Here is a 115,343-nt window from a genome sequence, read left to right as displayed (position 1 = left end):
CATCCATGCCGGCGTCGGCCTCGGCAAGACGCACCTGCTGCAGGCAGTGACCTGGGCCGGCAATTCCGGCGGCGAGCGCAAGGTGCTGTATCTCACCGCCGAGAAGTTCATGTACGGCTTCGTTGCGGCGCTGAAGACGCAGACGGCGCTGGCGTTCAAGGAGGCGCTGCGCGGCATCGACGTGCTTGTCATCGACGATCTGCAGTTCCTGCAGGGCAAGTCGACGCAGGCCGAGTTCTGCCACACGCTGAACGCGCTGATCGACGCCGGCCGTCAGGTCGTGATCGCGGCCGACCGTCCGCCGTCCGACCTCGAAAGCCTCGACGACCGCGTGCGCTCGCGGCTCGCCGGCGGCTTGGTGGTCGAGATGGGCTCGCTCGGCGAGGAACTGCGACTTGGCATCCTGAAGTCGCGCGTCGCCGCGGCCCGCGCCCACCATGCGACCTTCGATGTGCCGGAGGAAGTGCTGGACTATCTGGCGCGCACCATCACCCACAACGGCCGCGACCTCGAAGGCGCGATCAACCGCCTCTTGGCCCACTCCAAGCTCAACAACCAGCCGGTGACGCTGGAGATGGCCGAGCGCGAGGTCCGCGACCTGATCCGCCCGCAGGAGCCGAAGCGGATCAAGATCGAGGACATCCAGCGCGTGGTCGCCCGGCAGTACAATGTCAGCCGTTCCGACCTCCTGTCGTCTCGCCGCACCGCCAACGTGGTGCGTCCGCGCCAGGTTGCGATGTATCTGGCCAAGACGCTGACCCTGCGCTCGCTGCCGGAGATCGGCCGACGGTTTGGCGGCCGCGACCACACCACGGTGTTGCACGCGGTGCGCAAGATTGAGGCACTGGTCGCCAAGGACACGACGCTGTCAGAGGAAGTCGAATCGCTGAAGCGTCAGCTGCAGGAATAGGACTGCGGGAATCAGGCCGCCTCATTTGGCTGGCTCGTTCCATAGCCCTCCCCTTGATCAAGAGGGGAGGGCTAAACTTTTTTCCGGCCCAAAACGTGGGGAACGGGGCCCGTTTCGCGCCCGTATCCCTTGCACCGGCCGCCCATCCGCGCCACCTTGCGGTCCCCCCGTGGGTTTGATCAAATCCGGTATTGATCTGGCTTATCGGGTTTCCAATGCCGCGGTGCTGCCCTGAACGGCCGCCCGGCTTTTCCATCTGAGGGATCTGGCGGGTATTGCAATGAAGGTCACCGTCGAGCGCGCGCAACTCCTGAAATCGCTGGGTCACGTTCACCGCGTGGTCGAGCGCCGCAACACCATCCCGATCCTCGGCAACGTGCTGATCCGCGCCGAGGGCGCCAAATTGTCGCTGAAGGCGACCGACCTCGATCTCGAGGTGACGGAGACGCTCCCGGCCGAGACCGGAACCGCCGGCTCGACCACGGTGCCTGCGCACATGTTCTACGACATCGTCCGCAAGCTGCCTGACGGCTCGCAGATCGTGCTGGAGGCCGACGGCGACCGCTCGGTGCTCGCGGTGCGTGCCGGCCGCTCGCGCTTCACGCTGCAGACCCTGCCCGAGAGCGATTTCCCGGGCCTTGCCGCCGGCGACATGACGCACTCGTTCTCGCTACCGGCGTCCGACATCAAGCGCCTGATCGACCGCACCCAGTTTGCGATCTCGACCGAAGAGACCCGCTATTACCTCAACGGCATCTATCTGCACGCCGCCGGCAGCGCCAAGGCTGCGACCCTGCGCGGGGTTGCGACCGACGGCCATCGCCTGGCGCAGATCGACCTCGCGCTGCCCAAGGGCGCGACCGGCATGCCCGGCGTGATCGTCCCGCGCAAGACCGTCGGCGAGGTGCAGCGGCTGATCGAGGGCGACGACGCCGAGATCTCGATCGAGCTGTCCGACGGCAAGATCCGTTTCACGCTCGGCAATGTGGTGCTGACCTCGAAGCTGATCGACGGCACCTTCCCGGACTATGGCCGCGTCATTCCGCAGAACAACGACAAGGAACTGGTGGTCGACAAGAAGGATTTCGAGGCTGCCGTCGACCGCGTCTCGACTATCTCCAGCGAACGCGGCCGCGCGGTGAAGCTGGCCTTGTCCGCGGGCAAGCTGGTGCTCTCGGTCACCAACCCGGATTCCGGCAGCGCCACCGAAGAGATCGAGGTCGAGTACGCCTCCGATGCACTCGATATCGGCTTCAACTCGCGCTATCTGCTCGACATCGCCGCCCAGATCGAGGGCGAAGTCGCGGTGCTGAAGCTCGCCGATCCCGGCTCGCCGACCCTGGTGCAGGACCGCGACAGCAAGGGCGCGCTCTACGTGCTGATGCCGATGCGGGTGTGATTTCTCCTCTCGTCATGGCCGGGCTTGACCCGGCCATCCATCGAACAAGAGATGACCTATTGGGTGTACATCCTCGCGAGCAAGCCCGGTGGAACTCTCTACGTTGGCGTGACCAACAATCTGGTCCGGCGAGTTTACGAGCATCGCGAGGGTCTCGCCGAAGGCTTTACCAAGAAGTACGGCATCAAGACGCTCGTCTATTTTGAGGCCCATGAGACAATCGCCGCGGCGCTTCAGCGCGAGAAAAACATCAAGCACTGGTCGCGTGAGTGGAAGATTGATCTGATCGTTGCCGGCAATCCCGACTGGCGAGACTTATATGATGAAATTGTCCGCTAGCGCGGACGATGGATTGCCGGGTCAAGCCCGGCAATGACAAGGTAACATGACCCCGTCCCGCATTCATCGCTTGTCGCTGACGCATTTCCGCAATTACCGGACGGCGACGCTGCAGGTCGCGGGCGACATGGTGGTGCTGGTCGGGCCGAACGGCGCCGGCAAGACCAATTGCATGGAGGCGGTCTCGTTCCTGTCGCCGGGCCGCGGCCTGCGCCGCGCGACCTTGGAGGACATCGCCGATAATCAGGGCGACGGCTCCTGGGCGGTCTCGGCCGAAGTCGAGGGCGCGCTCGGCCTCGCCACGCTCGGCACCGGCATCGATCCGCCGACCGGCGAGGCGAGCAACAGCCGGCGCTGTCGCATCGATCGCGAACCGGTGGGTTCGGCGACCGCGTTCGGCGACCATCTGCGCATCGTGTGGCTGACGCCGGCGATGGACGGCCTGTTCATGGGCGCAGCGTCCGAGCGGCGGCGCTTCTTCGACCGCCTGGTGCTGGCGATCGATTCCGAGCATTCCAGCCGCGTCTCGGCGCTGGAGCGCTCGCTGCGCTCGCGCAACCGGCTGCTCGAAGTGCGCAACTACGACGACCATTGGTGTGACGCGATCGAGCGTGAGACCGCGGAGCTTGCCGTCGCGGTCGCCGCATCGCGCGGCCAGACCGCCGCCAAGCTTGCCGCGATGCTGCGCGAGCGCGGCGCGGCCTCGGCCTTCCCCTCCGCCGAGATCATGCTCGACGGCTGGATGGAGAATGCGCTGCTGCAGGAGCCGGCAACCGCAGTGGAGGACCGCTACCGCGAGATCCTGCGCGCCAGCCGTCCGCGCGACGCCGCTGCCGGGCGCACGCTCGACGGCCCGCATCTGACCGACCTGCAGGTGGTCTACGCGCCGAAGAGCATGCCGGCGCGCGACGCCTCGACCGGCGAGCAGAAGGCGCTGTTGATCGGGCTGATGCTGGCGCATGCCACGATGGTCGCGGAGATGACCGGCATCGTGCCGCTGCTGCTGCTCGACGAGGTCGTCGCCCATCTCGATCCCAATAGGCGCAAGGCGCTGTTCGAGGAGCTCGCCAAGCTCGGTGCACAGGTCTGGATGACCGGCGCCGATCCTGCCGCCTTCGTCGATATCGGCCCGCGAGGAGAGATTTTCGACGTCGAATCCGGCCGCGCCACACGGCGCGGCTGAGCGCGCGAAATCAGCTCCGAAAGGGGCTCGAATCTGGCTTCGAATCGGGCTTTTCAGAGCCTCCGGAATCGGCCTTTGAGAGCCTTGAAACAGGCCGAAAAAATCCTATTTATTCAATAGTTTGTAGACAGAGACTTTGCGCTAGGCGCAACTCGTCTTTCATGGCACAAATAGCGGAATCAGCGCCTCATTTTGTGCAGCTGATTCGGGACATCCTCGAAGGCCTCACATGACTGAACCTGCCCGGCAGACCCCTGCCGAATCTGAGCATCCCATTCCGGCTGAATATGGTGCGGAATCGATCCGGGTGCTGAAGGGCCTCGACGCCGTCCGCAAGCGGCCCGGCATGTATATCGGCGACACCGACGACGGCTCCGGCCTGCACCACATGGTCTACGAGGTCGTCGACAACGCGATCGACGAGGCGCTGGCAGGCCATGCCAGCCGCGTCCTGGTCACCCTCAACGCCGACAATTCCGTCACCGTCTACGACGACGGCCGCGGCATTCCGGTCGACATCCACAAGGGCGAAGGCGTCTCGGCGGCCGAGGTCATCATGACCCAGCTGCACGCCGGCGGAAAGTTCGACCAGAACTCCTACAAGGTCTCCGGCGGTCTGCACGGCGTCGGCGTCTCCGTGGTCAACGCGCTGTCGAGCAAGCTGGGCTTGCGGATCTGGCGCGACGACAAGGAGCACTACATCGAATTCGCGCACGGCGATGCCGTGGCGCCGCTCAAGGTGGTCGGCGATGCCCCGGGCAAACGCGGCACCGAGGTCACCTTCCTCGCCTCGCCCGAGACCTTCAAGAACATCGAATATGATTTCGCGACGCTCGAGCACCGGCTGCGCGAGCTCGCCTTCCTCAATTCCGGCGTCCACATCGTGCTGTCCGACATGCGCCACGCGGTCGAGAAGCGCGAGGAGATGCACTATTCCGGCGGCGTCGAGGAATTCGTCAAATATCTCGACCGCAACAAGAAGGCGATCGTGCCGGCGCCGATCATGGTGCGTTCGGAAGCCAATGGCATCGGCGTCGAAGCCGCGCTGTGGTGGAACGACAGCTACCACGAGAACGTGCTGTGCTTCACCAACAACATCCCGCAGCGCGACGGCGGTACCCATCTGGCGGGCTTTCGCGGCGCGCTGACGCGCCAGGTCAACGGCTATGCCGAGGCCAATGCGAAGAAGGAAAAGATCGCGCTGACCGGCGACGATTGCCGCGAAGGCCTCACCGCGGTGCTGTCGGTGAAGGTGCCCGATCCGAAATTCTCGTCGCAGACCAAGGACAAGCTGGTGTCCTCGGAGGTTCGACCGGTGGTCGAGAACGTCCTCAACGAGGCGCTGGCCGCCTGGTTCGAAGAGAATCCGAAGGAAGCCAAGGAAATCGTCGGCAAGGTGATCCAGGCCGCCGCGGCCCGTGAAGCTGCGCGCAAGGCGCGCGAGCTGACCCGCAAGAACCCGCTCAGCGTCTCCTCGCTGCCCGGCAAGCTCGCCGACTGCCAGGAGAAGGATCCGGCGAAGTCCGAACTGTTCATCGTCGAGGGCGACTCGGCAGGCGGCAGCGCCAAGCAGGGCCGCAACCGCGAATTCCAGGCCGTGCTGCCGCTGCGCGGCAAGATCCTCAATGTCGAGCGCGTGCGCCCCGACAAGATGCTGTCGTCGGAGCAGATCGGCACCCTGATCACCGCGCTCGGCACCGGCATCAGCGACGATTTCTCGGTCGAAAAGCTGCGCTATCACAAGATCATCGTGATGACCGACGCCGACGTCGACGGCGCCCATATCCGCACGCTGCTGCTGACCTTCTTCTATCGCCAGATGCGCTCGATCATCGATGGCGGCTTTCTCTATATCGCCCAGCCGCCGCTCTATAAGGTCTCGCGCGGCAAGTCCGAGCAATATCTGAAGGACGAGCGCGCGCTCGAGGATTACCTGATCTCGACCGGGCTCGACGAATGCGTCTTCAAGCCGGCCTCCGGCGAAGACCGCTCGGGCCGTGACTTGCTGTCGCTGGTCGAAGACGCCCGGACGATCCGCTCCGTGCTGCGCAACCTGCACAGCCGCTACAATCGCGCGGTGATCGAGCAGGCCGCGATCGCCGGCGTGCTGACACCGAAAATCACCAGCGATATCGCGACCGCCAACTCCGCGGCCGATTACATCGCCAAGCGGCTCGACGCGGTTGCCGACGAAGTGGAGCGCGGCTGGGTCGGCACGTTCACGGAAGGCCAGGGCTTCCAGTTCGAGCGCACCGTGCGCGGCGTCAAGGAAGTGGCCGTCATCGACGACGCGTTTCTCGGCTCGGCCGATGCACGCAAGCTCGACGAGTATGCGACCAGGCTGCAGGAGATCTACGTGCGGGCGGGCAAGCTCCGGCGCAAGGATGCCGAGCAGACCATTCATGGCCCGATCGACCTGTTCGAGGCTGTGACCGATGCCGCCCGCAAGGGCGTCTCGCTGCAGCGCTACAAAGGTCTCGGCGAGATGAATCCGGAACAGCTGTGGGAGACCACGCTGGACACCGAGGCGCGCTCGCTGCTCCAGGTGAAGATCAAGGAGGTCGACGAGGCCGACGATATCTTCACCAAGCTGATGGGCGATGTCGTCGAACCGCGCCGCGACTTCATCCAGGAAAACTCGCTCAGCGCTACCATCGACATCTAGGGACCTGCTCCCGGCGGCTGAGATGACGTGTCCGTGACAGCGCGATCGGCGCCGTCGGGCCGCTACCTTTCGTGTGGAAGCTGCGCCGGGAATTGTGTTACGGTGCCGCACAGCCATTGATTCCGTTACGGAATTTCGCATGGCCAAGTTCGAATCCAAGTCTGCATCCAAATCTGGATGATGCGTTAGGGGACATTCCGCGTGCCGCCGATCCAATACATCGTCGAAGGCGGCCGCCGCCTTTCGGGCACCATCGAGCCGTCGGGCAACAAGAACTCCGCGCTGCCGATCATCGCAGCTGCCCTGCTCACCGAGCATCCGGTCACGCTGACCAACGTGCCGCGTATTCGCGACACCGAAACGCTGGTCGAGCTGTGCCGTTCGGTCGGCGCCAGCGCCGAATGGACCGAGCGCAACACGCTGCAGATCCATGCCAAGGAGATCCGCGCCGCCGATCTCGATCCGGCGCTGTGCGCGCGCATCCGCGCCTCGATCCTGCTGGCGGGTCCGCTGCTCGCCCGTTGCGGCGAGGTGGCGCTGCCGCCGCCGGGCGGCGACGTGATCGGCCGCCGCCGGCTCGACACACACTTTTTGGCCTTCGAGCAGCTCGGCGCCACGGTGACCGCGACGCACCGGCTGGAATTCCGCGCTTCGCGCCTGAAGGGCGCCGACGTGTTCCTCGACGAGCCCAGCGTCACTGCGACGGAGAACGCGCTGGTCGCCGCCGTCGCCGCCCGCGGCACGACCTATCTGCGCAACGCGGCCTCCGAGCCGCATGTGCAGGACCTCGCCAACTTCCTGGTCGCGCTCGGCGCCAGGATCGAAGGCATCGGCACCAACACCATCATCGTGCACGGCCAGGCGACGCTCGGCGGCACGACCTACGCGATCCAGCCCGACCATATCGAGGTCGGATCGCTGATCGGCCTTGCCGCGGTGACCCGCTCGCCGCTGCGTATCGCGCGCGCCGGCGTCGAACACCTGCGCTCGATCCGGATGGGCTTTGAGCGGCTCGGCATCGTCTGCGGCATCGAGGGCGACGACCTCGTCGTGCCGTCGAACCAGACCATGAAGATCCAGGATGATTTCGGCGGCCACGTGCCGAAGCTCGAGGATCAGCCCTGGCCGGCCTTCCCGGCCGACCTGATGTCGATCGCGATCGTCACCGCGACGCAGTGCGACGGCGTCATCCTGATGCACGAGAAGATGTTCGAGTCGCGGATGTTCTTCGTCGACAACCTGATCGCGATGGGTGGCCGCATCGTGCTGTGCGACCCGCACCGCGCGATCGTGGCCGGTCCCAGCCGGCTACGCGGCGCGCCGATGAACTCGCCCGACATCCGCGCCGGCATGGCGATGTTGCTGGCCGCGGTGTGCGCCAACGGCACCTCCACCATCAACAATGCCGACCAGATCGAGCGCGGCTATGAGCGGATCGACGAGCGGCTCAACGCGCTCGGCGCCAAGATCAAGCGGATACCAGCGCGATCGTGATCCGCGTCTAACCCACGCTGGGATCATGCTCAAACGACAACTCATGATCCGATGATCTCTGCGTGAGATCGTCGCGTTTGGGCAGTTTGGCCATCCTTCCGGCTGGTTTGCCGTGCTAAGCGTGCCGTCATGACCTGCATCGACAAGATCGATCCGGCCGCGTCGCGCGCGGCCGTCGTCCCACCTCGCAAGCTGCTCACGGCCGAGCTCACGGAAACGCTGAAGCTCGCGGTGCCGCTTGCGCTGACGCAGCTCGGGCAGATCGCGATGATGACGACCGATCTCGCCTTCATCGGCCGGCTCGGCAGCGAGAACGTCGCCGCGGCGGCGCTGGCGCACACCGTGTATTTCGTCAGCTTCACCATCGGCATGGGCATGATGTCGGCGGTCTCGCCATTGGCCGCGCAGGCGTTCGGCGCCCGCAACCCGCGCGTGATGCGACGCGCGCTCCGCGTCGGCCTGTGGGCAGGATTCTTCATGGTGCTGCCGCTGATGGCGCTGCCGTTCCATGGCGAGCGCATCCTGCTCGCGCTCGGCCAAACCCAGGCCACCGCGCATCTGGCGCAGCAATATCTGTTCGGCCTCGCCTGGGGCATCCTGCCGGCGCTGTGGTTCATTGCAATCCGCGGCTTCATGAGCGCGGTGAACCGGCCGGAGCCGGTGCTGTGGATCACGCTCGCGGCGATCCCGGCCAATGCGCTGATGGTCTATCTTCTGCTCTACGGCAAATGGGGCATGCCCGAACTCGGCATGTTCGGCGCCGGACTTGCGACCACGATCGTCAATCTCGCCACCTTCCTCGCCGGCGTGTGGTTCGCGGCACGGCGCCGCCCGTTCCGCAAGTACCATGTGTTCAGCCGCGTCTGGCGCATCGACTGGCCGCTGATGGGCAAGCTTGTCGCCGTCGGCGCACCGATCTCGATCGCCTTCCTCTTGGAATACGGCCTGTTCGGCGCGGCCGGCTTGCTGATGGGGCTGATCAGCACCACGGCGCTGGCGGCGCACCAGATCGCGCTGCAGATCGCGGCGATCCTGTTCATGGTGCCGTTCGGCGTCAGCATGGCCGCCACCGTGCGGGTCGGCCAGGCGGTCGGCCGCCGCGACACCGAGGCGGTGCAGCGCGCCGGCTTCGTCGCGGTCGCGCTCGCTGGCGTCTTCATGAGCGTGATGACGCTCGCGGTGATCCTGGCGCGCTTCGAGATCGCGGCGCTGTTCCTCGGTGAAGCCTCCGACGCCACCGCGCAACTCACCGCGATGCTGCTGCTGATCGGCGCGACCTTCTTCATCGCCGATGGCGTGCAGACCACGACCGCCGGCGCGCTGCGCGGCATGAACGACACCCAGGTGCCGCTGTTGTTCGCCGTCATCAGCTACTGGCTGATCGGCTTCGTGTCGGCCTCTGCGCTGGCCTTCTGGGCCGGGCTCAACGCCCCCGGTGTCTGGATCGGATTGTCGCTCGGGACTGCGGTCTATGCGACCCTCCTGATCTTGCGTTTCCGCTTGCTGGCACGCAGACTGGCTGGATGAAGGTTGCGCCATGAGGGTCGACGAGGTCACGCCGAAAGTGGATTCCGCCGCGCTGCTCGACGGCGCGCAGTTCATCGACGCGTTCCGGATTGCGACCACCAACCCCGGCCTCGACGCGCGCCACGCGGTCGAGGCGATGGTAGCGCGACAGCCGCGCTGGATCGAATGGCTGCTCGCCCTGCGCAACCTCCTCGTCGCGCCGCTTGGCCTGAAGACCTCGGGCGCGACGGAGGGCGTGGTGCGCGACCTGATCGGAATATTCCCGGTGGTCAGCGAAACGCCGGAGCGGCTGGTCGCGGGCTTCAACGACAAGCATCTCGATTTCCGCCTCGTCGTCGACGTCGCGCCAGTCGACGTCGCGCCAGAAGGGCCCGCGCGCAGCATCACCGCGACCACGCTGGTGCTCACCCACAATTGGCTCGGACGCGCCTATCTCGCGGTGATCCTGCCGTTCCACCGTCTGATCGTGCCGGCGATGCTGCGCAAGGCCGGAGGCTAGTCCATGACCTTGTCGGTCGACCTGTTCTTCTCGTTCCGCAGTCCGTACAGCTATCTGGCGCTGCCGAAGACGCTGGAGATGGTCGCCGACTACGATGTCGCGGTGAATTTGCGGCCGGTCTATCCGCTCGCGGTGCGCGTGCCCGGCTTCTTCAAGAAGACCAATCCGCAATTCGCCCGCTACGTCGTGCTCGATTCCAGCCGCGTCGCCAAGCACGAGAACATCCCGTTCCGCTTCCCGCGTCCGGACCCGATCGTGCAGGACATGACGACGCTCGACGTCGCCGCGCATCAGCCCTACATCCACCGCCTGACCCGGCTGGGCGCCGCGGCGCAGCTCGAGGGACGATCGCTCGCCTTCACCTCCGCGATCAGCCCAGTGCTGTGGGACGGCTCGGTGAAGGGCTGGAACGAGGGCGATCATCTGGCGAAAGCGGCCAATGCCGCCCGCTTCGATCTCGCCGCGATGGATGCGGCGATCGCCGCCGATCCCGATCGCTATGAGACAGTCATCAAGGGCAACGAGGACGCGCACGCGGCCTCCGGCCATTGGGGCGTGCCGACCTTCGTGTTCGAGAACGAGCCGTTCTTCGGTCAGGACCGCATCGACCTCCTGATCTGGCGGATGGAGAGCAAGGGCCTGACACGCCGCACAGCATAGCCACGGGTTATGCCGCGCTCTTCTCCGATGCTTCGGCAACGATCTTCCCGGCGGCGTCCTCGTTGGTGCACCAATTGCCGTGGCAGCGCTTGAGGTCGTTCAGGTTCTGCCGCATCTGGTCGAGCGAGAATCCAAGCGCGAAGAACCGCTCCATGGCATCGACCGGAAGGCCCCGGGTCAGGCCCTCGCTGCGCACCGCGGCAACCTCCTCGCTGTAGGCATGCAACGCGGCATCAACCGGCGCCATGTCGGCCGGGCCGCTCCCGGCGCGCAGGGCGGTCGCGACCGCCACCATATAAGTCACGATGGCATTGCTGACGTCGGCCAATGGCCGCGCCAGCCTGGCCTGGATATCGGCCGGCAGCGGCACCACGCAGGCGCGCCCGATCATCACGACGTCGTGCCGCAACCGCTGAATGGTCCGCAGCAGCGGACCGGTGTCCGGCCCCGACGACAGATGCATGGTGCGTTCACGTTCGGCCTCGAGGCCGGTCGCGTGCAGATTGGTCACCGCGGTGCCGATGCCATCCTGGATCCGGTGCAGTGCGTCGTTGTCGAGCCCGCGGGTCAGGCCGGCGAGCAATTCGGCGAACGCCGCCGAGAGCAGTTCCAAGAGCTTTGACGCATTGACCCTGATCTGGCTGACCGCGCGCGACGGCAGCACCAGGAACGAGATCACAAGGCCAGTGAGCGCACCGACAGTGACCTCGAGCACGCGGTCGATCGCGGAGTCCAGCGGATTGGAATGATGCATCGTCGGCAGCAGCAGCACGATCACCGCCGTCACCGTCGCCGAATTCAGGCTGGGATTGAGCGCGGCGATGAACGCCAGCGGCACGATCGCCAGGACCAGCAGCGCCAGCAGGCTGCCCTCGCCGGAATGCGGGATCAGCACCGCGATCGCGCCGCCATAGATGGCGCCGCCGATGGTGCCGAGCATGTAGTCGCGGGTTGCCTTCAGCGAGCGGCCGACGCTCATCTGGGTCACGATCAGCGAGGTCAGCACCGCCCACAGCGGCAGCAGCAGGTGGAGCGCCAGCGCGATGGCATAGGCCGCGACGCCGGCGGACGCGATCCGGACCGCCAGCGCCAGCTGCGTCTTGCGGGTCCAGAGCTGCTCGAACATGCGTTTTGCGAAGGTCCTCATGCACCCTGATCCGCAATCAATGGAAAGGCCCGTGTTACATGACGTCGAGTCCAGCGACCTGAAGCATGGCTGCTGCCCGCGGCGGCAAGGTGGCTTGAAAGGCCAAACCTGCCCGCCTACCCTGCGCCGCAAAATTGAGGAAACACGATGGCCCACGAAACCGCAACGCTCGCCGCCTACGTCGCCGACCTGAAATATTCCGATATCCCGCCGGAGGTGCTGGAGCGCGCCAAGGTTTTGACGCTGGATTTCCTCGGCAGCACCATTCGCGCCCGCCGCGATGCGGAATCGACCCCCTCGCTGATGAAGATGCTGGAGGCACTGGCGCTCGACGGCAAGGGCGAGGCCACGGTGTTCGGCGACACCAAGACCTGGACGCCGGCGGTGGCGGCGCTGCTCAACGGCGCGCTCGGCCATTCGCTCGACTTCGACGACACCCACGCCGATTCCTCGCTGCATCCGAGCGCGCCGGTGGTGCCCGCCGCCTTCGCGATCGGCGAGATGGTTGGCGCCTCCGGCCGCGACGTGCTGACCGCGATCGTCGCCGGTTATGAAGTGTGCTGCCGGCTCGGCAACGCGCTCGACCCGACCTCGCATTATGCGAGGGGTTTCCACCCGACCGCGACGGCCGGCACCTACGGTGCCGCGGCCGCGGCGGCAAAACTGTTCGGGCTGTCGAAGGAGCAGATCGTCTCCGCGTTCGGCGTCTCCGGCAGCCAGGCTGCGGGCTCGCTGCAATTCTTGGTCAACGGCGCCTGGAACAAGCGTTACCAGGTCGGCGCCGCCGCGATGAACGGCGTGATCGCCGCGACCCTCGCACGCAACGACTTCATCGGTTCGAGCGAGTCGGTCGAGGGCAAGCACGGCCTGCTGGTCGGCTATACCGATGACGCGCATCCGGACAAGGCGGTGGCCGGTCTTGGCAGCACTTATGAGACCCTGAAGATCGGCGTGAAGCCGTATCCGAGCTGCCGCTACACCCATGCCGCGATCGACGCGCTGATCGCGATGCGGCGCGAGCACAATCTGACGCCGGACCAGATCAGGAAGGTCGAGATCGGCCTGCACCGCAACGGCATCACGCTGACCGGCGATGCCGCCACCAAGCGCCACCCGACCTCGGTGGTCGGCGGCCAGTTCTCGATGTTCTTCACCGGCGCGATTGCGCTCGACCAGGGCCATTTCGGGTGGGACGATTACGACCGGCTCGGCGATGCGGCAATCGACGCGCTCGCCGACAAGTTCGACGTGGTGCAGGACGACCGCCTCGAGGTCGGCCGCACCCATCCGTTCGGCGCTCGCGTCTCGATCACCACCGATGACGGCACCCATGAGCGCCTCTACGCCGATCCCTCCGGCGAGCCGACCTCGTTCCCCGATGCGCAGGCGATGCAGCAGAAGTTCCTGACGCTGGCCCGCCCGGTGCTCGACAAGCGCGCCGACCAGCTCGCGGACGCGATCATGACGCTGGAGCGGTTCGACCGCGTGGAGAAGGCGACGCAGTTGGGGCGGCAGTAGGCGGATCCATCGTTGCTGCGCAGGCTGCGCGCCACACCCACCGCTGTCGTCCCTGCGAAAGCAGGGACCCATAACCACAGAGTTGCGTTGTAAGAGCGATCTGTGGCCGCAGCCTCGCACAACAAATCCCATTTGGGGTAGTGGGTCCTGGCTTTCGCCAGGACGACGATGAAGATCGTCCTCGATTCAACCGGTCAAACAGCTTGTTCGGTGTCATCACCTGCGAAAGCGCGTGATCCAGCATTCCAGAGACGCCTGTACTTGAGCCGAGAGGCCGCGGCGTACTGGATCGCCCGGTCAAGCCGGGCGATGACAGTTGTGGGAGTGTCGCGCGCCGCTTGCTCACCTCACTGTCATTCCGGGGCTCGCGAAGCGAAAGCCCGGAATGACGGAGACCTACTCCGCTCCATCGATGATCACGAAATCCCCGTCCGAATATTTCTGCCGGATCGCCTTGGCGGCCTGGTAGTCGGGGCAGGTGTAGCATTCCATCGCGGTGGCGTGATCCCTGAACTCGATGACGAAATTGCGCTGGCGCGTCGCGCCCTCCATCACCTCATAGGGGCCATTGCGCACGATGAAGTTGGCGCCGTATCTGGCGAATACCGGCATCGCGGCGGCGAGATATTCGGGATAGCGGGCTTCATCGTGCACCGTGACGTGCACGATCCAGTAGGCTTTCGGCATGAGGTCTCCGGCTGATGTGATCTTAGAGAACGCGGCGCATCTCCTGCGAGATGCGCCGCGGCATCAGAAAATTCCGGAGGCCGAGATTCAATTCACGATCGCGCGGGTGGTGTGTGACGCCTCCGTCAATTGCCGCCCGCGAGCCGCGCGCCTGTTGAGGTTGCCGTCACGACGTCACGGACCAGATCGGACACGCCGTCCGCCTCTGGCGGCATGTTCGGCGAGCGGCCGAGCCGCACGATGACGAGGTGCTGCGACGGCGCAATGATGACATATTGCCCGATCGTGCCCTTGGCGAAATACGCATCGCGCGGCCAGCCATGCGCGATGCGATAGTTGGCGCCGAAGCTGTCGCCGAGATTGGTCCAGAAGCCGGCGCCGATGCCGACCCAGGCGTTCGGCGTCGGCGAGGCCGAATATGTCACCCAGCCTTCGGGCAGGATGCGCTTGTCGCCGGCCATTCCGTCATTGAGGTAGAGCTGGCCGAGACGCGCCCAGTCGCGCGCGCTCGCCATCATCGCGCCCGATCCTTCCGGCGTGCCCGCAGCATCGAACTGCATCACGACATTGCGCATGCCGAGCGGATCGAACAACTCCCGGCGTGCAAAGCGCATCACATCAGCGGCGTGGCCGCCGGCCGCCTTGCGGATCAGATGCGAGAGGATGATGAAATTGCCGTCGTGATAATTCCACGCCGCGCCCGGCGCGGTCTCGAGCGGAATGCTCTCGGCGTACGCGGCCATGTCCGGCTCCATGAACTTCATCCGGTTGACCGGTTCGAGCGCCGAGGCCAGCGAAGCCTGCAGCGAGCTGCCCAGCGCAAGGCCGGCGGTGTGGCGCAGCAGCTGGTCGACCGTGATCGCGTGGCGCGGATCCTTCGGATCCCGCCAGGCGGCGATCGGCACCGGCCGGTCGACCGTGAGCTTGCCGTCGCGCACCAGAATTCCGACCAGGGCGGAGATCACCGATTTGGTCGCGGAGAAGCCGAGCAGCGGCGTCTCGATGCCGATGCCGTCGGCGTAGCGCTCGGCGACGATGCGGCCGTCCTTCATCACGACGACAGCCCGGGTGTGGCGGAACGGCGGCTCCGCCGGCTCGGCAAAGGCGCGGTCGAGCGCGGCTCCAAGCTGCGGGCTTTGTGGCGCGACGAGCGCAGGACCTGCGATCTCGGGCCGCGATGCGGCTTGCGGCTTCGAGGGCGGCAGCGGGCCATCGGCCAGCGTCTCGCCGTGGTCGAGCGTGCAGCCGAGCCCCTCGCGATAGATCGCATGGCTGCGGCCAAGCCCGAACAGCGTCACGGTGACGTCGCGGCGATCAAGGTCGACCTCGGTGTCCATCGCCCAGGTGATCAGCCCGGCCCCCGGCATCGCATCCGTGGTTTCGGTCAGGTTTCGCTTCGGATCGAGCCCGCTGACGAAGGTCTCCGAGCAGACGACATTCGCAACAAAGCCGGTCGCGACGTTCGGCACGTCGCGGGCGCGGGCGGCGGACAGCGCCAGCGCGCCGCAAGCGGTGGTGGCTATGAGAATGAAGGCGAGCTTTCGACGGGTCACGGGATCCTCCGGCATGGCACATTGGGCGCGTGGCCGGGATCAGGCCGCAGCGGGCGGGGAAGCGCTCGCCGGATTTGGAAATGAGGCTAGTCGAGGATTGAGGGCGGCTCGCCGATTTTCGAAATGTGCTGTGATTACAAAGGGTCCAGCCGCGGACTCGTGTCACCTCTCTCGCTTGCGGGGAGAGGTCGGATCGCATCGAAAGATGCGATCCGGGTGGGGGCTCTCTCCCCGAAATGACAGCACGTACCTCGCGGAGACACCCCCACCCCGGCCCTCCCCCCGCAAGCGGGAGAGGGAGAAGGGTCACACCGCGCTCGCCTTCAGCCGCCGGTACTCCGTCGGCGTCACACCGGTCGTCGCCTTGAAAGCGCGGTTGAAGGGGCCGAGCGACTGGAAGCCGGCGTCCATGGCGATGGTGATGACGGGAACTTCGGCCTGCGAGGGATCGGCGAGCGCGGCCTTGGCCTCCTCGATCCGGTGGTTGTTGAGGAAGACGTTGAAATTCCGATAGCCGAGCCGCTGGTTGATCAGCCGCCGGAGACGATATTCGGGAATCTTCAACCGGGTCGCCAGCGTGCCGATGGTGATGTTGTCGTGGCGGTAGATGCGCTCGTCCGCCATCAGCCGCATCAGGGCATCGACCAGTCTCTGGTCCGCCGCCTCCTCGGCCGCGGCCGGCTTCGTCAGCACGACGGCCTCCGCCGGCACCGCGAACAGGTCGGCGCCGTCGACGCGCATCATCGCCCAGGTGATTGCGGCCACGATGGCGGTGAGCACGGCCGCGTTCAGCAAATTGGCCCATTCGACGGTCACGCGGCTGCCGGCATAGGTGATCTGGAGCAGCGCGTTCATGCCGCCGTACAGCGCAGATGCGGCGACGATGAAGACGCGGACACGGCGGCGGCGCTCGACCAGATCTGCCGACCACGATCCGATGGTTTGCGCCACCGCGAGCGCAACGAAGACGAGCGTGAGCGAATTGACCATGGTGATGGCGATCCGCGCGTGACCGGCGGGTGCGATCCACATGCAACTGACGAAGCTGTAGGCCACGACCGCGGCCCAGATCAGGCCGTGCCGCCAGCGCAGCTGAAACGCGTCATCGAACAGCGCGCGCGTGAACAGCCAGAACACCACGATATCGCCGGTCGAGAGCGCGATCAGTGGCGCATGCCAGTCCGAGACCGGCGGCCCGGCCCCCATCGACGCGGTCACCGCATGCGCGGCCGAGCCGAGCGCGAAGGCGATCGCGAGCCGCCCGGCCAGCACCTTGCGGAAATCCGCGAACATAGAGGCCGCAAGCACCAGCAGCAGCGTCACGGTGGCGGCGCGCAGGCACAGTTCGGTCGCGGCAAAGGTCATCGGTCGATGCGATCTCCAAGGTCAGCAGAGAATCGTCCGTCAGGCGAGATTTTTCAAGAACCATCGCGCGGCCAGCGGCTGCGCCGCGTGACCCAGATATCCACGACATCGCCCTCGAGCTTGCCCGGGCCCTCGTTCACCGCACCCAGCCGCCGCGCCACGGCCTGCGAGGCGAAATTGGCGGGATCGATGCAATGGATGATGCGGTCGACGGTGAAGTTCGCGAACACAAAGTCGATCGCGGCACGCGCGGCCTCCACCGCATAGCCCTTGCCGCGATACTCCTTGGCAATGCCCCAGCCGACTTCGAAGCCCGGCCAATCAGGCGGACAATACGGCCCGACGCGGCCGATGTAGCGGCCGGAGGATTTCTCCTCGACCGCGAACATGCCGAAGCCGTGCAGCGCCCAATGCCCGGAGATGACGGCGGCGTTGCGCCAGCCCTTCAGCTCCGAGGTGACCGGCTGATGATCCGGCGTGATGAAGCGCGCCGTCTCGGGATCGGACAGCATTTTCGTGTTGTCCGCGATGTCGGACGCGCGCCACGGCCGCAGGATGAGCCGCGCGGTCTCGATCACGGGACCATTGACCTGCAACAGCTTAGCGCCCGGCTTGATCAGAGAAACCATCACATGCTCCAGTTTCCGGAATTATGCCGTTGTCGTGAAACGCACGCCAGAGCCGAACACTCCGCTGTCGTCCCTGCGAAAGCAGGGACCCATAACCACAGGGTTGCGTTGTTGAAGCAAGCCGTGGCCCCAGCGAGCGCAACAATTGACATTTGTGGTTATGGGTCCCGGCTCGCGCTTCGCTTGGCCGGGACGACGGATAGAGTATGATCGCGGCAAAAGAGTATGATCCGGCAAAACTGCAAGGAGTCCGACATGAGCTGGCAGCCCTCGACCGATCCCGAACTCGGCGATCCCAAGACCTGCGACGCGCTGGATCTGATCATCGTGCCGCGCACCCGCGATCTCGGCGACGGTTTTGCCGTGCGCCGCGCGCTGCCGCATGGCAAGCGGCAGATGGTCGGGCCCTTCATCTTCTTCGACCATTTCGGCCCGGTGCAATATCTCGCCGGCAAGGGCATGGATGTGCGGCCGCATCCGCATATCGGGCTCGCCACCGTCACCTATCTGTTCGACGGCAGCATCATGCACCGCGACAGCGAGGGCAACATTCAGGAGATCCAGCCCGGCGCGATGAACCTGATGACCGCGGGCGCCGGCATCGCGCATTCCGAGCGCACGCCCGACGTGCAGCGCCGCGACGGCCAGAAGATGCTCGGCCTGCAAAGCTGGATCGCGCTGCCGGCCGGCAAGGAAGAGATCGCGCCGTCGTTCCAGCATTATGGCGCGGGCGACCTGCCGATGATCTCGGAGCGCGACTTCACCGCGCGGGTCATCGCCGGCTCGGCATTCGGCATCAGCTCGCCGGTCAGCATGGTCTCGCCGTGGTTCTACACCGAGGTGACCGCGCAGGCCGGCACCTCGGTGCCGCTCGACCCTGATCACGAGGAGCGCGCGATCTACCTCGTCGACGGCGAGGTCGAGATCGCGGGCGACCGCCACGAGGGGCCGCGGCTCTTGATCTTCCGGCCCGGCGACCGCATCACCGTGAAGACGCTGCGGCCGACCCGCATGATGTTCCTCGGCGGCGACGCGCTGGAAGGGCCGCGCCATATCTGGTGGAATTTCGTCTCGTCCTCCAAGGAGCGGATCGAGCAGGCCAAACAGGACTGGAAAACCGGGCGTTTCGCGCAGGTTCCGCACGAACACGAGTTCATTCCACTGCCGGAGTGAGCTATTTGCTGTGATAATCTCTGGCGCCCGCACGCCTCGTGCGGGCGCACGTCTTTGAACACCGCGTTGAGACACGAGCCCGGAAAGACCATGCCCATGACCGCGATGCTATCCAGCGATTTGCCCCTGCCCCGGATCGGCCGCGGCAAGGTGCGCGATATCTACGCTGTCGGCGACGACCGCGTGCTGCTGCTCACCACCGACCGCATCTCGGCATTCGACGTGGTGATGGCGGAAACCATTCCGATGAAGGGCGCGGTGCTGACCCAGATCAGCGCTTGGTGGTTCCGGCAGCTCGAAGGCACCGTGCCGCATCACATGATCAGCGCCGATGCCGACGAGATCATCCGCGCGGTGCCTGAGCTCCAGAACCATCGCGCCGACATCCTCGGACGTGCGATGCTGTGCAAGCGCACCACCGTGTTCCCGATCGAATGCGTGATCCGCGGCTACATCTCCGGCTCGGCCTGGAAGGAATACGCCGCCGTAGGCACCCTTGCCGGTGAGAAGCTGGCGGCGGGTCTGGTCGAGAGCCAAAAACTCGAACCCGCGATCTTCAGCCCGGCGACCAAGGCCGAGGCCGGCCATGACGAGAACATCACGGTGGCACGGGTCCGCGAGATCGTCGGCGACGACGTCGCCGCGACGCTGGAGAAGATGGCGCGCGATGTCTATGGCTATGGCGAACAGACCAGCCGCGCCCGCGGCATCATCATCGCCGACACCAAGTTCGAATTCGGCCGCGACAAGGATGGCCGCATCATCCTGATCGACGAGGTGATGACGCCGGACTCGTCCCGCTTCTGGGCGGTCGATGCCTACAAGCCCGGCCAGCCGCAGCCGAGCTTCGACAAGCAGCCGCTGCGCGACTATCTCGACGTCGAGCGGCACGCCGGCCGCTGGAACGGCGACGCCCCAGCCCCGCCGCTGCCGGCGAGCGTGGTGGACGCGACCAGCAAGCGGTATCTGGAAGCGTATCGTCGCGTGACGGGCAGCGAGTTGAAGGTTTAGCGGCATCGTCGGCGCGTTCGCTATCACCGTCACCCTGAGGAGGCCGCAACGCGGCCGTCTCGAAGGGTCGACGGCCCCGCTGGTGGCCGCGCATCCTTCGAGACGCGCTACGCGCTCCTCCAGCGACAACGGCATAGCCGTTGCGCGGGGATGACGGGGAGAGAGGCCAGGTGAATCCCATTCACCCCTGTTGAAGACAAACCTTTTGTCGGCGCATCGGTCGCGCTGCACTCTCGGCGCAAAGCGGAGAGTGCACGATGCGGCAATTGACTTATATCGGCGACAACAAGGTCGAGTGGTGGGACGTTCCCCCGCCGAGGCTACGGGATGACCGCGACGCGCTGGTGCAGCCGCTCGCGGTGACGCGCTGCGATCTCGATCTTGCGATCGTGCACGGCCGATCGGGCCTTGCGGGTCCGTTTGCGCTCGGACATGAGACCGCGGGCCGCATCGTCGACATCGGCGGCGCGGTGAGGCATTTCGCGCCCGGCGATCTCGTCATCGTTCCGTTCCAGATCAGTTGCGGCACCTGCGACCGCTGCCGGCGCGGCCACACCAATGCCTGCACGGCGGTGCCGTTCCGCTCCTCCTATGGGTTGAAGCCGGTCTGCGGCGTGGAATATGGCGGCGGCCTGTCCGACCTCATCCGCGTGCCGTTTGCCGATCACATGCTGGTCCGCCAACCGAACGGCCATGCGCTGTCGCAAACCGCGGGACTGGCGGACGGTGCGACCGACGGGTTCAGCGCGGTGGCGCGCTGGCTCGCGCAACGGCCCGGCGCAGACGTGCTCGTGATCGGTGGTTTCGCGCAGTCGCTCGCGCTATTCGCGGTGCAGGCGGCGGTGGCGCGCGGCGCAGGCCGCGTCGTCTATCTCGACGATCACGCGCCACGCCTCGCCAAGGCGAAGACGCTCGGTGCCGACATTATCGAAGCCCCGAGCGGCCTGTCGATGGAGCCGCCCGGCCTGTTCCCGATCGTGATCGACGCGGCTGCGACCGACGCCAGCACCCTGCTCGCGATACGCACGACCGAGCCCAACGGCATTTGCCAGCGCATGTATGGCGACTTTGCCGAGACGACGCCGGTCCCGCTCCGGCACATGTATGGCGTCGGCGTCACGCTCAAGGTCTCGCGCGTCAATGTCCGGGCCGAGCTGCCCGAATGCGTTGCCCATGTGACGGCAGGCCATTACCACCCAGAAGAGGTGATCACCCGCCGCGTCCGTTTCGAGGACGCGCATGAGGCGATCGGCGACCTGACCATCCGCGTCGCCTTCGTTCGCGATGGCATTGCCTGACGGGGACCGTTAGGTTGGCTCCAACCAACAAACTCAGGGAGCGACCCATATGTCCGATGCCGATACCGTGCTCGTCGAGCGCGACGGTCCCGTCACCATCATCTCCATCAACCGTCCGCACAACCGCAACGCGGTCGATGGCGCCACCGCGCGCAAGCTGTATGACGCGTTCCTGGCCTTCGACGCCGACGCAAGCGCATCGGTCGCGGTGTTCACCGGCACCGGCGGTTATTTCTGTGCCGGCGCCGACCTGAAGGCGGTGGCAGCAGGGGATCCCGAGAAGAAGCGCGAGGTCGGCGGCCACAACACGATCGCGCCGATGGGACCGAGCCGGCTGCGGCTGTCGAAGCCGGTGATTGCCGCGATCGAGGGCTTTGCGGTCGCCGGCGGCATGGAGCTCGCGCTGTGGGCCGACATGCGCGTCGTCGCCGAGGACGCAACCTTCGGCGTGTTCTGCCGCCGCTTCGGCGTGCCGCTGATCGACCTCGGCACCATCCGCCTGCCGCGCCTGATCGGCCATTCGCAGGCGATCGATCTGATCCTCACCGGACGCCCGGTCGCAGGGCCCGAGGCGCATCGTATGGGGCTCGCGAACCGCTTGGTGCCGAAGGGCGAGACGCGCGCGCACGCCGTCGCGCTCGCCAAGGACATCGCGAAATTCCCGCAGAACTGCATGCGCGCCGATCGCCTGTCGGCGCTGCGGCAGTGGGATCTGGAGGAGGAAGATGCGATCAAGAACGAGATGCGCGGCGGGCTCGAGGTGATCGCGTCCGGCGAGACGCTATCCGGCGCGGCTCGCTTTGCCTCCGGCGTCGGCCGCCACGGCGCATTCGGCAATGAAGGCGGCAATGGTTGAGGCCCGCGAGTTACATCATCGCGGTGCTTAAACCCGAGGCTTAAACCCGAGGCTTTGCGTTCCCATCGCGAACGTGCTGAGCTGACCCAGCCATCCGGAAACACATGATGCCCGCAACCGAGCTGAAGACATTCACCACATCCGATTTCCGCCTGGCGAACGGCAGCGTGCTGGGCGAAGTCACCATCGCCTACCGCACCGTCGGCACGCTGGCGCCCAACCGTGACAATGTCGTGCTGGTGACCCACGGCAACACCAGCGGGCCGCAGATGATCGATCCCGGCGGATCGACCGGCGAAGGCAGCTGGAATGAGATCGTCGGCCCCGGCAAGGCGGTCGACACCAACAGCTACTTCGCGATCTGCCCGAACATGCTGGGCTCGTCCTACGGCTCGACCAATGCGGCGAGCATCGACCCGCGGACCGGCCGGCGTTACGGGCCGCGCTTCCCTGATATCACCGTCGGCGACATCGTCGCCACCCAGCGTGCACTGCTCGATGAACTCGGCGTCGAGCAGCTCGTTGCGATCGTCGGTCCGTCCTATGGCGGTTTCCAGGCACTGCAATGGGCGGTGAACTATCCGGATGCCATGCGCGGCATCGCCGCCGTCGTCACCGCGCCGCTGGTGCCGCGCGAGCGCGCCGAGGGCAATGTCGCCCGCCTGATGGCGGCGCTGTCGCAGGATCCGAACTGGAACGGCGGCGACTATTACGATCACGGCGGCGTGCTCGAAAGCATGATCCAGATCCGCACCGCGACGCTGAAGACCTACGGCATCGAAACGCGGCTCCGCGACACGCTGGCCGACCCCGCTGATATCGAGGCCGCGATCCGCGCCGAGGCGGCGGAGTGGGCCAGGGGGTTCGACGCCAATTCGCTGCTGACTTTGGCCAAGGCGCTGCGCGGCTTCGACGTGACGGCGCGGTTCGGACGGATCAAGGCCAAGGTGCTCTATGTCCTGTCACGGACCGACAAGCTGTTCCCGCCGGAGCTTGCGCCGCAGGTGATGCCGGCGCTGAAGGCCGCCGGCGTCGACGCCGATTATTTTCTGCTCGACAGCGACTACGGCCACTCCGCATCGGGCCGCGACGCGCGCAAATGGGCGCCGCGGTTGCGCGCCTTCATGGACAGCCTCGGCTAGGCAATCGGACCAGATCGATACATCCGATTCGGCTCGCCCCACCCTGGCCCTCGCCCGCAACCGGGTGAGGCGAAAAATGCGCGTATTGAGAACCGGTTGTCACAAAAATCCTGTTGTCGTCCTGCGCTGGGCTCGTCTACGACTGACGGCGAAAGTTCAGGACATTTTTCAACGTGATTAGTCGATCGCTTTATTTCGGCTCGCGGGCGCGGCGGGCCATGCATGACGTTCTCGGCGGCAGCGCCGCCAGTGTCCTCGGCATCACCTTCGGCCTGTCCTACGCGCTGCTGATCTTCGCCGGGCCATTGTCGCCCTATCTGTCATACGGCGTCGCGGCGACATTCATCTCCTCGGCCGTGCTTGCGACCTTGATTGCGCTCGGCAGCTCGCTGCCCTTCGCGGTCGCCGGCCCTGACAGCTCGACGGCGGCGGTAACGGGGATCCTGATGGCCTCGCTGGTCGAGCGCATCGGTGCCGCCGACCCGACGGCGCCACTGCTCGCACCGGTGCTGATCACACTTGGGCTCTCGACCATCGTCACCGGCATCCTGCTGTGCTGCCTCGGGCTGACACGGTTCGGCCGCGCCATCCGCTACGTGCCCTACCCCGTGGTCGGCGGGTTCCTCGGGGCAACCGGCCTATTGATCGTGCTCGGCGCGATCAGGGTGATCACCGGCTACCCCGTGCAGCTCGGCACGCTCTTCCACTTCACGAATGTCATCACGATCTCCGAGCTCAGCGCTGCCTGCGCGATGGCTCTTGTGCTGTACCTGACCTGGCATCGCTCGCGCACCCCGTTTGGCCTGCCGATCATCCTGGTCTCCGGCGTGATCGTGGCGCATCTCGCATTCTGGATCATCGGCATTACGCCCGAGGAAGCCCACCTGACCGGCTGGACCTTCGCGCCGCCGCCGGCATCGACCTTCATGCTGCCGTGGCACGCGGCCGAGCTCGCGCAGTATCCATGGTCGGCGGTGCCGGACCTGCTCGGCAACATGATCGCGGTGGTGTTCGTCACGGCGGCGAGCACGTTGTTCAACACCACCGGCATCGAGGTTGCGGTCCATCGCGAGGCCAATCTCGAGCGCGAGCTCAACATCACCGGCTTCGCCAACATCGTGACCGGTGCACTGGCCGGCTACGCCGGCTGCATTTCGGTCAGCCGCTCGATCCTGAATTTCTCCAGCGGCGGGCGCGGCCGGCTGTCGGGGTTGACGGTTGCGGCGATCTCGCTGCTGATGCTGGCGGTAGCGCCGCAGCTGCTCGGCTACATGCCGAAATTCGTGCTCGGCGGGCTCCTGATCTATCTCGGCGCCGACCAGCTGCACAAATGGATGATCGAATCGCGCAAGCGACTGTCGCAAACCGAGTATCTGTCGCTGCTCGCGATCATCGTCATCATCGTGGCCTGGGGCTTCGTGCCCGGCATCCTGATCGGCATCATCATCGGCTGTGCGACCTTTGCGCTCAGCGCGGCGCGGGTCGAGGCGATCAAATACGGCTTTGACGGCTCGGAATATCGCAGCTCGCTGGACCGCTCGCGCGACGATCGGGATGTGCTGCAAGCCCACGGCGGCAAGATCCAGGGGCTGACGCTGCAGAGCTATCTGTTCTTCGGCTCCGCCAACCGGCTCTACCAGCACGTCAAGGCGCTGCTGCGCGAGCACCCGGAGTGCCGCTATTTGCTGTTCGACTTCAGGCTCGTCACCGGCGTCGATTCGTCCGCGGTCTACAGCTTTGCCCAGATCAAGCGCAGCGCGCACGAGGTCGGCGTCGAGCTGGTGCTGGTGCACCTATCTGCCAAGGCCGAGCAGGTGCTGCGCGCCAGCGACTTCATCACCGAGGGCGTCACCGTGATCGACGAGCTCGACCATGCACAGGAATGGTGCGAGAACCAGATCATCGCACAACACCAGGAGCTCGCGCAGGAAGAGGCCGACCTGCGCGGCTGGTTCACGGGACTGCTCGACAGCGAGAGCGACGCCGACGCCCTGATCCGGCGCTGCCAGCGCATCGAGGTCGATGCCGGCGAGGTCATCGTGCACGCCGGCGACGCCGCCGATTCCATGCACTTCATCCTCGACGGCCGCGTCGGCATCATGGTGCCCGCCGAGGACGGCCGCTCCACCCGGGTACGCAGCCTCGGCCGCTACACCACGATCGGCGAGATGGGTCTCGTCGCGCACACCCCGCGCAGCGCGACCATCCAGGCCGAGACGGCGAGCGTGCTCTATGTGCTGAACACCCACCAGTTCACCGCGATCCGCGACGAGGACCCCGAGCTCAGCCACAAGCTGCTGACGTATTTCGTGTCCGTGATGGCGGAGCGGCTGACGTTTGCGAACCGCACCATCGCCGTGCTGCGGCGATGACAGTGCGTAGTGCGTAGCCCGGATGAAGCGAAGCGCAATCCGGGAATATCGCTATGCGGCGACATGGGCCCCGGATTTCGCTTCGCTTCATCCGGGCTACGAAGGTGAGGTTGAGCTACAGCAGCCCCCGACTTTCGCTTGCCGCGAGTTCGGCCATCAGCGCCTTGTCGGCATAGCGCGCGAGCGAGAGGCTGCGGGCGAATCCGGGTGCGGGCGCGCCGACCACGGCGCGGGCGCAGAGATCGCCGGTGGCGCAGGCGCCCATCGTGCCGTAGCCCGACAGCGCGGTGGCGAGGAAGACGCCTGATGTTTTCGCAGCGCCAATCAGCGGCCAGTTCTCTTTCGTCATCGGGTAATAGCCGCCGTAATGCACGCGGTCGCGCGGCAGCGCGCCGAGATACTGCGCGAGCCGTGGCTGCAGCCGGCTCGCCGCGCGCAGCACGACCTCGGGGAAATAAGGGTTGAGCTCCGGCTCGCGCACCGGCGCCGTGGTCTGCTCGGCATTGAAGGCCCAGCCGAGCTTGATCCACTCGCCGTGATCGCCGCCGTCGGGCCGGCAATGGATGCTGCCCGGCATCGGCGCCAGCAGCTGCGCGAATTCCGGTGCCGCCGACAGCGCCTCGCGCTCGTCATCGGACCAGGCCAGCGTCTGGCCGTCGAGATCGATCGCAAACGGCATCTTGCGATCGACCGCGCGGTTGCGATCGGCGAACGCGATCTTCTGCTGCAGCACATTGACGATCGGAAGCTGCTCGCCATGCATCGCCGCGACATGCGCGGCAAACGGCCCGGCGGCATTGACGATGATATCGGCCTTGATGGTCTGCCGCGCGCCATCGGCCAGCACGTCGACGGCGAAGCGACCGCTCTTCGCAATGCCGACCACCCTTGCCTGCTGAAACTGCGCGCCCAGCGGGCGCATGGTCTCCAGCATGTACTGGCCGAGCTGTTGTCCGCTGATGTCGCCCGCCCGGCGGATATGCAGCGCGGTTGCGACTTCCCGATCGAAGGTCGGGTAATGTTGCTGAATCAGATCGCGGCCGCGCAAGACATCGACGCCGTCGGGTGCGCTCTGCCAGTCCGCCGAATGCGGCGGCACATAGCCGCGGCTCGACCCTTCATGCAGGCGGATCAGCTTCGCGGCCTGCGCGCCATAGCCGGCGTAGAGCTGCTGCAGCAATTCCTCGGGCTTCTCCTCGCGCGTGACCAGCAGATATCCGCGTCGCGTTATGTGAATGCGGTTGTCGCTACGGCGTGCGATCTCCTCCATCAGGTCGGTGGAATGATCGGTGAAATCGGCCATCGTCGGATGCGGCCACCAGTTGCGGTAGTTCTCGCCTGATTGCGCCGAGGTCAGCGCCATCGGCTGGCCTTCGTCGACGATCAACAGACGCGACCGCTTGTGCTGGACTGCGAGGTAATAGGCCGTGGCGATGCCGACGATGCCCGCACCGATCACCAGGATTTCGACGTCATTGGTCTTCACACGTAGTCTCCATGGGCCGCGACGGCCCGCGATGGTTCATGGTGTCTTGATGGCAATCAGACCGGGCGTTCGGGGCTCGCATCGCGCTCCGCCTGGCGCTGCGCCGAGCGCAGCGTCTTCTGCGTCTCCTCGATATGATCGCGCAGCAGGCGGACGGCCTTCTTGACCTCGCCGTCGCGGCAGAATTCGAGCAGCCGGTAGTGCTCGCGCTGCGGACGCTCCTTGCCGGTCGCCTGCGACACCAGCGCCCGCGTGAAGCGGCCAACGTGGCCGTAATTCGCTTCGATCATGCTGAGCAGACGCGGTCGGTTGCACGGCGCGTAGAGCGTGGCGTGGAATTTCCAGTTGAAGGCGCCCCATTGTGCCGGATCAGGCTCGGCGTCGTAGGCGCGGAGGATTTTCGTCGCCGCCTCGAGATCGATCTCACCCATGGCGGGGATCGCCAATCGTAACGCGTGGCATTCGAGCGCGATACGGATCTCGAGCAGCTCGATCACCTCGTCGATCGACAGATCCGAAACCACGGCTCCGCGGTTGGGCAGGAACGTGACAAAGCCTTCGGCCTCGAGCTGGCGCAGCGCCTCGCGCACCGGGATGCGGCTGGTGCCGAACCGCGCAGCGAGCTCGTCCTGGCGGAGCTGCAGTCCGGGCGCGAGCTCGCCCGAGCTGATCGCGGCCCGCAGCGCCTCACGCACGGCGTCAGGCGCGGAACCGTGAGGTCCGGCCCCTCGATGGCTGGCGGCGGTTGCGGGTTCCATCCGGCTTCTCTCTCGCTGGGCGACCAGACTACAATATCCGACTGAGTATCGATTGTATAAAATCGATTTGGCGATTATGCAATCCTGTGTATAAAATCTTGGCCTATCGTATCCAATGCTGCCGGTGTCCGAGAGCAATCCGATGAACCAGACCTTCAAGCAATTGACTTACATAGCCTTTCTCTCGATTGCGGTGTGCGCCCCGGCGCAGGCGCAATCGCCCGGCGGCACGCTGGCCAAGATCCGTGATACCGGCGAGATCCGGCTCGGGCACCGCGACGTCTCGGTCCCGTTCTCCTATCTCGACGACAACCAGAAGTCGGTCGGCTTCGCGATGGACCTCTGCGCGCGGATCGTCGACGCGGTGAAGGACGAACTCAAGCTGCCGGCGTTGCAGACCAAACTGCAGCCGATCCAGCTCTCCACCCAGATACCGCTGATCGAGAACGGCACCATCGACATCGTCTGCGGCCCCGCCACCAACACGCTGGAGCGGCAGAAGGTCGTCGCCTTCAGCACCACGATCTTCGTGTCGAGCATCCGTGCGGTGGTGCCGAAGGACGCGCCGATCAAGACCTTCGAGGATCTCGGCGGAAGGCCGGTCTCGCTGACCTCGGGATCAACCTCGATCGGACTGTTGAGCGCGCGCGCCCAGGCGAAGAACTTTCAGACCAAGAACATCCTGACGCCGGACCATGCGGCGTCGTTCCTCGCGCTGACCACGGGGCGCAGCGACGCCTTCGTGATGGACGACATTCTGCTCGCCAGCCTGATCGCGGGCAGCCCCAATCCGTCCGACTGGCGCATCATCGACGACAGCCTGCGCACCGAGCCCTACGGGCTGATCATCCGCAAGGATGATCCGGAGTTCAAGGCGCTGGTCGATCGGACGCTGGCCACCATGATGAAGAGCAATGAATTCCAGGAGCTCTATGCAAAATGGTTCACGCGGCCGATCCCGCCGAAGAACGTGAACCTGAATTTCCCGATGACGGCGCCACTGAAGGACGCCGTCGCCAATCCGAACGACAAGGGCGTGTGACCGGCAATCGCCGGATCGACCGCTTCGCACTCTTCCGGATCATGCCCTAGAAATCGACCGTCATCGACAGCCACAGCGTCCGCGGCATGCCGCTGATCACATAGCCGGTTGGATTGCCGATCCAGTAGTGCTTGTCGAACAGATTGGTCAGTGACGCCCTGAACGTGGTCGGGCGCCCCGCGAGGCTCGTCGCGTAACGCGCACCGATGTCGAAGGTCGCCCAGGCGGGGACGCTCTGGATGTTATCGGCGCTGACATAGGCCCGGCTGGTGTAGATGGCACGCGCCGTCGCGGTGAGGCCGGGCATGAAGGGCGTATCCCATTCGACGCCGAGATTGCCCTGCAGGTCGGGCGCGCCGATCGCGCGATTGCCGTCGTAGAGGTGGCCCTGGGTCTGGGTGAGCCGGGCATCGAGCCAGGTCACGCCGCCGAGCACGCGGACACCGGGCGCGACCTCGCCAAATGTATTGAGCTCAACGCCGCGGTTTCTCTGTTCGCCATCGAGGCTGTAGATCTTGGTGATGGGATCGATCACACCGCTCGGCAGGCTGATCTGGAACGCCGAGAGGTTCGCGCCGAAGCCTCCGAGATCGAGCTTTGTGCCGACTTCGACCTGCCGGGTCTTGAAGGGCGCGAACACCGCATTGGTGTTCACCGCGCCGGAAGGCGGCGTCGGCCCCGGCGTCAGGCCTTCGATGTAGTTGGCATAGAGCGAGAGCTGCTTGACTGGCCTCACCACCAGCGCGATCGAAGGCGACGTTGCGCTTGCGTCGTAGTGCGTGGTCTCCAGGCCGCTGACAGGATCGAAGCTGTTCGCGATCACCTGCTGCTGGCGGGCGCCCACGATCACTTGCAGCATGCCCCCCATTGTCGTGATGGTATCGGCAACGCCGACACTGCGCAGCCCGAGGAAGCCCGACTTGCCCTCCGGGAACGTCGATACCGGGGTGCCGGCGGTCGTCAACAAGGTCGGTCGGTAGATGTTGGTCAGGTAGGTCGCGTAGTTGGTCTGCCCGAGCCAATCGGTCCGGTCGAGCGCGCTGCCGCTGACGACGACGTCATGGCCGACGGGTCCCGTGTCGAAACGCGCACGGACGCCCGCCTCACCGGAGACGCCCTCCGACTTGCCGGTCTGGAATCGGGACGTGCCCCGGGCATCGCCCGCGGTGTTGAGAATGGTCGCGCCCGGATCTTCCTGCTTGTCGTAGCGAAACTGGTTGGCGCCGATCGCGCCAAACACGGTGACGCTGTTGCTGAGATCGTATTCGGCCCTGGTCAAGCCGGTCAGGCTCTGCGACCGCGCACGGTCAAACGGCTGTGCGAGATTGATGCGCGGATCGGGCGCCTTCGGCATGGCGATGCCGGGCACCGGCGTGTAGCCGCGCTGGGCCGCCTTCATCCAATCGTCCTGGGAGATGATGTCCGCGGACCAGCGAAAGCGTTCGCCATGATAGTCGACGCCGAGCGAGCCCACGCCGTTGCGCGTGGACTGCCGGTCGATGGCGGTGTTGCCGCCGTCGATCCCGCCGTTGAAGCGAACGCCCCACTCCTTCTGTTCGCCATAGCGGCGTGCGAGGTCGAGCTCCGTTCCGAAACGTCCATCCGAGATGTAGCCCGCGGTCAGGCGCGTGAGGTCTTCCGCCGCCCGCTTGGTCACGACGTTGACCGTGCCGCCGATGCTGCCTTGCGGGGCCATACCGTTGAGGAAGGCACCCGGTCCCTTGAGCAGCTCAATGCGCTCGATCGGAGCCGGGTTGACGCGATAGGCCGGAACGAGGCCGTAAAGCCCGTTCAACGCGATTTCGCTGTTCTCGACCCGGAAGCCGCGGATGGTCAGCGCGTCGTAACGGTTGCTGCTGCCGATCGCAGCACGCACCGACGGATCGGAATTCGTCAGCACTTCCGCAACGCTGGTTGCCTGCTGATCGCGGATCGTCTTCTCCGTGTAGCTCGTCAGGCTGTACGGCGTATCCATAAAGTCCTTGTTGCCGAGCAGCCCGAGTTGTCCGCCGCGCGCGACCTGGCCGCCGATATAGGGCACGGGCAACGCCGCTTGCTGCGCGCCGGCCGTGGGCGTGGCCGCGGGTGTCTGCACATGCTCACGCCTGCTCGCCTGATGCGATGCCGACGAGCGCGCTGCTCGTGACGATGACGGCCTCCGAACCGGCGTGGCGCGATGCTGTGGCGCGGCCACGACGACCGGCGGAAGCGGCGCGGCACCGCTTGCGGGTGGTTGCTCCGGCGACTGCGCGAGCGAAGGGACCGCGGTCAGGAGGAGAGACGCGCACGCGAGTCGGAATGCGCACGCAACATTTGAGGTGACGAGCATGAGGCCCCCGGATTCTTCTTGGTTTCGGCTCGAACATCGTCAGAGTTCGAGCGCGACCACCGGGGCATAAGCAGCATGCGCTGCGACGCCAACTAGAACGTATCTAGGAAACGGGGATGAAGCTTGCTGCGCGAGGCGATATCGATGCGGCAGATTCCATGATTCGAAATTCTTCCGTTGCGTGGCATCGCGCGTACGCAGCTTGATTCTGAGAGCTCGCTTCGAGATTAGAAAGATTCTTGATGCAATTGCCGCAGCGATCGCAGCGACATCATTCGGCGGACGCGGTGAATTGTCGCACGCCGGCAGACGGAGCAGCCGACAATGACGACTGACGGATTCGCCGGCATGCGTCCCCTCACCCGCAAAGGGCGAAGGGACGCGGCCCGGCGATCAGACGCCGGCCATCATCACGTATTTGATCTCGACATATTCATCCATGCCGTGGCGCGAGCCTTCGCGGCCAAGGCCCGATTCCTTGACGCCGCCGAAGGGTGCGACCTCGGTCGTGATCAGGCCGGAGTTGATGCCGACCATGCCCGACTCCAGCGCTTCGGCGACGCGCCAGACGCGGCCGATGTCACGCGAATAGAAGTAGGAGGCAAGACCGAACGGCGAGGCGTTGCACATCGCGATCACGTCGGCCTCGTCCTTGAAGCGGATCACCGGCGCGAGCGGGCCGAAGGTTTCCTCCTGCGCCACCAGCGCGTCGGGTCTCACGTCCGACAGCACGGTCGGCTCGAAGAAGCTGCGGCCCAGCGAGGACCGCTTGCCGCCGGTCACCACCTTGGCACCGCCCTTCACGGCGTCGGCGATGTGCCGCTCGACCTTTTCGATCGCCTTCATGTTGATCAGCGGTCCCTGGGTCACGCCGGCCTCCGTGCCGTCGCCGATCTTCATCTCGGCGACCTTCTTCGACAGCTTCTCGACGAACTGGTCGTAGATCTTGTCCTGCGCGTAGAGACGATTGGCGCAGACGCAGGTCTGGCCCATGTTGCGATACTTGGAGACGATAGCGCCGTCGACCGCGGCGTCGATGTCGGCATCGTCGAACACCACGAAGGGCGCGTTGCCGCCGAGCTCGAGGCCGAGCTTCTTCACGCCGACCGATGCTTGCCGGTAGAGGATCTTGCCGACATTGGTCGAACCCGTGAAGCCGACGAACCGCACCGCCGGATGCTCGCACAGCACCTTGCCGATCGGCGGCGCATCACCGGTGACGATGTTGAGCACGCCCTTCGGCACGCCGGCCTTTTCGGCCAGTACCGCCAGCGCGAGCGCGGACAGCGGCGTCTCGTTGGCGGGCTTCAGCACCACCGTGCAGCCGGCCGCCAGCGCCGGCGACACTTTTCGCGTGATCATCGAGTTCGGGAAATTCCACGGCGTGATGGCGCCGCAGACGCCGATCGGCTGCCGGATCGCGAGCAGGCGGGCATCCGGACGTTGGGTCGGAATCGTCTCGCCATAGACGCGGCGCGCTTCCTCCGCGAAGAACTCGACATAGGCCGCGCCGATATCGACTTCGCCGAGCGCCTCAGCCAGCGGCTTGCCCTGCTCGGAGGTCAGGATCAGCGCGAGATCCTCGCGATTGGCGATGATCAGGTCGAACCATTTGCGTAAGGTGTTGGAGCGCTGCTTGGCGGTCAGCTTGGCCCAGGCCGGAAACGCGCGCTGGGCGGCCTCGACGGCCCTGGTGGTATCGTCAGCGCCCAGTTGCGGAATCTTGATCAGCTCGACGCCGGTCGCGGGATTGTTGACGGCGAATTCCGGCGTGCCGACCCAGGCGCCGTCGATGTAGCAGCGGTCGCGCAGCAGCGACGGATCCTTCAGGCGGCTTTGCAGGGAGGATGCTGCGGATTGCGTGGCGCGTGCGGCGACGGGCGGGGTCATGGCGTTACTCCTGGAATTTCTTTGGAGGGGTATTCGCCGCCTATATAGGCGGAAAGCCGCTGCGATGCACTGGCGGCCAGCGCGACCCTGCTTGGACGCAAACGCGGCGCCGTTGCGAGCTGCCGTTCCGGGGCGATGAGTCGCATCGAACCTCAGATGCGCGATTGCGCATCATTCTTCCGTCAGATCGCGCCGCCCGACATGTAGGTTTCACGACGGCCGATCATCCGTTCGGCCGCGGCCTTGGCATCCGCCTTGGTCGAGGTCGCGCAGGTCCGGTATTCGAGGTCGGCCTGCGCCCGCGCGTCGCGGCGGCCGAACCAGGACTTGGTGCCGGTCAGCAGCAGCGCCAGCGCCTGGGCGACATTGTCGACGGCCTCGAACGAGTGCAGGGCGCCGGTACCCGCGTAGCGAACTTCGTAGAGACCCGGGCTGATCGGCGCTTCGATATTGTCGCCGCGGCCTGGCCGCGGATAGCGCTTCCATTCACTCCATGTCGAAATCATTGCTGCGTCCCCGCAAGGCTGGAAATGACGACGTTTTTCGTCAAATCCGGCCTAATCCGCCGTACTGTTTGTGCAGCGATCTGAATGCGTTAATGCAAAAAATCAGGTACGAAAATCATTCCTTGATCACGTTACCGTGGCCGTCGTCGGAGGTCACCGGGACTTGTGCGGAGTCCACCGCAAAATCTGCGCGCGTGGTGAACATCCTCTCAGCGAAGCCGTTCCAGTGCGGCCCTGCTGTCACGACATCGCGACATCATCGCAGCGCGCCCGCCTTGCGGGAGCGGAAAAGCGGGAGGATGATCCGCCCACTTCAAAACAATAAACCCACCGGAGGATGCCCCCAATGCAGAGCAAGGCTCAGATCGATCAGGTATTGCGGCAGAAGAGCGAGGCAAAGGAGATTCCCGGCGTGGTCGCCATCGCGGCCACCGGCAAGGACGTGATCTACGAGGGCGCGTTCGGCAAACGCGACCTTTCCAAGAGCGATCCCATGACGGCGGATAGCGTGTTCTGGATCGCCTCGATGACCAAGGCGGTGACCTCCGCGGGCGCGATGCAACTGGTCGAGCAGGGCAAGCTCTCGCTCGATGAGCCGATCGGCAAGCTGCTGCCCGATCTCGCCGCACCACAGGTGCTGGAAGGCTTCGACGCCAAGGGCGAGCCAAAGTTGCGGCCGGCGAAAACGCCGATCACGCTGCGCCAACTCATGACCCACACCGCCGGCTTCTGCTACGACCTGTGGAACGCCGACATGGGCAAATACATGGAAAAGACCGGCACGCCCGGGATCATCTCGTGCCTCAATGCCGCGCTGAAGACGCCGCTCGCCAACGAGCCCGGCACACGCTGGGAATACGGCATCAATATCGACTTCGTCGGCAAGGCCGTGGAAGCCGCATCCGGCAAGAAGCTCGATGCGTATTTGCGTGACAACATGTTCGCGCCGCTCGGCATGAGCGACACCGGCTTCAAGATTTCAGACAACATGCGCAAGCGCCTGGTCGGCATGCACGCGCGCGGTGAGGACGGCACGCTGGCGGCGATCCCATTCGAGCTCGAGCAGAACCCTGAATTCCATATGGGCGGCGGCGGGCTGTATTCGACCGCGGCCGACTACCTCAAGTTCTGCCAGATGATCCTGAACAAGGGCAAAGGCAACGGCAACCAGCTGCTGAAGGCCGAGACCGTCGCGGCCATGGGGCAGAACCAGATGGGCGACATCAATGTCGTCAAGATGACGACGGCGGCGCCGCCCTACACCAACGACGTCGATCTCTATCCCGATCAGGTGAAGAAGTGGGGACTGAGCTTCCTCATCAACACCGCCAAGACGCCGGAAGGCCGCAGCGCCGGCAGCCTCGCCTGGGCGGGCCTTGCCAACACCTATTACTGGATCGATCCGTCGCGCGACGTCTGCGGCGTGATCCTGACCCAGCTGTTGCCGTTCGCCGACAAGCATAGCCTCGAGGCCTTCGCGGGCTTCGAGAAGGGCATCTATGCCGGGCTCGACGCCGGCAGCGGGCAGAGGGCGGCCTGAGGTTCCAGTCCAGCAACAAGAAATCCCTCCCCTTGCGGGGAGGGATTTTTCATACCCGCCATAGGTCGGGCCTGTCCTGCCGGCACCAAACGACTAAGATCGCGCAAAAAAGCGTGACGACACGAACACGACCACGAGGAGGACGATCTTGGTACCCCCAGCACCCAAGGCAGACAGCTATGTCTGCGGCATTTCCGATACGCCGCTGCTCGGCGAAACCATCGGCCGCAGCCTCGATCGCGCACGCGCGCGCTGGGGCGATCGCGAGGCGCTGGTCTCGCCCAGCCACAATGTGCGCTGGACCTGGAACGAATTCGCCGAGCGCGTCGAGGCGCTGGCGGCCGGCTTCCTAGCGCTCGGGCTGCAACGCGGCGAGCGGATCGGCATCTGGTCGCTGAACCGGCCGGAATGGACGCTGACGCAATTCGCCGCCGCGAAGGCCGGCCTGATCCTCGTCACCATCAATCCCGCCTACCGGCTGAGCGAGCTCGAATTCGCGCTTGGCAAGGTCGGCTGCGCCGCGATCGTGACCGCGACCGCGTTCAAGACCTCGGCCTATATGGAGATGCTGAACACGCTCCTGCAGGAGCTTGCGAGCGCCGAGCCCGGCCATCTGCGATCGGCGCGGCTGCCGCAATTGCGCGCCGTGATCCAGATCGGTGGACCGGCGGCGCCGGGCACCATTCCGTTCGAGCAGGTATCGCAGATGGGCGGCGGGCGTCATCGCGAACAGCTTGCGGCGCTCGGCGACAGCCTGCAATTCGACGATCCCGTCAATATCCAGTTCACCAGCGGCACCACCGGCTCGCCGAAGGGCGTGACGCTGACGCATCACAACATCCTCAACAACGGCTATTTCACCGGCCGCGCCATGCGCCTGACCGAGCAGGACCGCATCTGCATTCCGGTGCCGCTCTATCATTGCTTCGGCATGGTGATGGGCAATCTCGCCTCCGTCACGCTCGGCACCACCATGGTCTATCCCGGCGAAGGTTTTGATCCGCTGGCGACGCTTGCGACGGTCGCGCAGGAGAAATGCACCACGCTGTATGGCGTCCCGACCATGTTCATCGCCGAGCTCGATCATCCCGAGTTCAAGCGCTTCGACCTGTCGTCGCTGCGCACCGGCATCATGGCCGGCGCGCCCTGCCCGATCGAGGTGATGAAGCGCGTCAACACCGAGATGAACATGCGCGAGGTGACGATCGCCTACGGCATGACCGAGACCAGCCCGGTGAGCTTCCAGAGCGCGACCGACGATCCGCTGGAGCGCCGCGTCTCCACCGTCGGCCGCATCCATCCGCATGTCGAGGTCAAGGTCGTCGATCTCGACGGCAAAGTGGTGCCGCGCGGCGAACGCGGCGAGCTCTGCACACGTGGCTACAGCGTGATGTCAGGCTATTGGGAGGAGAAGGAAAAGACCGGCGACGTGCTCGACGCCAATGGCTGGATGCACACCGGCGATCTCGCCGTGATCGACGACGAGGGCTATTGCAACATCGTCGGCCGCATTAAGGACCTGGTGATCCGCGGCGGCGAAAATCTCTATCCGCGGGAGATCGAGGAATTCCTCTACCGCCATCCGAAGATCCAGGACGTCCAGATCTTCGGCGTCGCCGATCAGCGCTATGGCGAGGAACTGTGCGCTTGGGTCAGGGTCCGCCAAGGCGAGACGCTGACCGCGGACGAGGTCCGTGCCTTCTGCCAGGGCCAGATCGCTCACAACAAGATCCCGCGCTATGTCGAGTTCGTCGACGAATTCCCGATGACGGTGACCGGCAAGATCCAGAAATTCGTGATGCGCGACGCGGTCGAGCAGCGGCTCGGATTGAAGGCTGCGAAGACGGCGTGAGGGACGCCCCACTCTCTCCACATCGTCATGCCCGGGCTTGTCCCGGGCATCCACGACTTCGAATCCGTGACAAGAAAAAAGACGTGGATGGCCGGGACAAGCCCGGCCATGACGAGAGGAAGTATCCTGCCCTAAACTAGCAACCCCTTCTGCTTCGCCAGCTCCTTCAGCGACACCAGCGGCCGGGCGCCGATGTGCTGGATCACCTCGGCGGCCGCGAGCGCGCCGAGGCGGCCGGCATTCTCATGGCCGACATTGCGCACGAGACCGACGAGGAAGCCCGCCGCGAAGAGGTCGCCGGCGCCGGTGGTGTCGACAAGCCTGTCGATCGGAGAGGCGGGCGCCGATACGACGCCATCACCTGAGATCACCACGCAGCCCTTCTCGCTGCGGGTGACGACGCCGAGCTTGGTGTCCTTGCCGAACTGCTTCAGCGCAGTGTCGAAATCCGAGGTCTGGTACAGCGAGTGCAGCTCGGACTCGTTGGCGAACACCAGATCCACGGTGCCCTTGCGCATCAGATCGAGGAATTCGTCGCGGTAGCGATCGACGCAGAACGAATCCGACAGCGTCAGCGCGACCTGGCGGCCGGCGCCATGCGCGATCTCAGCCGCCTTCACGAAGGCGTCCTTGGCGTTCTTCGGATCCCAGAGATAGCCCTCAAGATAGATGATGCTGGCGGCTGCGATCTGGGCCGGATCGATGTCGTCGGGCGTCAGGTCCTGCGCGGCGCCGAGATAGGTGTTCATGGTGCGCTCGCCATCCGGCGTCACCAGGATGTAGGAGCAGCCAGTGGCCGGCCCGCTCTTGGCCGGCGCGGTGTCGAAGGTCACGCCGGCGGCGCGGATGTCGTGGACGTAGAGTTTGCCGATCTGGTCGTCCTTGACCTTGCCGACATAGGCGGCGCGGGCGCCGAGATTGCCGACGCCGACGATGGTGTTCGCAGCCGAGCCGCCCGACATCTCAGTCGCCACGCCCATGTCGCTGTAGATCGCGGTGGCACGCGCCTCGTCGATCAGCTGCATCGAGCCCTTGGTCATGCCGTGACGGGCAAGGAACCCCTCGTCGGTCTGCACCAGCACGTCGAAGATCGCGTTGCCGATCCCGAGAACGTCATATTTTGCGTCAGCCATAGACCTGCCCTGTGTTAACGCCACCCAACAAGAGCCGCGACCTATCACGTTAGGCCTAGCGCCAGCAAGGGAAGCGACTGCTATACAAGCTCCATGTTCCGCTCCTTCCTCACGGTCTCCTCGGGAACGCTGGCCTCGCGATTGCTCGGTTTCGTGCGCGATTCCGTGATCGCGGCGCTGCTCGGCGCAGGGCCCGTGGCGGATGCCTTCCTGGCGGCATTTCAGCTTGTGAATGTGGTGCGACGGCTGCTGGCTGAGGGTGGATTGAATGCCGCCTTGGTGCCGGCTTGGCTCAAGGCGCGCGACGCGAAAGGCATGGCCGCGGCGACCGCGTTTGCCGGCCGCGTGCTGGGCACCGTCAGCGCCGCTGTCATCGCGGCGGCGCTCGTGATCGGCGTGCTGATGCCGCTGGTGATCGCGGCGATCGCGCCGGGGTTCGTCGGCCGCGACACGCTGCAATTCGCCGTCGACGACGCGAGGCTGATGCTGCCCTATCTCGCCTTCGCCGGCCCCGTCACCGTGATGATGGCGCTGCTCAATGCGCAGGGACGCTTTGCGCTGACGGCGTTCTCGCCGCTGCTGTTCAACATCGCGCTGATATCAGTGATGGCCGTACTGCTGGCGCGGCAGCAGGAGCCGGTGCAGGCCGCGCTGGTCATGGCCGCGACGATCGGCGTCGCCGGCTTCCTGCAATTGTCGATGCTGGCGCTGCGCGGCGCAAAGCTTGCCGCGCCGCTGCGCGTCTCCTTCGATCCCGAGATGCGCGGCTTTCTCGGCCGCGCGGTCCCCGGCATGGTCGCGAGCAGCGCGCCGCAATGGCTCATGGTGGCGGGCGCGGTGATCGCGTCGACCTCGCCATCGGCAGTGTCCTGGCTCTATTTCGCCAACCGTCTGCTCGAGCTGCCGCTCGGCATCGTTGGCGTCGCCATGGGCACCGTGCTGATCCCGGAGATGACCCGCGCGGTGCGCAGCGGCGAGCATGCCGCGATCGCGCATGCGGAATCGCGCGGGCTCGAACTCGCCGTCGGATTGGCGCTGCCGGCAACGCTCGGCCTGATGGTGCTGAGCGAACCGATCGTGCGGATGCTGTTCGAGCATGGCGCGTTCACTGCGGAGGATTCCGCGGCAACCGCCCAAGCCCTGATCTGGCTGACGCTGGCTTTGCCGGCGCATGTGCTGGTGAAGGCGCTGTCGCCGGCGTTCTTTGCGCGCGAGGACACGCTGACGCCGCTGTTTGCGACGCTGAAGGCCATCGTGGTCGCGATCGCGGCGGCCTTCCTGCTCGGCCATATCTTCGGCGCGAGCGGAATCGCCGCTGGCATCGCGCTCGGCGCCTGGAGCAATGCGCTGACGCTGATCCGCAAGGGCGCCGCGACCTTCGGCTTTTCGATCGATGCCGAGGCGCGCCGCCGGCTGCCGCGCATCCTGGCCGCAGCGCTCGCGATGGGTGGCCTGCTGTGGCTCGCCGCAGGCGCGCTGCCGGCGGCCGGCGGCCACGGTTTCGTGCAGGCGGCCTCCCTCCTCGTGCTGATCACGGCCGGGATCGCCGGTTACGGGCTGTTCTTGCAGCTTTTCGGCGTCACAGGCTGGCGTGAGGCGGTTAACGCCGTCAGGCAAAGACGCCCGGCCTGACTTGCGCACGCGGGGCTTAAGTGGCAAACGACGCCGCCAAAGCCGCAATTTCCGGGAATCGAGACCATGGCGTTCGTTGAACGGGTTTTCTCAGGCGTCCAGCCGACGGGCAATCTGCACCTCGGCAACTACCTCGGCGCCATCGTCAACTTCGTGAAGATGCAGCAGACCCACAACTGCATCTATTGCGTCGTCGACATGCATGCGATCACGCAAGGCATCGAGGTCTGGGGCGGCCCGACCGAACTCGCGCGCAATACCCGCGAGGTGACCGCCGCCTTCATCGCCTCGGGCATCGATGCCAAGAAGCACATCGTGTTCAACCAGAGCCAGATCGCCGGCCATGCCGAGCTGACCTGGATCTTCAACTGCGTCGCGCGCATCGGCTGGCTGAACCGCATGACGCAGTTCAAGGAGAAGGCCGGCAAGGACCGCGAGAACGCCTCGGTCGGCCTCTACGACTATCCGGTGCTGATGGCTGCCGACATTCTCTTGTACCGCGCCACCCATGTGCCGGTCGGCGAGGACCAGAAGCAGCATCTGGAGCTGTCCCGCGACATTGCGCAGAAGTTCAACAATGATTTCGGCGATTCGATCCGTGGCCATGGCTTTGCCGACGGCCTGTTCTTCCCGCAGCCCGAGCCGCTGATCACGGGGCCGGCGACGCGGGTGATGAGCCTGCGTGACGGCACCAAGAAGATGTCGAAGTCGGATGCGTCAGACAATTCGCGCATCAATCTCACCGACGACGCCGACACCATCGCGCAAAAGATCCGCAAGGCAAAGACCGATCCGGAGCCGCTGCCGTCGGAGGAAAAGGGCCTCGAGACCCGCCCCGAGGCCGACAATCTGGTCGGCATCTACGCCGCGCTCGCCGGCGTCTCCAAGCAGGAGGTGCTGACGCAGTTCGGCGGCGGGCAGTTCTCCAGCTTCAAGAACGCGCTGGTCGAGGTTTGCGTCGCAAAACTGGCGCCGATCGCCTCCGAGATGAAGAAGCTGGTCGCCGATCCCGGCCATGTCGATTCGATCCTGATCGACGGCGCCAACCGCGCCCGCGGCATCGCCGACGAGACCATGCGCATCACCAAGGACATCGTCGGCTTCATCCGCCAGCGCTGACATCACCGGCAGAACTGCGCGCGCCCTCTCCCCAACAGGGAGGGAGTGTGGCAGCATGGGCCTGGTTCGAGCATGATCTTTTCGGAAAACCGCTGCGCACTTTTCCGGATCATGCTTGTTGGTTCAGCACCGGGACATGCATGACCGCCCAGCGACGAAGCTACGAGACAGGTCACAAGCCGAAATGCCTCGTCATCGTTGACGACACCGCGGAATGGGACCGCGCGGTCTATTACGCTAGCCGGTGGGCGATCCGGGTCGGCGGCGGCGTTCTGATGCTGCGGGTGATCGAGACCGAGGACCAGAACCAGCAATGGCTGGGGGTCGCCGACATCATGCGCGCGGAGGCCGAGGAGGCCGCCAACGAGGCGCTCGACCGCGCCGCCGGCCGAGCCAACGGGATCGCCGCGATCACCCCGGAGCGGGTGATTCGCGAAGGCGACCCGACCGAGCAGATCCTCGACGTGATCGACAAGGACGTCGATATCGCCATGCTGGTGCTGGCCGCCAATCCGGGCGCCGAGGGGCCCGGGCCGATCATCACCACCATGGCCAAGACCATGGGGGCGTTCCCGATCCCGGTGACGATCGTGCCGGGCGGCCTGACCGACGCCGAGATCGACGCCCTGTCCTAGGGAAGATGCACAACCTTCCGTTCATGGCCGGGCTTGTCCCGGCCATCCACGTCTTTCTCGCAAGTGGCACCGAAGACGTGGATGCCCGGCACAAGGCCGGGCATGACGAGTATGAGGCGTAAGGCCCGGCTTCATCGCCGCCCTGTCACTCAGAATCCGCCGTTGCGGGCCTGGAACCGCGGTTTTGCAGCTTGATCGCAGGCTTTTTAATTGCCATCTGGTAGGGGAACCCAACGCGCCGGCCTTGAACCGGCGACGCCGGAGACAGCAAATGTTCATTCAGACCGAAGCCACGCCCAATCCCGCCACCCTGAAATTCATTCCGGGCCGCATGGTGCTCGACAGCGGCACCATGGAATTCTCCTCGCCCGAATCCGCCGCACGCTCGCCGCTCGCCGAACGGCTGTTCGCCGTCGCAGGCGTCACCGGCGTGTTCTACGGCGCCGACTTCGTCACGGTGACGAAAGCGGACGGCGACTGGCAGCACCTCAAGCCCGCGATCCTCGGCGCCATCATGGAGCATTACATGTCCGGCGCGCCGCTGCTCGCCGACGGCGCCGCTGGTAGCGACGACGCCCGCGATGAGGAAGGCGAGTTCTTCGACGAGGCAGACGCCGAGACCGTCGAGCAGATCAAGGACCTGATCGAGACCCGGGTGCGTCCGGCGGTTGCCAATGACGGCGGCGACATCACCTTCCGCGGCTTCAAGGACGGCATCGTCTATCTCAACATGAAGGGCTCCTGCGCCGGCTGCCCGTCATCGACCGCGACCCTGCAACACGGCATCCAGAACCTGCTGCGGCACTTCGTGCCCGACGTGCAGGAAGTCCGGCCGATGTGATGGAGGCCAATGGTGGGTAGCGAATGGCGAATAGGGATCCACCCTGATAGTCCATTCGCTATTCGCTATCAGCCATTCGCCCTCCCATGATGATTCTCGCGATCGATACGGCGCTCGACGCCTGCTCCGCGGCGGTGCTCGACACCAACTCCGGCAACACCATCGCCATCGAATCGCAGGCGATGCAGCGCGGCCATGCCGAGGCGCTGATGCCGCTGATCGCGCGGGTGATGAAAGCGAGCGGCATCGGCTTTGCCGGGCTTGACCGCATCGCCGTCACCACCGGACCCGGCAGTTTCACCGGCCTCCGCGTCGGGCTCTCGGCAGCGCGCGGCCTCGCACTGTCAGCGGAAAAGCCCGTGGTCGGGCTGTCGACGCTTGCCGCCTACGCCGCGCCCGTGGTTGCCGAGAATGGCGCACCGCCGATCCTGTCGGCAATCGATGCGCGGCACGATCACGTCTATTTCCAGCTGGTCGCCGGCGACGGCAGCTTGATGCTCAAGCCGAAGGTTGCGCCGATCGCCGAAGCGCTCGAGGCCGCACAGTTCGGCGCGCTGCATCTGGTCGGCAACGCCGCCAACGTCCTTGCCGAGCGCTGGCCTGCGGATGCCGCTCCGCCGGTCAAGGTCGACAGGCAGCCCGCGCCCGACATCACTTGGGTTGCCTGGGTCGGCGCCGCCGTGGATCCCGACACTGCGCCGCCGCGTCCGTTCTATTTGCGCGCACCCGACGCGAAACCGCCGAAGGATCGCCTGGTCATCAGCGCGCCGCCATCGACATGACCGGCTGGCTGTCGCGATGGTGGGGCGGCGGTCCGCCCGCGGTCGAGCCCGCATCGTTGCGTGATGCAGCGCGGCTCGCGCAACTGCACGGCGCGTCGTTTCATCGCGGCTGGGGCGAAGGTGAATTCGAGGCGATGCTGACCGAGCGCAACACGCTGGTGCACCGGCTGCGGCAGGGCCGCAGGGTGATCGGCTTCGCCGTCTCGCGGATGGCGGCGGATGAGGCGGAAATCCTGTCGATTGCGATCGATTCCAATCAGCGCGGGCGCGGCCTGTCGCGCGACCTGTTGTTGACCCATCTCGGCCATCTTGCCGGCCGCGGCATCCGCACCATCTTCCTCGAGGTGGAAGAGAACAATCAGCCGGCGCGACGGCTCTATGAAAGGGCCGGATTCGGCGTGATCGGCCGCCGCGAACGCTATTACAAGCAGCCCGGCGGGGAACATTTGAACGCGCTTCTGATGCGGCGCGACTTGTCGTAACATCGGCGCGATGGCAGAACAGCGCCCTGCTCTGCCACCCAAGGCTTGAAGAATACGGCTCGAAACCCATGACCACGGTGAAAATCCCGCCGGCGCATAAAAATACCGGCATCGAGGCGCGCTGCGCTGCGACCGGCATGCGCATGACCGAACAGCGCCGCGTGATCGCGCGGGTGCTCGCGGAGGCCATGGATCATCCCGATGTCGAGGAGCTCTATCGCCGCTGCGTGGCAGTCGACGACAAGATCTCGATCTCGACGGTCTATCGCACCGTCAAGCTGTTCGAGGATGCCGGCATCATCGAGCGTCACGATTTCCGCGAGGGCCGCGCGCGCTACGAGCAGATGCCCGAGAGCCATCACGACCATCTGATCAATTTGCGCGACGGCAAGGTGATCGAATTCACCTCCGAGGAAATCGAGAAGCTGCAGGCCGAGATCGCGCGCAAGCTCGGCTACAAGCTGGTCGATCACCGGCTCGAGCTCTATTGCGTCCCGCTCGACGAAGACGGCAAGTCGTAAGCCGGGTGAGTTTCGAACTCGTCATCTTCGACTGCGACGGCGTGCTGGTTGACAGCGAGGTGATCTCCTGTCGCGCACATGCGGACGCGCTGACTCGGCACGGCTTTCCGATCACGCCCGACGGCGTGCTGAAGCGTTTCCTCGGCGTGTCCGACCGGGAGGCCCGGCGCATCGTCGAAAGCGAGATCGGACGCGCGCTGCCCGAGAGCTTCGAGGCCGAGGTCAAGCACGCGACGCTCAGTCTCTATGCCGACGATCTCAGCGCGATCGCGCATGTCGGCGAAGCGATATCAGCGCTTGCCTTGCCGAAATGCGTGGCGTCGAGCGGTACGCCGGAGAAGATCCATCACGGCCTGACCTGTGCCAGGCTCTACGACCGGCTGGCGCCGCATATTTTCTCCGCCACCCAGGTCAAGCGCGGCAAGCCGGCGCCCGATCTCTTCCTGTTCGCAGCCACCCAGATGGGTGCCAGCCCTGCGCGCTGTGTCGTGATCGAGGACAGCGTGGCCGGCGTCACCGGCGCCCGCGCCGCCGGGATGACCGTGCTCGGCTTTTACGGCGGCAGCCACTGCACGGCGGAACACGAGGACCTGCTGCGCCAGGCCGGCGCGGCCATAACCTTTGCCGATATGCGCCAATTGCCCGATTTGATCGGTCGGATTGGGGCTGACATCCAGATCGCCGACTAAGCCCACTCCGGGTCATTCCGGGGCGCGGCCGAAGGGAGCTAACCCGGAATCTCGAGATTCCGGGTTCGATGCTGGCGCATCGCCCCGGAATGACGCCGTAGGACGCTGGATTTTCCCCGGTTTAAGCCTTATTTGAGCAACGGCGCCCTGATGGCGCCGTTTCCATTTTCGCATTCAAGGTTCCATGACGACGCCGCGCAAGCTGCACATCAAGTCCTATGGCTGCCAGATGAACGTCTACGATGCGCAACGCATGGTGGACACGCTGGCCGGCGAGGGCTTTGTCGAGACCGCGAGCGCCGAAGACGCCGACCTCGTGATCCTCAACACCTGTCATATCCGCGAGAAGGCCTCGGAAAAGGTCTATTCCGAACTCGGGCGGCTGCGCGTCACCAAGGACGAGGCCGCGCGCCAGGGCCGCGAGATGAAGATCGCCGTCGCCGGCTGCGTCGCGCAGGCGGAGGGCGCCGAGATCATCCATCGTGCGCCGACCGTCGACATCGTGGTCGGGCCGCAGAGCTATCATCATCTGCCTGCGCTGCTGAAGCGCGCCCAGGAAAACGGCCGTGCGCTGGAGACCGAATTCCCGGTCGAGGACAAGTTCGGCTTCCTGCCGCAGCCGAAGCCGGATGCGATCCGCGCCCGCGGCATCTCCGCGTTCGTCACGGTGCAGGAAGGTTGCGACAAGTTCTGCACCTTCTGCGTGGTGCCTTATACGCGCGGCGCGGAAGTCTCGCGTCCGGTCGCGAGGATCATCGACGACGTGAAGCAGCTCGCCGATAACGGCGTGCGCGAATTCACGCTGATCGGACAGAACGTCAACGCCTACCACGGCGAAGGCCCCGACGGCCGCGTCTGGCCGCTCGGCAAATTGCTGCAGCGGCTCGCGGACATTCCAGGCGTCATGCGGCTGCGCTATTCGACCAGCCATCCGCGCGACGTCGACGACGACCTGATCGCTGCGCATCGCGATTTGCCCGGACTGATGCCGTTCGTGCACCTGCCGGTGCAATCGGGGGCGGACCGGATCCTTGCCGCCATGAACCGGAAACATACCGCCGATGACTACCGGCGCGTCATCGACCGGTTCCGGGCCGCCCGGCAAGACATTGCTTTTTCATCAGATTTTATCGTGGGCTTCCCCGGCGAGACCAGGGAAGAATTTTCCGCCACTCTCGCGCTTGTCACGCAAATCGGGTACGCTGCGGCGTATTCATTCAAGTATTCGCCACGGCCAGGCACGCCGGCGGCGGAGATGCGGGAGACGGTGTCAGCAGCCGAGATGGACGAGCGCTTGGGGCGGCTTCAGGAATTGATCGACAGCCAGCAATCGGCCTTCAACCGTGCTGCGATTGGCACAACGGTCGATGTGCTGTTCGAGCGCGCTGCGCGCAATCCGGGCCAGATCGTCGGCCGGACCGCCTATCTGCAGCCCGCTCATGTGATGGCATCGCCTGACATCATCGGCCAGGTCCTCCCGGTGAGGATCGACAGCCTCGAGCGCTACAGCCTGATCGGCGAGCTCGCGACCCAATCTGCACCCGGCCTCATTTCGCAGACCATTGGAGCCTGAAATCCTTGCCCAAAAGCGCATCGGATTCGTCTTCGCTCGCTCCCAGCCGCAAACCTGACCGCGACATGCAAATGCCACCTGAGACCCGGCCTCCTGAAACTCAGGTCGTCATCGATTTCGACGACAATCGTGCCGCATCCGTGCTGGTCGGCCCCTATGGACAGAATCTGGCGCTGATCGAGCGGCGGCTCGGTGTCGTGGTCGATTCCCGCGGCAATCATCTCACCATCGCGGGCTCCCGCGACGGCTGCGACGCGGCGCGGCGCGTGCTCGAGACACTCTACGCGCAGGCCGTCGAAGGGCACGACCTCGATCAGGGCGAAGTCGAAGGCGCCATCCGCGTCGTGATCGCGCAGGGCTCGCTGTTCGAATTCGACAACAAGACCGCCAAGCCGACGTTTGAAACGATCAATCTGCGCAAGCGTCCGGTGCGCGCCCGCACCGCGGCGCAGGATTCCTACATCCGCGCGCTGAAGCGGCATGAATTGGTGTTCGGCATCGGCCCGGCCGGCACCGGCAAGACCTGGCTCGCGGTCGCCCATGCGGCGCAACTGTTCGAGCGCAAGGAAGTCGATCGCATCATCCTGACGCGACCCGCGGTCGAAGCCGGCGAGCGGCTCGGCTTCCTGCCTGGCGACCTCAAGGAGAAGGTCGATCCGTACCTGCGTCCGATCTACGATGCGCTGTACGATCTGATGGATGCCCGCGTCGTCGAGCGCGCGCTGCAGGGCAACGAGATCGAGATCGCGCCGCTCGCCTTCATGCGCGGCCGCACCCTGACCAATGCCGCCATCATCCTCGACGAGGCGCAGAACACCACGACGATGCAGATGAAGATGTTTTTGACGCGTCTCGGCGAAAACAGCCGGATGATCGTCACCGGCGACCCGTCGCAGGTCGACCTGCCGCACGGCCAGGCTTCGGGGCTCACCGAAGCCGTGAAGCTGCTCGATGGCGTCGAGGGCATCGCACAGGTGCATTTCAAGGCCGAGGACGTCATCCGCCATGAATTGGTGGCGCGCATTGTGGCCGCCTATGAGGGATTGCCGCAAAAGCCGGCAAACGCCAGATCTTGAGACCAATAGCTTCGGCCGCGAGCCCGCGCGATGCGGGTTCCGGCCATAACGCAGATTTTGAAACCAACGTGTCTGCTTTTCCTGCAACCGACGTTCTCGTCACCGCCGAATGCTGGCAGGCCGAGCCCGATGCCGACGCGGTGATTCACCGCGCCATCGAGGCCGCCGCCGCAATCGCCGACGCCGATGTCGCGGACGCCGAGCTTGCAGTGATGCTGACCGACGACGCCGGAATCCGCACCCTGAACGCCAACTGGCGCAGCATCGACAAGCCGACCAACGTGCTGTCGTTTCCGGCGCTGCAGCCGGAAGGCGCCGGCGGACCCGACGATGCCCCGCGCATGCTCGGCGACATCGCGATCGCCTATCAGACGACGCGGCGCGAAGCCGATGAAGAACAGAAGCCGTTCGACCATCATTTGAGCCATCTCGCGGTGCATGGCTTCCTGCATCTGATCGGTTACGACCACGAGAACGATGACGATGCCGAGGACATGGAGGCGCTCGAGCGCGAGATCCTCTCCTCCCTCGGCATTCCCGACCCCTATGCGGATCGGATCGCCTGACATGCCGGATTCCGACCCGACCCATGACAATCCGCGCAATGTGAGCAACCTGCCCGCCGTCGTGCATGAAGGCGAGGTGCAGCGCCCGGCAGCCGAAGGCTGGCTGGTGCGCGCGATCCGCACGCTGTTCGGCTGGAAAGCCGGCTCGGTGCGCGACGATTTGCAGGTGGTACTCGACGCCTCGACGCCCGACGATGTCGGCTTCTCGGCGATCGAGCGCACCATGCTGCGCAACATCCTGTCGCTGAACGAGCGGCGGATCGCCGACGTCATGATCCATCGCGCCGACATCGTCGCGGTCAAGCGCGACATCCCGCTCGGCGAATTGATGAGCCTGTTCGAGAGCGCGGCGCATTCGCGGCTCGTTGTCTACAACGAAACCCTCGACGACCCCGAGGGCATGGTGCACATCCGCGACCTGCTCGCCTTCATGACCGCGAAGGCGCGCGTCACCGACGCGACCAAGACGAAGCGCAAGAAGCCGTTCCCGGCCGGGCTCGATCTGCGCAGCGTCGATCTCGCGCTGCCGCTGGCGGACGCCCATATCATCCGTAAGCTGCTCTACATTCCGCCGTCGATGCGCGCGATCGACCTGTTGGCGCAGATGCAGGCCTCGCGCATCCATCTCGCGCTGGTGGTCGACGAATATGGCGGCACCGACGGACTGGTGTCGATCGAGGATATCGTCGAGCAGATTGTCGGCGAGATCGACGACGAGCACGATTCCGACGAGCCGCCGTCCATCGTCCGCCAGCCGGACAACTCCTTTATCGCCGACGCGCGCGCCAGCCTCGACGATGTCCGTTCGGTGATCGGCGAAGACTTCGTCACCGGCGAGGCCGGCGAGGAGGTCGAGACGCTGGGCGGTTATCTGGTGTCGTTCGTCGGCCGCCTGCCGGTGCGCGGCGAGGTGATTTCCGGTCCGGGCAATTACGAGGTCGAGGTGCTCGACGCCGATCCGCGGCGGGTCAAGCGCGTGCGGATCACGACGCGCAAAGAACGGCCGGCACCGCGCAAGGAACGCGAGCGGCGCCGTGAGCAGGCGCCGGACTCCGGCAACCCGCAGGCGAATGACAACATGCCGCCGCCCGGCGAGGGAGCCGGTCCGCAGTGAGGCTTTCCGACAAGCTCCGATCGATCGGCCTCGCCGTCATCCTGACCTGGGGATGGAAGCGCGCCGTGCTCGCGCTCGCGGCGGGCGCCTTGTCCTCGCTGGCGATGGCGCCGTTCAACGCCTGGCCGGTCCTGTTCCTGACCTTTTCGATCGCGGTCTGGCTGATCGATGGTAGCGCTGCGGGACGCTGGCGCGGCGTACCCGCCGCAGCGCTGTCCGGCTTCTGGTTCGGCCTCGGCTATTTCGTGCCGGGACTGTACTGGATCGGTTACGCCTTCTTCGTCGATGCAGACACCTTCGCCTGGCTGACGCCGTTCGCGGTGCTCGGCCTGCCCGCCTACCTCGCTTTGTTCACCGCCTTCGGCTTCGCACTGGCAAGGCTGATCTGGCCGCGCGACGCCTCGCGCGTGCTAGCGCTGGCGGTTAGCTTGACGATTTCGGAATGGCTGCGCGGCCATCTCCTCAGCGGCTTTCCGTGGAATGCATTCGGCTACGCGCTGACCGAACCCCTGGCGCTGGCCCAGACCGCATCGCTGATCGGGCTGTGGGGCATGACGTTCCTGGCCGTCGCGATCTTCGCAAGCCCCGCCGTGTTGATCGACGGCGCCTCGCGCGGCCGCAAGCCGTGGCGCGCGCCGGTGGCCGCGGTGCTGGTGCTCGCCGCGATGCTGGCGTTCGGCGCAGTCCGCCTCTCGCAACGGCCGACCAGCATGGCCAGCGGCGTCAAGCTGCGCATCATGCAGCCCGATCTGCAGCAGGACGCCAAGTTCAACTACTCCGCCAAGGCGGCGGTGATGCAGAAATATCTCACTCTGTCGGATCGCGCCTCCGGGCCGCACTCGACCGGCGTGAGCGACTCCACCATCCTGATCTGGCCGGAATCCGCCTTCCCGTTCTTCCTGACCAAGGAAGCCGACGCGATGGCGCAGATCGCCGATTTGCTGCCGAAGGGAACCGTGCTGATCACCGGTTCGGTGCGCGCGCCCGATCTGCCGCCCGGCGTCCGCGTCACCCGCGCATATAATTCGATCTACGTCATCGACCATGATGGCAGCGTGCTTGCGGTCTACGACAAGCTGCACCTTGTCCCATTCGGAGAGTATCTGCCGTTCCAGGACTGGATGGAGAAGCTCGGCTTCGTGCAGCTCACCAAGGTGCAGGGCGGCTTCATTCCCGGCACGATCCGTCGCACGCTCGATATTCCGAATGCGCCGCGCGCGCTGCCCCTGATCTGCTACGAGGCGATCTTCCCCGGCAATGTCGTGAGCCGCGACGACCGTCCCGGCTGGATCATCAACGTCACCAATGACGGCTGGTTCGGAATCTCGACCGGCCCCTATCAGCATCTGCAGCAGGCCCGGCTGCGGTCGATCGAGGAAGGCCTGCCGATGGTGCGCGCCGCAAATACGGGCATCTCGGCCATCATCGACCCGCTCGGGCGGATTGTCGCCCAGCTCGGGCTCGGCATCGAAGGCGTGCTCGATGCCGGCCTGCCGACGGCCATCGCGCCGACGATCTATGCGCGTGTCGGCAACATCCCCGCCGCCGTGATTGTGTTAGTTGCCCTCGCAATCGTATTGCGGAGGCGTTTTGTCAGGCGAAAGGCCTGACGGCGCTTATCGCCGGTTGTCACACGAACCCGAAAAAGTGTCGAAATTTACCTCAGCGTGATTCCACCTGTTGACAGATCGACCGTGCACTTCGCATTGTACGGGTCCACGCGAAATCACAAGCCAAGTCAGCCCCTTTGCGCAAATTGTCCGCATTTCGTCCCGATCCTCCTTGCAGGATTTGACGGCACCGGCGCCTGAGGCATACTCCACGTCCAACTTGCCTCACCCCCCGGGCGCGCAATCCCTTAGGAGAGTTGGAGATGTCCACCAAAGCGCCCAATCCTGTTGACAAATATGTCGGCAGCCGCGTCCGTATGCGACGCATCATGCTCGGCATGAGCCAGGAAAAACTGGGCGAGGCGTTAGGCCTGACGTTCCAGCAGGTGCAGAAATACGAGAAGGGCACCAACCGCGTCGGCGCCAGCCGGCTGCAGCAGATCTCCGAAATCCTGCAGGTGCCGGTCTCTTTCCTGTTCGATGGCGGCCCGAGCGGCGTCAAGACCGCTGACGGCTTCAGTGAGGGCTCCTCGCCGGCCTATGTGTCCGATTTTCTGGCAACCGCCGAAGGCCTGGCCCTGACCCGTGCGTTTACGCGGATCGCGGACGCCAAGCTCCGCCGCAGCATCGTCGAACTGGTCGAGCAGATCGCGGCGCGTGAGGCGGCCGAACAGGTCTGATCCGACCATATCCGTTTGAGAGATCGTCAAATCTGGAATATGTCATTCCGGCATGCGTTAAGGCGTGACGAGTTCCGATCGAACCGTCGTCGCGCTTTAGCTCCTTGATAGAGCGTGATCTTTCCGGAAAACCGCGTCACACTTTTCCAGATCATGCCCTAAAGCGTTTTCGAGCGAAGTGGACACCGGTTCGCGTGAAGAAAACGCGTCAAAACAAGAATCTAGAGCCCCGTTCCGATTCATCGGAACGGAAACGGCTCTAGCGTGCGCTGAATGACAAAGCGAATTCACAGGCGACGACAACAGCATGTCCAGCAATCCGTTCGAAACCGCTGCTATCCTCGATGGCATTCGCCGTTGGGTCGAAATCGAATCTCCGACGGAGCGGCCGGATCAGGTCAACAAGCTGGCTGATCTCGTCGCGTCTGAATATCGCGACCTGCCGGCCACCGTCGACCGCGTTGCGGGACGCGACGGCTGTGGCGATCACCTGGTGACGCGCTCGTCCTGGGGGCAGGACGCGCCGGGCATTCTGGTGTTGAGCCATCTCGACACAGTTCATCCGATGGGATTCATCGAACGGTTACCATTCAAGATCGAAGGCGACAGCGCATTCGGCCCGGGCATCTACGACATGAAGGGCGGCGCCTATCTCGCCTATCACGCATTCCGGCAGATCTGCGCCGACGACGTGCGCCCGCCGCTCGGCGTCACCCAGCTCTACGTATCGGACGAGGAGATCGGCAGCCCGACCTCGCGGGCGCTGATCGAGGCCGAAGGCCGCAAGGCCAAATACGTATTGGTGACCGAGCCGGCGCGCGACGGCGGCAAGATCGTCACCGGGCGCAAGGGCGTCGCGCGCTTCGACGTGCACATCAAGGGCGCGCCGGCACATGCCGGCACGCGCCCCGAGGACGGGCGCAGCGCGATCCGGGAACTCGGCCATGTGATCCTGGCGCTCGAGGCGATGAACGATCTCAAGCGCGGCGTCACCGTCAATGTCGGCGTGGTGCGCGGCGGCACCAAGCCGAACGTGATCGCCGAAGAGGCCTATGCCGAAGTCGACATGCGCGTGCCGACCATGGCCGACGCCGACGAGCTGGTGCCGAAGATCCTCGGAATCACCTCGCGCACCGACGGCGTCACCGTGAAGGTGACCGGCGAATTGAACCGTCCGCCCTATGAGAAGAGCAATGCCGGCGCCGCACTCTACGAACACGCCAGGGAGCTTGCAGGCGAACTCGGCTTCGAGCTGATTGATGTGTTCACCGGCGGCGGCTCCGACGGCAATTTCACCGCACCGCATACCGCAACGCTCGATGGCCTCGGCGTCGATGGCAAGGGCGCGCATACCCATTACGAGCAGCTCTACATCTCGTCGATCGAGCCGCGCGCGCGGCTGCTCTACCGTCTCTATCAGACGCTGCGATGACCCCGGCTCCGAACGACAGCGACGATCGCGATTCTTCCGACGATGGCGCGGTGGCCCATTCGCGCGGCTCGTTCTTCGGGCGACGCAAGGGCCACAGACTGCGTGCGCACCAGGCCGACCTGATCGACAATCTGCTGCCGCATCTTTCGCTCGACATCGCGGCGCCCGCGCCCGAGGCGCTGACCGAACTGTTCGATGACGGCATCGCGAATGTCAGGCTCGAGATCGGCTTCGGCGGCGGCGAGCATTTGATCGCGGAAGCGCAGGCATTTCCGGCGACCGGCTTCATCGGCTGCGAGCCCTATGTCAACGGGATGGCCAAGATCCTGACCCAGATCGAGGCGTTGAATATCGGCAACATCCGCCTGTTCGCCGGCGACGCCGCCGAGCTGCTGGCCTGGGCGCCAGCGCGCTCGCTGGCGCGCATCGACCTGATTCATCCCGATCCCTGGCCGAAGCGGCGGCACTGGAAGCGGCGCTTCGTGCAGGATGCAACGGTCGCGGCGATGACCCGGCTGCTGCCGCCGGGCGGCGAATTCCGCTTCGTCAGCGACATCGACGATTACTGCGCCTGGACGCTCGCGCATCTGATGCGCTCGCCCGACTTCGCCTGGCTCGCCGAGCGCGCGATCGATTGGCAGCAGCCGTGGCCGGACTACACCATGACGCGCTACGGCGCCAAGGCCGAGCGCGAAGGGCGCAAGGCGGCGTATTTGCGATTTCGAAGACTCTAACATCTTGTCATGGCCGGGCTTGACCCGGCCATCCACGTCTTTCTTTCTACGCGACGTTAAAGACGTGGATGCCCGGGACGAGCCCGGGCATGACGTGGCTACTGATTGGCCATCCGCGCCTTCCTGACGTCGGTCGCTTCCCAGACCATGCGCTTGCCGCGTTCGCGACCGAGCAGCTCGATCGGATCGTGATTGTCGATGTGGCCGAACTGGCCCTTGTAGACGCTGTAGCCGCACAATTCCTGCAGGCGGCGCGGAAAGCGGACCGCGGTCTCGCGGGGAATGCCGAGCTGCAGATTCTCCTGCTGCCGCATCCAGCCCCAGCAATAGGCGCATGAAAACGCAAAGCGCCTGGCGTCGCTGGTGTTGGCGCCGCCGCCATGCCACAGCGCGCTGTCGAACAGCATCACGCTGCCGGCCGGCATGGTCGCGGTGACGGCGTCGTAATCCTTGCCGTATTCCGGCGACGAATCGAATGTGTGGCTGCGCGGAATGATCCGCGTCGCGCCGTTGTCGTCGCGGAAATCGGACAGCGCCCAGATCGCATTGATCGTGATCGGGATGTGCGGCCGCGGCAGCGGGATCAACTGGGTGTCTTCATGGATCGGCTGCGCCTCCTGGCCGGGGCCGAGCACCAGCGAGCAGAACGACGACAGCAGGCATTCCCTGTCCAGCACGCGCTCGACCACCGGCAGCACGTTCTCATGCAGCGGCACCTCCCAGAACAGATCGTCATAGGTCAGGAGGTTGTTGATGCGCAGCGTCTTGAAACCCTCGAACGATGTCCTGGCAGGTGCGAGATTGTGCTCGCTCTCGATTCTTTGCACCGCATCCTTCAATCCCTCGACCAGGTCCGGCGAGGCGGCGCGCTCGATCACGGTGTATCCGTCGTCGCGGATCCGCTCGGCGTGCGATTGGATATCGGCGTCCGTCAGCATGGCGATCTCCCCGTTTGGCGCTGTGTCGCGCCTTGCATGTGAGCATAGCGGCACGATTCTGGGTTTGGGAAGCATGCATTATGATCCGTCATGCTGAGGAGGCCGCAAAGCGGCCGTCTCGAAGCACGACGGCCCGGCTGCAACAGCGTGGCCGTGCATCCTTCGAGACGCGCCTGTGGCGCTCCTCCAGCGACAAAGGCGAAGCCTTTGCGCGGGGATGACGGAATCGAGAGCTTGTCGGTGTGCCTAGCGCGACTTCCAGAAATCCACGACGCGCTGCGCGGTCGACGGCATCAGGCGCACGAAATTCACGCGCGCACCTTCGATATCGGCCGGCGACGGCACGCGGTTCGGCCCGAGCCGCATCAGGATCAGGACGCGCACGGTAGGCCATTCGAAGCCGATCGTCTTGCTGGCGATCAGGATCGGATCGTAGCGATCGCCGGCGATCAGGCGATCGAGCGTCACGATCTTCACGCCGGTCATCGCCGCGAGCGCCGCCACGCATTCCTCGTATTTGAAGGCCTTGGCGAAGCCTGCCACCGCGGCCTCGTTCAATTCGCCGGCGCGTTGCAGCGCCAGGATCGCGCGCTGCGCGGCTGCGAAGTCGCGACCCTCGACCTGCGCGACGACGCCTTCGATCTCGTTCAGTGCCAACTTGATCTCGGCCTGCCGTTCCGGCTTGGCGACGACCTGCAACCGGCGGCGGATCACGTCGATCGAACCGGCCAGCAGGCTCTTCAGATGCACGGGCGGAAGATCGTCACGGCGGCCGATCCGCAGCGTCAGCACGCCATCCTGACCGGCGCGCCGCACCAGCGTCGTGAAAGACGCGTCCGAGAACGCCGCGCCGGCATTGCCGGCCGCGGATCGGATGACATCACGATCGCCGCGACGGACGATGACATCGGTCAGCGCGGTCGAGAGCTTGGACCGCTCGGCCATCGCCAGCAGATGGCCCTGGCCCTTGGCATTGGCGATCTCGACCAGCACCTTTTCGTCGATCACCGGCGACTGGCGCAGCACGGGTCCCGCGATCGCGACCTCGTCCTCGCGGGCGAGTTGCCCGACCAGATGCCGCGGCGCGTTGGCGAGCGGCGCAAGCCGTTCGGCGAGATCGATCCGTGCAGCAAGCTCGGCATGCGGGACCAGACTGGTCAGCACCCCGTCGAACAGGTCGATATGGTCAGGGCGAAAGCTCGCGGCACCCTGCAGGAACAGCTCGCCGAGCCGCCGCGCGGCTTCGGCGCGGCGCTTGGGGTCGCCGCGGCGAACGATGTCATCGAGTTCCGGGATCAGCGCAGGGGCTGTCGTCATGAGCCTTGTCCAACCGGCGACTTCTGCCGATTTTCGGCAATCTATGGCCCCGTTCGTAAACGGAGGGTTAGGTCAAACCTGCACCCCGGAGCCCGCAAAATCGCCCTCCGCCGGGCCGGGAGGCCTTGCCGGACCTGGGCAAAAGGGCTATATCCACCGCAACTTATGGTATCTCATACGATCGCGTAGGAGAGTGGGCCCCTCGGGACCCGCTCTTTTTTATTACCTGACGGGACCCAGCGAGGCCGGGTCCAGTTTAGGTAGCGTTAGCGGCCCCTTAAGGCCACCTGAACAACACAGCAGACCTCAGACAACCCTTAGACCTTAGACAGCCTTTGACACTCGATATGACCGATCCGACCGCCACGTCCGTGGACACCGAACTGCTCGCCGAGCCGCGGCTCGTCGTCGAGCCCGGGGTCGCGGCGCGCGTCGCCGCGGTTGCAGTCCCGGTGCTGCAGGGCATGGGCTATCGCCTGGTGCGCATCAAGGTCTCGGGCGACGCCGGCTGCACCGTGCAGATCATGGCGGAGCGCCCCGACGGCTCGATGCAGCTCGAGGATTGCGAGGCGATCTCGCGCGCGCTGTCGCCGGTGCTCGATGTCGCCGACCCGATCGAGCGCGCCTACCGGCTGGAAATCTCCTCGCCCGGGATCGACCGGCCGCTGGTGCGCCGCTCCGACTTCGAGCGCTACACCGGACATCTCGTGAAGATCGAGATGGCGGTGGCGCATCAGGGCCGCAAGCGGTTCCGCGGCCTGCTCGCGGGCGTCGAAGGCAATGCGGTGCGCATCAAGCGCGACGATCCGCGTCCCACCGAGGACGCCGAGGTTCTCCTGGTGATGGAGGACATTTCGGACGCACGGCTGGTGCTGACCGACGAGCTGATCGAGGAATCGATGCGCCGCGGCAAGGCCGCCGAGCGCGAGCTGCGCCGCGAGCTCGGCCTCGCGCCGCCGCAGCCGGCCCACGCCAGAAAGAGCGATCCCGCCAAGAGCCAGAAGCCGAAACCCAAGCCTGCTCACAAGCCCGGCACCAAGCCGGCGCCGACCAACACCAAAAAGCACCGCCTGGCCGCCGAACGCGCGCGCCGTGGCGAGATCGATCCATTCGAAGGAGACTAAGCCATGGCAGTCAGCGCCAACAAACTCGAACTGCTGCAGATCGCAGACGCAGTTGCGCGCGAAAAGTCGATCGACCGCTCCATCGTGATCGCGGCGATGGAAGACGCCATCGCCAAGGCGGCGCGCGCCCGCTACGGCAGCGAGACCGACGTCCATGCCGAGATCGACGCCAAGAAGGGCGAGCTGCGGCTGACCCGCCACATGCTGGTGGTCGATGTCGTCGAGAACTCGTCGAACCAGATTTCGCTGCTCGATGCGCAGCGCGCCAATCCGGGCGCCCAGGTCGGCGACACCATCGCCGACACGCTGCCGCCGCTGGAATATGGCCGCATCGCCGCGCAGTCCGCCAAGCAGGTGATCGTGCAGAAGGTGCGCGAGGCCGAGCGCGACCGGCAGTACCAGGAATTCAAGGACCGCATCGGCGACATCGTCAACGGCATCGTCAAGCGCGTCGAATACGGCAGCGTGATCGTCGACCTCGGCCGTGGCGAAGCGATCGTGCGCCGCGACGAGATGCTGCCACGCGAAGTGTTCCGCAACGGCGACCGCGTCCGCGCCTATATCTTCGACGTCCGCCGCGAGACCCGCGGTCCGCAGATCTTCCTGTCGCGCACCCATCCGCAGTTCATGGCGAAGCTGTTCGCGCAGGAAGTGCCCGAGATCTACGACGGCATCGTCGAGATCAAGGCGGTCGCCCGCGATCCCGGCTCGCGCGCCAAGATCGGCGTGATCTCGCGCGATTCCTCGGTCGACCCGGTCGGCGCCTGCGTCGGCATGCGCGGCTCGCGCGTGCAGGCGGTGGTGAACGAGCTGCAGGGTGAGAAGATCGACATCATTCCGTGGTCGCCCGACATCGCGACCTTCGTGGTCAACGCGCTGGCGCCGGCTGAAGTCGCCAAGGTCGTGATCGACGAAGACCGCGAGCGCATCGAGGTCGTGGTTCCCGACACCAACAACCAGCTGTCGCTGGCGATCGGCCGCCGCGGCCAGAACGTCCGCCTCGCCTCGCAGCTGACCGGCTGGGACATCGACATCCTGACCGAGCAGGAAGAATCGGAGCGCCGCCAGGCCGACTTCGAGAATTCGACCCGCGTTTTCATGGAAGCGCTCAATGTCGACGAGGTGGTCGGCCAGCTGCTCGCCTCCGAGGGCTTCACCTCGGTCGAGGAACTCGCACTGGTCGATGTCAAGGAACTCGCCGGTATCGAAGGTTTCGACGAGGAGACCGCCACCGAGCTGCAGACCCGCGCCCGCGAATATCTGGAGCAGCTCGAGGCTGAACTCGAGGCCAAGCGCAAGGAACTCGGCGTCGAGGACGCCATGAAGGACGTGCCCGGCATCACCGGCAAGATGCTGGTGAAGCTCGGTGAGAACGACGTCAAGACCGTCGAGGATCTGGCCGGCTGCGCCACCGACGATCTGGTCGGCTGGACCGAGCGCAAGGAAGGCGGCGAGCCGACCAAGCATGCCGGGTTCCTCGATGGCATCGAGGTCTCGCGCGACGAGGCCGAGGCCATGATCATGCAGGCCCGTCTGAAGGCCGGCTGGATCACCGAGGCCGATCTTGCCAAGCCTGCTGAGGAGGCCGAGGCCGCCGAAGCAGAAACGGCGTCGTAAGGAGATGCCCCACGGATGCTCGCTCAGGCTGACCCCGATCTCGACGATGGGCCGCGGACGCAGAAGTCCGCGACCACGCGGATGTGCGCGGTCAGCCGCGAGGTGCATCCGATCGACGAGCTGATCCGGTTCGTCGTCGCGCCCACCGGCGAGGTGATCCCGGATCTCAAGCGCAAGCTGCCGGGCCGCGGAATGTGGGTTTCCGCATCGCGGCGCAGCGTTGCGGAAGCAGTCCGTCGTCACCAATTTAGCAAGGGATTCAAGCGCGATGTCCGCGTCGCGCCGACCCTTCCCGCCGACACCGACACCCTCCTGATCCGCAGCGTCACCGAGGCCCTGGCGATGGCTGCCAAGGCCGGTCAGGTGGTTGCAGGCTTCGGCAAGGTCGAGGACGCACTCAACCGGAACGAAACTGCAGCCCTGATCCACGCTTCGGACGGCGCAGCGGACGGAATCCGCAAATTGGACGCGATCGTCAGGCAAAGGGGCGAAAAACGTGGTGAATCGCCAGTAATCGCCGTCGTCAATGTTTTGACGTCGGAAGAATTGGATTTGGCACTTGGGCGGTCAAATGTGATACATGCTGCGCTGCTCGCGGGCCCGGCGAGCAAGACGTTCCTGTCGCGCTGCCAGTTGCTGGTCCGATACCGGATGGCCGACGACGACAAGACCGCCGAAGCGGCCAGAAATTCCAGAGCCTGATCCAGGAAGGCGGATGCCGTCTTTCCGACCGGATCATGCTCAGCAAACGACGACAGTTGAAGGATTTGTGCGGCATACGCACAGCGAAACGAGATTAGGACTGCTGAATGGTTGATACCAAGACCCCTGGCGACAAGACTCTGAGTGTCCCGAGCAAGACGTTGTCGCTGAAGCCGCGCGTCGAGACGGGCACCGTGCGCCAGAGCTTCAGCCACGGCCGGACCAAGCAGGTCGTGGTCGAGAAGCGCGGCAAGCGTCGCGTCGGTGGCGATGGTCCCGGCGAGGCGCATGCGCCGGAACCCGTGGTTGCAAAGCCGGTGGCGCCCGCCCCCAGGCCGCCGCAGGGCCGCCCCTCGGGCCCGCCGCCCGGCCAGCAACGCAACACCCGCTCCGGCGTGGTGCTGCCGACCTTGACCGAAGACGAGCGTTCCGCGCGTGCCAGCGCGCTCGCCGACGCCCGTCAGCGCGACATCGAGGAGCGCCGCCAGGCCGAAGAGGAAGCCAAGCGCCGCGCCACCCGCGAGGCTGCCGAGAAGGTCGAGCGTGAGGCCGCCGAGGCCCGCCGCAAGGCTGAAGAGGAGCGTCACCGCCACGAGGAAGAGGCCAAGCGCAAGGCCGAGGTCGAAGCCAAGCGCCGCTTCGGCGAGGGCGAAGCCAAGCCCGGCGCGGCGCCTGCCGCTGCACCGGCCAAGCCTGCCACAGCCGCGCCCGCATCTGCTCCGGCCGCCCGCGCGCCCGCAGGCCGCCCGACGACCACGACAACCGCGCGCACGACGGCCGCTGTGCCGACGAAGCCGCCGGCCGTTGCCGCCGAAGCTGACGAAGACGAAGGTCCGCGTCTGGTGCGCCGCCCCGGCGGCATCGTTCGTCCCGCCGCCGCGCCGAAGACCACCCACAAGCCCGGCGCGCAGAAGCAGCGCGGCCGCCTGACCGTGACCACCGCGCTCAACGTCGACGAAGTGCGCGAGCGTTCGATCGCCTCGTTCCGCCGCCGCACCCAGCGCCTGAAGGGACATGCGTCGAACGAGCAGAAGGAAAAGCTGGTCCGCGAAGTCATCATTCCGGAAGCGATCACGATCCAGGAACTCGCGAACCGCATGTCGGAGCGCGCGGTCGATGTCATCCGCATGCTGATGAAGCAGGGCGCGATGCACAAGATCACCGACGTGATCGACGCCGACACCGCACAACTGATCGCCGAAGAACTCGGCCACAGCGTCAAGCGCGTCGCCGCGTCCGACGTTGAGGAAGGCCTGTTCGACGTTGTCGACGATTCCACCGACACCGAGCCGCGTTCGCCCGTGGTCACGGTCATGGGCCACGTCGACCACGGCAAGACCTCGCTGCTCGACGCGCTGCGCCACGCCAACGTGGTGTCGGGCGAAGCCGGCGGTATCACCCAGCACATCGGCGCCTATCAGGTGTCTTCGCCGGAAAGCGGCAAGAAGATCACCTTCATCGACACGCCCGGCCACGCCGCGTTCACCGCGATGCGCGCCCGCGGCGCCAAGGTCACCGACATCGTCGTGCTGGTGGTCGCGGCCGATGACGGCGTGATGCCGCAGACGATCGAGGCGATCAACCACGCCAAGGCGGCCAAGGTGCCGATGATCGTGGCGATCAACAAGATCGACAAGCCCGATGCACGGCCGGAGCGCGTGCGCACCGAATTGCTGCAGTACGAGGTGCAGGTCGAATCGCTCGGCGGCGACGTCGTCGACGTCGAGGTCTCGGCCAAGAACAAGACCAATCTCGACCGGCTGCTCGAGATGATCGCGCTGCAGGCCGAAATCCTCGACCTGAAGACCAATTCGCAGCGTCCGGCCGAAGGCACCGTGATCGAAGCCAAGCTCGATCGCGGCCGCGGTCCGGTCGCGACCGTGCTGGTGCAGCGCGGCACGCTGCGGATCGGCGACATCATCGTAGCCGGCGCCGAAATGGGCCGCGTCCGCGCCTTGATCTCCGACCAGGGCGAGAATCTCGACGAGGCCGGCCCGTCCGTGCCGGTCGAGGTGCTCGGCTTCAACGGTCCGCCGGAAGCCGGCGACCGTCTCGCCGTCGTCGAGAACGAAGCCCGCGCCCGCCAGGTCACGAGCTACCGCGCGCACCAGAAGCGCGAGAACGCGGCTGCCTCGATCTCCGGCATGCGCGGCTCGCTCGAACAGATGATGTCGCAGCTCAAGACCGCGGGCCGCAAGGAGTTCCCGCTGATCGTCAAGGCCGACGTGCAGGGCTCGCTGGAAGCGATCCTGGGCTCGCTCGAGAAGCTCGGCACCGACGAAGTCGCCGCCCGCATCCTGCACGCCGGCGTCGGCGGCATCTCGGAGTCCGACGTCACGCTGGCGGAAGGCTTCAACGCCGCGATCATCGGCTTCTCGGTCCGCGCCAACAAGGAAGCGGCGGCCGCAGCCAAGCGCAACGGCATCGAGATCCGCTACTACAACATCATCTACGACCTCGTGGATGACATCAAAAAGGCGATGTCCGGCCTGCTCGCGCCCACGCTGCGCGAAACCATGCTGGGCAACGCGCAGATCCTGGAAGTGTTCAACATTTCCAAGGTCGGCAAGGTCGCGGGTTGCCGCGTCACCGACGGCACCGTGGAACGCGGCGCCAATGTTCGCCTGATCCGCGACAACGTCGTGGTGCACGAAGGCAAGCTGTCGACGCTGAAGCGCTTCAAGGATGAAGTGAAGGAAGTGGTCGCCGGCCAGGAGTGTGGCATGGCATTCGAGAATTACGGCGACATGCGTGTCGGCGACGTGATCGAATGTTACCGCATCGAGACGATCCAGCGCTCTCTGTAAGTCCAAATCTTACTGAGCGTCTGGGTCCATTTAACTGAAAATGCGACGACGTGGCCGGACTTTAGTCCGGCCACCAGCGCATCGTCTGATTGAAAGCAAAGCTAGGACATTGATGCCCGCGGCCACGGCCTGCGGGCGCGACGGTTTTGGAAGAAGGTCATGCCCCGTCAAAAGAAGAGTTCCAGCCCCGGCGGATCGCAACGTCAGCTGCGCGTCGGCGAAACAGTTCGCCATGCAGTTGCCGAGATTCTGTCGCAGGGTGAGGTTCACGATCCCGATCTGGAAGGCCACATCATCACCGTTCCCGAGGTGCGCATGTCGCCTGACCTGAAGCTCGCCACGGTCTACGTGATGCCGCTCGGCGGTCGCGACACCGACGCGGTGATCGCTGCACTCGAGCGCAACAAGAAGTTCCTTCGCGGCGAGATCGCGCATCGCGTCAACCTGAAATTTGCACCCGACATTCGCTTCCGCGTCGATGAGCGGTTCGACGAGGCGGAGCGCATCGAGAAACTACTGCGGACACCTGCGGTGCAGCGAGACCTTGCACCCGATTCGGACGACGAGTGATGACTGTGATGACCACCAACAGCGTGATCGACGCGAAGGATGCCGACGCGCGCGACGCTGAGCGGGATGCCTTTGCCGGGCCGCGCACCGACGATGCGCGCCGCACCAACAACGACCCGCGCCAGAAGCACGGCAAGCAGAACCAGCAGCCGCGCCGCGACAAGCGCGACGTCCACGGCTGGGTGGTGCTCGACAAGCCGATCGGGATGACCTCGACGCAGGCCGTCGCCGTGCTCAAGCGCCTGTTCCAGGCCAAGCGTGCCGGCCATGCCGGCACGCTCGATCCGCTCGCCTCCGGCGGCCTGCCGATCGCGCTGGGCGAAGCCACCAAGACGGTGCCGTTCGTGATGGACGGCCGCAAGCGCTACCGCTTCACGGTCAGCTGGGGCGAGGAACGCGACACCGACGACACCGAAGGACGGCCGGTCAGGACCAGCGAGAGCCGGCCGACCGCCGATTCGATCCGCCAGCTGCTGCCGCGCTTCACCGGGGTGATCGAGCAGATCCCGCCGCAATATTCGGCCATCAAGGTGCAGGGTGAGCGGGCCTATGATCTGGCACGCGACGGCGAGACCGTGGAACTGAAGCCCCGCCCGGTCGAGATTCACGAATTAACCCTTGTCGAACACGGAGATAACGGACAATCCGTGTTCGAGGCCGAGTGCGGCAAGGGAACCTATGTCCGGGCTCTAGCCCGCGATATGGGCCGGATTCTGGGCTGTTTCGGCCATATCTGCGCCCTGCGGCGGACCCTGGTCGGTCCGTTTACCGAGCGGGACATGATTCCGCTGGAACAGTTGGAGGCTTTATGCAATAGAGCCGCGTCTGGCGAGGGCAGCCTCGCCGACGCGCTTTTGCCCGTTGAGACCGCGCTGGACGACATCCCGGCACTGGCCGTCACACGGGCTGATGCGGCAAGGCTCCACAGGGGCCAGGCCGTTTTGTTGCGCGGACGGGATGCGCCCAATACCAGCGGCACAGTCTATGTCACGGTGGCAGGCCGGCTTCTCGCGCTTGCCGAGATTGGCAATGGCGAACTCATCCCCAAGCGCGTGTTCAACCTGAACGGACTGACTGCCAGTCCGGCTCGCAACAATGAAAGTAACTGACGATGTCGATTACCGCCGAACGCAAAGCGGAAGTCATCAAGACGAATGCCAACAAAGCCGGCGACACCGGCTCGCCCGAGGTTCAGGTCGCGATCCTGTCGGAACGCATCAATAACCTCACCGAGCACTTCAAGAGCCATGTGAAGGACAACCATTCACGCCGCGGCCTCCTGAAGCTCGTGTCGACGCGTCGCTCCCTGCTTGACTACATCAAGCGCAAGGACGAGGCGCGCTACAAGGCGCTGCTCGAGAAGCACAACATCCGTCGTTGATTTGAGAAGCACGCGCGCGAGGTTCGCGCGCGTTTTCGTATGGTCGTCCGTAAACTCGGACTTTCGAATTGTCGAAAGATGATCATGCGCAACAGCATGGCCATCGCGCCATGCACTAGCGTCCAGCAGCAATCCGGCCGCTGGACCGGGCAAGATGCCCAGATGACCGAAAGGATGGACGCCATCCGAAATCCAGGGACCATGGCAGGATCGCCGGATGCTGACCGCAGCAGCGCATCAGTGTCTCGCCGTCTTGGCATGGTCTTTGTGTTTCAGGGCGCCGTGCTTTCGTGAAACCATGAAAGAAAACCGAAATGTTCAATTCGCATTCCGTCGAGATCGACTGGGGTGGACGTCCCCTCAAACTTGAAACCGGCAAGATCGCCCGCCAGGCCGACGGCGCCGTGATGGCCACCTACGGCGAGACCGTGGTGCTCGCCACCGTCGTCGCGGCGAAGGCGCCGCGCGAAGGCGTCGACTTCCTGCCGCTCACCGTCGACTACCAGGAGAAGACCTACGCCGCGGGCCGCATTCCCGGCGGCTATTTCAAGCGCGAGGGCCGTCCGACCGAGAAGGAGACGCTGGTCTCCCGCCTGATCGACCGCCCGATCCGCCCGCTGTTCGTCGACGGCTGGCGTAACGAGACCCAGGTGATCGTCACCGTCCTGTCGCACGACATGGAGAACGATCCGGACATCGTGTCGCTGGTCGCCGCCTCCGCCGCCCTGACGCTGTCGGGCGCGCCGTTCAAAGGCCCGATCGGCGCCGCGCGCGTCGGCTTCGCCAATGACGAGTTCATCCTCAACCCGACGCTGGACGAGATGACCGAGACCCAGCTCGACCTCGTCGTCGCCGGCACCGCCGACGCCGTGCTGATGGTCGAATCGGAAGCCAAGGAGCTCAACGAAGACGTGATGCTCGGCGCGGTCATGTTCGGCCACCGCCACTTCCAGCCGGTCATCAACGCGATCATCGAGCTCGCCGAGAAGGCCGCCAAGGAGCCACGCGAAGTCACCACGATCGACAATTCGGAGATCGAGAAGGAAATGCTTGGCATTGCCGAGCAGGATCTCCGCAAGGCCTACGCGATCCCGGTCAAGCAGGAACGCTATGCCGCGGTCGGCGCCGTCAAGGAGAAGGTGCTGGCGCACTTCTTCCCGGAAGGCCAGGAGCCGAAATACGACAAGCTCCGCGTCGCCGGCGTGTTCAAGGAACTGGAAGCCAAGATCGTTCGCTGGAACATCCTCGACACCGGCAAGCGCATCGACGGCCGCGACGCCAAGACCGTGCGCAACATCATCGCCGAAGCCGGCGTGCTGCCGCGCGCCCACGGCTCGGCGCTGTTCACCCGCGGTGAGACCCAGGCGATGGTGGTGACCACGCTCGGCACCGGCGAGGACGAGCAGTACATCGACGCACTGTCGGGGACGTACAAGGAAACGTTCCTGCTGCACTACAACTTCCCGCCCTACTCGGTCGGTGAAACCGGCCGCCTCGGCGGCACCAAGCGCCGCGAGATCGGCCACGGCAAGCTCGCCTGGCGCGCGATCCACCCGGTGCTGCCGCCGCACCACGAGTTCCCGTACACGATCCGCGTGGTCTCCGAGATCACCGAGTCGAACGGCTCGTCCTCGATGGCCTCGGTCTGCGGCGCCTCGCTGTCGCTGATGGATGCCGGCGTGCCGCTGAAGCGGCCGACCGCCGGTATCGCCATGGGCCTGATCCTCGAAGGTCAGCGCTTCGCGGTGCTGTCGGACATCCTCGGCGACGAGGATCATCTCGGCGACATGGACTTCAAGGTCGCCGGCACCGACCAGGGCATCACCTCGCTCCAGATGGACATCAAGATCGAGGGCATCACCGAGGAGATCATGAAGGTGGCGCTCGGCCAGGCCAAGGAAGGACGCATCCACATCCTGGGTGAAATGTCCAAGGCCCTGACCGCGGCGCGTGCCGAGCTCGGCGAATACGCACCGCGCATCGAGACCTTCAAGATCGCCACCGACAAGATCCGTGAAGTGATCGGCACCGGCGGCAAGGTGATCCGTGAGATCGTCGAGAAGACCGGCGCCAAGGTCAACATCGAGGACGACGGCACCGTGAAGGTCGCCTCCAACGACGGCGAGGCGATGAAGGCTGCGATCAAGTGGATCAAGTCGATCGCCTCCGATCCGGAGGTCGGCCAGATCTACGAGGGCACCGTCGTCAAGGTGATGGAGTTCGGCGCGTTCGTGAACTTCTTCGGCGCCAAGGACGGCCTCGTCCACATCAGCCAGCTCGCGGCCAGCCGCGTGCAGAAGACCTCCGACGTCGTCAAGGAAGGCGACAAGGTCAAGGTCAAGCTGCTCGGCTTCGACGATCGCGGCAAGACCCGCCTGTCGATGAAGGCGGTCGACCAGGAGACCGGCGAGGACCTCGAGGCCAAGCAGAAGACCGATGCACCGGCCCCGCGCGAAGCTGCCGGCGAGTAAGCCTGTTTGGAATGAAACCACGAAGGGCGGCCGAAAGGCCGCCCTTTTTGTTTGGTGCGGCGCGCTCGGCGAATGAGCCGGATGACGAAACTCGCCGGCCGCGTCATCATCCTGTAAGCTGAGGGCCACGACAGACGCCGCGATTCCACGCGAGACGCATCGCAGTCCGAGACATCGACGATGACGCCACTGGTGATCCGCACCGCCCGGCCGGACGAGTATAACGAGATCGCCCGGGTCTGGATGGAGAGCTGGGTCACGACCGGCCTCGCCGAGGCCAATGACGCCCTGCTCTCCAATCTGCGCGAGCGCGTGCGCCACGAGATCGCGCAAGGCTGGAGTCTGTTCGTCGCCGACGACAACGGTACGCTCGCCGGCATGTTGGCGCTGCGCATCTCCGACCATTACCTCGATCAGCTCTTCGTCGCCCCCGACTATCAGGGCAGGAGCATCGGGCGCCACCTGCTTGCCTTCACACGCGAGCAGATTCCCGACGAGATATGGCTGAAATGCGCGCGCGGAAACGAAAAGGCCTGGCGCTGGTATGAACGTGAGGGCTTCTTGTACGAAGAGGAGAAGATCAACCCGCTGAACGGGTTGATGATGAAGTATTACCGGTGGAAGAGAGCTCGCGGCTGATTTGCCGCAGATCATCGAGTTGACCAGCATATCGATATGAGGTTGGAGCGCTCGTCCGGCCGTCATACGTTGCCAATTTGAGCTGGACGCGCGATGAACGGGCCCGTTCGTCCACGTCGCAGAAGGGCTGAAGCACCATGATCAAACTGTACTGGTCGCCGCGCTCGCGCTCGTTCTCCGCCATCTGGCTCCTGGAAGAATCCGGCCTGGCCTACGAACGGGTGCTCACCGACATCAGCACGGGCGCGCAAAAATCGCCCGAGTTCCTCAAGATCAACCCGATGGGCAAGGTGCCGGCGTTGACCGACGGCGACGCCCGGCTCGCCGAGGCCGCCGCAATCTGTGCCTACATCGCCGACCGCTATCCGGGGACCAAGCTCGCGCCGGCCACCAACGATCCGAAGCGCGCACGCTATCTGCAGTGGCTGTTCTTCTCGCCGAGCTGCATCGAGCCGGCGCTGATCCAGCTCTTCACCAAGCTGGAGGTGCCGACCAGCACCGCGGCATGGGGCAGCGCGGCGCAGGTGTTCGACGTGCTCGATGCCGAGCTGCAGAAGGGGCCGTGGATCCTCGGCGATCAGTTCTCCGCCGCGGACATCGCGATCGGCGCGGGACTGAACTTTGCGGTGCGCGTGTTCAAGATGGTGCCGCCGCGGCCGTCATTCGAGGCCTATATCGACCGCTGCGTGGCGCGGCCCGCATTCCAGCGCGCAGAGAAGATCGCAGCGGGATAGCGCAGCGATGTAGCCCGGATGGAGCGAAGCGAAATCCGGGAGAGTCCCTCGGCGGAGGAAGGCCCCGGATTTCGCTTCGCTTCATCCGGGCTACGGAATAGTGGATGAGGCTGGCCTAACCCGGGACGACGCGCGGATCGACGTCCTGCGTGTAGTCGACGCCGTCGATGCCGAAGCCGAACAGGCGCAGGAACTGGCTCTTGTATTCCTGGAGGTCGGCGAGTTCGCCGAGCGTCTCGGTGGTGAGCAACGGCCAGCGCCGCGACACTTCCGTCTGCACGTCGGGCGACAGCTCCCAATCGTCGACGCGAATGCGTTGCGTATCGTCGAGCGCGACATCCTTGCCGAGCTTCGCGCGGAACAGGCGGTCGATCTGCTCGATGCAGCCCTCATGGAGCCCGAGCTGCTTCATCACCTTGAACAGCACCGTGCCGTAGAGCGGCACCACCGGGATGGCCGAGCTCGCCTGGGTGACCACGGCCTTCAGCGCGACGACGCGGGCGGCGTCCGCACCGAGCCGGCCCCGGATCGCTTCCGCCTTGCTGTCGAGATCGACCTTGGCGCGGCCGAGCGTGCCGTTCCAGTAGATCGGCCAGGTCAGTTCGCTGCCGATATAGGTGTAGTTGAGCGTCCGGAAGCCCGGCGCCAGCACGCCGGCGTCAGCCAGCTGGTCGATCCAACGCTTCCAGTCGTCACCACCCATCACCGCAACCGTGGCCGCGGTTTGCTCCTCGTTTGCCGGCTCGAGCGTGGTCTGGAACACCTCGCCCGTCTCGGTGTCGAGCGTCTTGATCTCGACCGGCGCGCCGAGTGGCTTGATGACCGAGCGATAGGTCTTGCCCGTGTCCGGATCGGTGCGGACCGGCGCCGCCATGCTGTAGACCAGCATGTCGAGCTGCCCGAATTTTTCGCGCACGCGCTCGATGAAGTCCTTCTTCATCTCATCGGAGAAGGCATCGCCCTCCAGCGTGAGCGGCGAGCGTCCGATCTTCTCAGCCTCGATTTCGAAAGCGCGGTTGTTGTACCAGCCGGCGCTGGCGCTTCTTTTCTCCGAAGGCTCGCGCTCTAGCGACACGCCGATCGTGTCCGCGCCGCCGGCGAAGGTCGCAACGATGCGGCTCGCGAGGCCGTAGCCCGTCGAGCAGCCGAGCACGGCGACGCGCTTCGGGCAGTCAGTGACCGGGCCCTGCTTGAGAACGTAAGCGATCTGCTCGCGGACATTCGTGGCGCAGCCGACGGGATGTGCCGTCGTGCAGATGAAGCCTCGCACGCGCGGTTCAATAATCATTCCCACCCCATTCCGGATCGTTGCAATATCCCCATTCGCTGCCTGCGGACCTCCCTCAGCAAGCGAGGAGAGGCGAAATCAGGCATCGAGCCGCCTGAATACCAGCGTGGCATTGGTGCCGCCGAAGCCGAACGAGTTCGACAGCACGGTCGTGAGCTTGGCGTTGTCGATGCGCTTGCGCACGATCGGCATGTCGGCGAAGACCGGATCGAGCTCGGTGATATGGGCGCTCTCGCAGATGAAGCCGTTGTTCAGCATCAGCAGCGAGTAGATCGCCTCCTGCACGCCGGTGGCGCCGAGCGAGTGGCCGGTCAGCGCCTTGGTCGCCGAGATCGGCGGGCACTTGTCGCCGGTGCCGAACACCTTGCGGATCGCCTCGATCTCCGGCGGATCGCCGGCCGGCGTCGAGGTGGCGTGCGGATTGATGTAATCGACCGGCGTGTCCACCGTCGACATCGCCATGCGCATGCAGCGCTCGGCGCCTTCGCCCGACGGGGCCACCATGTCGTATCCGTCGGAGGTTGCGCCGTAGCCGACAACCTCACCGTAGATTCTGGCGCCGCGCGCCTTGGCATGCTCGAGCTCTTCGAGCACCACGACCCCTGCGCCGCCGGCGATCACGAAGCCGTCGCGGCTGATGTCATAGGGACGCGAGGCGGTCGCCGGCGTGTCGTTATACTTCGACGACATGGCGCCCATGGCGTCGAACAGCACCGACAGCGTCCAGTCGAGTTCCTCGCAGCCGCCGGCGAAGATGATGTCCTGCTTGCCGATCTGGATCGTCTCGTAGGCATTGCCGATGCAATGGTTCGACGTCGCGCATGCCGAAGAGATCGAGTAGTTCACGCCCTTGATCTTGAACCAGGTCGCGAGCGTCGCCGACGCGGTCGAGGACATTCCCTTCGGCACGGCGAACGGACCAACGCGCTTCGGGCCCTTGGCGCGCGCGATGTCGGCGGCCTCCACCAGCGTGCGCGTCGACGGTCCGCCGGATCCCATGATGATGCCGGTGCGGATGTTGGAGACTTCGTTCTCCTCGAGGCCGGAGTCGCGGATCGCCTGCTCCATGGCGACGTGATTCCACGCAGCACCTTCGGCAAGGAACCGCATCGCGCGGCGATCGATCACCTCGGCGGGATTGAGTGTCGGCGCACCGTGCACCTGCGAACGGAAGCCGAGCTCAGCAGCCTTCTCCGCACGCGAAATGCCCGACTTCGCCTCGTAGAGGCTCGCAAGCACTTCCTGGGTGTTGTTACCGATGGACGAGACAATCCCCATCCCCGTGATGACAACCCGCCTCATGTTCGCCTCGCCCTGCCTTTATGTTGCCGCATGATGATCCTGCTCAAGATGGCGCCGTGCCCTGCTTGAACAATCCGACCTTCAAGTCCTTGGCGCGATAGATAATCTCGTCGTCCATGGAAAGCCACCCGTCGGCAATTCCAAGCACGAGCTTTGACCGCATCACGCGCTTGATATCGATGTTGTACACAACCTTGCGCGCGTGCGGCAGCACCTGTCCGGAGAACTTCAGCTCGCCGAGGCCGAGCGCGCGGCCACGACCTTCGCCACCGATCCAGCCAAGGTAAAAGCCGACCATTTGCCACATCGCATCGAGGCCGAGGCAGCCCGGCATCACCGGATCGTTCTTGAAATGGCAGCCGAAGAACCAGAGATCCGGTTTCACTTCGAGCTCGGCGCGCACCAGCCCCTTGCCGAACTCGCCGCCGGTTTGCGAGATCTCACTGATGCGATCGAACATGAGCATCGGGGGCAGCGGCAACTGGGCATTGCCGGGACCAAAAAGCTCGCCCCGCCCGCAAGCCAGCAAATCCTCGTATTCGTAACCGCCGCGCCGATCCAGCATCCTCTATCCACCTCTGATGTCCCGATGAAGCGCTTTGCTTGGTCGGACCTTAATCTACCCACGGGAACCGGAATATCCCGTCCCGCATCTTGGCGCTACCTGGGTACGCTACCGACCTGTTATCTCTGCCGAAAGCGCATATGTGGTCCGCGCGCTCTCTAACATAGGGCTAACTGGGCGGCAAAGCGGCATTCCGATGATAAATTGCCGTTTCTCCTTAGGTTTCTACCGCAGCTTGGATTCGTTCTAGTTGCGAAAAACTTGCATCTGATGGGCATCCTTTTTATATTTAAGAGGAATATTGCCTGAGTTGGGTGCATAGAGTGGATATGAACGACGAAGTACCGGCTGTGAACGATGATGCCGTGCACCCGGCTGCCCGGGGCGCTGGGCATCACCCTGCCCTGACCGGCTGCCCGTGGCATGACGTCAACGAGATGCTGCAGTCTGCCGGTCTCCGGCCGACCCGGCAGCGCATGGCGCTGGGCTGGCTGCTGTTCGGCAAGGGTGCCCGCCACCTGACCGCTGAAATGCTGTACGAGGAAGCCACGCTGGCCAAGGTTCCGGTGTCGCTGGCGACCGTCTACAACACGCTCAACCAGCTGACCGATGCCGGCCTGCTGCGCCAGGTCAGCGTCGACGGCACCAAGACCTATTTCGACACCAACGTGTCGACCCATCACCACTTCTATCTCGAGCACAATCACGAGCTGGTCGACATTCCGGACCCGAACCTCGTGCTGTCGAAGATGCCCAACGTGCCTGATGGCTACGAGATTTCCCGCGTCGACATGGTCGTGCGGCTGCGCAAGAAGCGCTGATCCGGCCTTGACGTCGATTTGAGTTGTGATGGCCGGGCTCGTCCCGGCCATTGTCGTTTGTGACGAGGAAACTCAGTCCACCTTCTCGTCGGCGTAGACGCCCCAGAGGCGCTGCTGCTCGATCCAGCCGTCGAACCCGTTGCCGGTGACCCGGCACCAGTTATTGGCGCATTTCTTGACCTGCGCGACGACGCCGGCCTGCAGGCGCGCCGCGATGGCGCTGGTGGCGTCGGGACGATCGTACAGCGAGGCTAGGTCGTCCTTGTTCTTCATCGTGACGACCGCGGTGCGGCGGCCGGATAGCAGGGAGTGATAGACCCAGCCTTCGGCGCCTTCGGAATCGCGCACCCGGCGCCAGTTCTCGAACTCGGCGGTGATTTCGACCGGCAGCCCCGACCGCGTGTAGACCCAGGCGACGTCATTGTCCTTGGTCGGGCCGGCCCGGACGTTCACATGATCGGATTTCAGGCTGACATAGCGCGGAATCGGCAGGCCGCTGGTGGTGGGGCTCAAATCCTTGGCGGAATGTCCGGGGACGACCGACGCACTCAGCATGCTCCCGACCAGAGCCACCAATGAACCCAAACGCCAGACCATCAACTCGTCTCCTGCCGAGATGCCCAACCCGCATTCGGCGAGCTGCAACCCAAATTCAAACCCAAGCCTAAGCCCATGCCCGAAGGCCGGTGCGCCGGCGCTATTCGGTCCCTACCCGCATCGATCCGAGGGGTTCTTGTCTTGGCCCGGCCTTCTGCTAGAGAGGACGGAACGCCTGAGAGCCAGAACACCCGAATTTCCCCTGACGAAAGCCGGGGCAAGTATCGGGGAACCCTAGGAAACGCGAAGGAAACGCCGGGACAGCGCGGCTATCAGCAGTGTCGAACAACCGGGTTAATGAGGCCTCAACGGCTCGGTTTTTGACGGGCCGCGCGCCTCATGAAAGCAGGACATGTCGGTGAAGAAAAAGCCTCTCGTCGTCGTCACCCGCAAGCTGCCGGACTCGATCGAGACCCGGATGCGCGAGCTGTTCGATGCCAGACTGAATCTCGACGACACGCCGATGACGCCGGAACAGATCGCCGACGCGGCGAGGACCGCCGACGTGCTGGTGCCGACCGTGACCGACATGATCCGCGAGGACGTGATCAATCAGCCCGACTGCAAGCTGAAGCTGATCGCCAATTTCGGCAACGGCGTCGACAATATCGACGTCACCGCCGCGCATGCCCGCGGCATCACGGTGACCAACACCCCGAAGGTGCTGACCGAGGACACCGCCGACATGACCATGGCGCTGATCCTGGCCGTGCCGCGGCGCCTGATCGAGGGCGCCTCGATCCTGACCGAAGGCAAACAGCACTGGGCGGGCTGGTCGCCGACCTGGATGCTCGGCCACCGCATCGGTGGCAAGAGGCTCGGCATCGTCGGGATGGGCCGCATCGGCCAGGCCGTCGCGCGCCGTGCCCGCGCCTTCGGCCTGCAGATCCACTATCACAACCGCCGCCCAGTGGCGCCTATGATCGCCGAAGAGCTCGGGGCGACCTATTGGGAAAGCCTCGACCAGATGCTGGCGCGGATGGACATCATCTCGGTGAACTGCCCGCACACGCCGGCGACCTATCATCTGCTCTCGGCGCGGCGGCTCAAGCTGATCCGCAAAGAGGCCTATGTCGTCAACACCGCGCGCGGCGAGGTGATCGACGAGGACACGCTGATCAAGCTGATCGAAGCCGGCGATATCGGCGGCGCAGCCCTCGACGTCTATGAGCACGAGCCCGCGGTGAACCCGAAGCTGGTGCGGCTCGCCCGGGCCGGCAAGGTGACGCTGCTGCCGCATATGGGCTCGGCCACCATCGAAGGCCGCGTCGAGATGGGCGAGAAGGTGATCATCAACATCCGAACCTTCCTCGACGCCCACAAGCCGCCGGATCGCGTGCTGCCGAGCATGCTGTAGGATCTCCGTAGCCCGGATGGAGCGCAGCGAAATCCGGGACAGCATCGCCGCGTCAAGACCGCCCCGGATTACGCTTCGCTTCATCCGGGCTACGACACCGCCAAAATATCGAAAACAACCCCATGCAAAGTAGCCGGTGCGGCCAGCCGCGTAGCTTGACGTGGAGCAAATGTAGCCCGGATGAAACCATCGGGCTCTAAGACCAACATTCGGTGTCGTCCCTGCGAAAGCAGGGACCCATACGCCGCGGCGGTTGTTGTTGAAGGGATTCGTCGTTCCGACATCGCGCACAAATAGACATTTGTGGTTATGGGTCCCTGCGTTCGCAGGGATGACGATGTGGTGACGGCTCGCCCTATTTCTTCCGCCGTGCCTGCTTGCGCCAGTCGGCGACGAACGACACGAACGCGGCGAGCGCCGGGGGCGGCTGGCGCCGGCTCGGGTAGTACAGGAACGGCCCATCGAACGGCGGGCACCAGTCGTCGAGCACGCTGACCAACGCGCCGGATTTGATGCCGTAGCGGACATAGCCCTCGAACGTCGCCCAGTAACCGACGCCGTCATGGACCGCGCGCAGCGCGAGGCCGAGATAGGTCGCGGTCAGCTTGGCCGGCGGCGAAATCTTCACCACGCGGCCGCTCTTCTCGAACTCCCAGTCGAACATCACGCCGTTGCTGAAGCGGCTGCGGATGCAGGCATGCGCCAGCAGATCCTTCGGATGCATCGGCCGGCCATGCTTCGCGACATAGTCGCGTGACGCCACCACCGCGTACCGCTGCGGCGCGCCGAGCTGGACGGCAATCATATCCTGCGCCAGGTGCTCGCCATAGCGCACGCCGGCGTCGAAGCCCTGCGCGACGACGTCGACGAACGCACTCTCGGCGACGACGTCGAGCTCGACTTGCGGATATCTGGCGAGGAACGGCGCGATCATCGGCGCCAGCACCAGATCGACCGCGGGCGGCGGCGCGTTGATGCGCAGCCGCCCCGACGGCTCGGCGCGCAGGCCGCGCACCTCGGTGATCGCGTCGGCGACGTTGACCATCGCCGGCGCGACGCGGGCGAGCAGCAGTTCGCCGGCTTCGGTCAGCGCGACGCTGCGGGTGGTGCGGTTCATCAGACGGACGCCGAGCCGCTCCTCCATGTCGCGCAGGCGCTGGCTGAGGCTCGATACCGAGACGCGCTGCTCGAGCGCCGCACGCCGGAAGTTGCGCGTGCGCGCCACCGCCACGAAGGCATCGAGGTCGCGAAGGTCGAAATCCTGCATTGTTCGATATAGTGAACAACCCATTCTGGATTGTCCAGCTTATCCCGAAAGCCGGATCGGCCCATATCAGCCGCGTCATCTGGCGGCGGATCATCCGCCGCAACATCTTGGGAACACGACCATGGACGCACGCAAACTCGGTTCCACCGGCCCGGCGGTTTCGCTGATCGGCCTCGGCTGCATGGGCATGTCCGACTTCTACGGCCCGACCGACCGCAGCGAGAGCATCGCCACCATCCATGCCGCGCTCGATGCCGGCATCACGCTGCTCGACACCGGCGACTTCTACGGCATGGGCCACAACGAGATGCTGATCGGCGAGGCCCTGAAGAGCCGCAGCCGCGACAATCTCGTGATCAGCGTCAAGTTCGGCGCGCTACGCGATCGCAACTACGGCTTCCTCGGCTATGACTGCCGTCCGGTTGCCGTGAAGAATTTCGTCGCCTATTCGCTGCAGCGGCTCGGCGTCGATCACATCGACATCTACCGCCCGGCGCGGCTCGATCCCAATGTGCCGATCGAGGAGACGGTCGGCGCGATGGCCGACATGATCAAGGCCGGCTGGATCAGACATATCGGCCTGTCGGAGGTCGGTTCCGACACCATCCGCCGCGCCCACAAGGTGCATCCGATCGCCGATCTGCAGATCGAGTATTCGCTGATCTCGCGCGGCATCGAGACCGACATCCTGAAGACCTGCCGCGAGCTCGGCATCGGCATATCAGCCTATGGCGTGCTGGCACGCGGGCTGATCAGCGGACACTGGTCGAAGGACCACGGCGGCGCGAAGGACTTCCGCCTGCTGAGCCCGCGCTTCCAGGCCGCCAACATCGACACCAACCTTGCGCTCGCCGATCGGCTGCGCGGCATCGCCGCCGAGATCGGCGCCTCTCCGGCGCAGGTCGCGATCGCCTGGGTCGCGGCGCAAGGCAAGGATATCGTGCCGCTGGTCGGCGCGCGGCGGCGCGAACGGCTGACCGAGGCGCTCGGCGCGCTCGATGTGAGATTGACCGCGACGCATCTCGCCGCACTGGCCGAAGCATTTCCGCCCGGCGCGGCCGCCGGCGGCCGCTATCCGGAGGAGCACCTCCGGCATATGGACAGCGAGAAACCCGCGACCGCGTCTTAGAGCATGAAGAGATTAGGTTGAGTTGGAGCGGCATCCAAAGTTCACCTCTCCCTTGGGAGAGGTGGACCGAAATCGCGGCAAGCCGATTCAACCCAATCTCATCAGGCTTCAACAAACTACCGATGCCCGCTCAGATCGGTGATGCCGGGTGTATCACCGTTGAGCGGGTTCTGCGGATCACGTGCGTAGCGCAGGGTTTCGAACCGCATCGCGCGCGCATCCACCATCAGGAGACGGCCGACCAGGCCCTCGCCGAAGCCGACGATCTCGCGGATCGCCTCCAGCGCCATCATCGATCCCATGAGGCCGGCCAGCGCCCCCATCACGCCGGCCTCGGCGCAGGCCGGCACCGTGCCCGGCGGCGGCGCCTCCGGGAACAGGCAGCGATAGGTCGGGTTGAACACGCCGTCCGCATTCTTCTCGTGGGCGCGGATCGTGGTCAGCGAGCCGTCGAACTGCCCCAGCGCCGCCGTGATCAGCGGCCGCTTCGCAAGGAAGCAGGCGTCGGCGACGAGATAGCGGGTTTCGAAATTATCGGAGCCGTCGAGCACAAGATCGTAATTTCCGATCACCGCCATCGCATTGTCCGCCGTGAGGCGCATCGGATGCGCCTCGAACGCCACATGCGGGTTGAGCGCACCAATCTGCGCCGCCGCGCTGTCGACCTTGCGCTTGCCGATATCCGACGTCGTGTGGATGATCTGGCGCTGCAGATTGGAGAGCGAGACGATATCGTCATCGATCACGCCGAGCCGGCCGACGCCGGCGGCAGCCAGATACATCAGCACCGGCGCGCCAAGACCGCCGGCGCCGATCACGAGCACCGAAGCCTTTTTCAGCGCATTCTGGCCGGGGCCGCCCACCTCGCGCAGCACGATGTGGCGGGCATAGCGTTCAAGTTCGTCGGCACTCAGCATCTTGATGTCCTGCGCGCTGTTCCCTGAACCGGAGCGCGGTTGTTGCCGACCAAGCAGATGTGCTTAATTGCGTCGACGTCAATGGTATCAGTCATTTCCCCCGGATTTGTCATGAGATTGGTGCTTTCGGCAACATTGATGGTCGCGGCCATGCTGGTCGCTAGTATTGGCGCCGCAAACGCCCAGCTGACGCCGCCGTCGACGGCCGGGACCAAGCCGAAGACCGTGACGACGGTGCCGGTTCGCCCCGCTTTGCAGAAGCCGGAGGACACCGCCAATGCGATGGCGCAGGCCGAGCGGCTGGCGCTGCAATCAGACCTCGCCTGGGTCGGCGAATATAACGGCGCGATCACCGGCGATGTCAGCGAGCGCATGGTCAATGCGATCAAGGAATTCCAGAAGAACCGCGGCGGCAAGCCGACCGGCGTGCTGAACCCGCAGGAGCGCGGCGTGCTTGCCGACACCGCGCGGCGGAAGCAGGAAAGCGTCGGCTGGAGGGTCGTCACCGAGCCTGCCACCGGGGCGCGGCTCGGGATTCCCACAAAACTGGTGCCGCAGCTCACCAGCGATGCGTCCGGCGCCAAATGGACCTCGCCGACCGGCACCGTCCAGGTGCTGCTGACCCGTCGCAAGGAAGCGAGCCCGACCACTGCCAAGCTTGCCGAGCAGGAAAAGAAGGAGCCGGCCGGCCGCACCATCGACTACACCGTGGTGAAGCCGGATTTCTTCGTGCTGTCGGGCATGCAGGGGCTGAAGAAGTTCTACCTGCGCGGCACCTTGAAGGGCGACGAGGTCCGCATCCTCACCATCCTCTATGATCAGGCGGTGCAGACCACGGTCGAGCCGGTGGTGATCGCGATGTCGAGCGCCTTCAACGCATTTCCGTCCGGCGTGCAGGCCGGCCCGCCGCCGCGCAAGACCGTCGAATATGCCACCGGCGTCGTGGTCAGCGACGATGGCGCTGTCATCACCGACCGCGTGGCGACCGACGACTGCATCGCGCTGACGATCCCGGGCTACGGCAATGCCGATCGGGTCGCGGCGGACAAGGAGCACGATCTCGCTCTGCTGCGCATCTATGGCGCGCGCGGGCTGAAGCCGCTCAACATCGCAGGCCAGGCGACGCAGACCGCGCTCGACATCACCGGCATCGCCGATCCGCAGAACCAGGGCGGCGGCGCGGCCGCGAGCAGCATCAAGGCCTCGGTGGCGCAACTCGGCGGCGGCGACCAGGCGCTGTCACCGCCGCCCGCGATCGGGTTCTCCGGCGCGGCGGCACTCGACGGCGGCGGCAAATTTGCCGGCATCGTGGTGCTGAAGCCGGTCATCGTTGCAGGCCCTGCCAACGCCGCGCCGCCGGCGCAGGCCGCACTGGTGCCGGCCGACACGGTGCGCAACTTCCTGAAGGCGCATGGCGTCAACGCGTCGGGCGAATCGGCGGACGCGAAGGCCGCCGTGGTCCGCGTGATCTGCGTCAGGAAATAGGATGCTGTCATCGCCCGCGCATGCGGGCGATAGGGCATTCCAGAGACTCCTGTGATTCAGCCACGGCTCTTCCCACACACGTCGTCCTGGCGAAAGCCAGGACCCATAACCACCGCATTCAGCGATGAAACCGGATCGCGGCCCCGGCGTCGCACAACTATGAGATTTGGGGTAATGGGTCCTGGCTTTCGCCAGGACGACGTTGAGGATGGTTCTCGATTCAAGCTGTCAAACAGCGTCGTCGGCGTCACCTCAGCGCGAACCGCACGCCTGCACGGGCGAGACCGCCGGCGATGCCGACTGGGGTGCCGTCGGCGCGCCAGCAGGCCGCGCCGGACATCGTGCCGTCAACGTGGAACTGGATCGCGTTCATGCCGCCGGCGACCGTCGGCACGACCTGCACCTTGTGGCCTTTCTCCGACAGCGCGGCGCGGATGCTCTCCGGTATCGCCTGCTCGACCTCCAGCGCGTTGCCCTCGGTCCAGACGCGCGGCGCCTCGACCGCCTCTTGCAGGTCCATGCCGTGGTCGATCAGGTTGATCAGCGCCTGCATCGCGCTCGGGAAGATGCGCTTTCCGCCGGGCAGGCCGAGCGCGTAGACCAGCCTGCCGTCGCGCAGCGCCATCATCGGCGACATCGAGGTGGTGACGCGCTTGCCTGCGGCGAGCGACAGCGCGTGCCCCGGCCGCGGATCGAACAGGTTCATATAATTGTTCGGCACGGTGCCGAGGCCCGGGATCAGGATCTTGGCCCCGAACAGATTGTTGATGGTCTGGGTGGTCGCGACCACATTGCCCATCGCATCCGCCGCGGTCATGTGCGTGGTGTGCGCACTTTCGAGCTGGGTGACGCCGGCGCTCCAGGCCTGCGCGCGTTCGGGATCGATCGCGCGGCGGCGCTCGTCGGCATAGGCCTTCGAGGTCAGCCGCTCCACCGGCACGTTGATATAGGCGGGATCGCCGCTCGCGGCCGCGCGATCGGCAAAGGCGATCTTCAGCACCTCGGCGAGATAATGGACCGTCTCAGTCGTACCGAAGCCGAGGCGCGCGATGTCGTAGCCTTCGAGGATGTTCAGCATCTGCGTGATGTGCACGCCCGACGCTGCCGGCGGCGGCGGCCCGAGGATTTCCCAGCCGCGGTAGTCGCAGCGGATCGGCTGCCGCTCGACGGTCTTGTAGGTCGCGAGATCGTCCTGCGCGATGAAGCCGCCATTCTTTTTCATGTAGTCGACCAGGATGTCGCCAAGCGGTCCCTGATAGAGCGCGTTGTCGCCGTGGTCGGCGATGTATTTCAGCGTCTCGGCATACTCGGCCTGCACCACGCGCTCGCCCGGCTTCAGCGGGGTGCCATCAGGCAGATAGATCGCCGCGATCGGCTTGTCCCTCAGCATCTCCTCGGCGCCGTCGGTGATGCATTCATGCAGATAGGGCGTTGCCGCATAGCCGCGCGCGGCATGCTTGATCGCGGGCTGCATCACGTCGGCGAGGCTCATAGTGCCGAAGCGGCGCAGGGTTTCGCACCACGCCTTCAGCGAGCCCGGCACCGCAACCGCCTTCGGCCCGTTCAAATTCTCGTTGCCGACGGTGTCGAACACGTCATGCGCCGAGCCGGGCTTCGAAGTGTAGGTATCCGGCCGCACCGCCTTCGGCACCGTGCTCTGGCCGTCGATGAAGCGATGGCTGCCGTCGGCGAGGCGGATATGCGCCATGCCGCCGCCGATGATGCCGACCATCATCGGCTCGACCACGGTCAGCGTGAACAGGGTCGCGATCGCCGCATCGATCGCGTTGCCGCCGGCCGCCAGCATCTCGGCGCCGGCGCTCGATGCCAGCGGATGATTGCTCACCACCATGCCGCGGCTGCTGGTGGCCGGTTGTTTCTCACACTGAAAGCTTGTCGCGGCGCGATCGCGCCAATTGCCGTTCATCGCCATTGTGTTCTCGTTGTTGATGGAGCGATGGGCGCATGTTCTGCGGCCTCGCATCCGCGGTCAAGCCGTCGCGAATTCCCTCACGACGGCATTCGCCATTGAGGTCACGCCGTCGGGCGATCGCGCAGCCAGGTTTCGCGCGTGACCTTCCACTTCTCCGCTCGGGACTCGCCATTGTGATGCGGAAGTTCGACGAAGCCGACGAATTCGGCTCCGGTCTTCTGCTTCACCCGGCGCGAGGCGACGTTGGACTGCGCGTTGCAGACATGGAAGTGATCGAGGCCGAGCGTCAGGAAGGCGAAATCATTCACCGCGGCGATCGCCTCCGTCATGAGGCCCTGGTTCCAGTAAGGCTCGGCCAGCCAGAACCCGCGATTGCCCTTGCGGCCGTCGGCGCGGGGCCGAAAATTGATGTTGCCGATTGCCCCGCCGTCGCCGTCGCGCAACACCAGCACCCATTGATAGCTTTCCTCGCCGGCCGCGATCTTATCCAGCTCGCGCTTGATGAAGCTTTCCGCGCCGTCGTCGGGATAGGGCCACGGCACCACCGTGGCGAGAGTCTTGATCACGTTCCAATTGTTGAAGTGACGCTGGATCGCTGCGGCATCCGACAGCGCAAGCGGCCGCAGGATCAGGCGTTGCGTCTCGATGCGCGGCGTCTCGAACATGTTACTTCTGGCACTTCGGGCACCAGAAGGTCGAACGGCCATTCTGGGTGAAGCGCCTGACGATGCCCGCGCAGTCTGACGTGCGGCAGGTCTCGCCTTCGCGGTCGTACACCTGGAACGAATGCTGGAAATAGCCGAGATCGCCGTTGGTCAATCGATGGTCGCTGATCGAGGAGCCGCCGGCCTTGATCGCCTGGTTGAGCACTGAATGAATCGCGTCGACCAGCCGTTTGGCATGGTCGGTGGGCTCGGCCTTCTTGGTTGCAAGCGTCGCGGCCAATCGCCGCGGCGACAGATGCGAGCGAAACAGCGCCTCGCAGACATAGATGTTGCCAAGTCCCGCCACCACGCGCTGATCGAGCAGCGCGGCCTTCAGGCTGGTCTTTTTGTTGTGGCAGGAGCGCGCCAGCATCGCCGCGTCGAATTCGTTGCCGAGCGGCTCGGGTCCGAGCCCCTTCAGCAGCGGCTCTTCCTCGATCGCGTTGCGGGCGATGATCTTCATATAGCCGAAGCGCCGCGGATCGTTGAACACGACGGCCGCGCCGGACGACATGTGGAACACGACATGATCGTGCGCGCGATCCTCGCTGCGCGGATGGTGGAATTGCCCCGGCGCCGACGCGCCGACCTGCTTCAGCACGCGGAACGAACCCGACATGCCCAGATGCATCAGCAGCACATCGCCGGAGTTCAGGTCCGCCATCAGATATTTGGCACGGCGGCCGAGCCCGGTGACGGTCTGGCCCTCGAGCCGGGCGATAAAGTCTTTTTGAAACGGAAACCGCAAATCCTTGCGGCGGGCCTCGGCCTTGAGGATTTTGGACCCCTCCATGGCCGGTTGCAGGCCGCGGCGGACGGTCTCGACTTCGGGTAATTCCGGCATGGCAGGCATTCACCTTTTGGAAGTGACGTGATAGCGCCATTGCGGCCGCCGCGCTATGGTCGAGCTGGAGCGTTTTCGAGCGAAGTGGACACCGGTTCGCGTGAAGAAAACGCGACCAAAAAAGGTAAGAGTTCTGAGTGATGGATCGGCCGGATCAAACCACGCATTTCGGCTTCAGGGACGTGCCCCTGGGCGAGAAGCAGACGCTGGTGAACGACGTGTTTCACAGCGTGGCGTCACGCTACGACCTGATGAACGATCTGATGTCGGTAGGCCTGCACCGGGCCTGGAAGGACGTCATGATCACCACGCTCGACCCGCCGAAGGGCGACCGGCCGTTCGCCCTGCTCGACGTCGCCGGCGGCACCGGCGACATCGCGTTCCGGGCCGCCAAGAGCGCGGGCACCGGCTTCCATGCCACGGTCTGCGATATCAATACCGACATGCTCGCCGTAGGCCGCGAGCGTGCCACGAGGCAGCACCTCGATGACCGCGTGTCGTTCGTCGAGGGCAATGCCGAGGCATTGGGCTTCGCCGACCGTTCGTTCGACGCCTACACCATCGCGTTCGGCATCCGCAACGTGCCGCAGATCGAGCTTGCGCTGCGCGAAGCCTATCGGGTGCTCAAGCCCGGCAGCCGCTTCCTGTGCCTCGAATTCTCTACCGTCGATGTGCCTGGCCTCGACCGGATCTACGACCTGTTTTCCTTCAAGGTGATCCCGCCGCTCGGCCGCGCCGTCACCGGTGACGCCGAGTCCTATCAATATCTCGTCGAGTCGATCCGCAAATTCCCGCGGCCGAGCGCGTTCGCCGACATGATCGGCGCCGCCGGCTTTGCGCGCGTGAAGTGGCAGAGCCTCTCCGGCGGCATCGTGGCGCTGCATTCGGGCTGGCGTTTGTGATCTCTGCACTGACCCACATTTCGCGCCTTGCCCGCGCCGGTTTCGTGTTTGCCCGCGAGGGCGTGTTCGGCGTCGTCGATCCGGCGCTGGTGCCGCCGCCCGGGCAGCTTGCGCTGAAGCTGGCGCGGCTGATCGAGCGCCGCTCCGCCAAATCCGGCCCACGGCTGTCGCGCGCGCTGACCCGGCTCGGGCCTGCCTACCTCAAGCTCGGGCAGTTCCTCGCCACCCGGCCCGACGTCGTGGGCGTGGCGATGGCGCGCGATCTCGAAGCCCTGCAGGACCGGCTGCCGCCCTTCGCGCAGGAGGAGGCCGAAGCTGTCCTCACGCAATCGCTGGAACGGCCGCTGTCGCAGGCCTTTGTGCAACTGGGTCCCGCGGTTGCCGCAGCCTCGATCGCACAGGTGCATCGTGGCGAGGTCGAGCGCGACGGCGTGCGGCATCAGGTTGCGGTCAAGGTGCTCCGGCCCAATGTCGCCGCGCGCTTCCGGCGTGACCTCAGCGACTTCTTCTTTGTCGCGCACAAGGCCGAAGCGCATTCCGCCGAGGCGCGGCGGCTGCGGCTGATCGAGGTCATCAACACGATGTCGCGCTCGGTCGCGATGGAGATGGACCTGCGGCTCGAGGCGGCGGCGCTGTCCGAGATGGCCGAGAACACGCGCGACGATCCGGACTTCCGCGTGCCCGCCGTGGATTGGGATCGCACCGCTCATAGCGTGCTGACGATGGAATGGATCGACGGCATCGCGCTGAACGATCACGCTCGCCTTGCGGAGGCCCAGGTCGACCTGCCGGACCTCGGCCGCAAGGTGATCCAGAGCTTCCTGCGCCACGCGCTGCGCGACGGCTTCTTCCATGCCGACATGCATCCGGGCAATCTGTTCCTCGACGAGGCCGGCCGGCTTGTTGCCGTGGATTTCGGCATCATGGGGCGGCTTGGGCTGAAGGAGCGGCGCTTCCTCGCCGAGATCCTGCTCGGCTTCATCACCCGCGACTATCGCCGCGTCGCCGAGGTGCATTTCGAGGCCGGCTATGTGCCGGGCCATCATTCAGTGGAGAACTTTGCGCAGGCGATCCGCGCCATCGGCGAGCCGATCCACAACCGCACCGCCGAGGAAATCTCGATGGCGAAGCTCTTGACGCTTCTGCTCGAGGTCACCGGCCTGTTCGACATGCAGACGCGGCCCGAACTGATCCTGCTGCAGAAGACCATGGTGGTGGTCGAGGGCGTGGCGCGCGGCTTCGATCCCAAGCTCGACATCTGGAAGATCGCGGACCCGGTGGTGCGCGAATGGATCACGCACAATCTCGGCCCGGCTGGACGGATTCAGGGCGCGATATCGGGTGTGGGCGAGCTCAGCCGCGTCATCGCCAACCTGCCGTCGATCGCCAGCCGCGCCGTGACAGTACTCGAGCAGCTGGAGACCATGACGCGGGAGGGCCACATGCTGTCGTCCGACTCGATCGACGAAATGGCCCGCGCCGAGGCCCGCAAGGCGCGGGTGCAGACCGTCGGCCTCTGGGTCATCGCCGCCGCCCTGATTGCAATCCTTTTCGCGATTCGCGCCCACTGATTGCAATGCATGCACTATGTGATAGCATCGCTATCATTTTTGGGGGTATGCCATGGCCAGCCTGACCATCCGCAAACTCGACGACACGCTGAAGGCCTATCTGCGGCTCCGCTCCGCCAGGAACGGGCGCTCGGTCGAGGAGGAGATCCGGGTGATCCTCCGGGACCTCGCAGAGGGCGGTACGGAGCCCACGGAGGCGCCGGGCGCGGGCTCCCTGAAGGTTGCAGCCCCTGCTCCACGGGTCACCAGCGCGGCCGGCGAGCCCAGGGTGACCTTGATCATCGGTGGCGGGATTGCGGCCTACAAGGCGCTGGATTTGATCCGGCGGCTCAAGGAGCGGCACATCCAGGTCCGATGCGTGCTGACCAAGGCGGCCCAGCAGTTCGTCACCCCGCTTGCCGCCAGCGCCCTGTCGCATGAGCGCGCCTACACCGACCTGTTCGACGCCGAGAGCGAGTTCGACGCCGGCCATATCCGCCTGGCGCGGGACTGTGATCTGATCGTGGTGGCGCCGGCGACCGCCGACCTGATGGCCAAGATGGCGCAGGGCCATGCCGACGATCTCGCCACCGCCACGCTGCTTGCGGCCAACCGGCCGATCCTGCTGGCCCCGGCGATGAATCCGCTGATGTGGAACAACCCGGCCACCCGCCGCAACGTGCTGCAGCTCCGCCGTGACGGCGTCCACACTGTCGGCCCCAATGCCGGCGAAATGGCCGAAGCCAGCGAGGCCGGCGTCGGGCGGATGGCCGAGCCGACCGAGATCGCCGCGGCCGCCGACCGCATGCTGCGCCCGCCGCAGCCGCGCCCGCTGGCCGGCAAGCGCGTGCTGATCACCGCCGGCCCGACCCATGAGGCGATCGATCCGGTTCGCTACATCGCCAACCGCTCGTCCGGCAAACAGGGCTTTGCCATAGCCGCCGCCGCGCGCGCCGCCGGCGCCGAGGTCGTGCTAGTGACCGGCCCGGTCGAGCTCGGCGATCCCCAGGGCATCTCCGTCATGCGCGTGGAGTCGGCGCGCGACATGCTGCACCGGGTCGAGGCGGCGCTGCCCGTCGACGTCGCGATCTTTGCGGCTGCGGTCGCCGACTGGCGGGTCGCCACGGAAGGCAGCCAGAAGCTGAAAAAGACGGCGGCCGGGATGCCGCCGCTGCAGCTCGTCGAGAACCCCGACATCCTCGCGACGATCTCTAAGCTGAAGGAGAAGCGGCCGCCGCTGGTGATCGGCTTTGCCGCCGAGACCGAGCATCTGATCGAGAACGCCAAGGCGAAGTTCGCGCGCAAGGGCTGCGACTGGATCGTCGCCAACGACGTCTCGCCGGCGACCGGCGTGATGGGTGGCGACCGCAACACCGTCCATCTGCTCTCGCGCGAGGGCAAGGACGTCACCGTCGACTCCTGGCCCGTCATGACCAAGGAAGACGTCGCGACCGCGCTGGTGTCGCGGATCGCAAGAGCCGTAGGAACCGCATCGTGAGCGCCACCATCAAGGTTGAAGTCCACCAATTGCCGCATGGCGCAGATCTCTTGCTGCCGATCTACCAGACCGCTGACGCGGCCGGGCTCGACCTGCTGGCCGCGGTGCCGCGGTCGGCGCCGCTGCTGCTGCTGCCGGGCCGCTATGAAATGGTTCCGACCGGGCTGACGATCGCGCTGCCGCCGGGCTATGAGGCCCAGGTGCGGCCGCGTTCCGGCCTTGCCGCCAAATACGGCATCACGGTGCTGAACTCGCCCGGCACGATCGACGCCGACTATCGCGGCGAGATCAATGTGCTCCTGATCAATCACGGCGAGCAGGTGTTCTCGATCCGGCGCGGCGAGCGCATCGCGCAAATGGTGATCGCGCCGGTCACCCGGGCCGAGCTGGTTCCGGTCGACGTGCTGTCGCCGACCGATCGCGGCAGCGGCGGCTTCGGCTCGACCGGACGCTAGAACGCGACCGGAGAAGTGTGCGGCCGTCTCCGGCAGATCACGCTTCGGCATGCGCTCTCCCGCGAATACGGAGTCAATTCGCATAAAATCCACATCGCCGGCCGCATTTTTTCACAGCGGATTCTGCGTTCACGGTCTGGACTCTTACTCGCCGAGTCCGGTTGGGACTATTCTGGATTGATTCGAGCGCGACGGGGGGTCTTCGTCGGGCTGTCGGGTCCTGCTCGGGCATGATCCCCGGACAAACGTCGTACGTTTGCCGTGAGGGAATACCGGTCTCCTGTTTTCCGGATCATGCCTTAAGGTTTGTGCGTTCTGGGGCAACATATGTCGGGCGTAGTCGCGGCAATGCGTCGAACCCTGCTGTCATGCACCTCACTGGCGCGCGACGGCATGCTTGGGCTCGCCATCACCGCATTGCTGCCGGCCCGGACGTCCTTTGCCGCTGAAAGCCTGGTGACCCAGGCGATGTCGGATCATTTCGGCTTCAATCACCAGGAGGTCGCGGTCCTCGCGACGTCGTTCGCGCTGGTCGGCTTCTCCGTCGTCGCCGCGATCCTGTTGATGCGCACCCGCCTGCGCGCCACGCGGAACGAGGAGCAGCTGCAGTCCGAGATCACGGACCTGCAGGCGCAATCGGACCGGCTGCGCGCGCTGCTGTTCGTCGAACCGCAGGTCCTGATCTCCTGGGCCGCGGGCGACAACCGGCCGCAGATCTCGGGCGACGTCTCGCTGGTGATGTCGCAGGAAAGCGCGCCGCAACGCATCCTCGCCTTCGGAACCTGGCTGCCGCCCGAGCCGGCGCTGCAGATGGACCACGCGGTCGACGCGTTGCGCGAGAAGGGCGAGGCGTTCCTGCTCAACCTCTCGACCTCGGCCGGCCGCGCCATCGAGGCGATGGGCCGCGCGATCGGCGGTCAGGCCATCGTGCGGATCCGCGAGCTCGGCGGCCTGCGCCGCGAACTCGCCGAATCCAACCTGCGCTACAAGACGCTGCAGGAGGAGACCGAGCTGCTGCGCGATTTCGCCGCCGCCGCACCATGGCCGATCTGGGCCAAGAGCCTCGAGGGCAATCTGCGCTACGCCAACGCGGCCTATGTCCGCGCCACCGAGGGCAAGAGCGTGTCGGATGCGCTCCAGCGCAACCTCGAACTGCTCGAAAGCGACCAGCGCGCCGAACTGACCCGCGCGCTGAACGACAATGCCAATTATGCCGCACGGCTGCCGATCGTGGTCAGCGGCGAGCGGCGGATCTATGACGTGCAGGCGCTCAAGCTCTCCGGCGGCAGCGCCGGTATCGCGATCGACGCCAGCGAAGCCGCGGCTTTGCGCGCGGCGATCGCGCGGATGGTCGAAGCGCACCGGCGCACCCTCGACCAGCTATCCTCGGGCGTCGCGGTGTTCGATGCCGACCGGCGGCTGACCTTCTACAACGAGTCCTATCGGCGGCTGTGGGGCCTCGACCAGGCTTTCCTCGACAGCAATCCCGACGATTCCAGCGTGCTCGACCGGCTGCGCGCCAACCGCAAGCTGCCCGAGCAGCCGGATTTCCGCGCCTGGAAGGCCAAGCTGCACGAGGCCTATCGCGCGGTCGAATCCGAGACCTACACCTGGTTCCTGCCCGACGGCCGCGCCATCAGCGTCGTCACCACGCCGAACCTCGAGGGCGGCGTCACCTATCTGTTCGACAACGTCACCGAGAGCCTCGACCTCGCGCGCCGCTACGACCGCCTGACGCGGGTGCAGCGCGAGACCCTCGACAATCTCGGCGAGGCGGTCGCGGTGTTCGGCAGCAATGGCCGCGCCGAGCTGTTCAACCCGCCTTTCGCCAAGATGTGGAAGCTGCCAGCCGATGCGCTGCAGGGCGAGCCGCATATCGAGGCGGTGGAAGCGCTGTGCCGGCCGCTGTTCGACGACGCGCTGACCTGGCGGACGCTGCGCGAGCAGATCACCGCGATCGAGAACCGCGCCCAGGTCGCGCTCAAGCTCGAGCGCAAGGATGGCAGCGTGCTGAATTGCATGACCATCCCGCTGCCCGACGGCAAGACCTTGCTGGCCTTCCAGGACATCACCGACACCGAGAATGTCGAGCGGGCGCTGCGCGAGCGTAACGAGGCGCTGGAAGCCGCCGACCAGATGAAGGTGGATTTCGTCCACCACGTCTCCTACGAGCTGCGCGCGCCGCTCACCACCATCATCGGCTTCGCGCATTTCCTCAGCGATCCATCGACCGGGCCGCTGACACCGAAGCAGGCCGAATATCTCGACTACGTCACCAAATCGACCAACGCACTGCTGGCGCTGACCAACAACATTCTCGATCTCGCCACCATCGACGCCGGTGCGATGAAGCTCGAGCTCGGCCCGGTCAATATCGGCCAGGCGATCGAGGCCGCCGCCGAAGGTATCCAGGACCGTCTCGCGACCGACCGCATCACGCTCAAGGTCGATATCGAGCCCAACATCGGCGCCTTCGTCGGCGACGAGCGGCGCGTGGTGCAGGTGCTCTACAATCTGCTCGCCAATGCGGTCGGCTTCTCGCCGCATGACGCCACCGTCACGATCAGCGCGCAGCGCACCGAGCACAGCGTGGTGTTTTCGGTGACCGACGCCGGTCCCGGCATTCCCGCCGAGATGCGCGACAAGGTATTCAACTGGTTCGAGAGCCATTCGCACGGCTCGCGGCATCGCGGCGCGGGGCTCGGCCTGTCGCTGGTCCGCTCCTTTGTCGAACTGCATGGCGGACGGGTGCGCGTCGATTCGACCGTAGGCCGCGGCACGACCGTGACCTGCGACTTCCCGATCGACCAGACCGCACATCGCAACGCCGCGGAATGACGGCGACCGCGACATTCTCGGTGGCACTCGCGAACGAGACCGCGACGGCCGAGCTGATGGCCGACCTCGCGCTGCTGATCGGCGCCGGCGACGTCATCACGCTGTCGGGCGACCTCGGCGCCGGCAAGACCGCGGCCGCCCGCGCCCTGATCCGCTACCTCGCGACCGACGATACGCTGGAAGTGCCGAGCCCGACCTTCACGCTCGCTCAGACTTACGAGCTGCCGTCGTTTCCGCTGGTTCATGCCGACCTCTACCGCATCAACGATGCCAGCGAACTCGAGGAGATCGGGCTGTCGCCATTGCCCGACGACATCGTGGCGCTGATCGAGTGGCCGGAACGCGCGCCGGACGCCATGCCCGCGGATCGAATCGACATCGCGTTCAGCCACCGCCCGGCGCTCGGATCGGCGGCCCGCGCGGCCGAGATCACCGGCTACGGCAAGGCCGCGGCGAAGGTTGCGCGGCTCAACGAGCTGCGCCAGTTCCTCGAGCGCGGCGGCTTCCTCAACGCCCGGCGCGAGCGCATGCCGGGCGATGCCTCGACGCGCTCCTATGCGCGGCTGCGCAACGACGACGGCAGCGTCATCCTGATGAACTCGCCGCGCCGCCCCGACGGCCCCGCGATCTACAACGGCCGGTCCTACAGTGCAGCGGTGCATCTCGCCGAGGACGTCAGGCCTTTCGTCGCCATCGGAAACGGCCTGCGCAAACACGGCTTCTCCGCACCCGCGATCCGCCACATCGATCTCGAATCCGGCTTCCTGATCACCGAGGATCTCGGCGCCGAAGGCGTGATCGAGGGCGACCCGCCGCAGCCGATTGCCGAGCGTTACGAGGCCGCCGTCGACATGCTGGCGGCGTTGCATCGCGAGGCGCTGCCCGACACGCTGCCGGTAACATCAGACGAGAGTTACGACATCCCCGTGTTCGATATCGACGCCTGGCTGATCGAGATCGGGCTGATGCTGGAATGGTACTTGCCCGATCGCGGCGTGCAGCCGAGCGAGGAGCTCCGCACCGACTTCCTCGGGATGTGGCGCGGCCTTCTGCAGAAGCCCGCCGCGGCGCCGCAGACCTGGGTGATCCGCGACTTCCATTCGCCGAACATCATCTGGCTTGCCGAGCGCACCGGCATCCTGCGCGTCGGCATCATCGACTTCCAGGACGCGCTGCTCGGCCCTGCGGCCTATGACGTGGTGTCGCTGCTGCAGGATGCGCGGATCGACGTGCCCGAGCAACTCGAGCTGTCGCTCTTGACCCGCTACATCAAGGCGCGGCGCGCCACCGACGAGAGCTTCGATCCCGCCGGCTTCGCCGAGCTCTATGCGATCATGTCGGCGCAGCGGAACACCCGCCTGCTCGGCACCTTTGCGCGGCTCAACCGCCGCGACGGCAAGCCGCAATATCTGAAGCACCAGCCGCGGATCTGGACCTACCTCGAACGGTCGCTGGCCCATCCGGCGCTGGCCACCTTCCGCATCTGGTACACAGCCAACGTCCCTCCCCCAGTACCTTAGTTTACGGGTTATTAGCCTTGGGTCTCCTAAGGTTGCCAAGGCCGCATGTGATCCAAGGCGCGGCCGATCGGGAGCAGGACCACACAATGGGGACGGAACGACGCAAGGGCGATCGTGTCACGTTTGAGCGCGGCATAGCCGCGCACATGATGGGCATTGACGGCACCTGGCGGCGCGACTGCACCATGGAAGACGTGTCGGAGACGGGCGCCAAGCTCTCCGTCGACGGCTCGGTCGAGGGCCTGAACCTGAAGGAGTTCTTTCTGCTGTTGTCGTCCACAGGATTGGCCTATCGCCGCTGCGAGCTGGCATGGGTCAATGGCGACCAGATCGGCGTCAACTTCCTTAAACAAGGCGACAAGAAGAAGAAAACTGCCAAACGCGGTGCGCAGGCTGCCGACGTCTAGGCCCCGTTGCCGTCTTACGGCCGTCATGTCCGGTGACTATGGCGTCTGATCGATGCGCTTGCCGAATCGCCGTGATATGATCGGCGCCGAGAGATGATGACCGAGAATATCAGGAAAATGCCCGTCACTCCCCACAAGGCTATGGTGCTCGCTGCGGGCCTCGGCGTGCGCATGCGCCCCCTGACGAACACCATGCCGAAGCCGCTGGTGAGCGTCGCCGGTCAGCCGCTGCTCGACCATGTGCTCGACAAGCTCGCCGGCGCCGGCGTCAGCGAAGCGGTCGTGAACGTGCATTACCTGCCCGACCAGATCATCGAGCACGTCAAGACCCGCAGCCGCCCGCGCGTCATCATCTCCGACGAGCGCGACCAGGTGCTCGGCACCGGCGGCGCGGTCGCGAAGGCGCTGCCGCTGCTCGGCGATGCGCCGTTCTTCCATCTCAATGCCGACACGATGTGGATCGACGGCGTGCGCTCCAATCTGGCGCGGCTGGCGGAAGCCTTCGACCCCGCCCGGATGGATATTCTGCTGCTGATGGCGCCGACCGCTTCGAGCATCGGCTATAGCGGCCGAGGCGACTATTCGATGTTGCCGGACGGCGCGCTGCGCAAGCGGCGCGAGAACCAGGTGGTGCCGTTCGTCTATGCCGGCGCCGCGATCATGTCGCCTGCGCTGTTCGCCGACGCCCCCGCCGGCGAATTCTCGCTGACCAAGATGTTCGACCGCGCCAACGAGCAGGAACGGCTGTTCGGCCTGCGCCTCGACGGCGTCTGGATGCATGTCGGGACCCCCGATGCGATTCAGGCCGCGGAAGAAGCTTTCCTGGAAAGCGTCGCGTAAGGCGGGTTGAATGGGCTTGCCGCGCTTTCGGTTCACCTCTCCCCGTCGGGGAGAGGTCGGATTGCGCCTGGCGATGCGAAGCATCGTCCAGTGCAATCCGGGTGAGGGCTCTTGCTGTCTCGATAGACCGTAACCCCTCACCCGATTTGCTACGCAAATCGACCTCTCCCGAAGGGAGAGGTGAAACCTAGACCCACTCGTCAATCATCGACGTCGATGGCGAGCACCGCAAAACTCGCGAGCCAGTGTTCGCCCATATAGTCGCTGGCGATATGCGGCAGGCCGGCGTCGAGATGAGCCCGCGCGGCATCCAGCAGGATCGGGCGGCGCACATCGCCCTCCGGCAACGCGCCGGCCAGCGCGCGCCAGCACCATGCCCGGCTGAGATTGAGTCCATCGAGATGCGCAAGCTTGCCGTCCGACCGATCGGTGACCGTGGCGGGCCGGAACAGGGTTGCGGGCTCGCGTTGCGTGAGCCGCGGCAGGAAGCGGTCGAACCAAGGCAGGAAGTCGCCGGGCGCCAGCAGCCGGCGCATGCATTCCGCTTCGATCAGCGCAGACGACTGGAAGTCGTCGCCACTCGGCTCACCCCAGGCGGGGCAATCCTGATCGGCGCCGTACCAGCGCCGCGCCGTCTCGCGTAACAGCGCACTGAGCGCATCGTCCTGCGTCACCGCGGCATAGTTGGCGGCCATGCGAAGTCCGAACCCGGTGTTGAAATGCGTGCCGACCCGCACCGGATAGGTGGCGAGCGGCAGGAAATCGCGGAAGCGCTGCGCGAAGATTTGGGCCAGCGGCGCGATTTGCTCGCGCCATCGCGCCTCATTGAGCAGCGCGAGCTCTGCCGCAAGCTTCAGCAGCCAGCCCCAACCGTAAGGCCGCTTGAAGCCGCGCGCCGTCGGGGCCGCGAGATAGGCGCATTCGGCCGCGACCTTCTCGGCAACGAACTGTGCGTCAAACAGCGTGCGGATATCGCCCGCTACTTCGGATGCCGGATAGCGGCGCAGCAGCCGGGCAAGCATCCAGTAGCTATGGACGCAGGAGTGCCAGTCGTAGCTACCGAAGAACACCGGATGCAGTTCGCGCGGCGGGCGTGCGTCCTGCGGACCCGCCAGCACATGATCCGGCTTGTTCGGATATTCGCGCGTGACATGGCCTAGCGCGATGCGGGTGAAACGGCCGGCGAGGTCTTCGGTCAGGATCGTCTCGCTCATGACGGGGCTTTCTCCCTTCGCTCGCGCCGAACCAGCAGCTCGATCAGGCGCGGCATCATATAGATCGGAAACTGCGTGGCGGCGAAGAACAGCGCCGTCATCGGCGACACCGCCGCGCCCATCGCCGACCAGACCAATCCGACGTTGCGGTTGCTCAGAATGAGGCCCGTGGTCAGCCGCTCGGCCAGCGGACCCGGCGTGAGCAGCGCGCCAAGCGCCTGCAGCGCGAGATTGCAGGCGAAGGCAAGGCCCACCAAAGTCAGCGCGGTGGCCGGCTGCGCTTCGATCTGTGCACGCACCCCCGCCATGGTGGAAATCGCGAACACGAGCAGCGAGGCGAGCACGAGGGCGTCGATGATGCGCGAATGCCGCACCAATTGTGCAGCGGCCTGACGGCGCAGCAGCAACGCCAGCGCGCCGGCGCCGACAACCAGCAGCGCCAGCCGCGTGGCGAGCGCCAGCGGATCGAGCGCAAGACCGGCAAATCCCGCTGCGATCAGCGGAACCGTGACCGGAGCCAGCGCCATCGACAGCAACGTCACGGCGAGCGGAATGGTCGCGTCGAAGCCGAGCATGCGCGCGACCGCCGCCGTGCCGGTCGATGGCGGCGCGCACACCGACAGCACCAGCGCAACGATCAGCTCCGGCCGAAATCCGGCGCCGCGCGCTGCGAAGCCGACTGCAAGCGGACAAGCCAGCATCGCCAGCGCCGGCAATAGCAGCGAGACCAGCGGACGCCCCAGCGCGCGCCGGAACGCCGCCCCGTCGACCTGGAGAAAAGTGCCGAGGACGAGAACGAAGATCGCCGTCGCCATCAGCGGGCGCACGCTGGCCGCCAGGGCCGGGAAAGCCAGCCCGGCCAGCACGCCGACGATCAGCAAGGTCGGCCCGCGCGGCATCAACTTCGCGAATGATCGTCCCAAGTTCTTCCGCCTCGTCGTCGTATCGGTCGGGACCGTAGGCTTGTGCAAATCATTGTTGAAATCGATTATTCTTATGAGCATTATTGCTGTGATGAATTTATCCGCTGTCGATCTCAACCTGCTGGTCGCCTTCGAGGTGCTGATGGAAGAGCGCCACGTCACCCGCGCGGCCGAGCGCATTGGCCTCGCCCAGCCCTCGATGAGCAGCGCGTTGCGCAGGCTGCGCGCGCTGTTTGCGGACGAACTGTTCCTGCGCGCCGGCGCGGGCATGCAGCCGACCGAAAAGGCATTGGCCCTGGCCGGGCCGATCGGAGAGGCGTTGCGGCAAATCAGGGGCGCGCTGGCGCCCGATCGGAGCTTCGATCCGGCCACCGCGCGACGGCGCTTCACCATCGCTGCGACCGACTATGGCGACCTCGTTCTGGTGCCGGAATTGAGCCGCTTGTTGCGTATGGAGGCGCCGGGCATCGACCTTGCCGTGCGTCCGCTAACTGACTCGACGGCGGCCCTGGCCAAGCTCGAGCGCGCCGAACTCGATGCACTGATCGGCGGCCATCTGCCGGACTCGCCACGCTGTGTCCGACACCGGCTGTTCGAGGAACGCTTCGTCTGCATCCGCGACGGCGCGCGCGCGGGCCGATCGCAGGCGCTCAGCCTGGAGGATTACGCGAGCCTGCCGCATGCGCTGTTCTCCGCTGCCGGCGGCGACGGGCTGCCGAGCGTGATCGACGCGCTGCTGGCGCGCCATCGGCTGAAGCGGCGGGTGGCCGTGACGCTGGCACATGTGGTGGCCGTTCCCTTCGCGGTGGCCGGCACCGATCTGATCGCCACGATGGCCGAACGCGTCGCCCGCCGCTTCACGCATCTCGCCGAAATTGCCGTCGTGATGCCGCCGATCGACATCCCTGCCTTCGCGATCGACCTGATCCATACAGTCCGCGCGGCTGAAGATCCGGCGCTACGCTGGTTCCTGGATGCCGTCGATCGCAGCACCAGCCGCCTGCGATAATCAGCTGACACGGTTGAGCGAGAGGGGTGGCTAACGACAGCCGCCGCTCCCTATATTGGCGCCTGATTCGAACCAGGCAGCCCATGCGCGTTTTCAGCGTTCCCGTCTCCGCGCCGTTCCTGCGCACCGTGATTTCGGCGCTGGTCGATGGCCGGCTGGTCGCGGGATTCGAGGCACGCAACGATCCCGCAAAGCTCGCTGGCGCCACGCTCTATCTGCCGACCCGCCGCGCCGGACGGCTGGCGCGCGAGATCTTCCTCGATGTGCTCGATTCCGACGCCGCGGTGCTGCCGCGCATCGTCGCGCTCGGCGAGATCGATGAGGACGAGCTCGCCTTCGCCGACCAGGGCGACGACGTCGGCGGCGTCGCGCCGCTGGAGATTCCGCCGAGACTCGGCGAGCTCGAGCGTCGGCTGACGCTGGCGCATCTGGTCGCGGCCTGGGCGAAGACGCCGGTGTCGGCGCCGCTGGTGGTCGGCGGCCCGGCTTCGACGCTGCAGCTCGCCGGCGACCTGGCGCGGCTGATGGACGACATGGTGACGCGCGGCGTCGACTGGCGCGCGCTCGACCGCCTGGTGCCGGACCAGCTCGACAAATACTGGCAGCATTCGCTCGACTTCCTGTGCATCGCGCGCGACGCCTGGCCGAACTACCTCAAGGAGATCGGCCGGATCGAACCCGCGGCACGCCGCGACCAGCTGATCGAGGCGGAAGCGGCACGGCTCACCGCGCATCCCACGGGCCCGGTGATCGCGGCCGGTTCGACCGGTTCGATGCCCGCCACCGCAAAATTCCTCCACGCGGTGGCGAAGCTTGCGAACGGCGCGGTGGTGCTGCCCGGGCTCGACACCGATCTCGACGAAGAGTCCTGGGACACGATCGGCGGCGAACGCAGCGACGACGGCAGGTTCACGACGCCGCCCTCGTCGAACCACCCGCAATTCGCGATGCACGCTTTGCTCGACAGCTTCGGCATCAAGCGCCGCGACGTCGAGAGCCTGGCCGAGCCTGCGCCGCTCGGCCGCGAGGTGCTGGTGTCGGAGACGATGCGCCCCTCGACCGCAACCGCGCAGTGGCACGACCGGCTGGAGCGGCCCGAGATCGTGGCGCGGATTTCCGCCGGGATGACCCATCTCACCGTGGTCGAGGCGCCCAATCCGGAAATGGAGGCGCTGGCGATTGCGGTCGCGATGCGCGAGGCGCGGCATCTCGGCAAATCGGCCGCGCTGGTGACGCCGGATCGCGCGCTGGCACGCCGCGTGATGGCCTCGCTGACCCGCTGGAAGCTGGAGTTCGACGATTCCGGCGGCGATGCGCTGATGGAAACGCCGGCCGGCGTGTTCGCCCGCCTCACCGCGGAGGCCGCGGCCAAGGGGCTGGAGCCGCCGACCTTGCTCGCGCTGCTCAAGCATCCGCTGTTCCGGCTCGGCGGCGCCCATGGCGTGCTGAAGCGCGCGATCGAAGTGCTGGAGATCGCGCTGCTCCGCGGCACGCGGCCGCAGGCGGGAACCGGCGGCCTTGCACGTGACTTTGCGCGCTTCCGCGCCGAGCTTGTGAAACTCAACAGTGGCGAGACTTCCTCGCTGCATCGACAGGAGCAACGCGCCCAGCTGCGCGACAACGATCTCGACAAGGCACAGGCCTTGATCGCGAAACTTCAGGCGGCGCTGACGCCGCTGGAAGGCATGGCGTCGTCAAAGCCCTATGACTTCGCCGAGCTGGCAGCGCGTCATCGCGAGGCCCTGATCGCCCTGTCGGCCGACCAGAACGGTGTCGCCGTCGTGTTCGAGGAGCGCGCCGGCGCGTCGCTCGCGTCCGCCTTCGACGAGCTACTCGCCAAGCAGCAGCCGAGCGGGCTGGCGACGCCGCTTGTCGATTATCCCGAGGTGTTCCAGACCGCGTTCGCCGACCGCATGGTGCGGCGGCCGGAATCGGCGCGCGCACAGCTCAACATCTTCGGTCAGCTCGAGGCGCGTCTGACCGAGTCCGATCGCGTCATCCTCGGCGGCCTGGTCGAAGGCGTCTGGCCGCCGGCGCCGCGGATCGATCCGTGGCTGAGCCGGCCGATGCGACATGAGCTCGGGCTCGATCTCCCCGAACGGCGCATCGGCCTGTCGGCGCACGACTTTGCCCAGCTGCTCGGCCATGACGAGGTGATCCTCACCCATGCGGCCAAGGTCGGCGGCGCGCCCGCGGTCGCCTCGCGCTTCCTGCACCGGCTCGAAGCGGTGGCGGGCGAAGCGCGCTGGAAGGCGGCGACATCGGCCGGCGAAGCTTACGTGCAATATGCCGCCGAGCTCGACCGGCCCGACACGGTCCAGCCGATCGAACAGCCGGAGCCGCGGCCACCGCGCGAGGCGCGGCCGCTGAAAATGTCGGTCACCGCGATCGAGGACTGGCTGCGCGATCCCTACACGATCTATGCGCGCTACATCCTGAAGCTCGATCCGCTCGATCCCGTCGACATGCCGCTGTCGGCGGCGGATCGCGGCTCCGCAATCCACGAATCGCTCGGCGAGTTCACACAGGTTTATGCCGACGCGCTGCCTGACGACATCAAGAGCGCGCTGCGCGACATCGGGGCCAAGCATTTTGCGCCACTGATGGAGCGGCCCGAAGCGCGCGCGCTGTGGTGGCCACGCTTCCAGCGTATCGCGGCGTGGTTTTCCGAATGGGAGCAGGCGCGGCGCGGCAGTATCGACGCGATCAAGGCCGAGATCCGCGGCGAGATCGGCATTCCGCTTGACGCTACGAGGACGTTCACGCTCTCCGCGCGCGCCGACCGCATCGAGCGCCGCGACGACGGCAGCTTTGCGATCCTCGATTACAAGACCGGCCAGCCGCCGACCGGCAAGCAGGTGCGCATGGGCCTGTCACCGCAGCTGACGCTGGAAGCTGCGATCCTGCGTGAGGGCGGCTTTGCTGACATTCCGGCGGACTCCTCGGTCGGCGACCTCGTCTATGTCAGGCTGAGCGGCAATAACCCGCCGGGCGAGCAGCGTTCGCTGGAGTTGAAGATCAAGACCAACGACACGCCGCAGCCGCCCGATGAAGCCGCCGACAGCGCGCGGCGCAAGCTGGAAGCCTTGATCCGCGCATTCGACGACGAGCAGCAGGCCTACACCTCGCTGAACCTTTCGATGTGGGCCAACCGCTACGGCGCCTATGACGACCTCGCGCGCATCAAGGAATGGTCCGCCGCCGGCGGCCTGGGGATCGAGGAATGGTGAAGGCACCCCGTCCGATCCCGCCAGCGGTGCGCGACGCGCAGGCGCGCGCGTCCGATCCGAAAGCGTCGACCTTCGTGTCGGCCAATGCCGGTTCCGGCAAGACCCACGTGCTGGTCCAGCGCGTGATCCGCCTTTTGCTGTCGGGCGTGCCGCCTGAGAAGATCCTCTGCATCACCTTCACCAAGGCCGCCGCGGCCAACATGGCCGAACGCGTGTTCACGACGCTCGGCCATTGGGTGACGCTGGACGATGCCGCGCTCGATATCGCGATCCGCGAGGCCGGCATCGCGCATCCCAGCGCGACACTGCGGCGCGAAGCGCGCAAGCTGTTTGCCTGCGCGCTGGAGACGCCCGGCGGCTTGAAGGTGCAGACCATCCACGCGCTGTGCACCCGTCTGTTGCAACAGTTCCCGTTCGAGGCCAACGTGCCGGCGCGCTTCGCCGTGCTCGACGACCGCGACCAGAACGAAATGATGGAACGCGCCAATCTCGCGGTGTTCCTCGAGGCGTCGCGGATTCCCGACAGTCCCATCGGCCGCGCGCTGCGGACGGCGATGGCAAACGCCGCCGACGTCACCTTCAAGGAGGTGGTCCGCGAGGCGTGCCTCAGCCGCGACCATTTCATGGCCTGGACCGATGCCGCCGGCAATGCCGCAGCCGCAGCCGCGCAGATGTCGGCCGCGCTCGGCGTCGCTTCCGATATTCGCATCGAGGATGTCGAGCGCGAGATTGTCGACGGCCCGAACCTGCCGCGGTCGGGCTGGAAGGAGATGGCAACGCTCCTCGACACCAGCAGCAAGGCGGACCAGAAGCAGGCCGAGCGGCTGCGGAACGCGCTGACTTTTACCGGGGCAGCCCAGGTCGACGAATATCTCGGCGTCTTCCTGACCGACGATCGCGCGCCGCGCGCGTCTGTCATCACCAACAATTTCATCAAGAAGAATTTGGTCGCGGGCAACAGGTTCGAGGCCGAGATCGACCGGCTCGGTCCGCTGATCGAGCGCCGCCGCGCCGTGGTCGCGCGCGACCGCACCGAGGCGCTGATCCACATCGCGACCGCGGCGGCTGCCCACTACCGGCGCGAGAAGCTGGAACGCGGCCTGCTCGATTATGACGATTTGATCGACAAGACGCTGGCGATGCTCGACCGCGTCTCCTCGGGCTGGGTGCATTACAAGCTCGACCGCGGCGTCGATCACGTGCTGATCGACGAGGCGCAGGACACCAGTCCGCGGCAATGGGACATCGTCGCCCACATCATCTCGGAATTCACCTCCGGCGCCGGCGCGCGCGATGGCCTGGTGCGCACCGTGTTCGCGGTCGGGGACGAGAAGCAGTCGATCTTCTCGTTCCAGGGCGCCGCACCTCGCGAGTTCGACCTGCGCCGGCGCGAGCTGAAACGACGATTCGAGGAAGCCGGGCTGAAATTCGATCCGGTGTCGTTCACCTATTCGTTCCGCTCGGGACCGGTGATCCTGCATTCGGTCGACCATGTGTTCCGCGAGCAGGAGATCTTCCGCAGCATCCATGCGGTCGAGAACGGCTATCCGATCCACAATGCGATGGCTGACGCCGGCCCCAGCCTGATCGAGCTCTGGGATCTCGCGGTTGCCGACGACCGCCAGGACATCGAGGGCTGGCGCGCACCGTTCGACGGCGTCTCGGTGACCAGCCCCGAGGTGAAGCTCGCGCGGCGCATCCAGGCCGAGATCAAGCGCCTCGTCACGAGCGGCACCATGACCGGCAGCGCCGGCGGGCGGCGGCCATTGCGTTACGGCGACATGCTGATCCTGGTGCGGCGGCGCGGCAACGCCTTCGACGCGGTGATCCAGGCACTGAAGCACGCCAACATTCCGGTCGCCGGCGCCGATCGATTGAAGCTGACCGAGCACATCGCGATCATCGACCTGATGAACCTCGCCGACGCGCTGCTGCTGCCGCAGGACGATCTCGCGCTCGCGGTGGCGCTGAAGAGCCCGCTGTTCGGCCTCGACGATGACGATCTGTTCAAGCTGGCGTACCAGCGCCGCGGCTCATTGCGCGAGGCGCTGGCCGCGCAGGCGCCGACCGATGAGCGGTTCGCGGCCGCGCTGCGCCGTCTCGAACACTGCGAGCGCCGCTTCACCCAGGAGACGCCGTTCGCGTTCTACGCCTGGCTGCTCGGCGGCGACGGCGGACGGGCGCGCATCCTGCGCCGGCTCGGCCACGAGGCCAACGACGCGCTCGATGAATTCCTCGAGCTCGCGCTGGGCTATGAGCGCAAGGCGCCGGCCTCGCTGCAGGGCTTCGTCGCCTGGCTGCGCGCCGCCGATACCGAGGTGAAGCGCGACATGGAGATTTCGCGCGACGAGGTGCGCGTGATGACCGTGCACGGCGCCAAGGGCCTCGAGGCATCGGTGGTGTTCCTGGTCGATACCACGACCTCGCCGTCGGACACGCAGCGGCTGCGGCTGATCCATCTGCCGCAGGGCAACGCCGCGCCGAACGCGCCCGGCGTCGTGGTGTGGGCCGGCAAGAAGGCCGAGGATCCCCCCAATGTCGCCGACGCGCGCAAGGCGATGCTCGGCGACACCGAGGACGAATATCGCCGCCTGCTCTATGTCGCGATGACCCGGGCGGCCGACCGGCTGATCGTCGGCGGCTGCATGCCCGGCAACATGAACACGGTGCGGAAATCCTCCTGGTACGACCTGATCACCAAGGGGCTCGCCAATTCCGGGCTCAAGCTCGAAGAGCTCGAGACGCCAGCCGGCAAGGTGATGCGCTATTCGCGGCCGGATGACGTCGCCGATCTCACCGGCGCTGCTGCATCAACGGCCGTGGCGCCGATCGCGCTGCCGTCCTGGCTGCGGACCGCAGCCGCGCCTGAAGCCTCCGCCGCGGGCGTGTTGCGCCCGTCCGATCCGGCTGAAGGCGACAGCCATCCGATACGAACCGGCGAATCGGTGCTGCTGCGCGCCCGCGCCCTGCAACGCGGCACGTTGGTGCATCGGCTGTTGCAATCGCTGCCCGATGTCGCCACCGAGCGGCGGCGCGCCGCCGCGCTTGGCTACCTCGCGCGCAATGCCGACGGCTGGAGCGAGCAGGAGCAGGCCGCGCTCGCAGATCAGGTGCTGGACTTGATTGCCGATCCGCGTTTTGCTGCGGTGTTCGCGCCCGGCAGCCGCGCCGAGGTCTCGATCGTCGGGCGGCTGGAGCGGCCGGGCCAGCCGAAGGCGCTGGTCTCGGGCCAGATCGACCGGCTGGTGGTGACGCCGGACCATGTTCTGATCGTCGATTTCAAGACCAACCACGCCCCGCCGAAGACCGCGGCCGAGGCACCACGGGGCTATGTGCGGCAGCTCGCGCTCTATCGCGCGGTGCTGGCGAAGCTTTATCCCCAACTGCCCGTCCGGGCGGCGCTGCTTTGGACCGAAACGCCTGAAATCATGGAGATTTCCGCCCCCGCGCTGGACGCCGGGCTGGCATAAGATCATGTCAATGTGACCGAGCTTGACCCGGCAAGGGGGCGTTCATAGGTTTGACCCATGCTTCCCGGGCGCGATTCTCAACCGCCCTTTTGTCTCAACCGAACGAGGTACTCACATGGCCGTTGGCAAGGTTTCTGACGCCGATTTCGAAGCCGAAGTGCTCAAGGCGACCGGGCCGGTGGTCGTCGACTTCTGGGCCGAATGGTGCGGACCCTGCCGCATGATTGCGCCCGCTCTCGATGAGATTTCCGGCGCGATGGGCGACAAGGTCAAGATCGTGAAGCTCAACGTCGACGAGAGCCCGAAGACCGCGTCGAAGTACGGCGTGATGTCGATCCCGACCCTGATGATCTTCAAGGGCGGCGAGATGGCGTCCCGTCAGGTCGGCGCCGCGCCGAAGGCCAAGCTGCAGCAGTGGATCACCGCTGCGGTCTGATCTGTTTCGAATTAGCTGATTTGTGCAAACGGCCGGCGAAAGCCGGCCGTTTTGTTTACCTGATCCATCCGATCACCAGCGCTGACGCGAGCTCGGCCTGGCCATTGCGCCGTGCCAGCGCGACCATCGCCGCGTGATCGTACGGGATGTGGCGGAAGGTCACGTCCCAGCCGTCACCGACCCGTTCAAGGATCGCGTAGCGCGCATCGGGCGAACCGGCCTCGACGACATGCGGATGCGGCTTGCCGGCGCGATAGCCGGGCGAGCCGACGCTGCCGGGATTGACGATCAGCCGCCCATCGCGAAGCCGCACGGCTCGCGCGGTATGGGTGTGCGCGCACAGGATCAGCGATTGCGTCACGCCGGCCGCCCTCGCCTCGATCGATTCCAGCGTCGACATGCAGACTTCGCCGCCCGGCAATACCGTCTCGAGCCAATAAGTCTCGTCGTCCTGCGGTGTCGCGTGACACAGGAAAACCGCGTCGCGATGGATCGCATTCGCCGGCAACGTGCGCAGCCAGTCGAGATGCCGCGGCTCGAGCTGGGTATAGGTCAACCGTTCCCAGGAGCCCATTTTCTCGTGCGGGCGGTCGATCAGATAGCGGTCGTGATTGCCAAGCAGATGGACCGCATCGAGCTCCATCAACATGTCGACGGTCGGCCGGGCATCGAGCGGCCCGCTCACCATGTCGCCGAGATCGACGATGTCGGAAATGCCCTGCGCCCGGATATCCGACAGCACCGCTTCAAGTGCGAGATGGTTGCCGTGGATGTCGGCGATCGCAGCAAAACGCATGGTGTCTCGTCCTCCCACATGCGCACCGCATCCGGGACGCGGGACCACTTATGCAGGAGGCGTGCCGTTGGCCGCAAGCACAGGACCAGCCAGGTACAGCGAGCCGGTGATCAGGATGCGTGGCGGCACCTCGTAGGCCAGCGTGGCAAGCCGTTGCAACGCAGCGTCGACGCCGGATGCGATCTCGACCCGCATGCCGAGCGCACGCGCGGCATCGGCGAGCTTGTCGGGCGCCATGCCGTTGTCGCGGCCGGGCACCGGGACCGCGATGATGTGGCGCGTCAGCCCGGCGAAATTGGCGAGGAATGCATTGGCATCCTTGTTGGCCATCATGCCGGCGATCACAACGAGCGGCCGCGACACCCGCTCCTCGAGATCGCCGAGCGCCGCCGCCGCTACGCGGCCGCCCTCGGCATTGTGCCCGCCGTCGAGCCAGACCTCGGAGCCCTGCGGTCCCTGGCAGACGAGGCTGCCTGAGACCAGCCGCTGCATCCGCGCCGGCCATTCGGCATTGACGATGCCGGCCTCGTAGGCCGCGATGTTGAGCTTGAACGTGTCGATCGCACGCAGCGTCGCGATCGCGAGGCCCGCATTGTCGAACTGGTGCCGGCCGAACAGCTTTGGCGCGGCGAGATCCATCAAGCCGCGCTCGTCCTGATAGACCAGCCGGCCACGCTCGACGCCGACATGCCATTGCTGGCCGGCTGCATGCAGCGGCGCGCGCATGCGGTTCGCCTCCGCCTCGATCACGGCCATCGCATCCGGCGCCTGCTCGGCGCAGACCACCGGCACCTTGCGCTTGATGATCGCGGCCTTCTCGCCGGCGATCAAAGTCAAGGTATCGCCGAGGAACTCCATGTGGTCCATGCTGACCGGCGTAATCACCGAGGCCAGCGGCGTCTCGACCACATTGGTGGAATCCAGCCGGCCGCCGAGGCCGACCTCGAGCAGCGCAACGTCGGCCGGATGCTTCGCGAACAGGCAGAACGCCACTGCCGTCTCCATCTCGAAGATGGTGATGGGATTGCCGGCGTTGATGCGCTCGCAATGCTCGAACGTCGCGCGCAGCTCGTCGTCACCGACAAGCTTGCCGCCGCCAGCGGCACCCAGCCGGTAGCATTCGTTGAGCCGCACCAGATAGGGCGAGGTGAAGACGTGCACGCGGAGGCCGGCGGCTTCGAGAAGCGCGCGCAGATAGGCGATCGTCGAGCCCTTGCCATTGGTGCCGGCGACATGGATCACCGGCGGCAGCTTGCGCTCGGGATGATCGAGCCGCTCCATCAGGCCGCGCATGCGATCGAGGCTGAGATCGATGCGCTTCGGATGCAGCGCCGATATCCGCGCGATCAACGCCTCGAACGAGGGTTGCGATGGGGCGCCGCTTGCGGTCACGCGTGCGGCGCGGCCGGCACCGTCTCCGGGGCCGTGACGATCTGGGCCGGCTCGGTGACCGCGACCGTGGGCTTGGACGCGGTCTCAAGCGCCGGCGCCCTGGTCAGCAGGCGGCACAGCCGCGCCAGCGTTGCCTTCATCTCATGGCGGTGCACGACCATGTCGACCATGCCGTGCTCGCGCAGATATTCGGCGCGCTGAAAACCTTCCGGCAGCTTCTCGCGGATGGTCTGCTCGATCACGCGCGCGCCGGCAAAGCCGATCAGCGCGCCGGGTTCGGCGATCTGGACGTCGCCGAGCATCGCATAGGAGGCTGTCACGCCGCCGGTGGTCGGATTGGTCAGCACGACGATATAGGGCTGCTTCGCCTCGCGCAGCATCTGCACGCCGACCGTGGTGCGCGGCATCTGCATCAGCGACAGGATGCCTTCCTGCATCCGCGCGCCCCCGGATGCGGCGAACACGATGAAGGGCGACTTCTTCTCGACCGCGAGCTCGAGCCCCCGCACGATCGCTTCACCGGCAGCCATGCCGAGCGAACCGCCCATGAAATCGAAATCCTGCACCGCAACCACGACGCCGGTACCTTCCAGCTTGCCGTAGCCGACCTTGACCGCTTCGTTCAGGCCGGTCTTGGCCCGCGCATCCCTGATCTTGTCGACATATTTGCGCTCGTCGCGGAATTTCAGCGGGTCGGCGACGACGTCAGGCAGCGCGACGTCGAACCAGGTCTCGTTGTCGAAGATCGACTTCAACCGCGCCACCGCGCCCATGCGCATGTGGTAGTTGGAGCCGGGGATCACGAACTGGTTGGCCTCGACGTCCTTGTAGAACACCAGCTGCCCGGAATCCGGGCACTTGATCCAGAGGTTTTCCGGTGTCTCGCGCCGCAGGATGTTGCGGATCTTCGGCCGGACGACGTTGGTGAGCCAGTTCATGGTTCGCTCCGAAATGCGGGTTGGTCCCGCACCAGCTGGATATATGGCGGGCCGGGCGAACCCGGCAAGCCGCCGTCTGCGGCCTTGTTGCCGCAAAATGTGGCTTATTCAGCGGCCTGTTTGGCGCCCCGGACCCCCTGCGCCAGCGCGGACACCAGGTCCGCCACCGCGTTCACGGTCTTCGGCGTCGCGCGGCCCTCGGCATCGAGATTGGCGCGCACCACATCGACGATCGCGGTGCCGACCACGGCGCCATTGGCGTTCTCGGCGATCGCGCGCGCTGTCTCCGGGGTGCGGATGCCGAAGCCGACGCAGACCGGCAGCTTGGTATGCCGCTTGATGCGGGCGACCGCTTCTGCAACCGCGCTCGAATCCGCCGTCGCAGCGCCGGTGATGCCGGTGATCGAGACGTAATAGACAAAGCCCGAGGTGTTCGCGAGCACCGCCGGCAGGCGCTTGTCGTCGGTGGTCGGCGTCGCGAGGCGAATGAAATTCAAACCGGCCTTCAGCGCGGGGATGCAGAGCTCGGTATCTTCCTCCGGCGGCAGGTCGACGATGATCAACCCGTCGACGCCGGCCGTCTTGGCGTCGGCGAGGAAGCTCTCGACGCCGTAGATGTAGATCGGATTGTAGTAGCCCATCAGCACGATCGGCGTCGTGTCGTCGTCCTTGCGGAAGTCGCCGACCATCGCCAGCGTCTTGCGCAGCGTCATGCCGCCCTTGAGCGCGCGCAGGCCGGCGGCCTGGATCGACGGGCCGTCGGCCATCGGATCGGTGAAGGGCATGCCGATCTCGATGACGTCGGCGCCGGCCTTCGGCAGCGCCTTGAGGATGTCGAGCGAGGTCTTGGCGTCGGGGTCGCCGGCCATCACGAAGGTGACGAAGGCGGAGCGGCCCTGCTGCTTCAGCTCGGCGAAACGTGCGTCGATACGGGTGGTCACTTCTGCCTCGCCTTCAAGATGTCGCCGACCTGCGGCACGTCCTTGTCGCCGCGGCCCGAGAGATTGACCACCATCAGGTGATCCTTCGGCCGCTGCGGCGCGAGTTCGGACAGTTTCGCGATGGCGTGCGCGGATTCCAGCGCGGGGATGATGCCTTCGAGGCGCGACAGCAGCTGGAATGCGGCCAGCGCCTCCTCGTCGGTCGCCGAGAGATATTTGACGCGGCCGGTTTCGTGCAGCCAGGCGTGCTCGGGGCCGATGCCGGGATAATCGAGGCCGGCCGAGATCGAATGCGCTTCCTCGATCTGGCCGTCGGCGTCCATCAAAAGATAGGTGCGGTTGCCGTGCAGCACGCCGGGACGCCCGCCGGCGAGCGAGGCGGCATGCAACTGCGTCAGCCCGTGACCGGCCGCCTCGACGCCGAAGATCTCGACCGAAGGATCGTCGAGGAACGGATGGAACAGGCCCATCGCATTGGAGCCGCCGCCGATGCAGGCAATCAGCGAGTCCGGCAGGCGGCCCTCGGCCTCCTGCATCTGCGTACGCGTCTCGTGGCCGATGATCGACTGGAAGTCGCGCACCATCATCGGATAGGGGTGCGGACCCGCAACCGTGCCGATGCAATAGAAGGTGTTGTGCACGTTGGTGACCCAGTCGCGCAGCGCGTCGTTCATCGCATCCTTCAGCGTGCGCGCGCCCGACTGCACCGGGACGACCTTGGCGCCCAGCATCTCCATGCGGATCACGTTGGGCTGCTGCCGCTCGACGTCGACCGCGCCCATATAGACCACGCATTCGAGGCCGAAGCGCGCGCACAGCGTCGCCGTCGCCACGCCATGCTGGCCGGCGCCGGTCTCGGCGATGATGCGCTTCTTGCCCATGCGGCGCGCGACCATGATCTGGCCGAGCACGTTGTTGACCTTGTGCGAACCGGTGTGGTTGAGCTCCTCGCGCTTCAGATAGATCTTGGCGCCGCCGAGATGCTCGGTGAGCCGTTCGGCGAAATACAGCGGCGAGGGCCGGCCGACATAGTCCTTCAGATAGACATTCATCTCGGCCTGGAACGCCGGATCGGCCTTGGCGTCGGCATAGGCCTTTTCGAGATCGAGGATCAGCGGCATCAGCGTTTCCGCGACGAAGCGTCCGCCGAAAATGCCGAAATGCCCGCGCTCGTCGGGGCCGCTGCGGAAGGAATTGGGCAGGTTTTGATTCATCGAACCATCAGTTCTTGGGTCGTTCTTTGGGTTGTGCGTGCGGCGCGGATGAAGGCGCGGATCAGCTCGGGATCCTTGACGCCCGGCGTGCGCTCGACGCCCGACGACACGTCGACCCCGCCGGCGCGGGTGACGCGGACAGCTTCAGCGACGTTGTCGGCATTGAGCCCGCCGGAGACCATGTAGGGCAGCGCGAGATCGAGATTTTCCAGCAGGTGCCAATCGAACGGCGCGCCAAGACCTCCCGGTCGCGTGGCATCCTTCGGCGCGCGGGCATCGAACAGGATGCGGTCGGCAACGCCGGCATAGCCCGGCAGCGGGGCGAGGTCGGCAGCGGTCTCGACCGGCAGCGCCTTCATCAGCGGCAGGCCGAACTTCTGCTTGATGTCGCGCAGCCGCGCGGTGGTTTCCTTGCCGTGTAATTGCAGGATATCCGGCCGCAGCGTCTCGACGATGTTTTCCAAGGTCGCGTCGTCGGCATCGACGGTCAGCGCGACCTTCACGGCGCGGCCCTTGGCGCGGCTGCCGAGCTCGCGCGCGGTCTCGAGGCTGATATGGCGCGGTGACGGCGGGAAGAACACGAACCCCACCATGTCCGCGCCGCCCTCAAGCGCGACGTCGAGCGTCTCGCGCGTGGACAGGCCGCAGATTTTGACGAGCAGGGGCATGGTCTCGAAACGGGTCTCAGAACGGGTTTTCGGGCGTCCGGAACAGGGCTGAACCCGGTCCGACGGGGCGGGTTCTACAACGTCGCACCCTGCTTGTCTCGCCCATTGGGCCCGTAAAACCCTGATAGGACCGGGGCCGAACGACGCTGCGCGTCGTCCCGGGAGGCAGCCGCCCTGAGGTCGGCGAGCTCGGCGCGGACGTGGCGGGCGTCGGCCTCGTGCTGCCGGGCGGCGCGGCGCCAGCGCCCTTGCTTGAACCAGGTTCCGATGCCGCCGGCGATCACGCCGAGAATGGCGGAAGCGATGATGACGACGAACAGCGGCAGTGTGACCGCAACCGTCGGCGTCACAGAGTTGAAGGGATCGAACGACACCGTCACCCAGTGACGGTTGGCGACGGCGAAGATGATGAAGATCAGTCCGAGCGGAATGACGACCACTGCCGTGAAGAACTTTCGCATGACCATCTCTCGCCGCGATGGAGAAAGTGCGGGCACATCGCCCGCAGCACGGCAACGCCGGACGTCGGGCTAGGCGTCAGCTTTGGACGCGTCGATCTTGGAGGCTCCCGCCTCAGCCTCGTCGCGATTGAGGCGCTCGCGCATTTCCTTGCCGGTCTTGAAGAACGGCACGCTCTTCTGGTCGACCGGCACATGCTCGCCGGTACGCGGATTGCGGCCGGCACGAGCCGGGCGATGCTTCACCGAGAATGCGCCAAAACCACGCAGCTCGACGCGGTCGCCACGCGCCAGCGCCGCGACGATTTCATCGAGAATCGCATTCACAATGTTCTCGACGTCCCGCTGATAGAGGTGCGGGTTGTGCTCGGCGATACGCTGAACAAGTTCGGATTTGATCATCGAAAATGGGATCCGGGCTCTTGCGGAAACCCATTTCCGTGAAAATGCCGTGCACTGTCAAGACGCTAAATCGATTTAGGACGCCGTGAAATCGCGTGACAAATAACCCAATTGGGGCATGCGGCGATTCCCGCAGAGCGGGAATACCCTGATCGGCACGCCTTTCGCTCTCGACTAGTCGGTTCCTCCGGGAGTCCACAGCGCCAGCATGCCGTCGAGCCCGAATCGGTCGACCGCCTGGGCCACTCCACCCTGCTCGATCCGCCGCGCGATGCCGCCAAGGCCAAACGCATCGAGCGTCATCGACGCCGCGGTGCGCAGGAAGGTCAGGTCGCTGAATCGCGGATTAAGCTTGTAATTGCGCACCGGCAGGTCGCTTTTGACCTTCTTCTCCGCGACCAGCCAGGCGATCGCGGTCTTTTCATCCCCGAGCTGATCGATCAGCTTGAGATCGACCGCCTGCCGGCCGGTGAAGACGCGGCCATCCGCGACCTTCTCCAGCAGGGCGTCATCCATGCCGCGCCGTTCCTTCACCAATCCACGGAACCATGCATAGGAATCCTTGACCAAGCCGTCGATCGCAGCGCGGGCCTCCGGGCTGGTCGGCTCAAAGCCGTTGGGCGCCGCCTTCAGCGGCGAGGATTTGATTTCCTCCATCTTCACACCGACGGTCTTGAGCAATTCGGACACGTTGGGAAACTGGAAGAGCACGCCGATCGAGCCGACCAGCGAGGTCTGCTGGGCGACGATATGGTCGGACGCGATCGCCGTGATGTAGCCGCCCGAGGCCGCCAATCCCTCGACCACGACGACAAGCGGCTTCTTCGCCTTCAACTGCATCAGCGAATCGTAAAGCTGCTCGGAGCCCGCGGTGGTGCCACCGGGCGAATTGATGTGCACGACAACCGCCGCATAGCTCGACTTGCCGAGCCGCTCCAGCGCCTCGACGCGCTCCTGGTCGCTGCGGATCAGTCCGTCGATATTGATCCGCGCGATCGCGTTCGACGTCGAGAAGGCGCCGCGTCCGCCGGACGCGATCACGCCCACGCCGACGATGGCCGCGATTGCAATGACCGCGGCGGCGACGCGCCAGAATGTCAGCTTGCGCCTGATACGGCGGCGGTCGACGATCACGTCTGAATCCAGCGACATCCGATCTCTCCAGAAATAGTCAGCGCGCAATCCGCGCGTTTTGCCGTCGCAGCGTCACTATCAGCTTAGCCAAATACATCAATTGCGACGCAATATGAAGAAAACAAGGCCCGCGACATCGCCGACATTAGTAGCTCGGATGAAGCGCAGCGTAATCCGGGGCCGGCATCCACGGCGGTAGCGCTCCCGGATTTAGCCGCGCTTCATCCGGGCTACGGGCATTCCCAAAGCAAAAGGGCCCCGGCTTTCGCCGGGGCCCCGATGTTCGCCTGAACGAGACGAATGCTTACTTGTCGGTGCCGCGGTTCTTCAGCGCGGTGCCGAGGATGTCGCCGAGCGTCGCTCCCGAATCGGAGGAGCCGTACTGCGCGATGGCTTCCTTCTCTTCGGCAACTTCCAGCGCCTTGATCGAGACCTGCACCTTGCGGGCCTTCTTGTCGAACTGGATGACGCGGGCATCGACCTTCTCGCCGACGGCAAAGCGTTCGGCGCGCTGGTCGTTGCGATCGCGGGCCAGCTCGGACCGCTTGATGAAGGTGGTGAACTCGGTGCCCGAAATCCGGACCTCGATGCCGCTCTCCTTCACTTCGAGCACTTCGCAGGTCACGACCGCGCCCTTCTTGACGTCGCCCGGCTCGGCGAAGGGGTCGCCTTCGAGCTGCTTGACGCCGAGCGAGATACGCTCCTTCTCGACATCGACGTCGAGCACCACGGCCTTGACCATGTCGCCCTTCTTGAAGTTGTCGATGACCTGCTCGCCCGGAAGCTTCCAGTCGAGGTCGGAGAGGTGGACCATGCCGTCGACATCGCCCTCGAGACCGAGGAACAGACCGAACTCGGTCTTGTTCTTGACCTCGCCCTCGACCACCGAACCGACCGGGAACTTCTCGACGAACACTTCCCACGGATTGCGCATGGTCTGCTTGAGACCGAGCGAGATGCGGCGCTTGGCCGAATCCACTTCGAGAACCTGCACTTCGACTTCCTGCGAGGTCGAAACGATCTTGCCGGGGTGCATGTTCTTCTTGGTCCACGACATCTCGGAGACGTGGATCAGGCCTTCGATGCCCGGCTCGAGCTCGACGAACGCGCCGTAGTCGGTGATGTTGGTGACGCGGCCGGTGAAGCGGGCACCCAGCGGGTACTTGGCTTCGATGCCCTGCCACGGATCATCCAGCAGCTGCTTCATGCCCAGCGAGATGCGGTGCGTCTCGTGGTTGATCTTGATGATCTTGACCTTCACGGTCTGGCCGATGGTCAGCACCTCGGTCGGGTGGTTGACGCGGCGCCAGGCGATATCGGTCACGTGGAGCAGGCCGTCGATGCCGCCGAGATCAACGAACGCACCGTAATCGGTGATGTTCTTGACCACGCCGTCGATCACCTGACCCTCTTCGAGGTTCTGCACCAGTTCCTGGCGCTGCTCGGCGCGGGTCTCTTCGAGAACCGTGCGGCGCGACACCACGATGTTGCCGCGGCGGCGGTCCATCTTGAGGATCTGGAACGGCTGCGAGTTGTTCATCAGCGGCGCGACGTCGCGGATCGGACGAATGTCGACCTGCGAGCGCGGCAGGAAGGCCACCGCACCGTCGAGGTCGACCGTGAAGCCGCCCTTGACCTGGTTGAAGATGACGCCGTTGACCTTTTCGTTGTTCTGGAATGCCTTCTCGAGCTTGCCCCAGCTCTCCTCGCGGCGCGCCTTGTCGCGCGACAGCACGGCTTCGCCGAGCGCATTCTCGATCCGGTCGAGGAACACCTCGACTTCGTCGCCGACTTTCAGATCGCTTTCACGGCCGGGGCCGGCGAATTCGCGCAGCGCAACGCGGCCTTCGGTCTTCAGGCCGACGTCGATGACGGCCATGTCCTTCTCAATTGCAACCACCTTGCCCTTGATGACCGAGCTTTCCTGCAGATTGCCGCCGGCAAAGGATTCATCAAGCATCGCCGCGAAGTCGTCGCGGGTGGGGGTATAGGAAGACACAGTATTCGAAGCCATTTGTTCTCCAAATGCGGGATCTTGCCGGCCGTTCGGGTTGATGGGCGCACCGCGCGTGAAGTGTCAGGGTTCCGCAAGCCCTGACGACCGCTTATTGCAGGAGGTGCAACAGCGGGCCGGCAGCAAGACTGCACGTTCGGTACGTTTGAATTGTCGGGAGCCTGAAACGAAAATATCGACTTCAAGACCTGGGAGCGGGCGTTCCTCCAGATGCGGCGAGGGCTCAAACCCGGCGCCGGCCCGCTCAGACACGGCCTCGACATCGTCGATGCTGCTCCGAACGGCGCTGATATAGCCCTGCAAGCCGTTTTCGGCAAGCAGGAAATGCCCCATTTTGCTGGGTTTTCGGGCCGAAAGGGCCCTTCGAAGCCGACGATTCTAGCGCCGGGCGCGCGCCGCCTCGACGATGGCGATGGCGGCACGGACGCCGGCCTCGATGTCGAGATTGGAATTGTCCAGCGTGTGGGCGTCCGCCGCCGGCCGCAACGGCGCAACGGCGCGGTTCTTGTCGCGCTCGTCGCGCTTGAGGATGTCGGCCAGCACCGCCTCCTCGTCGGCGTCCTCGCCGCGGGCGCGGGCCTCCAGGGTGCGCCGCCGCGCCCGCACGCGGGGGTCGGCGACCACGAAGATCTTCACGTCGGCATCCGGGCAGATCACGGTGCCGATATCGCGTCCATCCAACACCGCACCGGGCGGATCGGCGGCGAACTGGCGCTGGAAGCTGACCAGCGCCTCGCGCACCCTCGGAAAGGCCGAGACGACGGATGCGCCCTCGCCGACCTTCTGGGTCTTCAGGATCGGATTGCCGAATTTCTCGGGATCGAGCTCGAGCGCGACGGCCACCGCCAGCGCTTCGTCGTTGAGGTCGGCGCCCTGCGCCATCATCGCATAGGCCACCGCGCGGTAGATCACGCCGGTGTCGAGATGGCGGTAGCCGTAGTGGTGGGCGAGCCGCTTGCCGAGCGTGCCCTTGCCGGAGGCGGCGGGTCCGTCGATGGCGATGATCATGCGAAGTCAGCTCCGAGCGCGCGCATCATCGGAATGAAATCCGGGAAACTGGTGGCGATGAAGGCAGTGTCATCGACCTTCACCGGCCGATCCGAAGCACAGCCCATCACCAGCGCCGACATCGCGATGCGATGATCCATATGGGTGGCAACAAGGCCGCCGCCTGGAACGTGGCCGCGACCCTCGACGATCAGATCATCGCCGGAAACCTCGACCTTGACGCCGTTGACGCGCAGCATGTCCGCGGTGGCCTCGAGACGGTCGGACTCCTTGACGCGCAGCTCCTGCAAGCCGCGCATGATCGTGGTGCCCTCGGCATACGCCGCCGCGACCGCCAGCACCAGATACTCGTCGATCATCGATGGCGCACGCTCCGGCGGCACCTCGACGCCCTTCAGCTTCGAGGCCCGCACGCGCAATTGCGCCATCGGCTCGCCGGCATCGCTGCGCACATCGCTCGCCTCGATCGAGGCGCCCATTTCGCGCAATGTGGTGAACAGGCCGGTCCGCAGCGGATTGGTCATCACGTCGGAGAACACGACGTCGGACCCTTCGACAATCAGCGCCGCGACGATCGGGAACGAGGCCGAGGACGGATCGGCCGGCACCACGACCTGCGCGCCGTGCAGCTCGGGCTCGCCGTTCAGCGAGATCCTGCGGCCGTGGCTGCCCTCGTTCTCCGTGGCGATCTCGGCGCCGAAATGCTTCAGCATCAGCTCGGTGTGGTCGCGGCTCGCCTCCTGCTCGATGACCGTGGTGATGCCGGGCGCGGACAGGCCCGCCAGCAGCACCGCCGACTTGATCTGGGCCGAGGCGACCGGGGTCTTGTAGACGATCGGCACCGGATAGCGAGCGCCGTGCAAGGTGAGCGGCAGCCGGCCGCCCTCCCTGATGTCGCTGGTCCGGGCGCCCATTAGCTCCAGGGGATCGAGGATCCGGCGCATCGGCCGCGTACGCAGCGAGGCGTCGCCGTCGAAAATGGCCGCGATCGGGCAGCCGGCCACCGCGCCCATCACCAGCCGGCAGCCGGTGCCGGAATTGCCGAAATCGAGCGGGGCCGTGGGCTGGGCGAAGCCGCCGACGCCGACGCCGGCGACCGACCAGGTAAAGGGCGCCGTCCGCTCCACCTTGGCGCCCAGCGCGCGCATGGATTTGGCGGTATTGAGGACGTCCTCGCCCTCCAGAAGGCCGGAAATGCGGGTTTCGCCGACCGAAAGCGCCCCGAGGATCAGGGCACGGTGGGAAATCGATTTGTCGCCGGGAACGCGGACCTTGCCGGCCAGGGGGCCGCAAACGCGCGATTCCAGCGGGGTCGGGGTGTCGGAATGAGCCAAGATTGTGTCCTCTCGCGCCGCGGCAGGTATCACATAGGCAACACCGCGTCACGCGCCCGTCACTTGCGCGCAAACCGCTATTGACAGCGGCTCCTCAACTAGCCAAGTGAAGCACCGTTTTTCAGCAAAATTCTGGGATGACCACGTTGGCTAAGTCCGAGCTCGGAACCAAGCGCATTTGCCCGACCACGGGCAAGAAGTTCTACGACCTCAACAAGAATCCGGTGATTTCGCCCTACACCGGTGAGGTCGTGCCGATCGCGCCTGTCGCCCCGCCGCGGGGCCGTGGCGCCACCGTCAGTTCGCCTGCGACCGCCGCCGAGATGCCCGAGGCGGCCGAGACCGAAGAGTTGGTCTCGCTCGAGGAGGCCGATGCCGAGGAGAACACCGGCAAGGTCAAGGCCGTGGTTCCCGAATCCGAGGACGATATCGAGGTCGATGAGACCATCGACGACGATGACGACGACGATTCGACCTTCATCGCCGACGAGGAAGAGGGCGATGAGGACGTGACCGACATTATTGGTGACGTCGGCGGCGACGAAGAGACTTGAGATCGGCGCCGATCTATGATCAACGGTGCTGCCGCGCGAGTCATCTAGGCCGCGCGGCCGGGATTGATCCCCCAGGATCATCCCAACTGGATAAGGGGCCATAGCTCAGCTGGGAGAGCGCTTGCATGGCATGCAAGAGGTCGGCGGTTCGATCCCGCCTGGCTCCACCACGCTTCGCCCTTCGGGCTACGCGTGGCGCAGCCACGAGTTGCCTGAAGGGCGAAGCGTGGTGTCCGGCGT

98 protein-coding genes and 1 tRNA gene (1 of these 99 running past the window's edge) are annotated in these 115,343 nt (G+C 65.6%); 63 read left to right on the top strand and 36 right to left on the bottom strand.

The window, feature by feature from the left end; genetic code table 11:
* The 9 genes from dnaA to Q0030_RS19365 form a co-directional block, all read left to right on the top strand.
* Nucleotides 1-910: the 3' portion of a chromosomal replication initiator protein DnaA gene (dnaA, locus tag Q0030_RS19405; RefSeq protein ID WP_298370385.1), read on the top strand. 521 nt of this gene lie to the left of the window's left edge; only the last 910 of its 1,431 coding nucleotides appear in the window; the start codon falls outside the window, past its left edge; its stop codon occupies nt 908-910.
* Between the two features lie 280 nt (nt 911-1,190).
* Complete coding sequence (dnaN, locus tag Q0030_RS19400; protein ID WP_298370382.1) at nt 1,191-2,309, top strand: DNA polymerase III subunit beta; 1,119 nt, start codon at nt 1,191-1,193, stop codon at nt 2,307-2,309.
* Between the two features lie 51 nt (nt 2,310-2,360).
* The gene (locus Q0030_RS19395) at nt 2,361-2,648 is read left to right on the top strand and encodes a GIY-YIG nuclease family protein (RefSeq protein WP_212057902.1); all 288 of its coding nucleotides are present in this window, start codon (nt 2,361-2,363) and stop codon (nt 2,646-2,648) included.
* Nucleotides 2,649-2,694: 46 nt separating this feature from the next.
* A complete protein-coding gene (recF, locus tag Q0030_RS19390) occupies nt 2,695-3,831 on the top strand; it encodes a DNA replication/repair protein RecF (RefSeq protein ID WP_298370375.1) in 1,137 nt (378 codons plus the stop codon).
* A gap of 229 nt (nt 3,832-4,060) precedes the next feature.
* A complete protein-coding gene (gene gyrB / locus Q0030_RS19385; protein ID WP_298370373.1) occupies nt 4,061-6,496 on the top strand; it encodes a DNA topoisomerase (ATP-hydrolyzing) subunit B in 2,436 nt (811 codons plus the stop codon).
* 201 nt (nt 6,497-6,697) lie between these two features.
* Nucleotides 6,698-7,990 (top strand): UDP-N-acetylglucosamine 1-carboxyvinyltransferase, encoded by a 1,293-nt coding sequence (gene murA, locus Q0030_RS19380; protein ID WP_298370370.1) that lies wholly within the window; start codon nt 6,698-6,700, stop codon nt 7,988-7,990.
* Between the two features lie 129 nt (nt 7,991-8,119).
* Nucleotides 8,120-9,517, top strand: a complete 1,398-nt coding sequence (locus Q0030_RS19375; protein WP_298370367.1) for an MATE family efflux transporter — start codon at nt 8,120-8,122, stop codon at nt 9,515-9,517.
* Between the two features lie 10 nt (nt 9,518-9,527).
* Entirely contained in the window at nt 9,528-10,016 is a 489-nt protein-coding gene (locus Q0030_RS19370; protein ID WP_298370365.1) for a DUF2867 domain-containing protein, read from the top strand.
* Between the two features lie 3 nt (nt 10,017-10,019).
* Nucleotides 10,020-10,676, top strand: coding sequence for a DsbA family protein (locus Q0030_RS19365; RefSeq protein WP_298370362.1), 657 nt, complete (start codon nt 10,020-10,022; stop codon nt 10,674-10,676).
* Nucleotides 10,677-10,683: 7 nt separating this feature from the next.
* Here Q0030_RS19365 and Q0030_RS19360 read toward each other — a convergent pair whose 3' ends face one another.
* A complete protein-coding gene (locus tag Q0030_RS19360; RefSeq protein WP_298370360.1) occupies nt 10,684-11,823 on the bottom strand; it encodes an FUSC family protein in 1,140 nt (379 codons plus the stop codon).
* A 147-nt stretch (nt 11,824-11,970) separates the two neighbouring features.
* Between Q0030_RS19360 and Q0030_RS19355 the strand changes: the two genes are divergently transcribed.
* A complete protein-coding gene (locus tag Q0030_RS19355; protein ID WP_298370357.1) occupies nt 11,971-13,341 on the top strand; it encodes an MmgE/PrpD family protein in 1,371 nt (456 codons plus the stop codon).
* Between the two features lie 396 nt (nt 13,342-13,737).
* On the opposite strand, the gene Q0030_RS19350 is transcribed toward Q0030_RS19355, so the two are convergent.
* From Q0030_RS19350 to Q0030_RS19335, 4 genes are all read right to left on the bottom strand, one after another.
* The gene (locus Q0030_RS19350) at nt 13,738-14,028 is read right to left on the bottom strand and encodes a DUF1330 domain-containing protein (protein ID WP_298370355.1); all 291 of its coding nucleotides are present in this window, start codon (nt 14,026-14,028) and stop codon (nt 13,738-13,740) included.
* 125 nt (nt 14,029-14,153) lie between these two features.
* Entirely contained in the window at nt 14,154-15,581 is a 1,428-nt protein-coding gene (locus Q0030_RS19345) for a serine hydrolase (protein ID WP_298370352.1), read from the bottom strand.
* A 306-nt stretch (nt 15,582-15,887) separates the two neighbouring features.
* Entirely contained in the window at nt 15,888-16,946 is a 1,059-nt protein-coding gene (locus Q0030_RS19340) for a helix-turn-helix domain-containing protein (protein WP_298370348.1), read from the bottom strand.
* A 53-nt stretch (nt 16,947-16,999) separates the two neighbouring features.
* A complete protein-coding gene (locus tag Q0030_RS19335) occupies nt 17,000-17,575 on the bottom strand; it encodes a GNAT family N-acetyltransferase (RefSeq protein WP_298370344.1) in 576 nt (191 codons plus the stop codon).
* A 255-nt stretch (nt 17,576-17,830) separates the two neighbouring features.
* Between Q0030_RS19335 and Q0030_RS19330 the strand changes: the two genes are divergently transcribed.
* From Q0030_RS19330 to Q0030_RS19305, 6 genes are all read left to right on the top strand, one after another.
* The gene (locus Q0030_RS19330; RefSeq protein WP_298370341.1) at nt 17,831-18,748 is read left to right on the top strand and encodes a pirin family protein; all 918 of its coding nucleotides are present in this window, start codon (nt 17,831-17,833) and stop codon (nt 18,746-18,748) included.
* 96 nt (nt 18,749-18,844) lie between these two features.
* Complete coding sequence (locus Q0030_RS19325; RefSeq protein WP_298370338.1) at nt 18,845-19,759, top strand: phosphoribosylaminoimidazolesuccinocarboxamide synthase; 915 nt, start codon at nt 18,845-18,847, stop codon at nt 19,757-19,759.
* A 257-nt stretch (nt 19,760-20,016) separates the two neighbouring features.
* Complete coding sequence (locus Q0030_RS19320; protein WP_298370335.1) at nt 20,017-21,057, top strand: alcohol dehydrogenase catalytic domain-containing protein; 1,041 nt, start codon at nt 20,017-20,019, stop codon at nt 21,055-21,057.
* 49 nt (nt 21,058-21,106) lie between these two features.
* Complete coding sequence (locus tag Q0030_RS19315; RefSeq protein WP_298370332.1) at nt 21,107-21,913, top strand: crotonase/enoyl-CoA hydratase family protein; 807 nt, start codon at nt 21,107-21,109, stop codon at nt 21,911-21,913.
* A gap of 107 nt (nt 21,914-22,020) precedes the next feature.
* The gene (locus tag Q0030_RS19310) at nt 22,021-23,055 is read left to right on the top strand and encodes an alpha/beta fold hydrolase (protein ID WP_298370330.1); all 1,035 of its coding nucleotides are present in this window, start codon (nt 22,021-22,023) and stop codon (nt 23,053-23,055) included.
* A 218-nt stretch (nt 23,056-23,273) separates the two neighbouring features.
* Nucleotides 23,274-25,427 carry a SulP family inorganic anion transporter gene (locus Q0030_RS19305; protein ID WP_298370327.1) on the top strand — a complete coding sequence of 718 codons (2,154 nt, stop codon included), beginning with the start codon at nt 23,274-23,276 and terminating at the stop codon, nt 25,425-25,427.
* A 115-nt stretch (nt 25,428-25,542) separates the two neighbouring features.
* Here Q0030_RS19305 and Q0030_RS19300 read toward each other — a convergent pair whose 3' ends face one another.
* Together Q0030_RS19300 and Q0030_RS19295 are read right to left on the bottom strand one after the other, a co-directional pair.
* Entirely contained in the window at nt 25,543-26,913 is a 1,371-nt protein-coding gene (locus Q0030_RS19300) for an FAD-dependent oxidoreductase (protein ID WP_298370324.1), read from the bottom strand.
* Between the two features lie 56 nt (nt 26,914-26,969).
* Entirely contained in the window at nt 26,970-27,671 is a 702-nt protein-coding gene (locus Q0030_RS19295) for a GntR family transcriptional regulator (protein ID WP_298370322.1), read from the bottom strand.
* Between the two features lie 142 nt (nt 27,672-27,813).
* Here Q0030_RS19295 and Q0030_RS19290 point away from each other — a divergent pair, with 142 nt between their 5' ends.
* Nucleotides 27,814-28,713, top strand: coding sequence for an amino acid ABC transporter substrate-binding protein (locus Q0030_RS19290; protein WP_298370319.1), 900 nt, complete (start codon nt 27,814-27,816; stop codon nt 28,711-28,713).
* Nucleotides 28,714-28,759: 46 nt separating this feature from the next.
* Here the strand turns inward: Q0030_RS19290 and Q0030_RS19285 are convergent, their stop codons facing one another.
* The 3 genes from Q0030_RS19285 to Q0030_RS19275 form a co-directional block, all read right to left on the bottom strand.
* The gene (locus Q0030_RS19285; RefSeq protein WP_298370316.1) at nt 28,760-30,808 is read right to left on the bottom strand and encodes a TonB-dependent siderophore receptor; all 2,049 of its coding nucleotides are present in this window, start codon (nt 30,806-30,808) and stop codon (nt 28,760-28,762) included.
* 627 nt (nt 30,809-31,435) lie between these two features.
* Nucleotides 31,436-32,932, bottom strand: a complete 1,497-nt coding sequence (locus Q0030_RS19280) for an NAD-dependent succinate-semialdehyde dehydrogenase (RefSeq protein WP_298370313.1) — start codon at nt 32,930-32,932, stop codon at nt 31,436-31,438.
* 182 nt (nt 32,933-33,114) lie between these two features.
* A complete protein-coding gene (locus Q0030_RS19275) occupies nt 33,115-33,438 on the bottom strand; it encodes a hypothetical protein (protein WP_298370310.1) in 324 nt (107 codons plus the stop codon).
* Between the two features lie 346 nt (nt 33,439-33,784).
* On the opposite strand from Q0030_RS19275, the gene Q0030_RS19270 reads away from it, so the two are divergent.
* Together Q0030_RS19270 and Q0030_RS19265 are read left to right on the top strand one after the other, a co-directional pair.
* The gene (locus Q0030_RS19270; RefSeq protein ID WP_298370307.1) at nt 33,785-34,978 is read left to right on the top strand and encodes a serine hydrolase domain-containing protein; all 1,194 of its coding nucleotides are present in this window, start codon (nt 33,785-33,787) and stop codon (nt 34,976-34,978) included.
* Nucleotides 34,979-35,126: 148 nt separating this feature from the next.
* Nucleotides 35,127-36,830, top strand: a complete 1,704-nt coding sequence (locus Q0030_RS19265; protein WP_298370305.1) for an AMP-binding protein — start codon at nt 35,127-35,129, stop codon at nt 36,828-36,830.
* 131 nt (nt 36,831-36,961) lie between these two features.
* Here the strand turns inward: Q0030_RS19265 and Q0030_RS19260 are convergent, their stop codons facing one another.
* A complete protein-coding gene (locus Q0030_RS19260) occupies nt 36,962-37,963 on the bottom strand; it encodes an adenosine kinase (protein ID WP_298370302.1) in 1,002 nt (333 codons plus the stop codon).
* Between the two features lie 93 nt (nt 37,964-38,056).
* Between Q0030_RS19260 and murJ the strand changes: the two genes are divergently transcribed.
* The 16 genes from murJ to Q0030_RS19180 all read left to right on the top strand — a co-directional run bounded on the left by murJ (nt 38,057) and on the right by Q0030_RS19180 (nt 53,449).
* Nucleotides 38,057-39,595, top strand: a complete 1,539-nt coding sequence (gene murJ / locus Q0030_RS19255) for a murein biosynthesis integral membrane protein MurJ (protein ID WP_298370299.1) — start codon at nt 38,057-38,059, stop codon at nt 39,593-39,595.
* 66 nt (nt 39,596-39,661) lie between these two features.
* A complete protein-coding gene (trpS, locus tag Q0030_RS19250) occupies nt 39,662-40,714 on the top strand; it encodes a tryptophan--tRNA ligase (RefSeq protein ID WP_298370296.1) in 1,053 nt (350 codons plus the stop codon).
* A 140-nt stretch (nt 40,715-40,854) separates the two neighbouring features.
* Nucleotides 40,855-41,349 (top strand): universal stress protein, encoded by a 495-nt coding sequence (locus Q0030_RS19245; RefSeq protein ID WP_092120638.1) that lies wholly within the window; start codon nt 40,855-40,857, stop codon nt 41,347-41,349.
* A 271-nt stretch (nt 41,350-41,620) separates the two neighbouring features.
* Nucleotides 41,621-42,190 (top strand): NifU family protein, encoded by a 570-nt coding sequence (locus Q0030_RS19240; protein WP_298370292.1) that lies wholly within the window; start codon nt 41,621-41,623, stop codon nt 42,188-42,190.
* A gap of 86 nt (nt 42,191-42,276) precedes the next feature.
* Nucleotides 42,277-42,972: a tRNA (adenosine(37)-N6)-threonylcarbamoyltransferase complex dimerization subunit type 1 TsaB gene (gene tsaB / locus Q0030_RS19235; RefSeq protein WP_298370290.1), complete on the top strand. Its 696-nt coding sequence runs from the start codon at nt 42,277-42,279 to the stop codon at nt 42,970-42,972.
* Nucleotides 42,969-43,454, top strand: coding sequence for a ribosomal protein S18-alanine N-acetyltransferase (rimI, locus tag Q0030_RS19230; RefSeq protein ID WP_097671272.1), 486 nt, complete (start codon nt 42,969-42,971; stop codon nt 43,452-43,454). Before tsaB ends, rimI begins: the two co-directional genes overlap by 4 nt.
* 68 nt (nt 43,455-43,522) lie before the next feature.
* Nucleotides 43,523-43,975, top strand: coding sequence for a Fur family transcriptional regulator (locus tag Q0030_RS19225; protein ID WP_173639705.1), 453 nt, complete (start codon nt 43,523-43,525; stop codon nt 43,973-43,975).
* 5 nt (nt 43,976-43,980) lie between these two features.
* Complete coding sequence (locus tag Q0030_RS19220; RefSeq protein ID WP_298370283.1) at nt 43,981-44,664, top strand: HAD family hydrolase; 684 nt, start codon at nt 43,981-43,983, stop codon at nt 44,662-44,664.
* 184 nt (nt 44,665-44,848) lie between these two features.
* Nucleotides 44,849-46,237 carry a tRNA (N6-isopentenyl adenosine(37)-C2)-methylthiotransferase MiaB gene (gene miaB / locus Q0030_RS19215; RefSeq protein WP_298370281.1) on the top strand — a complete coding sequence of 463 codons (1,389 nt, stop codon included), beginning with the start codon at nt 44,849-44,851 and terminating at the stop codon, nt 46,235-46,237.
* 65 nt (nt 46,238-46,302) lie between these two features.
* On the top strand, nt 46,303-47,313 hold the full coding sequence (locus tag Q0030_RS19210; RefSeq protein WP_298370279.1) for a PhoH family protein: 1,011 nt from the start codon (nt 46,303-46,305) through the stop codon (nt 47,311-47,313).
* A 68-nt stretch (nt 47,314-47,381) separates the two neighbouring features.
* Nucleotides 47,382-47,879, top strand: a complete 498-nt coding sequence (ybeY, locus tag Q0030_RS19205) for an rRNA maturation RNase YbeY (protein ID WP_298370277.1) — start codon at nt 47,382-47,384, stop codon at nt 47,877-47,879.
* Between the two features lies 1 nt (nt 47,880).
* Nucleotides 47,881-48,993, top strand: coding sequence for a hemolysin family protein (locus Q0030_RS19200; protein WP_171947917.1), 1,113 nt, complete (start codon nt 47,881-47,883; stop codon nt 48,991-48,993).
* On the top strand, nt 48,990-50,603 hold the full coding sequence (gene lnt / locus Q0030_RS19195; protein WP_298370274.1) for an apolipoprotein N-acyltransferase: 1,614 nt from the start codon (nt 48,990-48,992) through the stop codon (nt 50,601-50,603). The genes Q0030_RS19200 and lnt overlap by 4 nt, the downstream gene beginning before the upstream one ends.
* Nucleotides 50,604-50,866: 263 nt before the next feature.
* Nucleotides 50,867-51,283 (top strand): helix-turn-helix transcriptional regulator, encoded by a 417-nt coding sequence (locus Q0030_RS19190; RefSeq protein ID WP_021082652.1) that lies wholly within the window; start codon nt 50,867-50,869, stop codon nt 51,281-51,283.
* A 307-nt stretch (nt 51,284-51,590) separates the two neighbouring features.
* On the top strand, nt 51,591-52,715 hold the full coding sequence (locus tag Q0030_RS19185; RefSeq protein ID WP_298370267.1) for a M20 family metallopeptidase: 1,125 nt from the start codon (nt 51,591-51,593) through the stop codon (nt 52,713-52,715).
* On the top strand, nt 52,712-53,449 hold the full coding sequence (locus Q0030_RS19180) for a tRNA (guanine(46)-N(7))-methyltransferase TrmB (RefSeq protein WP_298370265.1): 738 nt from the start codon (nt 52,712-52,714) through the stop codon (nt 53,447-53,449). The genes Q0030_RS19185 and Q0030_RS19180 overlap by 4 nt, the downstream gene beginning before the upstream one ends.
* A 98-nt stretch (nt 53,450-53,547) precedes the next feature.
* On the opposite strand, the gene Q0030_RS19175 is transcribed toward Q0030_RS19180, so the two are convergent.
* Nucleotides 53,548-54,387: a phytanoyl-CoA dioxygenase family protein gene (locus Q0030_RS19175; protein ID WP_298370262.1), complete on the bottom strand. Its 840-nt coding sequence runs from the start codon at nt 54,385-54,387 to the stop codon at nt 53,548-53,550.
* Between the two features lie 246 nt (nt 54,388-54,633).
* Nucleotides 54,634-55,704, bottom strand: a complete 1,071-nt coding sequence (locus Q0030_RS19170) for a DUF2336 domain-containing protein (RefSeq protein ID WP_298370259.1) — start codon at nt 55,702-55,704, stop codon at nt 54,634-54,636.
* A 347-nt stretch (nt 55,705-56,051) separates the two neighbouring features.
* On the opposite strand from Q0030_RS19170, the gene rimP reads away from it, so the two are divergent.
* From rimP to Q0030_RS19120, 10 genes are all read left to right on the top strand, one after another.
* Nucleotides 56,052-56,828, top strand: a complete 777-nt coding sequence (rimP, locus tag Q0030_RS19165; protein WP_298370256.1) for a ribosome maturation factor RimP — start codon at nt 56,052-56,054, stop codon at nt 56,826-56,828.
* Between the two features lie 3 nt (nt 56,829-56,831).
* Complete coding sequence (gene nusA, locus Q0030_RS19160) at nt 56,832-58,445, top strand: transcription termination factor NusA (protein ID WP_298370253.1); 1,614 nt, start codon at nt 56,832-56,834, stop codon at nt 58,443-58,445.
* 15 nt (nt 58,446-58,460) lie between these two features.
* Complete coding sequence (locus Q0030_RS19155; protein WP_298370251.1) at nt 58,461-59,147, top strand: RNA-binding protein; 687 nt, start codon at nt 58,461-58,463, stop codon at nt 59,145-59,147.
* 107 nt (nt 59,148-59,254) lie between these two features.
* On the top strand, nt 59,255-61,954 hold the full coding sequence (gene infB / locus Q0030_RS19150) for a translation initiation factor IF-2 (RefSeq protein ID WP_298370248.1): 2,700 nt from the start codon (nt 59,255-59,257) through the stop codon (nt 61,952-61,954).
* 159 nt (nt 61,955-62,113) lie between these two features.
* The gene (gene rbfA / locus Q0030_RS19145) at nt 62,114-62,524 is read left to right on the top strand and encodes a 30S ribosome-binding factor RbfA (protein WP_092120693.1); all 411 of its coding nucleotides are present in this window, start codon (nt 62,114-62,116) and stop codon (nt 62,522-62,524) included.
* Nucleotides 62,524-63,633, top strand: a complete 1,110-nt coding sequence (truB, locus tag Q0030_RS19140; RefSeq protein WP_298370244.1) for a tRNA pseudouridine(55) synthase TruB — start codon at nt 62,524-62,526, stop codon at nt 63,631-63,633. The genes rbfA and truB overlap by 1 nt, the downstream gene beginning before the upstream one ends.
* Nucleotides 63,634-63,635: 2 nt before the next feature.
* Nucleotides 63,636-63,905 carry a 30S ribosomal protein S15 gene (gene rpsO / locus Q0030_RS19135; RefSeq protein ID WP_016844725.1) on the top strand — a complete coding sequence of 90 codons (270 nt, stop codon included), beginning with the start codon at nt 63,636-63,638 and terminating at the stop codon, nt 63,903-63,905.
* 314 nt (nt 63,906-64,219) lie between these two features.
* Entirely contained in the window at nt 64,220-66,376 is a 2,157-nt protein-coding gene (gene pnp, locus Q0030_RS19130; RefSeq protein ID WP_298370240.1) for a polyribonucleotide nucleotidyltransferase, read from the top strand.
* A gap of 180 nt (nt 66,377-66,556) precedes the next feature.
* Nucleotides 66,557-67,015, top strand: coding sequence for a GNAT family N-acetyltransferase (locus Q0030_RS19125; RefSeq protein WP_298370237.1), 459 nt, complete (start codon nt 66,557-66,559; stop codon nt 67,013-67,015).
* A 137-nt stretch (nt 67,016-67,152) separates the two neighbouring features.
* Nucleotides 67,153-67,749 carry a glutathione S-transferase family protein gene (locus Q0030_RS19120; protein WP_298370234.1) on the top strand — a complete coding sequence of 199 codons (597 nt, stop codon included), beginning with the start codon at nt 67,153-67,155 and terminating at the stop codon, nt 67,747-67,749.
* Between the two features lie 115 nt (nt 67,750-67,864).
* On the opposite strand, the gene fabV is transcribed toward Q0030_RS19120, so the two are convergent.
* The 3 genes from fabV to fabA all read right to left on the bottom strand — a co-directional run bounded on the left by fabV (nt 67,865) and on the right by fabA (nt 70,904).
* Entirely contained in the window at nt 67,865-69,037 is a 1,173-nt protein-coding gene (gene fabV / locus Q0030_RS19115; protein ID WP_298370232.1) for an enoyl-ACP reductase FabV, read from the bottom strand.
* Nucleotides 69,038-69,115: 78 nt separating this feature from the next.
* Nucleotides 69,116-70,339 carry a beta-ketoacyl-ACP synthase I gene (fabB, locus tag Q0030_RS19110; RefSeq protein WP_092120717.1) on the bottom strand — a complete coding sequence of 408 codons (1,224 nt, stop codon included), beginning with the start codon at nt 70,337-70,339 and terminating at the stop codon, nt 69,116-69,118.
* 43 nt (nt 70,340-70,382) lie between these two features.
* Nucleotides 70,383-70,904: a 3-hydroxyacyl-[acyl-carrier-protein] dehydratase FabA gene (gene fabA / locus Q0030_RS19105; RefSeq protein WP_298370226.1), complete on the bottom strand. Its 522-nt coding sequence runs from the start codon at nt 70,902-70,904 to the stop codon at nt 70,383-70,385.
* 329 nt (nt 70,905-71,233) lie between these two features.
* Between fabA and irrA the strand changes: the two genes are divergently transcribed.
* The gene (irrA, locus tag Q0030_RS19100) at nt 71,234-71,725 is read left to right on the top strand and encodes an iron response transcriptional regulator IrrA (RefSeq protein WP_163156898.1); all 492 of its coding nucleotides are present in this window, start codon (nt 71,234-71,236) and stop codon (nt 71,723-71,725) included.
* 72 nt (nt 71,726-71,797) lie between these two features.
* Here irrA and Q0030_RS19095 read toward each other — a convergent pair whose 3' ends face one another.
* Nucleotides 71,798-72,322 (bottom strand): SH3 domain-containing protein, encoded by a 525-nt coding sequence (locus Q0030_RS19095; protein ID WP_298370222.1) that lies wholly within the window; start codon nt 72,320-72,322, stop codon nt 71,798-71,800.
* Between the two features lie 352 nt (nt 72,323-72,674).
* Here Q0030_RS19095 and Q0030_RS19090 point away from each other — a divergent pair, with 352 nt between their 5' ends.
* Nucleotides 72,675-73,679 (top strand): D-glycerate dehydrogenase, encoded by a 1,005-nt coding sequence (locus tag Q0030_RS19090; RefSeq protein ID WP_298370219.1) that lies wholly within the window; start codon nt 72,675-72,677, stop codon nt 73,677-73,679.
* Between the two features lie 355 nt (nt 73,680-74,034).
* Here the strand turns inward: Q0030_RS19090 and Q0030_RS19085 are convergent, their stop codons facing one another.
* Nucleotides 74,035-74,946: a LysR family transcriptional regulator gene (locus Q0030_RS19085; protein WP_298370217.1), complete on the bottom strand. Its 912-nt coding sequence runs from the start codon at nt 74,944-74,946 to the stop codon at nt 74,035-74,037.
* A gap of 121 nt (nt 74,947-75,067) precedes the next feature.
* Between Q0030_RS19085 and Q0030_RS19080 the strand changes: the two genes are divergently transcribed.
* Nucleotides 75,068-76,075 carry an aldo/keto reductase gene (locus Q0030_RS19080; RefSeq protein WP_298370214.1) on the top strand — a complete coding sequence of 336 codons (1,008 nt, stop codon included), beginning with the start codon at nt 75,068-75,070 and terminating at the stop codon, nt 76,073-76,075.
* Nucleotides 76,076-76,191: 116 nt separating this feature from the next.
* Here the strand turns inward: Q0030_RS19080 and moeB are convergent, their stop codons facing one another.
* Entirely contained in the window at nt 76,192-76,992 is an 801-nt protein-coding gene (gene moeB / locus Q0030_RS19075; protein ID WP_298370211.1) for a molybdopterin-synthase adenylyltransferase MoeB, read from the bottom strand.
* A gap of 111 nt (nt 76,993-77,103) precedes the next feature.
* Here moeB and Q0030_RS19070 point away from each other — a divergent pair, with 111 nt between their 5' ends.
* Entirely contained in the window at nt 77,104-78,477 is a 1,374-nt protein-coding gene (locus Q0030_RS19070) for a serine protease (RefSeq protein ID WP_298370209.1), read from the top strand.
* A 247-nt stretch (nt 78,478-78,724) separates the two neighbouring features.
* On the opposite strand, the gene ggt is transcribed toward Q0030_RS19070, so the two are convergent.
* The 3 genes from ggt to mutM all read right to left on the bottom strand — a co-directional run bounded on the left by ggt (nt 78,725) and on the right by mutM (nt 81,958).
* The gene (gene ggt, locus Q0030_RS19065) at nt 78,725-80,404 is read right to left on the bottom strand and encodes a gamma-glutamyltransferase (RefSeq protein WP_298370752.1); all 1,680 of its coding nucleotides are present in this window, start codon (nt 80,402-80,404) and stop codon (nt 78,725-78,727) included.
* 107 nt (nt 80,405-80,511) lie between these two features.
* The gene (locus tag Q0030_RS19060; RefSeq protein ID WP_298370206.1) at nt 80,512-81,075 is read right to left on the bottom strand and encodes a GNAT family N-acetyltransferase; all 564 of its coding nucleotides are present in this window, start codon (nt 81,073-81,075) and stop codon (nt 80,512-80,514) included.
* 1 nt (nt 81,076) lies between these two features.
* Nucleotides 81,077-81,958, bottom strand: a complete 882-nt coding sequence (gene mutM / locus Q0030_RS19055; RefSeq protein ID WP_298370203.1) for a bifunctional DNA-formamidopyrimidine glycosylase/DNA-(apurinic or apyrimidinic site) lyase — start codon at nt 81,956-81,958, stop codon at nt 81,077-81,079.
* Nucleotides 81,959-82,098: 140 nt separating this feature from the next.
* Here mutM and ubiE point away from each other — a divergent pair, with 140 nt between their 5' ends.
* The 8 genes from ubiE to Q0030_RS19015 all read left to right on the top strand — a co-directional run bounded on the left by ubiE (nt 82,099) and on the right by Q0030_RS19015 (nt 91,968).
* A complete protein-coding gene (ubiE, locus tag Q0030_RS19050) occupies nt 82,099-82,860 on the top strand; it encodes a bifunctional demethylmenaquinone methyltransferase/2-methoxy-6-polyprenyl-1,4-benzoquinol methylase UbiE (protein ID WP_298370201.1) in 762 nt (253 codons plus the stop codon).
* Nucleotides 82,857-84,431 (top strand): 2-polyprenylphenol 6-hydroxylase, encoded by a 1,575-nt coding sequence (gene ubiB, locus Q0030_RS19045; protein ID WP_298370198.1) that lies wholly within the window; start codon nt 82,857-82,859, stop codon nt 84,429-84,431. The genes ubiE and ubiB overlap by 4 nt, the downstream gene beginning before the upstream one ends.
* A gap of 52 nt (nt 84,432-84,483) precedes the next feature.
* On the top strand, nt 84,484-85,908 hold the full coding sequence (coaBC, locus tag Q0030_RS19040; protein WP_298370195.1) for a bifunctional phosphopantothenoylcysteine decarboxylase/phosphopantothenate--cysteine ligase CoaBC: 1,425 nt from the start codon (nt 84,484-84,486) through the stop codon (nt 85,906-85,908).
* On the top strand, nt 85,905-86,363 hold the full coding sequence (gene dut, locus Q0030_RS19035) for a dUTP diphosphatase (protein WP_298370192.1): 459 nt from the start codon (nt 85,905-85,907) through the stop codon (nt 86,361-86,363). Before coaBC ends, dut begins: the two co-directional genes overlap by 4 nt.
* Before the next feature lie 327 nt (nt 86,364-86,690).
* Nucleotides 86,691-89,201 carry a PAS domain-containing sensor histidine kinase gene (locus Q0030_RS19030; RefSeq protein ID WP_298370190.1) on the top strand — a complete coding sequence of 837 codons (2,511 nt, stop codon included), beginning with the start codon at nt 86,691-86,693 and terminating at the stop codon, nt 89,199-89,201.
* Nucleotides 89,198-90,721, top strand: a complete 1,524-nt coding sequence (gene tsaE, locus Q0030_RS19025; protein WP_298370187.1) for a tRNA (adenosine(37)-N6)-threonylcarbamoyltransferase complex ATPase subunit type 1 TsaE — start codon at nt 89,198-89,200, stop codon at nt 90,719-90,721. The genes Q0030_RS19030 and tsaE overlap by 4 nt, the downstream gene beginning before the upstream one ends.
* Before the next feature lie 86 nt (nt 90,722-90,807).
* Entirely contained in the window at nt 90,808-91,128 is a 321-nt protein-coding gene (locus Q0030_RS19020) for a PilZ domain-containing protein (RefSeq protein WP_163156892.1), read from the top strand.
* 117 nt (nt 91,129-91,245) lie between these two features.
* Entirely contained in the window at nt 91,246-91,968 is a 723-nt protein-coding gene (locus Q0030_RS19015) for a nucleotidyltransferase family protein (protein WP_298370179.1), read from the top strand.
* Nucleotides 91,969-92,168: 200 nt separating this feature from the next.
* Here the strand turns inward: Q0030_RS19015 and Q0030_RS19010 are convergent, their stop codons facing one another.
* Entirely contained in the window at nt 92,169-93,182 is a 1,014-nt protein-coding gene (locus Q0030_RS19010; RefSeq protein WP_298370176.1) for a DUF2891 domain-containing protein, read from the bottom strand.
* A complete protein-coding gene (locus Q0030_RS19005; RefSeq protein WP_298370173.1) occupies nt 93,179-93,757 on the bottom strand; it encodes a hypothetical protein in 579 nt (192 codons plus the stop codon). Before Q0030_RS19005 ends, Q0030_RS19010 begins: the two co-directional genes overlap by 4 nt.
* Between Q0030_RS19005 and Q0030_RS19000 the strand changes: the two genes are divergently transcribed.
* From Q0030_RS19000 to trxA, 4 genes are all read left to right on the top strand, one after another.
* Nucleotides 93,735-95,114 carry a LysR family transcriptional regulator gene (locus Q0030_RS19000; protein ID WP_298370171.1) on the top strand — a complete coding sequence of 460 codons (1,380 nt, stop codon included), beginning with the start codon at nt 93,735-93,737 and terminating at the stop codon, nt 95,112-95,114. The two genes, Q0030_RS19005 and Q0030_RS19000, sit on opposite strands and share 23 nt — an antisense overlap.
* A gap of 83 nt (nt 95,115-95,197) precedes the next feature.
* On the top strand, nt 95,198-98,344 hold the full coding sequence (addB, locus tag Q0030_RS18995) for a double-strand break repair protein AddB (RefSeq protein ID WP_298370169.1): 3,147 nt from the start codon (nt 95,198-95,200) through the stop codon (nt 98,342-98,344).
* Nucleotides 98,338-101,814, top strand: a complete 3,477-nt coding sequence (gene addA, locus Q0030_RS18990; RefSeq protein ID WP_298370167.1) for a double-strand break repair helicase AddA — start codon at nt 98,338-98,340, stop codon at nt 101,812-101,814. Before addB ends, addA begins: the two co-directional genes overlap by 7 nt.
* A 115-nt stretch (nt 101,815-101,929) precedes the next feature.
* Entirely contained in the window at nt 101,930-102,250 is a 321-nt protein-coding gene (trxA, locus tag Q0030_RS18985; RefSeq protein ID WP_016847387.1) for a thioredoxin, read from the top strand.
* A gap of 55 nt (nt 102,251-102,305) precedes the next feature.
* Here trxA and Q0030_RS18980 read toward each other — a convergent pair whose 3' ends face one another.
* From Q0030_RS18980 to aroA, 12 genes are all read right to left on the bottom strand, one after another.
* Nucleotides 102,306-103,046 (bottom strand): metallophosphoesterase, encoded by a 741-nt coding sequence (locus Q0030_RS18980; protein WP_298370163.1) that lies wholly within the window; start codon nt 103,044-103,046, stop codon nt 102,306-102,308.
* 48 nt (nt 103,047-103,094) lie between these two features.
* Nucleotides 103,095-104,339: a folylpolyglutamate synthase/dihydrofolate synthase family protein gene (locus Q0030_RS18975; RefSeq protein ID WP_298370749.1), complete on the bottom strand. Its 1,245-nt coding sequence runs from the start codon at nt 104,337-104,339 to the stop codon at nt 103,095-103,097.
* Nucleotides 104,340-104,434: 95 nt separating this feature from the next.
* Nucleotides 104,435-105,376, bottom strand: a complete 942-nt coding sequence (gene accD / locus Q0030_RS18970; protein WP_298370160.1) for an acetyl-CoA carboxylase, carboxyltransferase subunit beta — start codon at nt 105,374-105,376, stop codon at nt 104,435-104,437.
* 104 nt (nt 105,377-105,480) lie between these two features.
* A complete protein-coding gene (gene trpA / locus Q0030_RS18965; protein ID WP_298370157.1) occupies nt 105,481-106,317 on the bottom strand; it encodes a tryptophan synthase subunit alpha in 837 nt (278 codons plus the stop codon).
* Complete coding sequence (trpB, locus tag Q0030_RS18960) at nt 106,314-107,531, bottom strand: tryptophan synthase subunit beta (RefSeq protein ID WP_092120781.1); 1,218 nt, start codon at nt 107,529-107,531, stop codon at nt 106,314-106,316. Before trpB ends, trpA begins: the two co-directional genes overlap by 4 nt.
* Nucleotides 107,528-108,199, bottom strand: coding sequence for a phosphoribosylanthranilate isomerase (locus tag Q0030_RS18955; protein ID WP_298370151.1), 672 nt, complete (start codon nt 108,197-108,199; stop codon nt 107,528-107,530). The genes trpB and Q0030_RS18955 overlap by 4 nt, the downstream gene beginning before the upstream one ends.
* Nucleotides 108,200-108,273: 74 nt before the next feature.
* A complete protein-coding gene (locus Q0030_RS18950) occupies nt 108,274-108,660 on the bottom strand; it encodes a LapA family protein (RefSeq protein WP_298370148.1) in 387 nt (128 codons plus the stop codon).
* A 69-nt stretch (nt 108,661-108,729) separates the two neighbouring features.
* Nucleotides 108,730-109,059: an integration host factor subunit beta gene (locus Q0030_RS18945; RefSeq protein WP_298370145.1), complete on the bottom strand. Its 330-nt coding sequence runs from the start codon at nt 109,057-109,059 to the stop codon at nt 108,730-108,732.
* Between the two features lie 174 nt (nt 109,060-109,233).
* Nucleotides 109,234-110,211: a signal peptide peptidase SppA gene (gene sppA / locus Q0030_RS18940; RefSeq protein WP_298370142.1), complete on the bottom strand. Its 978-nt coding sequence runs from the start codon at nt 110,209-110,211 to the stop codon at nt 109,234-109,236.
* A gap of 286 nt (nt 110,212-110,497) precedes the next feature.
* A complete protein-coding gene (rpsA, locus tag Q0030_RS18935) occupies nt 110,498-112,207 on the bottom strand; it encodes a 30S ribosomal protein S1 (RefSeq protein ID WP_298370140.1) in 1,710 nt (569 codons plus the stop codon).
* A 378-nt stretch (nt 112,208-112,585) separates the two neighbouring features.
* The gene (cmk, locus tag Q0030_RS18930; protein ID WP_298370137.1) at nt 112,586-113,215 is read right to left on the bottom strand and encodes a (d)CMP kinase; all 630 of its coding nucleotides are present in this window, start codon (nt 113,213-113,215) and stop codon (nt 112,586-112,588) included.
* A complete protein-coding gene (gene aroA, locus Q0030_RS18925; RefSeq protein WP_298370134.1) occupies nt 113,212-114,549 on the bottom strand; it encodes a 3-phosphoshikimate 1-carboxyvinyltransferase in 1,338 nt (445 codons plus the stop codon). The genes cmk and aroA overlap by 4 nt, the downstream gene beginning before the upstream one ends.
* Before the next feature lie 146 nt (nt 114,550-114,695).
* Between aroA and Q0030_RS18920 the strand changes: the two genes are divergently transcribed.
* A complete protein-coding gene (locus Q0030_RS18920; protein WP_029082481.1) occupies nt 114,696-115,103 on the top strand; it encodes a TIGR02300 family protein in 408 nt (135 codons plus the stop codon).
* Nucleotides 115,104-115,197: 94 nt separating this feature from the next.
* Nucleotides 115,198-115,273: transfer RNA gene (locus Q0030_RS18915), tRNA-Ala, on the top strand.
* Nucleotides 115,274-115,343 lie beyond the last annotated feature (70 nt).

Source organism: uncultured Bradyrhizobium sp. (assembly GCF_947648125.1).
Taxonomy (GTDB): domain Bacteria; phylum Pseudomonadota; class Alphaproteobacteria; order Rhizobiales; family Xanthobacteraceae; genus Bradyrhizobium.
This window is presented reverse-complemented; position numbering and strand designations above follow the sequence as displayed.

Excerpts from the sequence above, each read along its gene's own strand:
- pnp (WP_298370240.1), top strand. The coding sequence starts at position 64,220 with ATGTTCAATTCGCATTCCGTCGAGATCGACTGGGGTGGACGTCCCCTC.
- Q0030_RS19180 (WP_298370265.1), top strand. The coding sequence starts at position 52,712 with ATGACCCCGGCTCCGAACGACAGCGACGATCGCGATTCTTCCGACGAT.
- trxA (WP_016847387.1), top strand. The coding sequence starts at position 101,930 with ATGGCCGTTGGCAAGGTTTCTGACGCCGATTTCGAAGCCGAAGTGCTC.
- Q0030_RS19315 (WP_298370332.1), top strand. The coding sequence starts at position 21,107 with ATGTCCGATGCCGATACCGTGCTCGTCGAGCGCGACGGTCCCGTCACC.
- nusA (WP_298370253.1), top strand. The coding sequence starts at position 56,832 with ATGGCAGTCAGCGCCAACAAACTCGAACTGCTGCAGATCGCAGACGCA.
- rimI (WP_097671272.1), top strand. The coding sequence starts at position 42,969 with ATGACCGGCTGGCTGTCGCGATGGTGGGGCGGCGGTCCGCCCGCGGTC.
- Q0030_RS19280 (WP_298370313.1), bottom strand. The coding sequence starts at position 32,932 with ATGACCCCGCCCGTCGCCGCACGCGCCACGCAATCCGCAGCATCCTCC.
- Q0030_RS19330 (WP_298370341.1), top strand. The coding sequence starts at position 17,831 with ATGAGCTGGCAGCCCTCGACCGATCCCGAACTCGGCGATCCCAAGACC.
- rbfA (WP_092120693.1), top strand. The coding sequence starts at position 62,114 with ATGCCCCGTCAAAAGAAGAGTTCCAGCCCCGGCGGATCGCAACGTCAG.
- Q0030_RS19350 (WP_298370355.1), bottom strand. The coding sequence starts at position 14,028 with ATGCCGAAAGCCTACTGGATCGTGCACGTCACGGTGCACGATGAAGCC.
- Q0030_RS19005 (WP_298370173.1), bottom strand. The coding sequence starts at position 93,757 with ATGCTCGGCTTCGACGCGACCATTCCGCTCGCCGTGACGTTGCTGTCG.
- murJ (WP_298370299.1), top strand. The coding sequence starts at position 38,057 with ATGTTCCGCTCCTTCCTCACGGTCTCCTCGGGAACGCTGGCCTCGCGA.
- rpsA (WP_298370140.1), bottom strand. The coding sequence starts at position 112,207 with ATGGCTTCGAATACTGTGTCTTCCTATACCCCCACCCGCGACGACTTC.
- Q0030_RS19170 (WP_298370259.1), bottom strand. The coding sequence starts at position 55,704 with ATGACGACAGCCCCTGCGCTGATCCCGGAACTCGATGACATCGTTCGC.
- truB (WP_298370244.1), top strand. The coding sequence starts at position 62,524 with ATGACTGTGATGACCACCAACAGCGTGATCGACGCGAAGGATGCCGAC.
- Q0030_RS19340 (WP_298370348.1), bottom strand. The coding sequence starts at position 16,946 with ATGACCTTTGCCGCGACCGAACTGTGCCTGCGCGCCGCCACCGTGACG.
- ubiE (WP_298370201.1), top strand. The coding sequence starts at position 82,099 with ATGGATCGGCCGGATCAAACCACGCATTTCGGCTTCAGGGACGTGCCC.
- Q0030_RS19000 (WP_298370171.1), top strand. The coding sequence starts at position 93,735 with ATGGTCGCGTCGAAGCCGAGCATGCGCGCGACCGCCGCCGTGCCGGTC.
- Q0030_RS19020 (WP_163156892.1), top strand. The coding sequence starts at position 90,808 with ATGGGGACGGAACGACGCAAGGGCGATCGTGTCACGTTTGAGCGCGGC.
- Q0030_RS18945 (WP_298370145.1), bottom strand. The coding sequence starts at position 109,059 with ATGATCAAATCCGAACTTGTTCAGCGTATCGCCGAGCACAACCCGCAC.
- coaBC (WP_298370195.1), top strand. The coding sequence starts at position 84,484 with ATGGCCAGCCTGACCATCCGCAAACTCGACGACACGCTGAAGGCCTAT.
- Q0030_RS19185 (WP_298370267.1), top strand. The coding sequence starts at position 51,591 with ATGTCCAGCAATCCGTTCGAAACCGCTGCTATCCTCGATGGCATTCGC.
- tsaB (WP_298370290.1), top strand. The coding sequence starts at position 42,277 with ATGATGATTCTCGCGATCGATACGGCGCTCGACGCCTGCTCCGCGGCG.
- trpS (WP_298370296.1), top strand. The coding sequence starts at position 39,662 with ATGGCGTTCGTTGAACGGGTTTTCTCAGGCGTCCAGCCGACGGGCAAT.
- Q0030_RS19270 (WP_298370307.1), top strand. The coding sequence starts at position 33,785 with ATGCAGAGCAAGGCTCAGATCGATCAGGTATTGCGGCAGAAGAGCGAG.
- Q0030_RS19155 (WP_298370251.1), top strand. The coding sequence starts at position 58,461 with ATGCTCGCTCAGGCTGACCCCGATCTCGACGATGGGCCGCGGACGCAG.
- Q0030_RS19325 (WP_298370338.1), top strand. The coding sequence starts at position 18,845 with ATGACCGCGATGCTATCCAGCGATTTGCCCCTGCCCCGGATCGGCCGC.
- Q0030_RS19070 (WP_298370209.1), top strand. The coding sequence starts at position 77,104 with ATGAGATTGGTGCTTTCGGCAACATTGATGGTCGCGGCCATGCTGGTC.
- Q0030_RS19085 (WP_298370217.1), bottom strand. The coding sequence starts at position 74,946 with ATGCAGGATTTCGACCTTCGCGACCTCGATGCCTTCGTGGCGGTGGCG.
- Q0030_RS19095 (WP_298370222.1), bottom strand. The coding sequence starts at position 72,322 with ATGGTCTGGCGTTTGGGTTCATTGGTGGCTCTGGTCGGGAGCATGCTG.
- Q0030_RS19240 (WP_298370292.1), top strand. The coding sequence starts at position 41,621 with ATGTTCATTCAGACCGAAGCCACGCCCAATCCCGCCACCCTGAAATTC.
- Q0030_RS19190 (WP_021082652.1), top strand. The coding sequence starts at position 50,867 with ATGTCCACCAAAGCGCCCAATCCTGTTGACAAATATGTCGGCAGCCGC.
- Q0030_RS19030 (WP_298370190.1), top strand. The coding sequence starts at position 86,691 with ATGTCGGGCGTAGTCGCGGCAATGCGTCGAACCCTGCTGTCATGCACC.
- recF (WP_298370375.1), top strand. The coding sequence starts at position 2,695 with ATGACCCCGTCCCGCATTCATCGCTTGTCGCTGACGCATTTCCGCAAT.
- infB (WP_298370248.1), top strand. The coding sequence starts at position 59,255 with ATGGTTGATACCAAGACCCCTGGCGACAAGACTCTGAGTGTCCCGAGC.
- addA (WP_298370167.1), top strand. The coding sequence starts at position 98,338 with ATGGTGAAGGCACCCCGTCCGATCCCGCCAGCGGTGCGCGACGCGCAG.
- addB (WP_298370169.1), top strand. The coding sequence starts at position 95,198 with ATGCGCGTTTTCAGCGTTCCCGTCTCCGCGCCGTTCCTGCGCACCGTG.
- Q0030_RS19310 (WP_298370330.1), top strand. The coding sequence starts at position 22,021 with ATGCCCGCAACCGAGCTGAAGACATTCACCACATCCGATTTCCGCCTG.
- Q0030_RS19090 (WP_298370219.1), top strand. The coding sequence starts at position 72,675 with ATGTCGGTGAAGAAAAAGCCTCTCGTCGTCGTCACCCGCAAGCTGCCG.
- Q0030_RS19290 (WP_298370319.1), top strand. The coding sequence starts at position 27,814 with ATGAACCAGACCTTCAAGCAATTGACTTACATAGCCTTTCTCTCGATT.
- dnaN (WP_298370382.1), top strand. The coding sequence starts at position 1,191 with ATGAAGGTCACCGTCGAGCGCGCGCAACTCCTGAAATCGCTGGGTCAC.
- mutM (WP_298370203.1), bottom strand. The coding sequence starts at position 81,958 with ATGCCGGAATTACCCGAAGTCGAGACCGTCCGCCGCGGCCTGCAACCG.
- sppA (WP_298370142.1), bottom strand. The coding sequence starts at position 110,211 with ATGTCGCTGGATTCAGACGTGATCGTCGACCGCCGCCGTATCAGGCGC.
- rimP (WP_298370256.1), top strand. The coding sequence starts at position 56,052 with ATGACCGATCCGACCGCCACGTCCGTGGACACCGAACTGCTCGCCGAG.
- fabA (WP_298370226.1), bottom strand. The coding sequence starts at position 70,904 with ATGCTGGATCGGCGCGGCGGTTACGAATACGAGGATTTGCTGGCTTGC.
- Q0030_RS18950 (WP_298370148.1), bottom strand. The coding sequence starts at position 108,660 with ATGCGAAAGTTCTTCACGGCAGTGGTCGTCATTCCGCTCGGACTGATC.
- Q0030_RS19210 (WP_298370279.1), top strand. The coding sequence starts at position 46,303 with ATGCAAATGCCACCTGAGACCCGGCCTCCTGAAACTCAGGTCGTCATC.
- Q0030_RS19080 (WP_298370214.1), top strand. The coding sequence starts at position 75,068 with ATGGACGCACGCAAACTCGGTTCCACCGGCCCGGCGGTTTCGCTGATC.
- Q0030_RS19370 (WP_298370365.1), top strand. The coding sequence starts at position 9,528 with ATGAGGGTCGACGAGGTCACGCCGAAAGTGGATTCCGCCGCGCTGCTC.
- Q0030_RS19175 (WP_298370262.1), bottom strand. The coding sequence starts at position 54,387 with ATGCTGACGGACGCCGATATCCAATCGCACGCCGAGCGGATCCGCGAC.
- Q0030_RS19360 (WP_298370360.1), bottom strand. The coding sequence starts at position 11,823 with ATGAGGACCTTCGCAAAACGCATGTTCGAGCAGCTCTGGACCCGCAAG.
- moeB (WP_298370211.1), bottom strand. The coding sequence starts at position 76,992 with ATGCTGAGTGCCGACGAACTTGAACGCTATGCCCGCCACATCGTGCTG.
- Q0030_RS19060 (WP_298370206.1), bottom strand. The coding sequence starts at position 81,075 with ATGTTCGAGACGCCGCGCATCGAGACGCAACGCCTGATCCTGCGGCCG.
- fabV (WP_298370232.1), bottom strand. The coding sequence starts at position 69,037 with ATGATTATTGAACCGCGCGTGCGAGGCTTCATCTGCACGACGGCACAT.
- rpsO (WP_016844725.1), top strand. The coding sequence starts at position 63,636 with ATGTCGATTACCGCCGAACGCAAAGCGGAAGTCATCAAGACGAATGCC.
- Q0030_RS19305 (WP_298370327.1), top strand. The coding sequence starts at position 23,274 with ATGCATGACGTTCTCGGCGGCAGCGCCGCCAGTGTCCTCGGCATCACC.
- Q0030_RS19260 (WP_298370302.1), bottom strand. The coding sequence starts at position 37,963 with ATGGCTGACGCAAAATATGACGTTCTCGGGATCGGCAACGCGATCTTC.
- Q0030_RS19225 (WP_173639705.1), top strand. The coding sequence starts at position 43,523 with ATGACCACGGTGAAAATCCCGCCGGCGCATAAAAATACCGGCATCGAG.
- Q0030_RS19365 (WP_298370362.1), top strand. The coding sequence starts at position 10,020 with ATGACCTTGTCGGTCGACCTGTTCTTCTCGTTCCGCAGTCCGTACAGC.
- trpB (WP_092120781.1), bottom strand. The coding sequence starts at position 107,531 with ATGAATCAAAACCTGCCCAATTCCTTCCGCAGCGGCCCCGACGAGCGC.
- Q0030_RS19010 (WP_298370176.1), bottom strand. The coding sequence starts at position 93,182 with ATGAGCGAGACGATCCTGACCGAAGACCTCGCCGGCCGTTTCACCCGC.
- Q0030_RS18975 (WP_298370749.1), bottom strand. The coding sequence starts at position 104,339 with ATGCGCGGCCTGATGGAGCGGCTCGATCATCCCGAGCGCAAGCTGCCG.
- gyrB (WP_298370373.1), top strand. The coding sequence starts at position 4,061 with ATGACTGAACCTGCCCGGCAGACCCCTGCCGAATCTGAGCATCCCATT.
- Q0030_RS19275 (WP_298370310.1), bottom strand. The coding sequence starts at position 33,438 with ATGATTTCGACATGGAGTGAATGGAAGCGCTATCCGCGGCCAGGCCGC.
- fabB (WP_092120717.1), bottom strand. The coding sequence starts at position 70,339 with ATGAGGCGGGTTGTCATCACGGGGATGGGGATTGTCTCGTCCATCGGT.
- miaB (WP_298370281.1), top strand. The coding sequence starts at position 44,849 with ATGACGACGCCGCGCAAGCTGCACATCAAGTCCTATGGCTGCCAGATG.
- accD (WP_298370160.1), bottom strand. The coding sequence starts at position 105,376 with ATGAACTGGCTCACCAACGTCGTCCGGCCGAAGATCCGCAACATCCTG.
- Q0030_RS19015 (WP_298370179.1), top strand. The coding sequence starts at position 91,246 with ATGCCCGTCACTCCCCACAAGGCTATGGTGCTCGCTGCGGGCCTCGGC.
- Q0030_RS18980 (WP_298370163.1), bottom strand. The coding sequence starts at position 103,046 with ATGCGTTTTGCTGCGATCGCCGACATCCACGGCAACCATCTCGCACTT.
- tsaE (WP_298370187.1), top strand. The coding sequence starts at position 89,198 with ATGACGGCGACCGCGACATTCTCGGTGGCACTCGCGAACGAGACCGCG.
- Q0030_RS19245 (WP_092120638.1), top strand. The coding sequence starts at position 40,855 with ATGACCGCCCAGCGACGAAGCTACGAGACAGGTCACAAGCCGAAATGC.
- Q0030_RS19395 (WP_212057902.1), top strand. The coding sequence starts at position 2,361 with ATGACCTATTGGGTGTACATCCTCGCGAGCAAGCCCGGTGGAACTCTC.
- ggt (WP_298370752.1), bottom strand. The coding sequence starts at position 80,404 with ATGAACGGCAATTGGCGCGATCGCGCCGCGACAAGCTTTCAGTGTGAG.
- cmk (WP_298370137.1), bottom strand. The coding sequence starts at position 113,215 with ATGATCATCGCCATCGACGGACCCGCCGCCTCCGGCAAGGGCACGCTC.
- Q0030_RS19295 (WP_298370322.1), bottom strand. The coding sequence starts at position 27,671 with ATGGAACCCGCAACCGCCGCCAGCCATCGAGGGGCCGGACCTCACGGT.
- Q0030_RS19125 (WP_298370237.1), top strand. The coding sequence starts at position 66,557 with ATGACGCCACTGGTGATCCGCACCGCCCGGCCGGACGAGTATAACGAG.
- Q0030_RS19200 (WP_171947917.1), top strand. The coding sequence starts at position 47,881 with ATGCCGGATTCCGACCCGACCCATGACAATCCGCGCAATGTGAGCAAC.
- Q0030_RS18955 (WP_298370151.1), bottom strand. The coding sequence starts at position 108,199 with ATGCCCCTGCTCGTCAAAATCTGCGGCCTGTCCACGCGCGAGACGCTC.
- Q0030_RS19335 (WP_298370344.1), bottom strand. The coding sequence starts at position 17,575 with ATGGTTTCTCTGATCAAGCCGGGCGCTAAGCTGTTGCAGGTCAATGGT.
- Q0030_RS19375 (WP_298370367.1), top strand. The coding sequence starts at position 8,120 with ATGACCTGCATCGACAAGATCGATCCGGCCGCGTCGCGCGCGGCCGTC.
- Q0030_RS19320 (WP_298370335.1), top strand. The coding sequence starts at position 20,017 with ATGCGGCAATTGACTTATATCGGCGACAACAAGGTCGAGTGGTGGGAC.
- Q0030_RS19120 (WP_298370234.1), top strand. The coding sequence starts at position 67,153 with ATGATCAAACTGTACTGGTCGCCGCGCTCGCGCTCGTTCTCCGCCATC.
- irrA (WP_163156898.1), top strand. The coding sequence starts at position 71,234 with ATGAACGACGAAGTACCGGCTGTGAACGATGATGCCGTGCACCCGGCT.
- Q0030_RS19355 (WP_298370357.1), top strand. The coding sequence starts at position 11,971 with ATGGCCCACGAAACCGCAACGCTCGCCGCCTACGTCGCCGACCTGAAA.